The sequence below is a fragment of the Streptomyces sp. NPDC056169 genome, assembly GCF_042268445.1.
Taxonomy (GTDB): Bacteria; Actinomycetota; Actinomycetes; order Streptomycetales; family Streptomycetaceae; genus Streptomyces.
The window spans coordinates 1-112370 of record NZ_JBHJUO010000007.1; the positions used below are offsets into that span (position 1 = coordinate 1).

At 72.1% G+C, this 112370-nt stretch carries 107 protein-coding genes and 3 pseudogenes (1 of these 110 running past the window's edge); 60 read left to right on the top strand and 50 right to left on the bottom strand.

The annotated features are described in order from the left end of the window. Positions 1 to 221: 221 nt before the first annotated feature. The 3 genes from ACFC0G_RS12630 to sucD all read left to right on the top strand — a co-directional run bounded on the left by ACFC0G_RS12630 (position 222) and on the right by sucD (position 3990). Entirely contained in the window at positions 222 to 1415 is a 1194-nt protein-coding gene (locus ACFC0G_RS12630) for a VWA domain-containing protein (protein WP_376401509.1), read from the top strand. Positions 1416 to 1907: 492 nt separating this feature from the next. After that, positions 1908 to 3086, top strand: a complete 1179-nt coding sequence (gene sucC, locus ACFC0G_RS12635; protein ID WP_376401512.1) for an ADP-forming succinate--CoA ligase subunit beta — start codon at positions 1908 to 1910, stop codon at positions 3084 to 3086. Between the two features lie 19 nt (positions 3087 to 3105). Then, positions 3106 to 3990: a succinate--CoA ligase subunit alpha gene (sucD, locus tag ACFC0G_RS12640; RefSeq protein ID WP_376401514.1), complete on the top strand. Its 885-nt coding sequence runs from the start codon at positions 3106 to 3108 to the stop codon at positions 3988 to 3990. Positions 3991 to 4124: 134 nt separating this feature from the next. Here the strand turns inward: sucD and ACFC0G_RS12645 are convergent, their stop codons facing one another. Further along, positions 4125 to 5570, bottom strand: coding sequence for a sigma factor-like helix-turn-helix DNA-binding protein (locus ACFC0G_RS12645; protein WP_376401517.1), 1446 nt, complete (start codon positions 5568 to 5570; stop codon positions 4125 to 4127). A 119-nt stretch (positions 5571 to 5689) separates the two neighbouring features. Between ACFC0G_RS12645 and ACFC0G_RS12650 the strand changes: the two genes are divergently transcribed. After that, positions 5690 to 7246: a DUF6350 family protein gene (locus tag ACFC0G_RS12650; RefSeq protein WP_376401520.1), complete on the top strand. Its 1557-nt coding sequence runs from the start codon at positions 5690 to 5692 to the stop codon at positions 7244 to 7246. Between the two features lie 7 nt (positions 7247 to 7253). On the opposite strand, the gene ACFC0G_RS12655 is transcribed toward ACFC0G_RS12650, so the two are convergent. Then, positions 7254 to 8054, bottom strand: coding sequence for a hypothetical protein (locus ACFC0G_RS12655; protein ID WP_376401523.1), 801 nt, complete (start codon positions 8052 to 8054; stop codon positions 7254 to 7256). A 279-nt stretch (positions 8055 to 8333) separates the two neighbouring features. On the opposite strand from ACFC0G_RS12655, the gene purN reads away from it, so the two are divergent. Further along, positions 8334 to 8948 carry a phosphoribosylglycinamide formyltransferase gene (gene purN / locus ACFC0G_RS12660; RefSeq protein ID WP_376401526.1) on the top strand — a complete coding sequence of 205 codons (615 nt, stop codon included), beginning with the start codon at positions 8334 to 8336 and terminating at the stop codon, positions 8946 to 8948. Further along, positions 8945 to 10507: a bifunctional phosphoribosylaminoimidazolecarboxamide formyltransferase/IMP cyclohydrolase gene (purH, locus tag ACFC0G_RS12665; protein WP_376401529.1), complete on the top strand. Its 1563-nt coding sequence runs from the start codon at positions 8945 to 8947 to the stop codon at positions 10505 to 10507. The genes purN and purH overlap by 4 nt, the downstream gene beginning before the upstream one ends. Before the next feature lie 98 nt (positions 10508 to 10605). Here the strand turns inward: purH and ACFC0G_RS12670 are convergent, their stop codons facing one another. The 5 genes from ACFC0G_RS12670 to ACFC0G_RS12690 form a co-directional block, all read right to left on the bottom strand. After that, the gene (locus ACFC0G_RS12670; RefSeq protein ID WP_376401532.1) at positions 10606 to 11067 is read right to left on the bottom strand and encodes a hypothetical protein; all 462 of its coding nucleotides are present in this window, start codon (positions 11065 to 11067) and stop codon (positions 10606 to 10608) included. A gap of 203 nt (positions 11068 to 11270) precedes the next feature. Next, positions 11271 to 12164, bottom strand: coding sequence for a hypothetical protein (locus tag ACFC0G_RS12675; protein WP_376401535.1), 894 nt, complete (start codon positions 12162 to 12164; stop codon positions 11271 to 11273). 140 nt (positions 12165 to 12304) lie between these two features. After that, positions 12305 to 13237 carry a peptidoglycan DD-metalloendopeptidase family protein gene (locus ACFC0G_RS12680; protein ID WP_376401538.1) on the bottom strand — a complete coding sequence of 311 codons (933 nt, stop codon included), beginning with the start codon at positions 13235 to 13237 and terminating at the stop codon, positions 12305 to 12307. Between the two features lie 71 nt (positions 13238 to 13308). After that, the gene (locus ACFC0G_RS12685; RefSeq protein WP_376401541.1) at positions 13309 to 14772 is read right to left on the bottom strand and encodes a protein kinase; all 1464 of its coding nucleotides are present in this window, start codon (positions 14770 to 14772) and stop codon (positions 13309 to 13311) included. Next, a complete protein-coding gene (locus tag ACFC0G_RS12690; RefSeq protein WP_376401544.1) occupies positions 14769 to 15536 on the bottom strand; it encodes an FHA domain-containing protein in 768 nt (255 codons plus the stop codon). Before ACFC0G_RS12690 ends, ACFC0G_RS12685 begins: the two co-directional genes overlap by 4 nt. 154 nt (positions 15537 to 15690) lie before the next feature. On the opposite strand from ACFC0G_RS12690, the gene ACFC0G_RS12695 reads away from it, so the two are divergent. Further along, positions 15691 to 17133, top strand: coding sequence for a DUF2079 domain-containing protein (locus tag ACFC0G_RS12695; protein WP_376401547.1), 1443 nt, complete (start codon positions 15691 to 15693; stop codon positions 17131 to 17133). Between the two features lie 69 nt (positions 17134 to 17202). Here the strand turns inward: ACFC0G_RS12695 and ACFC0G_RS12700 are convergent, their stop codons facing one another. Further along, positions 17203 to 17811, bottom strand: coding sequence for a hypothetical protein (locus ACFC0G_RS12700; RefSeq protein ID WP_376401549.1), 609 nt, complete (start codon positions 17809 to 17811; stop codon positions 17203 to 17205). Between the two features lie 249 nt (positions 17812 to 18060). Here ACFC0G_RS12700 and ACFC0G_RS12705 point away from each other — a divergent pair, with 249 nt between their 5' ends. The 7 genes from ACFC0G_RS12705 (at position 18061) to ACFC0G_RS12735 (ending at position 25309) form a co-directional block, all read left to right on the top strand. Next, positions 18061 to 18921, top strand: coding sequence for a bifunctional methylenetetrahydrofolate dehydrogenase/methenyltetrahydrofolate cyclohydrolase (locus tag ACFC0G_RS12705; protein ID WP_376401552.1), 861 nt, complete (start codon positions 18061 to 18063; stop codon positions 18919 to 18921). After that, positions 18822 to 19427 (top strand): DUF3017 domain-containing protein, encoded by a 606-nt coding sequence (locus tag ACFC0G_RS12710; RefSeq protein WP_376402358.1) that lies wholly within the window; start codon positions 18822 to 18824, stop codon positions 19425 to 19427. The genes ACFC0G_RS12705 and ACFC0G_RS12710 overlap by 100 nt, the downstream gene beginning before the upstream one ends. 226 nt (positions 19428 to 19653) lie before the next feature. Further along, positions 19654 to 20706, top strand: coding sequence for a DUF2690 domain-containing protein (locus tag ACFC0G_RS12715; RefSeq protein ID WP_376401555.1), 1053 nt, complete (start codon positions 19654 to 19656; stop codon positions 20704 to 20706). Positions 20707 to 20932: 226 nt separating this feature from the next. Beyond that, on the top strand, positions 20933 to 21922 hold the full coding sequence (locus tag ACFC0G_RS12720) for a malate dehydrogenase (protein WP_376401558.1): 990 nt from the start codon (positions 20933 to 20935) through the stop codon (positions 21920 to 21922). 208 nt (positions 21923 to 22130) lie between these two features. Continuing rightward, a complete protein-coding gene (locus ACFC0G_RS12725) occupies positions 22131 to 23936 on the top strand; it encodes a hypothetical protein (RefSeq protein ID WP_376401561.1) in 1806 nt (601 codons plus the stop codon). Next, a complete protein-coding gene (locus ACFC0G_RS12730; RefSeq protein WP_376401564.1) occupies positions 23929 to 24324 on the top strand; it encodes a hypothetical protein in 396 nt (131 codons plus the stop codon). Before ACFC0G_RS12725 ends, ACFC0G_RS12730 begins: the two co-directional genes overlap by 8 nt. 1 nt (position 24325) lies before the next feature. Continuing rightward, on the top strand, positions 24326 to 25309 hold the full coding sequence (locus ACFC0G_RS12735; RefSeq protein ID WP_376401566.1) for a serine/arginine repetitive matrix protein 2: 984 nt from the start codon (positions 24326 to 24328) through the stop codon (positions 25307 to 25309). A 38-nt stretch (positions 25310 to 25347) separates the two neighbouring features. On the opposite strand, the gene ACFC0G_RS12740 is transcribed toward ACFC0G_RS12735, so the two are convergent. Beyond that, a complete protein-coding gene (locus tag ACFC0G_RS12740; RefSeq protein WP_376401569.1) occupies positions 25348 to 26118 on the bottom strand; it encodes an isocitrate lyase/phosphoenolpyruvate mutase family protein in 771 nt (256 codons plus the stop codon). Beyond that, entirely contained in the window at positions 26115 to 26621 is a 507-nt protein-coding gene (locus tag ACFC0G_RS12745; RefSeq protein ID WP_376401572.1) for a carboxymuconolactone decarboxylase family protein, read from the bottom strand. The genes ACFC0G_RS12740 and ACFC0G_RS12745 overlap by 4 nt, the downstream gene beginning before the upstream one ends. 47 nt (positions 26622 to 26668) lie before the next feature. Here ACFC0G_RS12745 and ACFC0G_RS12750 point away from each other — a divergent pair, with 47 nt between their 5' ends. Beyond that, positions 26669 to 28165: a PLP-dependent aminotransferase family protein gene (locus tag ACFC0G_RS12750; RefSeq protein ID WP_376401575.1), complete on the top strand. Its 1497-nt coding sequence runs from the start codon at positions 26669 to 26671 to the stop codon at positions 28163 to 28165. A gap of 52 nt (positions 28166 to 28217) precedes the next feature. Here ACFC0G_RS12750 and ACFC0G_RS12755 read toward each other — a convergent pair whose 3' ends face one another. Both ACFC0G_RS12755 and ACFC0G_RS12760 read right to left on the bottom strand, forming a co-directional pair. Continuing rightward, the gene (locus ACFC0G_RS12755; RefSeq protein WP_376401578.1) at positions 28218 to 29156 is read right to left on the bottom strand and encodes a terpene cyclase; all 939 of its coding nucleotides are present in this window, start codon (positions 29154 to 29156) and stop codon (positions 28218 to 28220) included. A 235-nt stretch (positions 29157 to 29391) separates the two neighbouring features. Beyond that, complete coding sequence (locus ACFC0G_RS12760) at positions 29392 to 30291, bottom strand: hypothetical protein (protein ID WP_376402361.1); 900 nt, start codon at positions 30289 to 30291, stop codon at positions 29392 to 29394. Positions 30292 to 30405: 114 nt separating this feature from the next. Between ACFC0G_RS12760 and ACFC0G_RS12765 the strand changes: the two genes are divergently transcribed. Together ACFC0G_RS12765 and ACFC0G_RS12770 are read left to right on the top strand one after the other, a co-directional pair. Then, positions 30406 to 30708: a hypothetical protein gene (locus ACFC0G_RS12765; protein WP_376401581.1), complete on the top strand. Its 303-nt coding sequence runs from the start codon at positions 30406 to 30408 to the stop codon at positions 30706 to 30708. Positions 30709 to 30721: 13 nt separating this feature from the next. Then, positions 30722 to 31906 (top strand): glutathionylspermidine synthase family protein, encoded by a 1185-nt coding sequence (locus ACFC0G_RS12770; protein ID WP_376401583.1) that lies wholly within the window; start codon positions 30722 to 30724, stop codon positions 31904 to 31906. A gap of 16 nt (positions 31907 to 31922) precedes the next feature. On the opposite strand, the gene ACFC0G_RS12775 is transcribed toward ACFC0G_RS12770, so the two are convergent. From ACFC0G_RS12775 to ACFC0G_RS12785, 3 genes and pseudogenes are all read right to left on the bottom strand, one after another. Further along, a complete protein-coding gene (locus ACFC0G_RS12775) occupies positions 31923 to 32618 on the bottom strand; it encodes a polysaccharide deacetylase family protein (RefSeq protein WP_376401586.1) in 696 nt (231 codons plus the stop codon). Positions 32619 to 32708: 90 nt separating this feature from the next. Beyond that, positions 32709 to 33917 carry an ornithine--oxo-acid transaminase gene (gene rocD / locus ACFC0G_RS12780; protein ID WP_376401589.1) on the bottom strand — a complete coding sequence of 403 codons (1209 nt, stop codon included), beginning with the start codon at positions 33915 to 33917 and terminating at the stop codon, positions 32709 to 32711. A gap of 140 nt (positions 33918 to 34057) precedes the next feature. After that, a pseudogene (locus ACFC0G_RS12785) lies at positions 34058 to 34471 on the bottom strand (RNA polymerase sigma factor); the annotation flags it as partial. A 17-nt stretch (positions 34472 to 34488) separates the two neighbouring features. Here ACFC0G_RS12785 and trpS point away from each other — a divergent pair. After that, on the top strand, positions 34489 to 35502 hold the full coding sequence (gene trpS, locus ACFC0G_RS12790) for a tryptophan--tRNA ligase (protein ID WP_376401592.1): 1014 nt from the start codon (positions 34489 to 34491) through the stop codon (positions 35500 to 35502). 95 nt (positions 35503 to 35597) lie between these two features. Then, positions 35598 to 36194: a 2'-5' RNA ligase family protein gene (locus ACFC0G_RS12795; protein ID WP_376401595.1), complete on the top strand. Its 597-nt coding sequence runs from the start codon at positions 35598 to 35600 to the stop codon at positions 36192 to 36194. A 43-nt stretch (positions 36195 to 36237) separates the two neighbouring features. Here ACFC0G_RS12795 and ACFC0G_RS12800 read toward each other — a convergent pair. Both ACFC0G_RS12800 and ACFC0G_RS12805 read right to left on the bottom strand, forming a co-directional pair. Then, positions 36238 to 36381, bottom strand: a pseudogene (locus tag ACFC0G_RS12800) (decaprenylphospho-beta-D-erythro-pentofuranosid-2-ulose 2-reductase); the annotation flags it as partial. A 113-nt stretch (positions 36382 to 36494) separates the two neighbouring features. Continuing rightward, positions 36495 to 37068 (bottom strand): annotated as a pseudogene (locus ACFC0G_RS12805) (SDR family NAD(P)-dependent oxidoreductase); the annotation flags it as partial. A 181-nt stretch (positions 37069 to 37249) separates the two neighbouring features. Here ACFC0G_RS12805 and ACFC0G_RS12810 point away from each other — a divergent pair. Then, positions 37250 to 38167, top strand: a complete 918-nt coding sequence (locus ACFC0G_RS12810; RefSeq protein ID WP_376401598.1) for a YihY/virulence factor BrkB family protein — start codon at positions 37250 to 37252, stop codon at positions 38165 to 38167. On the opposite strand, the gene ACFC0G_RS12815 is transcribed toward ACFC0G_RS12810, so the two are convergent. The 3 genes from ACFC0G_RS12815 to ACFC0G_RS12825 form a co-directional block, all read right to left on the bottom strand. Then, the gene (locus ACFC0G_RS12815) at positions 38085 to 39431 is read right to left on the bottom strand and encodes a D-alanyl-D-alanine carboxypeptidase family protein (RefSeq protein ID WP_376401600.1); all 1347 of its coding nucleotides are present in this window, start codon (positions 39429 to 39431) and stop codon (positions 38085 to 38087) included. The genes ACFC0G_RS12810 and ACFC0G_RS12815 overlap by 83 nt on opposite strands. Positions 39432 to 39839: 408 nt before the next feature. Further along, the gene (locus tag ACFC0G_RS12820) at positions 39840 to 40088 is read right to left on the bottom strand and encodes a hypothetical protein (RefSeq protein WP_376401603.1); all 249 of its coding nucleotides are present in this window, start codon (positions 40086 to 40088) and stop codon (positions 39840 to 39842) included. A gap of 83 nt (positions 40089 to 40171) precedes the next feature. Next, positions 40172 to 40408: an SCO4848 family membrane protein gene (locus ACFC0G_RS12825; RefSeq protein WP_376401606.1), complete on the bottom strand. Its 237-nt coding sequence runs from the start codon at positions 40406 to 40408 to the stop codon at positions 40172 to 40174. A gap of 143 nt (positions 40409 to 40551) precedes the next feature. Between ACFC0G_RS12825 and ACFC0G_RS12830 the strand changes: the two genes are divergently transcribed. Together ACFC0G_RS12830 and ACFC0G_RS12835 are read left to right on the top strand one after the other, a co-directional pair. Beyond that, positions 40552 to 41868 carry a metallophosphoesterase gene (locus tag ACFC0G_RS12830; protein WP_376401609.1) on the top strand — a complete coding sequence of 439 codons (1317 nt, stop codon included), beginning with the start codon at positions 40552 to 40554 and terminating at the stop codon, positions 41866 to 41868. Positions 41869 to 42073: 205 nt separating this feature from the next. After that, a complete protein-coding gene (locus ACFC0G_RS12835) occupies positions 42074 to 43627 on the top strand; it encodes an ABC transporter substrate-binding protein (RefSeq protein ID WP_376401612.1) in 1554 nt (517 codons plus the stop codon). A gap of 21 nt (positions 43628 to 43648) precedes the next feature. Here the strand turns inward: ACFC0G_RS12835 and ACFC0G_RS12840 are convergent, their stop codons facing one another. The 3 genes from ACFC0G_RS12840 to ACFC0G_RS12850 all read right to left on the bottom strand — a co-directional run bounded on the left by ACFC0G_RS12840 (position 43649) and on the right by ACFC0G_RS12850 (position 45351). Then, the gene (locus ACFC0G_RS12840) at positions 43649 to 44344 is read right to left on the bottom strand and encodes a TetR/AcrR family transcriptional regulator (RefSeq protein ID WP_376402364.1); all 696 of its coding nucleotides are present in this window, start codon (positions 44342 to 44344) and stop codon (positions 43649 to 43651) included. A gap of 157 nt (positions 44345 to 44501) precedes the next feature. Then, positions 44502 to 44906 (bottom strand): thiol-disulfide oxidoreductase DCC family protein, encoded by a 405-nt coding sequence (locus ACFC0G_RS12845; protein WP_376401615.1) that lies wholly within the window; start codon positions 44904 to 44906, stop codon positions 44502 to 44504. Between the two features lie 10 nt (positions 44907 to 44916). Further along, complete coding sequence (locus ACFC0G_RS12850) at positions 44917 to 45351, bottom strand: hypothetical protein (protein WP_376401618.1); 435 nt, start codon at positions 45349 to 45351, stop codon at positions 44917 to 44919. Positions 45352 to 45486: 135 nt separating this feature from the next. Here ACFC0G_RS12850 and ACFC0G_RS12855 point away from each other — a divergent pair, with 135 nt between their 5' ends. Further along, a complete protein-coding gene (locus tag ACFC0G_RS12855) occupies positions 45487 to 46260 on the top strand; it encodes an alpha/beta fold hydrolase (RefSeq protein ID WP_376401621.1) in 774 nt (257 codons plus the stop codon). A gap of 18 nt (positions 46261 to 46278) precedes the next feature. Here the strand turns inward: ACFC0G_RS12855 and ACFC0G_RS12860 are convergent, their stop codons facing one another. Further along, positions 46279 to 47502 (bottom strand): MFS transporter, encoded by a 1224-nt coding sequence (locus ACFC0G_RS12860; RefSeq protein ID WP_376401624.1) that lies wholly within the window; start codon positions 47500 to 47502, stop codon positions 46279 to 46281. 87 nt (positions 47503 to 47589) lie between these two features. Here ACFC0G_RS12860 and ACFC0G_RS12865 point away from each other — a divergent pair, with 87 nt between their 5' ends. Beyond that, complete coding sequence (locus ACFC0G_RS12865; protein ID WP_376401627.1) at positions 47590 to 48180, top strand: MarR family winged helix-turn-helix transcriptional regulator; 591 nt, start codon at positions 47590 to 47592, stop codon at positions 48178 to 48180. A 22-nt stretch (positions 48181 to 48202) separates the two neighbouring features. On the opposite strand, the gene ACFC0G_RS12870 is transcribed toward ACFC0G_RS12865, so the two are convergent. From ACFC0G_RS12870 to ACFC0G_RS12895, 6 genes are all read right to left on the bottom strand, one after another. Next, on the bottom strand, positions 48203 to 48733 hold the full coding sequence (locus tag ACFC0G_RS12870; protein ID WP_376401630.1) for a hypothetical protein: 531 nt from the start codon (positions 48731 to 48733) through the stop codon (positions 48203 to 48205). A gap of 104 nt (positions 48734 to 48837) precedes the next feature. Next, positions 48838 to 49596 (bottom strand): succinate dehydrogenase iron-sulfur subunit, encoded by a 759-nt coding sequence (locus ACFC0G_RS12875; RefSeq protein WP_267045435.1) that lies wholly within the window; start codon positions 49594 to 49596, stop codon positions 48838 to 48840. Then, positions 49596 to 51350 (bottom strand): succinate dehydrogenase flavoprotein subunit, encoded by a 1755-nt coding sequence (gene sdhA / locus ACFC0G_RS12880; RefSeq protein WP_125744985.1) that lies wholly within the window; start codon positions 51348 to 51350, stop codon positions 49596 to 49598. The genes ACFC0G_RS12875 and sdhA overlap by 1 nt, the downstream gene beginning before the upstream one ends. Before the next feature lie 25 nt (positions 51351 to 51375). Beyond that, positions 51376 to 51852, bottom strand: a complete 477-nt coding sequence (locus tag ACFC0G_RS12885; protein ID WP_376401636.1) for a succinate dehydrogenase hydrophobic membrane anchor subunit — start codon at positions 51850 to 51852, stop codon at positions 51376 to 51378. Between the two features lie 8 nt (positions 51853 to 51860). After that, complete coding sequence (sdhC, locus tag ACFC0G_RS12890; RefSeq protein WP_015035721.1) at positions 51861 to 52241, bottom strand: succinate dehydrogenase, cytochrome b556 subunit; 381 nt, start codon at positions 52239 to 52241, stop codon at positions 51861 to 51863. A gap of 192 nt (positions 52242 to 52433) precedes the next feature. Beyond that, on the bottom strand, positions 52434 to 53072 hold the full coding sequence (locus ACFC0G_RS12895; protein ID WP_376401639.1) for a 2-oxo-4-hydroxy-4-carboxy-5-ureidoimidazoline decarboxylase: 639 nt from the start codon (positions 53070 to 53072) through the stop codon (positions 52434 to 52436). Positions 53073 to 53209: 137 nt separating this feature from the next. Here ACFC0G_RS12895 and ACFC0G_RS12900 point away from each other — a divergent pair, with 137 nt between their 5' ends. From ACFC0G_RS12900 to ACFC0G_RS12910, 3 genes are all read left to right on the top strand, one after another. Continuing rightward, positions 53210 to 54832 (top strand): glycoside hydrolase family 20 protein, encoded by a 1623-nt coding sequence (locus ACFC0G_RS12900; RefSeq protein WP_376401642.1) that lies wholly within the window; start codon positions 53210 to 53212, stop codon positions 54830 to 54832. 125 nt (positions 54833 to 54957) lie between these two features. Continuing rightward, positions 54958 to 55626, top strand: coding sequence for a DUF4328 domain-containing protein (locus ACFC0G_RS12905; RefSeq protein WP_376401644.1), 669 nt, complete (start codon positions 54958 to 54960; stop codon positions 55624 to 55626). A 39-nt stretch (positions 55627 to 55665) separates the two neighbouring features. Further along, a complete protein-coding gene (locus ACFC0G_RS12910) occupies positions 55666 to 56196 on the top strand; it encodes a hypothetical protein (protein ID WP_376401647.1) in 531 nt (176 codons plus the stop codon). 119 nt (positions 56197 to 56315) lie between these two features. Here the strand turns inward: ACFC0G_RS12910 and ACFC0G_RS12915 are convergent, their stop codons facing one another. Beyond that, the gene (locus ACFC0G_RS12915; protein WP_376401650.1) at positions 56316 to 57065 is read right to left on the bottom strand and encodes a Clp protease N-terminal domain-containing protein; all 750 of its coding nucleotides are present in this window, start codon (positions 57063 to 57065) and stop codon (positions 56316 to 56318) included. Positions 57066 to 57474: 409 nt separating this feature from the next. On the opposite strand from ACFC0G_RS12915, the gene ACFC0G_RS12920 reads away from it, so the two are divergent. After that, positions 57475 to 58155, top strand: a complete 681-nt coding sequence (locus ACFC0G_RS12920; protein WP_376401653.1) for an RNA polymerase sigma factor — start codon at positions 57475 to 57477, stop codon at positions 58153 to 58155. After that, positions 58155 to 59294, top strand: a complete 1140-nt coding sequence (locus tag ACFC0G_RS12925; protein ID WP_376401656.1) for a hypothetical protein — start codon at positions 58155 to 58157, stop codon at positions 59292 to 59294. The genes ACFC0G_RS12920 and ACFC0G_RS12925 overlap by 1 nt, the downstream gene beginning before the upstream one ends. A gap of 123 nt (positions 59295 to 59417) precedes the next feature. Here ACFC0G_RS12925 and ACFC0G_RS12930 read toward each other — a convergent pair whose 3' ends face one another. Beyond that, positions 59418 to 60281, bottom strand: coding sequence for a L,D-transpeptidase family protein (locus ACFC0G_RS12930; protein WP_376401659.1), 864 nt, complete (start codon positions 60279 to 60281; stop codon positions 59418 to 59420). A 211-nt stretch (positions 60282 to 60492) separates the two neighbouring features. Between ACFC0G_RS12930 and ACFC0G_RS12935 the strand changes: the two genes are divergently transcribed. The 3 genes from ACFC0G_RS12935 to ACFC0G_RS12945 all read left to right on the top strand — a co-directional run bounded on the left by ACFC0G_RS12935 (position 60493) and on the right by ACFC0G_RS12945 (position 63694). After that, positions 60493 to 62073, top strand: coding sequence for a methylmalonyl-CoA mutase (locus ACFC0G_RS12935; RefSeq protein ID WP_376401661.1), 1581 nt, complete (start codon positions 60493 to 60495; stop codon positions 62071 to 62073). A gap of 73 nt (positions 62074 to 62146) precedes the next feature. Further along, positions 62147 to 62803: a leucine efflux protein LeuE gene (leuE, locus tag ACFC0G_RS12940; protein WP_376401664.1), complete on the top strand. Its 657-nt coding sequence runs from the start codon at positions 62147 to 62149 to the stop codon at positions 62801 to 62803. A 69-nt stretch (positions 62804 to 62872) separates the two neighbouring features. Continuing rightward, positions 62873 to 63694 (top strand): MerR family transcriptional regulator, encoded by an 822-nt coding sequence (locus tag ACFC0G_RS12945; RefSeq protein WP_376401667.1) that lies wholly within the window; start codon positions 62873 to 62875, stop codon positions 63692 to 63694. Between the two features lie 102 nt (positions 63695 to 63796). On the opposite strand, the gene ACFC0G_RS12950 is transcribed toward ACFC0G_RS12945, so the two are convergent. Together ACFC0G_RS12950 and ACFC0G_RS12955 are read right to left on the bottom strand one after the other, a co-directional pair. Further along, positions 63797 to 65149, bottom strand: a complete 1353-nt coding sequence (locus tag ACFC0G_RS12950) for an alpha-2,8-polysialyltransferase family protein (protein WP_376401670.1) — start codon at positions 65147 to 65149, stop codon at positions 63797 to 63799. Further along, a complete protein-coding gene (locus ACFC0G_RS12955; RefSeq protein WP_376401673.1) occupies positions 65146 to 66252 on the bottom strand; it encodes a glycosyltransferase family 2 protein in 1107 nt (368 codons plus the stop codon). Before ACFC0G_RS12955 ends, ACFC0G_RS12950 begins: the two co-directional genes overlap by 4 nt. Positions 66253 to 66482: 230 nt before the next feature. Here ACFC0G_RS12955 and ACFC0G_RS12960 point away from each other — a divergent pair, with 230 nt between their 5' ends. From ACFC0G_RS12960 to ACFC0G_RS13015, 12 genes are all read left to right on the top strand, one after another. Further along, positions 66483 to 67772 (top strand): DUF6716 putative glycosyltransferase, encoded by a 1290-nt coding sequence (locus tag ACFC0G_RS12960; RefSeq protein ID WP_376401675.1) that lies wholly within the window; start codon positions 66483 to 66485, stop codon positions 67770 to 67772. Beyond that, positions 67772 to 69013, top strand: a complete 1242-nt coding sequence (locus tag ACFC0G_RS12965) for a cytidylyltransferase domain-containing protein (protein WP_376401678.1) — start codon at positions 67772 to 67774, stop codon at positions 69011 to 69013. The genes ACFC0G_RS12960 and ACFC0G_RS12965 overlap by 1 nt, the downstream gene beginning before the upstream one ends. 11 nt (positions 69014 to 69024) lie before the next feature. Beyond that, positions 69025 to 69918: an N-acetylneuraminate synthase family protein gene (locus ACFC0G_RS12970; protein WP_376401681.1), complete on the top strand. Its 894-nt coding sequence runs from the start codon at positions 69025 to 69027 to the stop codon at positions 69916 to 69918. Then, positions 69915 to 71162, top strand: coding sequence for a hypothetical protein (locus tag ACFC0G_RS12975; protein ID WP_376401684.1), 1248 nt, complete (start codon positions 69915 to 69917; stop codon positions 71160 to 71162). The genes ACFC0G_RS12970 and ACFC0G_RS12975 overlap by 4 nt, the downstream gene beginning before the upstream one ends. 143 nt (positions 71163 to 71305) lie before the next feature. Further along, complete coding sequence (locus tag ACFC0G_RS12980) at positions 71306 to 72520, top strand: amidohydrolase (protein ID WP_376401686.1); 1215 nt, start codon at positions 71306 to 71308, stop codon at positions 72518 to 72520. Positions 72521 to 72809: 289 nt separating this feature from the next. Then, positions 72810 to 73850, top strand: coding sequence for a BMP family protein (locus ACFC0G_RS12985; RefSeq protein WP_376401689.1), 1041 nt, complete (start codon positions 72810 to 72812; stop codon positions 73848 to 73850). 166 nt (positions 73851 to 74016) lie between these two features. Next, positions 74017 to 75672 carry an ABC transporter ATP-binding protein gene (locus ACFC0G_RS12990; protein WP_376402367.1) on the top strand — a complete coding sequence of 552 codons (1656 nt, stop codon included), beginning with the start codon at positions 74017 to 74019 and terminating at the stop codon, positions 75670 to 75672. Next, positions 75669 to 76781 carry an ABC transporter permease gene (locus tag ACFC0G_RS12995; RefSeq protein WP_376401692.1) on the top strand — a complete coding sequence of 371 codons (1113 nt, stop codon included), beginning with the start codon at positions 75669 to 75671 and terminating at the stop codon, positions 76779 to 76781. The genes ACFC0G_RS12990 and ACFC0G_RS12995 overlap by 4 nt, the downstream gene beginning before the upstream one ends. Then, positions 76778 to 78067 carry an ABC transporter permease gene (locus ACFC0G_RS13000; RefSeq protein ID WP_376401695.1) on the top strand — a complete coding sequence of 430 codons (1290 nt, stop codon included), beginning with the start codon at positions 76778 to 76780 and terminating at the stop codon, positions 78065 to 78067. The genes ACFC0G_RS12995 and ACFC0G_RS13000 overlap by 4 nt, the downstream gene beginning before the upstream one ends. Then, the gene (locus tag ACFC0G_RS13005) at positions 78064 to 78468 is read left to right on the top strand and encodes a cytidine deaminase (RefSeq protein ID WP_376401698.1); all 405 of its coding nucleotides are present in this window, start codon (positions 78064 to 78066) and stop codon (positions 78466 to 78468) included. The genes ACFC0G_RS13000 and ACFC0G_RS13005 overlap by 4 nt, the downstream gene beginning before the upstream one ends. Before the next feature lie 82 nt (positions 78469 to 78550). Next, the gene (locus ACFC0G_RS13010; protein ID WP_376401701.1) at positions 78551 to 79828 is read left to right on the top strand and encodes a thymidine phosphorylase; all 1278 of its coding nucleotides are present in this window, start codon (positions 78551 to 78553) and stop codon (positions 79826 to 79828) included. A gap of 112 nt (positions 79829 to 79940) precedes the next feature. Continuing rightward, entirely contained in the window at positions 79941 to 80528 is a 588-nt protein-coding gene (locus ACFC0G_RS13015; RefSeq protein ID WP_376401704.1) for a Uma2 family endonuclease, read from the top strand. Here ACFC0G_RS13015 and ACFC0G_RS13020 read toward each other — a convergent pair. Next, entirely contained in the window at positions 80521 to 81171 is a 651-nt protein-coding gene (locus tag ACFC0G_RS13020; protein ID WP_376401707.1) for an HAD family hydrolase, read from the bottom strand. The two genes, ACFC0G_RS13015 and ACFC0G_RS13020, sit on opposite strands and share 8 nt — an antisense overlap. 95 nt (positions 81172 to 81266) lie before the next feature. Here ACFC0G_RS13020 and ACFC0G_RS13025 point away from each other — a divergent pair, with 95 nt between their 5' ends. Beyond that, positions 81267 to 81518, top strand: coding sequence for an STAS domain-containing protein (locus ACFC0G_RS13025; RefSeq protein ID WP_376401710.1), 252 nt, complete (start codon positions 81267 to 81269; stop codon positions 81516 to 81518). On the opposite strand, the gene ACFC0G_RS13030 is transcribed toward ACFC0G_RS13025, so the two are convergent. From ACFC0G_RS13030 to ACFC0G_RS13040, 3 genes are all read right to left on the bottom strand, one after another. Continuing rightward, positions 81507 to 82478, bottom strand: coding sequence for a sigma-70 family RNA polymerase sigma factor (locus tag ACFC0G_RS13030; RefSeq protein WP_376401713.1), 972 nt, complete (start codon positions 82476 to 82478; stop codon positions 81507 to 81509). The genes ACFC0G_RS13025 and ACFC0G_RS13030 overlap by 12 nt on opposite strands. Before the next feature lie 84 nt (positions 82479 to 82562). Beyond that, positions 82563 to 83270 (bottom strand): L,D-transpeptidase, encoded by a 708-nt coding sequence (locus ACFC0G_RS13035; RefSeq protein ID WP_376401715.1) that lies wholly within the window; start codon positions 83268 to 83270, stop codon positions 82563 to 82565. A gap of 52 nt (positions 83271 to 83322) precedes the next feature. Next, the gene (locus ACFC0G_RS13040) at positions 83323 to 84588 is read right to left on the bottom strand and encodes an MFS transporter (RefSeq protein WP_376401718.1); all 1266 of its coding nucleotides are present in this window, start codon (positions 84586 to 84588) and stop codon (positions 83323 to 83325) included. A 62-nt stretch (positions 84589 to 84650) separates the two neighbouring features. Between ACFC0G_RS13040 and ACFC0G_RS13045 the strand changes: the two genes are divergently transcribed. Further along, on the top strand, positions 84651 to 85601 hold the full coding sequence (locus ACFC0G_RS13045; RefSeq protein ID WP_376401721.1) for a LysR family transcriptional regulator: 951 nt from the start codon (positions 84651 to 84653) through the stop codon (positions 85599 to 85601). A 50-nt stretch (positions 85602 to 85651) separates the two neighbouring features. On the opposite strand, the gene ACFC0G_RS13050 is transcribed toward ACFC0G_RS13045, so the two are convergent. Both ACFC0G_RS13050 and ACFC0G_RS13055 read right to left on the bottom strand, forming a co-directional pair. Continuing rightward, the gene (locus ACFC0G_RS13050) at positions 85652 to 86428 is read right to left on the bottom strand and encodes an alpha/beta hydrolase (RefSeq protein ID WP_376401724.1); all 777 of its coding nucleotides are present in this window, start codon (positions 86426 to 86428) and stop codon (positions 85652 to 85654) included. Positions 86429 to 86516: 88 nt separating this feature from the next. Continuing rightward, entirely contained in the window at positions 86517 to 87290 is a 774-nt protein-coding gene (locus ACFC0G_RS13055; protein WP_376401727.1) for a GNAT family N-acetyltransferase, read from the bottom strand. A 105-nt stretch (positions 87291 to 87395) separates the two neighbouring features. Here ACFC0G_RS13055 and ACFC0G_RS13060 point away from each other — a divergent pair, with 105 nt between their 5' ends. After that, positions 87396 to 88550 carry an adenosine deaminase gene (locus ACFC0G_RS13060; RefSeq protein ID WP_376401730.1) on the top strand — a complete coding sequence of 385 codons (1155 nt, stop codon included), beginning with the start codon at positions 87396 to 87398 and terminating at the stop codon, positions 88548 to 88550. Between the two features lie 173 nt (positions 88551 to 88723). Next, a complete protein-coding gene (locus ACFC0G_RS13065; RefSeq protein ID WP_376401734.1) occupies positions 88724 to 89101 on the top strand; it encodes a hypothetical protein in 378 nt (125 codons plus the stop codon). A 92-nt stretch (positions 89102 to 89193) separates the two neighbouring features. Here the strand turns inward: ACFC0G_RS13065 and ACFC0G_RS13070 are convergent, their stop codons facing one another. The 5 genes from ACFC0G_RS13070 to afsQ1 form a co-directional block, all read right to left on the bottom strand. Continuing rightward, the gene (locus ACFC0G_RS13070) at positions 89194 to 89394 is read right to left on the bottom strand and encodes a PspC domain-containing protein (RefSeq protein WP_376401737.1); all 201 of its coding nucleotides are present in this window, start codon (positions 89392 to 89394) and stop codon (positions 89194 to 89196) included. A gap of 91 nt (positions 89395 to 89485) precedes the next feature. Continuing rightward, positions 89486 to 90067: a VanZ family protein gene (locus ACFC0G_RS13075; protein WP_376401740.1), complete on the bottom strand. Its 582-nt coding sequence runs from the start codon at positions 90065 to 90067 to the stop codon at positions 89486 to 89488. A 74-nt stretch (positions 90068 to 90141) separates the two neighbouring features. After that, positions 90142 to 90813 (bottom strand): hypothetical protein, encoded by a 672-nt coding sequence (locus tag ACFC0G_RS13080; RefSeq protein WP_376401743.1) that lies wholly within the window; start codon positions 90811 to 90813, stop codon positions 90142 to 90144. Beyond that, entirely contained in the window at positions 90810 to 92339 is a 1530-nt protein-coding gene (locus ACFC0G_RS13085; RefSeq protein WP_376401746.1) for an ATP-binding protein, read from the bottom strand. Before ACFC0G_RS13085 ends, ACFC0G_RS13080 begins: the two co-directional genes overlap by 4 nt. Further along, positions 92336 to 93013, bottom strand: a complete 678-nt coding sequence (afsQ1, locus tag ACFC0G_RS13090) for a two-component system response regulator AfsQ1 (RefSeq protein WP_017239746.1) — start codon at positions 93011 to 93013, stop codon at positions 92336 to 92338. The genes ACFC0G_RS13085 and afsQ1 overlap by 4 nt, the downstream gene beginning before the upstream one ends. A gap of 169 nt (positions 93014 to 93182) precedes the next feature. Here afsQ1 and ACFC0G_RS13095 point away from each other — a divergent pair, with 169 nt between their 5' ends. After that, positions 93183 to 93902, top strand: coding sequence for a SigE family RNA polymerase sigma factor (locus ACFC0G_RS13095; RefSeq protein WP_024755347.1), 720 nt, complete (start codon positions 93183 to 93185; stop codon positions 93900 to 93902). A 182-nt stretch (positions 93903 to 94084) separates the two neighbouring features. Here ACFC0G_RS13095 and ACFC0G_RS13100 read toward each other — a convergent pair whose 3' ends face one another. Continuing rightward, a complete protein-coding gene (locus ACFC0G_RS13100) occupies positions 94085 to 94780 on the bottom strand; it encodes a uridine kinase (RefSeq protein WP_376401750.1) in 696 nt (231 codons plus the stop codon). 61 nt (positions 94781 to 94841) lie between these two features. Between ACFC0G_RS13100 and ACFC0G_RS13105 the strand changes: the two genes are divergently transcribed. Further along, positions 94842 to 95240, top strand: a complete 399-nt coding sequence (locus ACFC0G_RS13105; protein ID WP_376401753.1) for a hypothetical protein — start codon at positions 94842 to 94844, stop codon at positions 95238 to 95240. Positions 95241 to 95255: 15 nt separating this feature from the next. Here the strand turns inward: ACFC0G_RS13105 and ACFC0G_RS13110 are convergent, their stop codons facing one another. The 4 genes from ACFC0G_RS13110 to deoC all read right to left on the bottom strand — a co-directional run bounded on the left by ACFC0G_RS13110 (position 95256) and on the right by deoC (position 99901). After that, complete coding sequence (locus tag ACFC0G_RS13110; RefSeq protein ID WP_376401756.1) at positions 95256 to 96491, bottom strand: TerD family protein; 1236 nt, start codon at positions 96489 to 96491, stop codon at positions 95256 to 95258. A 110-nt stretch (positions 96492 to 96601) separates the two neighbouring features. Beyond that, the gene (locus tag ACFC0G_RS13115; protein WP_376401759.1) at positions 96602 to 97498 is read right to left on the bottom strand and encodes an aldehyde dehydrogenase family protein; all 897 of its coding nucleotides are present in this window, start codon (positions 97496 to 97498) and stop codon (positions 96602 to 96604) included. Next, a complete protein-coding gene (locus ACFC0G_RS13120; protein ID WP_376401762.1) occupies positions 97491 to 98927 on the bottom strand; it encodes an aldehyde dehydrogenase family protein in 1437 nt (478 codons plus the stop codon). Before ACFC0G_RS13120 ends, ACFC0G_RS13115 begins: the two co-directional genes overlap by 8 nt. 14 nt (positions 98928 to 98941) lie before the next feature. Next, entirely contained in the window at positions 98942 to 99901 is a 960-nt protein-coding gene (deoC, locus tag ACFC0G_RS13125) for a deoxyribose-phosphate aldolase (RefSeq protein WP_056641646.1), read from the bottom strand. Positions 99902 to 100154: 253 nt separating this feature from the next. Between deoC and ACFC0G_RS13130 the strand changes: the two genes are divergently transcribed. The 10 genes from ACFC0G_RS13130 to ACFC0G_RS13175 form a co-directional block, all read left to right on the top strand. Further along, on the top strand, positions 100155 to 101666 hold the full coding sequence (locus tag ACFC0G_RS13130) for a hypothetical protein (protein ID WP_376401766.1): 1512 nt from the start codon (positions 100155 to 100157) through the stop codon (positions 101664 to 101666). 161 nt (positions 101667 to 101827) lie between these two features. After that, a complete protein-coding gene (locus ACFC0G_RS13135; RefSeq protein WP_376401769.1) occupies positions 101828 to 102472 on the top strand; it encodes a class F sortase in 645 nt (214 codons plus the stop codon). Between the two features lie 34 nt (positions 102473 to 102506). After that, on the top strand, positions 102507 to 103283 hold the full coding sequence (locus tag ACFC0G_RS13140) for a PH domain-containing protein (RefSeq protein ID WP_376401772.1): 777 nt from the start codon (positions 102507 to 102509) through the stop codon (positions 103281 to 103283). Between the two features lie 168 nt (positions 103284 to 103451). Next, a complete protein-coding gene (locus tag ACFC0G_RS13145) occupies positions 103452 to 103823 on the top strand; it encodes a DUF1508 domain-containing protein (protein ID WP_376401775.1) in 372 nt (123 codons plus the stop codon). Positions 103824 to 103901: 78 nt separating this feature from the next. Then, positions 103902 to 104942, top strand: coding sequence for a phosphate ABC transporter permease subunit PstC (gene pstC, locus ACFC0G_RS13150; protein WP_376401779.1), 1041 nt, complete (start codon positions 103902 to 103904; stop codon positions 104940 to 104942). A gap of 27 nt (positions 104943 to 104969) precedes the next feature. Beyond that, a complete protein-coding gene (gene pstA, locus ACFC0G_RS13155; RefSeq protein ID WP_376401782.1) occupies positions 104970 to 106193 on the top strand; it encodes a phosphate ABC transporter permease PstA in 1224 nt (407 codons plus the stop codon). Beyond that, positions 106190 to 108094: a phosphate ABC transporter substrate-binding protein PstS gene (pstS, locus tag ACFC0G_RS13160; RefSeq protein WP_376401785.1), complete on the top strand. Its 1905-nt coding sequence runs from the start codon at positions 106190 to 106192 to the stop codon at positions 108092 to 108094. Before pstA ends, pstS begins: the two co-directional genes overlap by 4 nt. Then, the gene (locus ACFC0G_RS13165; protein ID WP_376401788.1) at positions 108091 to 110739 is read left to right on the top strand and encodes a hypothetical protein; all 2649 of its coding nucleotides are present in this window, start codon (positions 108091 to 108093) and stop codon (positions 110737 to 110739) included. The genes pstS and ACFC0G_RS13165 overlap by 4 nt, the downstream gene beginning before the upstream one ends. A gap of 130 nt (positions 110740 to 110869) precedes the next feature. Then, on the top strand, positions 110870 to 111844 hold the full coding sequence (locus ACFC0G_RS13170; RefSeq protein WP_376401790.1) for a substrate-binding domain-containing protein: 975 nt from the start codon (positions 110870 to 110872) through the stop codon (positions 111842 to 111844). Between the two features lie 144 nt (positions 111845 to 111988). After that, positions 111989 to 112370: the 5' end (the start) of a hypothetical protein gene (locus tag ACFC0G_RS13175; protein WP_376401793.1), read on the top strand. The gene runs 932 nt beyond the window's last position; only the first 382 of its 1314 coding nucleotides appear in the window; it begins with the start codon at positions 111989 to 111991; its stop codon lies beyond the right edge, outside the window.

Sequence of the window (112370 nt, forward strand, 5' to 3'; positions counted from 1 at the left end):
TCTCGCGGGCGGTGCGGCGCCCCCGGGTGGGGGGCCGGGGGGGGGGGGCCCCCCCCGCCGGGGGGGGGGGGGGGGGGGGGCCCCCCCCCCCCGCGCGCCGGGCCCCCCCCCACGCCCGGCGGCGTACCCGGCTTCGCCGCCGCACTCGACCGGGAACGGGCGGACGGCGTCCTGCCCCTCCTCCACCTCATCCTCGGAATCCCCGGAACGGAGACCGCCGCATGAGCACGAGCACGAGCACGAGCACGAGCACCGGACTCACGGCGGCGGACCCGGACGACGAGCGGCTCCGCCGCTGGCGGCTGGTCCTGGGCGGCGGGGACGCCGACGGCACCGGCCGCGCGCTCACCGGCACCGACGCCGCCATGGACGGCGCCCTCACCGCGCTCTACGGCCGCGAGAGCAGGCCCGACACCAGGGGAAGGGACCGCTCGGGCGGGCTCGGCGCCTCCGCGCCCTCCGTCGCCCGCTGGCTCGGCGACATCCGGACGTACTTCCCCACCTCCGTCGTCCAGGTCATGCAGCGCGACGCGATCGACCGCCTCGGCCTCGCCACGCTCCTCCTGGAGCCGGAGATGCTGGAGGCCGTCGAGGCCGACGTCCACCTCGTCGGCACCCTGCTCTCCCTCGACAAGGCGATGCCGGAGACCACCAGGGAGACCGCCCGGGCCGTCGTACGGAAGGTCGTCGACGACCTGGAGAAGCGCCTCGCGACCCGCACCCGCGCCACGCTCACCGGCGCCCTCGACCGCTCGGCCCGGATCAGCCGCCCCCGGCACCGGGACATCGACTGGGACCGCACGATCCGCGCCAACCTCAAGAACTACCTGCCCGAGCACCGCACCGTCGTCCCGGAGCGGCTCGTCGGCCACGGGCGCTCCTCCCGGGCGGTACGGAAGGAGGTCGTCCTCTGCATCGACCAGTCCGGCTCCATGGCGGCCTCCGTCGTCTACGCGGCGGTCTTCGGCGCGGTGCTCGCCTCCATGCGGTCGATCGCCACCCGCCTCGTCGTCTTCGACACGGCCGTCGTCGACCTGACCGACCGGCTCGACGACCCGGTCGACGTCCTCTTCGGCACCCGGCTCGGAGGCGGCACCGACATCAACCGCGCCCTCGCCCACTGCCAGACGAAGATCGGCCGCCCCGCCGACACCGTGGTCGTCCTCATCAGCGATCTGTACGAGGGGGGCATCCGCGACGAGATGCTGAAGCGGGTCGCGGCGATGAAGGCCTCCGGCGTCCAGTTCGTCGCGCTGCTCGCCCTCTCCGACGAGGGCGCCCCCGCCTACGACCGCGACCACGCGGCGGCGCTCGCCGCGCTCGGCGTCCCCGCCTTCGCCTGCACCCCCGACCTGTTCCCCGAGATCATGGCCGCCGCCCTGGAGACGCGCCCGCTGCCGATACCGACCGCCTGACCGGGTGGTGCGGGCCTGCCCGCCGAGTGCGCGGCCGGCCTGCCCGCCAGGTGCGGCGCCGACTCGTCCGCCAGGTGCGGCGCCGACTCGTCCGCCAGGTACGGAATCCGCAGCCCCAGGACCACCCGCACGGGTGCTCCGGGGGTGACTGAGGCTCATATCACACCACCCTCCGGGAGGCCCTCACTTCGCTTCCTGGCGCGTCGTGAGGGACCGGGAGCCCAGTCCCCGCCTGCTGCGAAGGGCAGGCACCTCCACTCCGCAACCCCTACGGACCGCCCCGTGCCCCCTACATTCTGTGACCCGTATCACCGCTCCGTTGTGACCTGCGATTTAGGGACCTACGTCCCTCGGGGATAACCTGCGAGACGGACATGCCGCGTCTTCACGGTCACCGTGTACGCCTCCCTTGTGACAGCGCAGTCACGTTGCCCTTCGCGGCACGCCCACGCAGACAACGAACCGCGATCATCAGAAAAGGGACGGACGCGCGTGGACCTGTTCGAGTACCAGGCGAGGGACCTCTTCGCCAAGCACGGTGTACCGGTGCTGGCCGGTGAAGTCATCGACACGCCTGAGGCGGCGCGCGAGGCCACCGAGCGTCTTGGCGGCAAGTCGGTCGTCAAGGCGCAGGTAAAGGTCGGTGGCCGAGGCAAGGCCGGCGGCGTCAAGCTGGCGGCCACGGCCGACGAGGCCGTCGCCCGTGCGACCGACATCCTCGGCATGGACATCAAGGGCCACACGGTCCACAAGGTGATGATCGCCGAGCTGTCCCCGGAGATCGAGGCGGAGTACTACGTCTCGTACCTCCTCGACCGCACCAACCGCACCTTCCTCGCCATGGCGTCGGTGCAGGGCGGCATGGACATCGAGGAGGTCGCGGAGAAGACCCCCGAGGCCCTCGCGAAGGTCCCGGTCAACGCCGTCGAGGGCGTGAGCATCGAGAAGGCCCGCGAGATCGTGGCCCTGGCGAAGTTCCCGGCCGACGTGGCCGAGGGTGTCGCCGAGGCCATGGTGACCCTGTGGGACACCTTCGTCGCCGAGGACGCGCTCCTCGTCGAGGTCAACCCGCTCGTGAAGACCAAGGACGGCCGCATCCTGGCCCTGGACGGCAAGGTGTCTCTCGACGAGAACGCCGAGTTCCGCCAGCCCGACCACGAGGCGCTCGAGGACAAGGCCGCAGCCAACCCGCTCGAGGCTGCCGCCAAGGCCAAGAACCTCAACTACGTCAAGCTGGACGGCGAGGTCGGCATCATCGGCAACGGCGCCGGCCTGGTCATGTCGACCCTGGACGTCGTCGCGTACGCCGGTGAGAACCACGGCGGCGTGAAGCCGGCCAACTTCCTCGACATCGGTGGCGGCGCCTCCGCCGAGGTCATGGCGAACGGCCTGGAGATCATCCTGGGCGACCCGGACGTCAAGTCCGTGTTCGTCAACGTCTTCGGTGGCATCACCGCCTGTGACGAGGTCGCCAACGGCATCGTCCAGGCTCTGGAGCTCCTCGCCTCGAAGGGCGAAGAGGTCACCAAGCCGCTCGTCGTGCGCCTCGACGGCAACAACGCGGAGCTGGGTCGCAAGATCCTGTCGGACGCGAACCACCCGCTCGTGCAGCGTGTGGACACCATGGACGGCGCGGCCGACAAGGCCGCCGAGCTCGCGGCTGCGAAGTAAGGGACGAGGTCAGAACACCATGGCTATCTTCCTGACCAAGGACAGCAAGGTCATCGTCCAGGGCATGACCGGTGCCACGGGCATGAAGCACACCAAGCTCATGCTGGCTGACGGCACCAACATCGTCGGTGGCGTGAACCCGCGCAAGGCCGGGACGACCGTCGACTTCGACGGCACCGAGGTCCCGGTCTTCGGCTCCGTCGCCGAGGCGATGAAGGAGACGGGCGCCGACGTGTCCGTCCTCTTCGTCCCGCCGGCCTTCGCCAAGGCCGCCGTGGTCGAGGCGATCGACGCCGAGATCCCGCTGGCCGTCGTGATCACCGAGGGCATCGCCGTCCACGACTCCGCCGCCTTCTGGGCGTACGCGCAGTCGAAGGGCAACAAGACCCGGATCATCGGCCCGAACTGCCCCGGTCTCATCACCCCGGGCCAGTCCAACGCCGGCATCATCCCGGGCGACATCACGAAGCCGGGCCGCATCGGCCTGGTCTCGAAGTCCGGCACGCTGACGTACCAGATGATGTACGAGCTCCGTGACATCGGCTTCACGTCCGCCGTCGGCATCGGTGGCGACCCGGTCATCGGCACCACGCACATCGACGCCCTCGCGGCGTTCGAGGCGGACCCCGACACCGAGCTGATCGTCATGATCGGTGAGATCGGCGGCGACGCCGAGGAGCGTGCGGCCGACTTCATCAAGGCCAACGTCACCAAGCCGGTCGTCGGCTACGTCGCGGGCTTCACCGCGCCCGAGGGCAAGACCATGGGCCACGCCGGCGCCATCGTCTCCGGCTCCTCCGGCACGGCCCAGGCGAAGAAGGAGGCCCTTGAGGCCGCGGGCGTCAAGGTCGGCAAGACGCCGACCGAGACGGCCAAGCTGGCGCGCGCGATCCTCGCGGGCTGACACCGGCAGCAGGAGCACCAGCAGTACGCGAGTGGGCCCCGCCCCTCCCGGGAAACCGGGCGGGGGCGGGGCCCACTCGCGTACACGGCCTCATCGGCCGACGTGGCCTTCTCGGCCTTCGCGGCTTACGCGGCCTACTCGGCCGACGGGGTCAGCCGCTCCGGTCCCGGGTTCGGCTGGGACCGGAGACTGTCGCGGAGCTCGACGTCCTCGGGGCCGAGCTTCTGCGGGCCGCCGCGCACCGGCACCCCGTTGACGGTCTCGCCGGGGACCTCGACGGGCAGGTAGCTCGTCGGTGCGGTCACCGCCGTGAAGGCCGTCACGCAGATCAGGGCCGCCGTCACCCCGAGGACCGTCCGGGTCCACGTGCGGGTCCGCCGCTCGCTGCCCGTCCGGACCGTGCGGGCCGCCGGGAGGGTCGCCGTCGGCGCCTCGGAGACCAGCGCGTGCAGCCGTCGGTGCAGGACCTCCGGCTCGGCGAGCTCGGGGATCCGCTGCCCGATGACCGTGCGGGCGTGCAGCAGCCGGTTGGCGGCGGCGGGGGTGCTCGCCTCCGTCTCGGCGGCCGTGTCCGGCAGGTCCAGGCCGAGCCCGTCGTAGAGGAGGACGGTACGGCGGTACGGCGGCGGCAGTTCCAGCAGCGCGGCGAGCAGCGCCCGCCGGTTGGCCTCGGTCGGCGGGGAGTCGGGGTGCTTGTGGGCGCGCCGCAGCCGGTGCCAGGGGGAGAGGGCGTACTCGTACGCCGCCGCCCGCACCCAGCCCACCGGGTCCGCGTCGACGGCGACCTCGGGCCAGTGCTCCCAGGCGTGGTGGAAGGCGTACTCGACGGACTCGCGGGAGAGCCTGCGGCGCCCCGTGAGCAGATAGGTCTGGTGGACGAGGCCGGGCGCGGCGTACGCGTACAGCGCGTCGAAGGCCTCCGCGGGGGTGAGGCCGGGCGCGGCGGGCGGCCGCAGGGGCTCCGGCGCCGGAGTGCCTGACTCCGCACCGGCCGGTTTCAGGCGCTCCTGCGGCTTCGGGGCACCTTTGCGGGCCGGTCCGGGCGGAACGGCCCGTACGGGTGACGGGGCCTTCGGCGGCTTGGCCGCCCGCTTGGCGGCGGCCTTGGGCCGGACGTTGGCGGGCTCGCCGGCCATGGACGTGGCGGGCGGGGGCGCGGGTGTGGACGCGGCTGTGGGTGTGGGGGCGGGCTCTGCCTTTGCGGACACCTCCGCATCAGAGGCATCAGAGGCATCAGAGGCACCAGAGGCACCAGAGGCACCAGGGGCACCAGGGGCACTAGAGGCACCAGAGGCATCAGAGGCATCAGAGGCATCAGAGGCACCAAAGGCGCCGGAAGCGAGAGCGGCGCGGGTCTCCTCGGCCGCCTCGCCCGCGCCGAGCAGTTTCGCGTACGCCTCGCGCTTGCGGCCCCGTGGCGCCGAGCGCCCGGTCTCCCAGGCCTTGACGGTGGCCTTCGTGACGCCCATGGCCTCGGCGACCTGCTCCTCGCTCAGGGCGAGGGCCTCACGCAACCTGCGCCGCTCCTTCGGTGTCGGCAGGGTGACGGAGGATGCGGAATCCGTGGTGCTCCGGCTCATCGGCGTCGACCTCCCGCAGAGCTGCTATGGGCGGAAAAGTACATAAACGTATCTTGAGCGACACAGCGGAGGTTTGCCTGTTACGCGGCTTAAGCGCGTGTCGTTGGCAGCATGGCCCCGTGACCCATTTGACCGAGCACTCCCTGGTCCAGGGCGGCCGTTCCGCCGCCCTGGCCACCGCCTGCGTCCGCGGCGGGGTCGCCGCCGGGCTCGGTCTCGGCGCCCTCGCCGTCCTGGTGACCGCGGCCTGGATCAGCTCCCCGTACCCCGACAGCGGCCCCGGCGGCGCCCTGCACGTCGCCGCCGGGATCTGGCTCCTCGCGCACGGCGTGGACCTGGTCCGTACGGGCACGCTGTCCGGCCTGCCCGCGCCCCTCGGCATCGTGCCGATGCTCCTCGCCGCCCTTCCCGTCTGGCTCGTCCACCGGGCCGCCCGCGACACCCTCGACCCGGGGGACGGCAACGACCGGCCGCGCCCCTCACCGGGCGGGACGGTGGCCGCGGTGGCCGGGGGATACCTGCTGGTCGCGGCGGTCGTGGTGGTCTACAGCGAGAGCGGCCCGCTGCCCGCCGAACTGATCACCGCCGGGCTCTGGCTGCCCGCCGTCGTCCTCGGCGCGGCGGGGGCGGGCGTCTGGACGGCGCTCGGCCGCCCGCTGCCCGGTAAGCGGCAGGCGGCGGCCGCCCTGCGCGCGACGGGGCTCGGGCTCGTGACGCTGTGCGGCGGCGGCGCGGTGCTCGCCGCGGTCTCGCTGGCCTGGCACGCGGGCGAGGCGCAGGCGGCCTTCACGGGCCTCGCGGGGGAGTGGTCGGGGCGGGCGGCGGTCCTGCTCCTCGTCCTGGCGCTGCTGCCGAACGCGGCCGTGTGGGGAGCGGCGTACGGGCTCGGTCCCGGCTTCACCCTCGGTACGGGCGCGCTGGCGACCCCGCTGGGCCTCGCCGGCGACCCGGCCGTGCCGTCGTTCCCGCTCCTGGCCGCGCTGCCCGCCGAGGGGCGCGGTACGTGGACGCACTGGGCGGCAGCCGCGGTCCCGCTGGCGGCGACCCTGGTGCAGGGGTGGCGCGTGGGACGCACGGCGCGGGGCTGGCCGGCCCGGGACGCGGTCCTGACGGCGCTTGCGGCCGCCTGGGGGTGCGGGGCGGCCGTGGCGGTCCTCGCGGCCGCGGCGGGCGGCCCGCTGGGCTCCGGGCGGCTGTCCGCCTTCGGCCCGGTGTGGTGGCAGGCGGGCGCGGCGACGGTGCTGTGGGGCGCCTGCGTCGGGGTTCCGGTGGCCTTGGCGGTACGGGCCTGGGGCCGGCGGGCGCTCCGCCCCAAGCCCCTGCCGCTGCCCGTCCCGGCTTCCGTGCCGGCTTCCGTACCGGCTCAGGCACCGGAGACCACGACAGCGGGCGCGACGGCGGGATTCGGGGAGCCGTTCGACCTGGAGGCGCAGCCCGAAGCGATGCCCGACGCGCTGCCGGACGTGACACCGGACCCCGCTCCGGGCGGCCGGGCGGCGAAGGCCGCCGGGACCGATCCCGGCACCCCGGCCGCCACCCCGGCCGCCACGACGGCCCCGGCCCCGGCCTCCGCCCCGGCCCTCGACCTGGACGACGACCCGGGCTACGAGCCGTACGACTACCTCCCGGCGGCGTGGGAGCCGTCCCCGCCGCCGCCGGACCCCACCAAGCCCTGAGAGGGGACTACTCCCGCACTCCGAAGCCCGCGCGCAGCGGCTTCGGCAGGAGGTCGTTGCAGGCGAGCTGGCCCGCGTGGGTCAGGGCGTCGTCGCGGCACTCGTAGAAGTCCCGGTAGACGAGCTGCATGGTGAAGCCGACCGCGACGATCATCAGGGCCACGCTCGCCGCCACCAGACCGCTGATCGCGGCCGTCCGCATCGAGCGGACGGGCGCGGCGGCGGGGACCGGCGCGGAGCCGGGCGCGACGGGCGGGACGGCGGACGCGTCCGCCGCAGGCGAGGCCGGCGAGGTCGGCGACGTCACGCCGTCGACGGCGGACACCGCCGCCTTCGGCTTCGTCCGGAGGGAGCTGATGGCCCAGTAGAGCCCGAGGGCGCCGAGCAGCAGCGCCAGCTCCGGGATCTCGAAGATCGCGAAGAAGAAGGCCCACATGCCCGCGAGGATCGCGTAACGCGCCCGGCGCTGCGCGGGGTCCGTCGGATCCCACCGCAGCCCCTTCTCGCGCCCGGGTCCGCCCTGCCCGGGCCCGCCCTCCGGGCCTCCCCGGCGCTCGGGACCCCCGCCGAACCCGTCCGACGAACGGCCCGGCTGGCGCGGGCTCCAGCGGCCGTCGGACGCCCCGGACGACCCGGAAGGCCCGGTCGGACCGCCCGGCTCCGATCCCGAACCGTCCGGCGACCCCGAGGAGCCGGACGCGTCGTCGCCCGAGCCCTCCGGTCGCCGGGGCTGCCACGGCTGATCCGGCCGGCCCTCGGGCGGCGGCGCGAACGGGTTGTTGTCGTTCGTGGACTGGCGCTCCGGCATGTGCTGGACGTCTTCCCTCTGTCGTCGCGACCGCGGCCGCACCCGCGGTCTCCGCTGCTGTCTCTTCTGCGTGCCGTGTTCGGCGTCTTGTTCGGCTTCGTCTTCGGTGCCGTGTCGGTGTCGGACCCTGACGCTACCGCCCTGCTCCGCCCCCGTCCCGTGGGGGCCGTCCGGTGTGCCGGTATCGTTGCTGACGGTCGAGCCATTCGTAGGGTTCCCCGTATCGAGCGACACGATTCGTTCGTACGACCGCACAAACACCACGGAAAGAGTGACCCAGTGGCTGCCGCCCGCCTCGTCGTCCTGGTCTCCGGTTCCGGTACCAATCTGCAGGCCCTCCTCGACGCCATCGCCGCCGACCCCGAGGGGTACGGGGCCGAGGTCGTCGCCGTCGGCGCGGACCGTGACGGCATCGTCGGCCTGGAACGCGCCGAGCGCGCCGGGCTGCCCACCTACGTCTGCCGCGTCAAGGACCACGCCACCCGCGAGGAGTGGGACCGCGCCCTGACCGAGGCGACCGCCGCCCACGAGCCGGACCTCGTCGTCTCGGCCGGGTTCATGAAGATCGTCGGCAAGGAGTTCCTCGCCCGCTTCGGCGGCCGGGTCGTCAACACCCACCCGGCGCTGCTGCCCAGTTTTCCCGGTGCCCATGGGGTGCGTGACGCCCTCGCCTACGGGGCGAAGGTCACCGGGTGCACCGTCCACTTCGTCGACGACGGTGTCGACACCGGCCCGATCATCGCCCAGGGCGTCGTCGAGGTCCGGGACGAGGACGATGAAACCGCGCTCCATGAGCGCATCAAGGAAGTCGAGCGCTCGCTGCTCGTCGAGGTCGTGGGGCGTCTGGCCCGGCACGGCTACCGCATTGAGGGACGAAAGGTAACAATCCCGTGACCGCCGAAGGTACGACGCGCCCCATCCGCCGCGCACTCGTCAGCGTCTACGACAAGACCGGCCTTGAGGAGCTGGCCCGTGGCCTGCACGAGGCGGGTGTCTCCCTCGTCTCCACCGGCTCCACCGCCGCGAAGATCGCCGCCGCCGGCATCCCGGTCACCAAGGTCGAGGAGCTCACCGGCTTCCCCGAGTGCCTGGACGGCCGCGTCAAGACGCTGCACCCGCGCGTGCACGCCGGCATCCTCGCCGACCTGCGCCTGGAGGACCACCGCAACCAGCTCGCCGAGCTGGGCGTCGAGCCCTTCGACCTGGTCGTCGTGAACCTGTACCCGTTCCGCGAGACCGTCGCCTCCGGCGCCACCCCCGACGAGTGCGTCGAGCAGATCGACATCGGCGGCCCGTCGATGGTCCGCGCCGCCGCCAAGAACCACCCGTCGGTCCTGGTCGTCACCGACCCGGGCGCGTACGACGCGGTCCTCCTCGCGGTCAAGGAGGGCGGGTCCACGCTGGGCCTGCGCAAGCGGTTCGCCGCCCAGGCCTTCCAGCACACCGCCGCGTACGACGTGGCCGTGGCGTCCTGGTTCGCCGCGGACTACGCCGCCGCCGACGAGTCGGGCTTCCCCGACTTCCTCGGCCACACGTACGAGCGCTCCAACGTGCTGCGCTACGGCGAGAACCCGCACCAGGGCGCCGCGCTCTACGTCGACGGCACGGGCGGCCTCGCCGAGGCCGAGCAGCTGCACGGCAAGGAGATGTCGTACAACAACTTCACGGACACCGACGCCGCGCGCCGGGCCGCGTACGACCACTCCGAGCCCTGCGTCGCGATCATCAAGCACGCCAACCCGTGCGGCATCGCGATCGGCGCCGACGTCGCCGAGGCGCACCGCAAGGCGCACGCCTGTGACCCGCTCTCCGCGTTCGGTGGCGTCATCGCCGTCAACCGTCCGGTGTCGGTCGAGATGGCCGAGCAGGTCGCCGAGATCTTCACCGAGGTCATCGTGGCCCCCGGCTACGAGGACGGGGCCGTCGAGGTCCTGGCCAAGAAGAAGAACATCCGCGTGCTCCGCGCCGACGGCGCCCCGGCCAACCCGGTCGAGGTCAAGCCGATCGACGGCGGTGCGCTGCTCCAGGTCACCGACCGTCTCCAGGCCGAGGGCGACGACCCGGCGAACTGGACCCTGGCGACCGGCGAGGCCCTGTCCGCCGAGGAGCTGGCCGAGCTCGCCTTCGCCTGGAAGGCCTGCCGCGCGGTCAAGTCCAACGCGATCCTGCTCTCCAAGGGCGGCGCCTCGGTCGGCGTCGGCATGGGCCAGGTCAACCGCGTCGACTCCGCGAAGCTGGCCGTCGAGCGGGCGGGCGAGGAGCGGGCGGCCGGCGCGTACGCCGCCTCGGACGCCTTCTTCCCCTTCCCCGACGGCCTGGAGATCCTCACGGCCGCCGGCGTGAAGGCGGTCGTGCAGCCCGGCGGCTCGGTCCGTGACGAGCAGGTCGTCGAGGCGGCGAAGAAGGCGGGCGTGACGATGTACTTCACCGGTACGCGTCACTTCTTCCACTGATCCTTCTTCACCGGATCGCTGCGGATCGCTGCTGATCGATGACGGGCGGGCGGCCCGCCGGTACCTGACTGACAGGTACCGGCGGGCCGCCCCACGTTCTACTTGAACCACTTGTTGCAGCCGCCGGACACCCACTTGTGCGAGCTGATGCTGTTGTGGGCCGGCGAGCCGTCGCTCATCCTGTCGTCCCACAGGGTGTCGGCGTACTTCTCGCCCACGGAGAGGCAGCCGTAGCCGTGCGCGGTGTCGTAGGCCGTGTAGTTGGAGAAGCGGACGATGCTGTAGCCGTCCGAGACGCCCTTGTTCATCACGGACTCGGCGTTGTTGGTGTCGCTGCCCTGGAAGGACCCGCTGGAGTCGCCCCAGTCGTAGTCGTCGTCGACGTCCCCGCCGAGCAGCCCTGAACAGTTGGTCAGGTTCCAGGCGTACACGTACCCGGACTTCGCGTTGTCGTTGTAGAAGTCGTCGCACGCCGCGGATGCCTGCGCCGGTGTTCCGACGAGCACGGATCCGGCAGCCAGGCCCAGCACCGCCGCGGCGCTTCCGATGATTCGCTTCATGGTTCCTCCTTCGTCCGCCCGCGGCCTAGGGGGTGTCTTGTCGATCAGGCCGGGCTCGCGGCGTCTGGCACCGCGCCTCGCCGCGTTGTCGTCACTCGCCGACGCTCCGCGTCGACTCCCTCCTCCGCCTTGCGATCCACGGCACCAGACGCCGCTCCCTGATCCGGCCTGATCGACAAGACACCCCCTAGCGCCGCGGGAGCTCATGTGAGGGAGCGGGCGCGGACCAGCGCCTCGTGCTCCCGTCGTGCGTACGCGTCGAGCTCGTCGCCGTACGTGTCGCGCAGCCCGTCCACGTACCGGCGCTCCAGGGCCGTCCCGGTGCGGGCGAAGCCGGAGGAAGCGGCACACTCCGCCTCGGCCGTCGCGAGCCGCACCTCGGCCGCGAAGTCCCTGTCCTCGGGCCCGCTCGTGGGGAGCGCGCTCCGAGCGGCCGACGGGGTCGCGTACGGGTGGCCCGCCTCGCGCATGCAGGCCGCCCAGGCCGCCTGCGCGCCGGTGAACTCCGGGTCGCGGCTCAGCTCCGGCACGTACAGCGGGGTCAGGTTCGTCGCGATCCTGCTGACCCGGAACCAGGTCCCGGGATCGCCGTACAGCCGCTTCTGGGCGGTCTCCTGGCAGCCGCCGAGCCGGCGGCTGATCGTGCCTCCGCCGGGTGTCCTCACCGAGAGCGTCCGGGACCCGGGGCCGCCCTCCAGGGCCTTGCGGTAGGCGGTGCGGCGCTCGGGCGACAGCCGGTCGACGTACAGCAGGTTCGGGTTCGTCCTCCGGGCTCCGAGGACCTTCGCGCTGATCCGGCTGCCGTACCCGTTCCTCCGCGCCCAGGCCGCGTCCGTCAGCAGATAGCCGACGGTGAAGCTCTCGTCCGAGGTCGGGCGCGGTCCCGCCCAGTACGAGAAGCCCTTGTCCCGCATGCACCGCTCGATCAGGACCTGTTCCGAGTGGCGGAGCAGCGCGCGGTCGGTGTCCGTGACCTCAGGGACGGAGCCGGGGACGGGGCCGGGGACGGAGCCGGTGGCGGGCCGGTCCGTGCAGCCCGTCGCGGTGGCCACGAGGACGAGGACGGCGGCGCAGGCACGAACGAACGTGGACGTCATGGTGCGGAGCCCCCCGGGGTGACCGGGCCGCACCGGGTGGGCGGCCCGGTCACACCTTCGCGGTGCGGCCCGGCTCGGGGTACCTCGTACCTCCTAGGGAAGCCCCAGGAGGTACGCCCTGGAGAAGCCCCGGGGAATCCCTAGGGGCACTCGCCGCCCCAGGTCACGGCCTTGATCGTCCGGCCGCCGGCGGCGAAGTCGCCCCGGCCGTCCGCCCAGCCGTGGTGGAGGCAGGACGTGCCGCCCTCCGTGAAGGAGACGTACACGTGGTCGCCGCCGGCCTCCGGGTGACCGTTGTTGAAGAAGGACCCGCGCAGGCCGCAGGTGCTCGCCGACACGTTCCTGTCGGTCTTGCAGACCGTGCCCCTGCCGCCCGTCTCGGAGTAGAAGCAGACGGAGCCGTTGGGGCAGTTCCACGGCTGGTACGGGGTGCCCTGGGGCTGTGCGCAGTTGCCGCTCGTGACGCCCGGCCACGCGCCCCCGGACCCGCTGTACTCGACCCCGCCGAAGTGGACGGGCCTGCGGTGGGTCTCGTCCGTGAACGTGCCGGAGGCCAGGTAGCGCTGCTCGTAGTGGAGGTGGGCCCAGCCGTTGGCCGCGCCGGACTTGCCGACGCGGCCGATCTGGGTGGCGCCGGTGACCTGGCTGCCGAGCTTCACGTACGCGTCCGGCGCCTCCTGGAGGTGGTAGTACGCCGTGAACCAGCCGTTGCCGTGGCTGATCTGGAGCGTGTTGCCGGAGCCGTTGTTCCAGTAGACGGCCGAGACCGTGCCCGGGGCGGAGGCGTAGACGGGCAGGCCGTCGGAGCCGGGGTTGCCGTCCTTGACGATGTCGAGCGCCGGGTCGTGGTCCCAGGTGTTGAGCTGCCACTTCGTGCCGCAGGCGAACGGCAGCTGGAAGACCGGCTTCCCGGCGGGCGGGGCGGCGGCGGCCCCGGCCGGGGCGGTGGCCCCGGCGGAGGCGAAGGCCGCGCCGGCGCCGGCGGTGCCGGCCGTGGCGGTGCCGAGTCCGAGGGCCAGGCCCAGAGCCGTCAGGAAGGCCAGGAGTGCGGTGCGCAGTCGTGTGGAGGACACGTTCGTGCTCCCTTCTCGCGATCAGGTGGCTCCACCGTCCGGCAGTCCGAAGCTCCGCCCGTACTCGGACATCAGAGGGCCGCGGTCTCCGCGCATCTCGCGGACCAGGTGTGCGAGGCGACCGGCCGGGCCAGGGCGAGGTCGCGGCGCGCGCCCTGCGGAATGCAGCCCAGGCCGTCCTTGAGGTCCTCCGCCGCGAACACGGAGACGTGGACGAGGCCTTTCGGGTCGGCGGCGCCGTTGTTGAACACCGAGCGCGGGGCCCCCTCCCGCGCCCACTCGCAGACCGTGTCGCCGTCGAACCACTCCCTGTCGTCGTTCTCCCAGTCGCACATCTCGCCCCCGCCGCCCTTCTCGGAGAAGAAGCAGACGTAACCGGGTGCGCACCGCTCGTACCCCGCCGCGGTGTTCCGCCCGTCCTGCCGGTCGAGGAAGGCATTCACCCCGAGGCCCACCGCCGTCAGCCCGGCGAGGGAAGCGGCGAGGAGCGGTACGAGCCGCCGTCCGCGGCGCCGGCGGCTCGGCATCCGTCCGGTCGCCGCCTCCCGGGCGCGCCGGAGCACGGACCGTGCGTCGTGGGCGGCACGGTCCTCGTGGGTGCGGCTCAGGCAGTCGGTGACGATGTCCCGCCACACGGGCGGGAGGTCGGGGGAGAGGCGGAGCTCCTCCTCGCCGCGGGCGTAGCGGAGGGCGGCGTCCCGGCGGGCGGTCGGCGTGCCGCCGGGGAGGGGGGAGGTGCCGGTCAGGACGGTGTGGGCCAGGACGCCGAAGGCCCAGACGTCGGCGCTGGGGCGGATCCGCGTGCCCCGGTCGCCGACCTCCGACCAGAGCAGCTCGGGCGGCGTGTAGTCGGGTGTGGCGAAGCCGGTGGCGTAGGCGTGGGTGCCCTCCAGTTCGCTCGCCGTGCTGAAGTCGCCGAGCCGGACGCTGCCGTCCTTCATCAGCAGGACGTTGCCCGGCTTGAGGTCGCCGTGCACCCAGCCCGCCGCGTGCAGCTGGTGCAGGCCCTCGCAGACCTGGACGAGCAGCTCGGGGCCGGACGGCGGCGGCGCGGCGGTGTCCGAGAGCAGCGACTGGAGCGGGCGCTCCGCCTCCTCCAGTACGAGGACGGTGGCGCCGTCCAGCTCCGGGTGCGCCGGGTCGTCGACCGTCAGGGTCTCGTACAGCCGGATCAGACGCGGCGAGCGCAGCCGCCGCAGCAGCTCCACCTCGCGGTCGGCGAGGTCGCGCAGGTGGCGCAGCTGGCGGGGGGTGTGGGTGCCGGTCGGGAGGAACTTGAGCGCGGCCCGGGCGGGGAGGCCGTCGTGGTCGGGGAGACCGTCCCGGGCGGGGAGACCGGCGTGGTCGGGGAGGCCGTCCGGGGCGGGGAGGCCGTCCCGGTCCGGGGGACCGGCCCGGTCCGGGAGGCCGGCGTGGGCGCCGGTGCGGCGGGCCGCCGCGTACACGCTGCCGAACGCGCCGGCGCCCAAGGGGCGTTCGATCGTCCAGTCGCCGACCTCGTATCCGGTCGGCACGGTCAGCGGGAAGCTGTTCACCGCCGCGCCTCCGGCAGGGTGGGCGGGGCGGTCAAGGTGATGAGGTCGTCCTCGCGGACCAGGTCGAAGCGGAGCGCGAGCGAGACCAGCGACTCCTTCTTGCCGTTGAGGCGCGGGCCCGCGTCGGCCGTGTCGGGGCCGGGCTTGAGCCGTAACTTCACCGCCAGGTAGTCGATGTTCCACTGCACCGAGGCCCGGTTCACCGCGGGCCACAGCGGCCGCAGCCGCTCCACGATCCGGTCGACCGTCGGCAGCGGCGCGTGCGGGGCGCCGCGCAGGCGTGACTCGGAGAGCGCGGCGAGGACGAGGAAGTACCGCTTCGAGCGGTCGAGGGGGAAGGCGAGCGCGGTCGGCTCGCCGCCTTCGGCGGAGGCGGAGGGCGCGCGCTCCACGTAGTCGTGGCGGGGCGCCCAGACGCTGAAGTCGAGCAGGTCGCCGCCGGCGGGCAGCACGACCCGGGAGAACTCGAACGGTACGGGGGCGTCGACCCGCCCCGGCGCGATCTTGATGTGCTCCCCGGCGCCCTCCGGGTTCTCGACGACGTACGTCGAGGCCGCGCTGAAGTTGCTGAGCGTCCAGTAGCTCGCCGTCGCGCCGATCTCGCCGGCGGTGCGGGACACCCCGGGGTGGGGGATGTCCAGATGGCGCGGCGCACCGGCCGTCCGCGGGGCGGTGCGGCCGAAGTGGAGCCTCTCGCCGGGCGCCAGCCTGACCTGGTTCCCGGGGCCGGCGGCCGGGGCCGGCACCACGATGATGCTGTACATGACGCTTCCTTTCCCCGAGGTCTGCGTGCGGGTCAGGGTAGGAAGCGGCGATAAACGAATGCAGAACGTCACCTACCGCTTACGGATCGGCCGATCGGGTGGACTCTGGTCTAATGGGTTGCTCTTTTGTCGGCCGCCGGTAGTGGGGGACGTGGTGTTGGACGTACTGAACAGGCCCGCTGCGGATACCGCGGACACCGACGGCCCGAACACGTCGGACGGCCTTTCCCCGGCACCGCTGAGGCCCTATCTGATCCTCGCGGTCGTCCTCTGCGGTCTGTACTTCCTCTACTCCTGGGTGCAGTACACGCACTTCCGCACCCCCTCCTGGGACCTCGGGATCTTCGGCCAGGCCGTCAGGGCGTACGCGGAGTTCCGGGCCCCCGTCGTCGACATCAAGGGCCCCGGCTTCCACATACTCGGCGACCACTTCAGCCCGGTCACCGCGCTGCTCGCGCCCCTCTACTGGATCTGGCCCTCGCCCGTCGCCCTGCTCTTCGCGCAGGCCGCGCTCTTCGCCGCCTCCGCGGTCGTCGTCGGCCGCACCACGCAGCAGATCCTCGGCAGCCGGGCCGCCGGCATCGGACTCACCGTCGCGTACGGGCTCTCCTGGGGGCTCCAGGAAGCCGTCAAGTCCGACTTCCACGAGATCGCCTTCGCCGTCCCGATGCTCGCGCTGGCCTGCCGGGCCCTGCTCCTCGGGCGCTGGACCGCGGCCGTCGCCTGGTCCGCCCCGCTCGTCCTCGTCAAGGAGGACATGGGGCTCACCGTCTCCATGGTCGGCGCGGTCCTCTTCGTCAAGGGGCAGAAGCGGCTGGGCGCCGCCCTCGCCGGGTTCGGCGTGGCGGCCTTCGCGCTCACGGTCCTCGTCCTGATCCCGGCGGCGAGCCGCGTCGGCCAGTACGACTACTGGTCCAAGATCGAGAAGACGGGCCAGGGCGCCGAGACCTCCGTCGGACAGGTCATCGGCGACGCGCTCGTCTCCGGCGAGCGCTGGGAGATGGTGTTCTTCCTGCTCGCGATCGTCGGCTTCCTCGCCCTGCGCTCGCCGCTGGTCCTGCTCGTCCTGCCCACCCTGGGCTGGCGCTTCCTCTCCCAGGACCCCAATCACTGGGGCATGCACTGGCACTACAGCGCCATCCTCATGCCGGTGCTCTTCCTGGCCCTCGTGGACGGGGCCCGGTCCGTGCGCACCTCGCCGCGCGCCTGGCTCGCCGCGTACGGGAAGGTCGTCGTGCCCGTCGCGACGGCGGTCGCGCTCGTACTCGCCATGGACCTGCCGCTGCGGGAGCTGACGAAGTCGGAGACGTACCGCACGGACGCCCGGGTCGAGCAGGCGCGGGCGGCGGTGGACGCGGTGCCGGAGGGGGCGAGCGTGGAGGCGGACGTCCCGCTCCTCGCCCACCTCACGGCGGACCACCGGGTCTACTGGGTCGGCACCGCGAAGGGCGCCACCCCGGACTACCTCGCCTTCGACCTGCGCGGCTGGTCGCAGCAGGTGTCGGACCCGGTGCAGCTGGCTTCGCAACTGCACCCGGAGGCGAAGTACGAGATCACGTACCGCTCGGACGGGTTCGCGGTGCTCAAGCGGGTGTGACGGACGGGGAAACACCGAGGGCCGGGTTCCGTACGGAACCCGGCCCTCACGCGTTCACCGCCGATGCGGTCAGTACTGCTGCTTGTTGCGGTTGAACCAGGCGGAGGCGTCCGACTTCGCGTAGAAGACGATGATCAGGATGCCGAGGACGAGGCTGAGCAGGGCGAAGACGTTGGCGGACGCGAGGCTGATGGCGCTGCCGAGGGTCACGAGCGAGCCGTAGACGATCGCGGAGACCCGGATTCCGTTGCCGCCGGAGGCGCTCTTGACGGCCATCATGATGGCCCAGATGCCGAAGGCGACGAAGACGATGCCGAAGGCGACGAAGACGCCCGTGACGGCGGCGGCGGCGCCGTCCGTGTTGTTGAGCTCGGTGGAGGCGTCCGCGAGCTTGTCGGCGAACCAGCCGCCTGCGAGGCCCATGGCGATGCCGATCAGGACCTGGAGGACGCCGAGGATCCAGAGCATCACGCGACCGGCCTTGACGCCGCCCGGCATCACGAGCGCGGGGGCCGGGTAACCGCCGCCGCCGTACGGGGAGACCGGCGGGGCCGCCGGGTAGCCGTAACCCTGCTGCGGCGGTACGCCCTGCGGGGCCTGCTGCGGGTAGCCGTAGCCGGGCTGCTGCGGCTGGCCCTGGGGCTGGCCATAGGGGTTGTTCGAGTCGCCGAAGCTCATCGCGGGATTCCTCCGTGAAGTTTTCTGTGCGGGGACGACGCGGCCCGCGCGGAGGACTTTCACGGCATTTGAGCGGATTCCCCCCGGCACTTTCCGCGGTACTTCGCAGGTCATCGTCGTCGTACCGTCGACTTTTTGTCCAGTCGATACGCGCCGGAGTTGTGCAAGTGCAATCTGTCGTCCCGTATGGCGAGCCGCCCGGCGGGAGCGAATTGGAACAAGGCGGGGGTCATCCGGGAGGATGTCTCCATGAGCGCCCAGATTCTCGATGGCAAGGCCACCGCATCCGCGATCAAGTCCGAACTGACCGTCCGCGTGGCGGCCCTCAAGGAGCAGGGCGTCACGCCCGGCCTGGGCACCGTCCTCGTCGGCGACGACCCGGCCAGCCAGAAGTACGTGGCGGGCAAGCACCGTGACTGCGCTCAGGTCGGCATCGCCTCCATCCAGCGCCACCTTCCGGCCACCGCCACGCAGGAGGAGATCGAGGCGGTCGTCCGGGAGCTCAACGAGGACCCGACCTGCACCGGTTACATCGTCCAGCTCCCGCTGCCGAAGGGCATCGACGAGAACCGCATCCTGGAGCTGATGGACCCGGCCAAGGACGCGGACGGCCTGCACCCGACCAACCTCGGCCGTCTCGTGCTCAACGAGCCCGCCCCGCTGCCCTGCACGCCGAACGGCGTCATCACCCTGCTCCGCGCCCACGGCGTGGAGATCGACGGCGCGGAGGTCGTGGTCGTCGGCCGCGGTGTCACCATCGGCCGCCCGATGCCGCTCATCCTGACCCGCCGCTCCGAGAACGCGACCGTGACCCAGTGCCACACCGGCACCCGGGACCTCTCGGCGCACCTGCGCAACGCCGACATCATCGTGGCGGCGGCCGGCGTGCCGCACCTGATCAAGCCCGAGGACGTGAAGCCGGGCGCGGCCGTCCTGGACGTCGGCGTCTCGCGCAACGGCGAGGGCAAGATCCTCGGCGACGTGGACCCCGGCGTCGCCGAGGTGGCCGGCTGGATCTCCCCGAACCCGGGCGGCGTCGGCCCGATGACCCGCGCCCAGCTCCTCGTGAACGTCGTCGAGGCCGCCGAGCGCGCGGCCGCGGCGCTCTGAGCATGGCCTCCGAGGACGGGGCCCCAGGAGGCGGGTCCGGCGAGGGCGAGGCGGCCAAGGGTGAGACCGTCAAGGCTGAGGCCGTCGAGGCCGAGGCCCCCAAGGGGGGCATCCGGCGGCCGCCGCCGAGCCTCACCACCGACACGGCGCGGCCCGAGGGCGGCGGCCGGGCGGCGCCTCGCGACGCCTCCGCGCCCGCGCGTCAGTGGCCCCTGCTCACCGTGCTCGTCCTCGCCGGCGTCGGCCTCGTCGTGGTGGGCACGGACCCGTTCCCGCAGGCGTTCCGGGTGGGCACGATGGCGGTCGGCGCGGCCCTGCTCCTCGGTGCCGTGATGCGGCGGGTGGTGCCGTCCGTGGGCATGCTGGCCGTGCGGTCGCGCTTCACGGACATGATCACGTACGGGGTCATGGGCGGCCTGATCGTGCTGCTCGCGCTCATGGTGCAGCCGGGTCCCTGGCTGCGGATCCCGTTCCTGGAGGACGTCCTCCATCTCACCGTGACGTAGTCAGGGACGACGATGTGCGTACGGCGCCCGCCCTCTCCCCCGTGGGAGGGCGGGCGCCGCTGCGTTCAAGGGTCATGTACGCGCCAACCTCGATCAAGTTCCGGCCGCTCGCTGTGGCACGGAAGTGACCATTCCGCCACCTCGCCTCCGCATCCGGGGCGCGGATCACCCTCGGAGCTGCCATCCTTCGAGAACGCAGGGGAGGCCGCGGACAAGGGGGGCGTACATGCCTGGCTGGAAGGCGCTGTCGGACGAACTCGACCCGGACGTCCGGGCGTTCACGGAGCGGCTCCGCCGTCTTGTCGACCGCAGCGGCCTCGGCGTCGGCGCCCTGGCCGAGCGCACCGGGCACGGACACGACCGGGGCGCTTGGGACGCCTATCTGAGTGCGCGTCGGCCCGTCCCGAGGAGTGCGGTGGCGGCGTTCGCCGAAGTGACCGGGGTCGACCCCGCGGACCTCGTGGCGGAGTGGGAACGCGCCGGAGGGGGGTGGTCGAGGAGCGGTCGCCCCGGCGGCCCCGATGGCGGGGGTGGTCTCGGTGGCCTCGACGACTCCCGTGACGATGACGACCGGACGATGCAGATCCGCCTCGTCGCGCAGAACCCGGCCCCGGTCTCCGCCTCCCCGCCTTCCGTCTCCCCGCCTTCCGCCTCCCCGCCTTCCGCCTCCCCGCCTTCCCTCTCCCCGCCCCCCAACCCCCCGGCCTCACGGCGCAGATCCCTCCTCCTCTACGCCGTCGGGACCCTCGGCGCCCTGCTCGTCGTCACCGCCGCAATCCTCCTCGTCGACCTCGGCGGCACGGACGGTACGGACGACCGCGCCACCACCACCCCGCCCCCGACGACCGCCCCGACCGCCGCCCCGAGCGCCAGCCTCCCCGCCGGGGTGAAGTGCGCGGGCGCCGGCTGCACCGGCCGCGACCCGGAGGCCATGGGCTGCGGCGGGCCCCTCGCCGCCACCGTCGCCCGTACCCGCGTCGGCGCCGTCCGGATCGAGGTCCGGCACAGCGCGACCTGCGCGGCGGCCTGGGCCCGGATCACCGGGGCCGAGCCGGGGGACGCCGTGACGGTGAAGGTCGCGGGAGCCACCCGGAGCGCCGAGGTGAGCACCGGCTCCGACCCCGGCTCCGTCCCCGGCGACGGCTCCGACCCCGGCACCGGCGCCGGCGCCGGCGTCGACACCGACGCGTACACCCCGATGCTCGCCGTCGCCGCCGGGACCGACGCGACGGCCTGCGCCACGCTCGCGGACGGAAGCGAGCACTGCACGGCGAACTGACGGCGAACTGACGGACCCCCGCGGTCTCGGACGGGTGGCAGTGAGCCGGACCACAAGGGGGTGGGGGTTCGTGGGGCCCCGGGTCGGATAGCCTGACCGCTGGAAATCTCTTCACGTCGAGACACCGATCGATCACACACCGATCGATCGTCGATCGTCGATCACGAAGGGACGTCCGGAACCCGGGGCAGGGACCCCCACCGCCAGCTGTCTTACGGAGATCGCCATGACCCGCACTCCCGTGAATGTCACCGTCACCGGCGCGGCCGGCCAGATCGGCTACGCGCTGCTCTTCCGCATCGCCTCGGGCCACCTGCTCGGCGCGGACGTGCCGGTCAAGCTGCGCCTCCTCGAGATCCCGCAGGGCGTGAAGGCCGCCGAGGGCACCGCCATGGAGCTCGACGACTGCGCGTTCCCGCTGCTCAAGGGCATCGACATCTTCGACGACCCGAGCAAGGGCTTCGAGGGCGCCAACGTCGCGCTGCTCGTCGGCGCGCGCCCCCGCACCAAGGGCATGGAGCGCGGTGACCTGCTCGCCGCCAACGGCGGCATCTTCAAGCCGCAGGGCAAGGCCATCAACGACCACGCCGCGGACGACATCAAGGTCCTCGTCGTCGGCAACCCGGCCAACACGAACGCCCTGATCGCCCAGGCCGCCGCCCCGGACGTGCCGGCCGAGCGCTTCACCGCGATGACCCGCCTGGACCACAACCGCGCGCTCACGCAGCTGGCCCAGAAGACCGGCTCCTCCGTCGAGGACATCAAGCGCCTCACCATCTGGGGCAACCACTCGGCGACCCAGTACCCGGACATCTTCCACGCGGAGATCGCCGGCAAGAACGCCGCCGAGGTCGTCGGCGACGAGGCGTGGCTGGCCGACACCTTCATCCCGACCGTCGCCAAGCGCGGCGCCGCGATCATCGAGGCCCGTGGCGCGTCCTCCGCCGCCTCCGCCGCGAACGCCGCCATCGACCACGTCCACACGTGGGTCAACGGCACCGCCGCGGGCGACTGGACCTCCATGGGCATCCCGTCGGACGGCTCCTACGGCGTCCCCGCGGGCCTCATCTCCTCCTTCCCGGTCACCTGCACCGACGGAAAGTACGAGATCGTCCAGGGCCTGGACATCAACGAGTTCTCCCGCACCCGCATCGACGCCTCCGTGCAGGAGCTGTCGGAGGAGCGCGACGCGGTCCGCGAGCTCGGTCTCCTCTGAGCCGAGCTCGACTGAGCCGCTGCCCGAGGGCCTGACCGCCTGACGGCACATCACATACCCGGCGCCCCCGGACCGTACGACCGACCGTACGGCCCGGGGGCGCCGTTTTTTCGCGCCGACAGGGCGCCCCCGCCTCCCCTATGCTGTCCCACCGGTCCCGCTCAAGTGGGCCGTGGACACGAACAGTTCCGCAGCAATCGGGGGAGTCTTGGCGCAATCGTTCGTACCTCAGCAGCCCGGTGAGCCGCCCAGCACGCCACCCGGTACGCCTCCTGGCACGCCACCGGGTACGCCTCCCGGCACGCCTCCCGGTGCGCCGACCGCCGTCGATCCGCGCCGTCTGCCTTCCGCGAGCGAGTCGACCCGCCTGCTCTGCGCCGGCACCTACCTCGACGACGGCTTCCGTGACGCCGTCATCGACCAGCTGTACGTCCACGAGGAGCGCTTCGCCGCGCCCTCCCTCGGCTTCGACGCGAGCCGCGTCCTCGCGCACGCGCTGCGCGCCCGCCGCGTCGAACTCGCCTGGGCCGCCGGCATCCTGGCCCTCTGGATCATCGCGATCCCGCTCACCAAGGGCCTGATCACCCTCCTCATCGTGCCGTTCCTCGTGCTGGGCCTCGCCCGCTGGGTCCGCGGCCGGTCAGCCGTCGCACCCGTCTACCGCACCGTCCCCGCCTTCGTCCTGCGCTGGTACGGGCGGATCATGTTCGTCCAGTCGGCGCTGCTCCTCCTCTTCCTCGCCTTCGGCGACGAGGAGGCCGGCTGGGAGTTCCTCGGTGACGCCTCGGAGGCGGGGGAGTTCCTCGGCTTCGCGCTCGGTCTGGTCGCGGAGGGGATGTTCGGCATCGGCCCGCTGGAGGTGTGGATCACCATCGCGGTGCCGCTGCTCGTGGCCTGGGCGGTGGCGACGCAGCGCGGCCAGTTCGCCCGCGCGCTCACCCAGGAGCTCTCCAAGGAGCGCTTCCCCGACCTCCGTTCCGACCCGGCCGAGCAGGCCGAGGGCGTCCGCTCCCGCCGCCTGCGCGACCGGATCCGCGTCGAGCAGCACGCCCGCCTCGTCATGTACGGCTCCGACGACCCGTTCTGCGGCGCGGGAGCCCCGTACGAGCCCTGGTCGCTCTCCATCGAGCTGCGCCCCCGCAAGAGCCTCGACGGCAAGGCGCCCGAGCCGCTCGACAACAGCGCGATCATGCGGCACGTCGTCCCGCTCGTGGAGGCGCTGCGCGTGCCCTCCCCGCACGGTTCGCCGCAGATCCAGGCCGCCGTACGGGACCGGCTGCGCGAGCTGGAGATCGACGAGGTCGTCTTCCTGCCCGTCGACGGACTGCCGGCCCGCACCGCCGCCCCGTACACCCCGGAGGGCTTCGAGCAGCACCGCTCGGGCGCCATCGAGGAGGGCGGCGAGACCCGCCGCCACTTCCTCCGCATCCGGGTCGGCGGCTGGGGCGAGGAGATCGTCACCACCGTCTTCGTCCGCGTCCACACGCAGGGCGGCATGCTGATGCTGGAGGTCGCGCCGCACGTCCTGCGGCCGGTGAAGCGGCTCTACCGGGACGCCGACCGGATCGCCCACCGCTACCGGCACAACCACCACTTCGGCAAGGCCGTCTGGGCGCTCGGCCAGACCCCGCGCTCCGCCGGACAGGCCGTCTCCACGCTGTGGCGGGCACTCGGCCACGGCTGGCGGCTGCTCACCGGGGGCCACGCGAACGCGCTGCCCGAGGGGCCCTGGATCTCGGTCCGCGAACACGGCTCCGACGACGTGGCCTCCCTCTTCCAGGAGATGGACGTCAGCCGCTACCTGAAGAGCGTCCAGGACCGCGTCGCGAACGGAGTGACCGTCGCCCTGCGCGAAGCCGGTTACGAGACCGCCGAGTTCGAGCAGAAGATCGTCCACGTCGCCGAGGGCGGCACGTTCATCGAGAACACCAAGGGCAACGTCACCCTCGGCAACCACAACACCGTCACCAACAAGACCTTCACCACCTCGACGACCGGAGGCGACCGTGGCTGACAGCGGCACCGGCAGCGACAGCGACGACAGGGCCCGCGGCGGCATTCACGTCACCAACACCGGCGGCAACGTCACCATCGGCGACAACAACACCGTCACCAACACGGTGAGCGGCGCGCAGCCGGCCCGTGACCCGCGGCAGGAGGAACTCCTCCAGGCCATCCGCAGGTTCCGGGCCGACCTCGGCGGCGTCGTCGCCTCCGAGCAGACGACCGCCCTGGACGAGGAACTCTCCGACGCCGAGGACGAGATCGAGGGCACCGGGCGGGCCGGCACGGGCCGCCTGACCCGGCTGCGGCAGGCGCTCGTGGACGCGGGCGCGGTGTCCGGGATCCTCGCCTCGGGCGTGGCCGTCGGGCAGGCCGTCGGCGCCCTGCTCGGAGGATGAGATGAGCGCCCGCTGGAACGACGAGACGCAGAGCTGGGAGCCGGTCGGGGGCACGCCGGCGCCGGGCCCGGCGCCCACGTCCGGTCCCGTTCCCGGTCCTGGTCCCGTCGCGCCTCCGCCGCCGCTCCCGCCCTCGTACGCCCCTGAGAACGCCCCCGCGTACGCCCCCGAGTACACCCCCGCCCCCTCGTCCGCCCCGGTGTACGTCCCGGAGACGGGGGAGTGGCAGTACCCCACCGCCCCGGCCCCGGCCGGCGGCGGCCGTGCGCGCGGCGCGGTCGCGGCGGGGGCGGTCGTCGCCGTCCTGGCGGCGGGTTCGGTGGGCGCCTGGCTGGTCTGGGGCAAGAGCGACGGAGGGAAGGACGGGGCGGGCGGCGGTCCCGCGGCCTCGGTCTCGGCCCCGGTGGACACGACGGCCTCGGACGACCCGGCGGACTCCCCGACGGACTCCCCGACGGAAGCGGAATCCCCCTCGGGCACGGACTCGCCGACGCCCTCCGGCTCCGCCACCACCACCGCTCCCGGCGACGGCGTCCCTCCGCCCACCTACAGCGTGCAGAAGGACCTCAAGGGCTTCACGATCGCCGTCCCCGACGGCTGGGACCGTACGGAGTCCGACCAGGGCATCTTCTTCAACGCCCCGGACGGGAAGAGCCTCCTCCAGGTCTTCGTCATCGCCGAGCCCGGCCTGACGCCGTACGAGGCCCTCCGCGGCGCCTCCGACGACGGCAGGGCCAACAAGCCGGGCTACGAGGAGATCGGCCTCGACCGGGTCACCGGCGAACCGGGCGCCCCGGCCGACGCCGCCGAGCTGGTGTACGCGTACGACCGCGAGGGCGGCCGCCGCAAGGTCGTCGACCGCGCCTTCACGGCGGCGGACGGCAACCACTACGCGATCCTCGCCGCGGGCCCGGAGGCCGACTGGCCGAAGCAGCGCGAGGTCCTGAGCGTGGCACTGCGGTTCTTCCGCCCGGGCGCGTACTGACCCACGGGCGGGTGCTCACACACGCGCGGGCGCCGTGCTCAGCTCGTGAGCACGGCACCGGCCCGGAGCCGCGCCGCCAGGGCCGTGAGGTCGGCCGTGGCGCGCACGAGCAGGCCGTCGCCGAACGTGACACGGGTCGCGCCCAGCAGGCCCAGCTCCGTGAAGGACAGGCCGCCGGGGACGGACAGGGCGTTCACGGGGAGGTCGCCGAGCGCGGCCCGCAGGGCCGGGAGGTCGGCCGGCGGGGCCGCGATCGGGTAGACGCAGTCCACGCCCGCCTCCGCGTAGAGCCGGGCGCGGTGCACCGCGGCGTCCCGCGGCACCGTCCCGTCGGTCGTCCGCCGGATGTACACGTCCACGCGCGCGTTGACGAAGAGCCCCGGGCCCGCGGCCGCCCGCACCTCCGCCAGCCACGCGGCATGGGCCTCCGGGTCCTTGAGCCCGCCGACCGGCTCGCTGTCCTCCAGGTTGACCCCGACCGCGCCGGACTCCCTTACGCGCTCCACCAGTTCGGCCGGCGGCAGCCCGTAGCCGCCCTCCAGGTCGGCCGTGACGGGTACGGAGACCGAGCGGGCGATCCGCGCCACGGCGGCGAACATCTCCGCCGCCGGCGTCGCCCCGTCCTCGTACCCGAGGGCGGCGGCGATCCCGGCGCTCGGCGTCGCGAGCGCCGGGAAACCGGCCTCCTCGAAGGCGCGGGCGCTCACGGCGTCCCAGGGGCCGGGCAGCACCAGCGGATCGTCCGCGGCCCGGCGGCGGTGCAGGGCGCGCAGGACGTCGGCGGTCGCGCCGCCTCCGTCCCCGCTCATGAGGAGCGCGGGGTGTAGTGGCCGGGCGTCAGCCGGGTCGTCACGCCGATCCGGTTCCAGGCGTTGATCGTGACGATCGCGGCGATGACCCGGGCCAGCTCGGTCTCGTCGAAGTGCGCGGCGGCCTGCGCGTACACCTCGTCGGGGACGAAGCCGTCCGTGAGGACGGTGACGGACTCGGTCAGGGCGAGGGCCGCGAGCTCCCGCTCGGTGTAGAAGTGCCGGGACTCCTCCCAGGCGGCGAGCTGCACGATCCGCTCGACGGTCTCGCCCTCCGCCAGCGCGTCCTTGGTGTGCATGTCGATGCAGAAGGCGCAGTGGTTGACCTGCGAGGCGCGGATCTTGATCAGGTGGTACAGGGTCGGGTCGACGTCCTTGGCGGCCGCCGTCTCCAGCCGGATCATCGCCCGGTAGAACTCGGGGACGCGCTCGGCCATGGCGAGGCGGGGTGCGTGCTCGTGCGCGTACGTGGTCTTGTCCGCTGCTGCGGTGCTCGTCGTCATGCTTCTCACCGTACGAGCGGGATGGCGCAGGAGTATGGTCCATTTCCATGGCAAACGAGTGGGCCACTTTTGGTGCCGACCTCCATCTGGAACTGCGCGGTCCGCACCTGCGCGCCGGGCTCATGGACGCGCTCCGGGAGGCGGTGCGCAGCGGGCGCCTGGAGGCCGGTACGCGGCTGCCGTCCTCCCGGTCGCTCGCCGCCGACCTGGGCATGGCCCGCAACACCGTCGCCGACGCCTACGCCGAGCTGGTCGCCGAGGGCTGGCTGACCGCCCGGCAGGGCTCGGGCACGCGCGTCGCCCGCCGGACCGAGCCCCGCCGGACCGAGCCGCGCCGGACCGAGCCCCGCAGGGCCGGGCCCCCTTCCTCCTTCCCTCCCGCGACCGCGACGGCGGTACGGTCCCGGCTCGCCGCCCCGGCGCACAACCTCAAGGCCGGCACCCCCGACCTCGCCTCCTTCCCGCGCGCCGACTGGCTCAAGGCGTACCGGCGGGCGCTCACCGCCGCCCCGAACGAGGCCTTCGGGTACGGCGATCCGCGCGGCCGGATCGAACTGCGCACCGCGCTCGCCGAGTACCTCGCCCGCGCGCGCGGCGTGCACGCCCGGCCCGAGCGGATCGTGATCTGCGCGGGGTTCGTGCACGGCCTGATGCTGATCGGCGAGGTGCTGCGCGGCCGGGGCGTGCGGGACGTGGCGGTCGAGTCGTACGGGCTCGGCCTCCACGCCGACCTCCTCGTCCGGGCCGGCCTCGGCACCCCGCCCCTGCCCTTCGACGAACGCGGGACGCGGGTCGAGGAGCTGACGGGGCCGGGGGAGGCGGGGGACTCGGCGGATCCGGCGGACTCGGGGAAGTACGGAGGCGTCGGGGGTGTCCTCCTGACGGCGGCGCACCAGTTCCCGCTGGGCGGCGCCCTGCCGCCGGACCGGCGGGCGGCCGTCGTCGACTGGGCGCGCGCCTCCGGAGGCTTCGTCCTGGAGGACGACTACGACGGCGAGTTCCGTTTCGACCGGCAGCCGGTGGGCGCGCTCCAGGGACTGGACCCCGAACGGGTCGTCTACCTGGGGACCGCGAGCAAGTCCCTGGCGCCGGGGCTCCGGCTGGCGTGGATGGTGGTGCCGGAGGGGCTGCTGGGCGAGGTGGTCGCCGCGAAGGGGGCCGTGGACTGGGCGTCGAGCGCGCCCGACCAGCTGGCGTTCGCCGAGTTCCTGGGCTCGGGGGCGTACGACCGGCACGTACGGGCCATGCGGCTGCGCTACCGGCGGCGCCGGGACCAGCTGGTGGAGGCGGTGGCCGCGCACTCGCCGCCGACCCGGGTCAGCGGGATCGCGGCCGGCCTCCACGCGGTCCTCGCCCTGCCGCCCGGCACCGAACAGGACGTCCTGCGGTCCGCCGCCTGGCACGGTCTCGCCGTGCAGGGCGTGAACCAGTTCCGCCGCCCGGGCGTGGAGCCGACCCTGGACGGCCTGGTCGTCGGCTACGCCACGCCCCCGGACAGCGGCTGGCAGGGCGCGCTCCAGGCCCTGTGCGGGGTGCTGCCCTGAGAACCCCGCCCGGCGGCGACCACCGAGCCGTACGAGGGCTCGGGGCGTCGGCTCAGTTGCCGTATCGGCCGGTGTCGACTTCCCAGCGGTGGTAGCCGGCGATCCAGGCGGCGAGGCCGTCGACGTACCGGCGGGCGGCCTCACGTCCGGCCGGGGCGAGGCCGAGGAGATCACAGATCTCGGGGACCTCGGTGGACAACTCCACGAAGCGGTCGACCATCGTCTGGGCCTCGCGCATCACCTCGACCGCCGCCTCCTCGGGGGTGCCGCCGCGCTCTTCGCGGACGATCATCACCATGTTGGCGACATCGCCCCGGGCGAGTTCCTGGGCGTAGGAGTGCACGTCGTTCGTGAACGAAGGTATGTCGGCGGCCAGTTGGCGCATCCGGCGGAAGGCCGGGTGGTGCAGCACCTCCTGCGGCAGCTCGAACCGGTTGAGCCGCTCGACCATGTCGAAGAGGGTCTCCATGGCGGCCGTGCCCCGGCGGAGCGCCAGATAGCCCTCCCGGTCCGGGACCCGGCCGGAGAGCCGGCCGGCGGCCTCGGCGGGGTGGCAGGCGAAGTACCACTCCCAGTTGTATGCGGACCGGGCCCTCCACCGGTCGGACATGCCGCGCAGGCTGCGCTCCCAGAGGTCGGCGAAGGCCCGCTCGACAGGGGTGCGGGCGCCGGGCGTGGGACCGTTCCCGTGCAGGAGGCCCGTCAGGCGGGTGCAGACCTCGGCCACCTGCGCCGGGGACCGGCCGAGAGCCGAGTCGAACCGGTCGTCGAAGAGGAAGTAGAAGGCGAGCAGGTCCGCGGCGAGGACCAGGTCGTCGGTGGCGCAGTCAGGACTGGTGAACGCGGCGAGCCGGGGCACGTCCCACTTGTCGTACGCCGTCCGGCCGAGGGTTCCGGCGAGCCCTTCGTTGCCGAGCAGCCACTCCAGGTGGCGCTGCGTGATGTCCCCCTGGTTCGGATTGCTGCGCAGCGGAAACGGAAGTTCGAGCAATGCGGCGTTGAACACTGGCCCCCCAGGCTTTGATCCCGGGTGATCCCGTACGCTCCCCGGCGCGATCGAAGAGTACTTGAACCGGTCAACAACTGCCAGAATTGGCAAGCTAATCCCTTGACCTGACGGAAAGTCAGTGCTCGGCACGCGTGCTGCCCGGAGTCGGTGCGTGCGGCAGGCCGGGGGTACGAGTCGCAGGCCCTGTGCCGGGCCCTGCCCCGAGACGGCCGCCCCGTCAGGGCGTGCGCGGGCCCCGCTCCGGAGTCGGCCCCACGTCCAGGGTCTCCGTCTCGCCCGCCTCGCCGCCCGCCTCGCCGGCCGCTTCCTCCGGCGCGGGCGGTTCGCCGAAGCGGGCCAGGGTCAGGGAGCCCGCCACCGCCACCGCGAAGCCGAGGATCGCCAGCCACTCGAAGCCCTCCCTCGTCGTGTCCCCGAGCCACACCACCCCGACCACCGCCGGCCCGATCGTCTCGCCGAGCACCGCACCCGCCGTCGCCGTGGTCACCGAGCCCCGCTGGAGCGCCGAGGTCAGCAGCAGGAACGCCGCCCCGCCGCCCACCAGCAGCGCGTACCAGACCGGGTCGGTGAAGTCGATGCCGTCGATCAGGCGGACCGCCACCTCCACCACCCCGAAGCCGAAGCCCGCCCCGAGGCCGAGGACGAGGGCGCGCGGCTTCTCGGGCAGCCGACCCGCGGCCACCCCGATCAGCAGCACCCCGAAGGAGACGGCGAGCAGCGCCCACCGCAGCGCCTCCGAACCGTCCCGGTGCCCCTCCCTCCCCGAGGCGAGCGCCAGCATCGCGAGCCCCACGCACACCACGGCCACGGCCGTCCACTCCACCCGGCTCAGCCGCACCCGCAGCAACCGGGAGGCGATGACCGCCGTGACGGCCAGGCTCGCGGCGAGCGACGCGCCCACGACGTAGATGGGCAGCGTCCGCAGCGCCACGATCTGCAGCACGAAGCCCAGGGTGTCCATCCCCAGCCCGGCGAGATAGCGCCACTGCCGCAGCGCCCTCCACATCAGGGCGACGTCGACGCCCCCGCCCGTCCCCGGCTCCGCGGCCCGGGCCGCCATCGCCTGAAAGACAGAGGCCGCGCCGAAGCAGAAGGCCGAAGCAAGCGCACAAATCATCCCAAGGAGCACGAAGCGACTCTATGACTTGAGGCCGGAAAACACCGGCCTACACTGTGCGGTCGCGGCTGTCGTGGCCACGACGGACGCGACCGCGAAGGGGAGGCGACGGACATGCGGAGGCTGAGGTCGAGCACCGTGGTGCTCGGTGGGATGGGAGTGCTCGCGGCGACGATCACCGCGTGCGGTTCCGAGCCGGACCAGCGGTGTGTGGACCCGCTGACCCGGGAGGAGCTGCCCAGCTACCGGTGCGAGAGCGGCGGCGGTGGCGACGACGACGACAGCAACGGCACCACGACCCGCGGCTCGTACTACTACGGCGGTTCCGTCCGGAGCGGCAAGGTGAGCGGCGGCAGCTTCAGCAAGGCGGCCGTCGACACCGGCGGCTTCGGCTGCTCGGGCTCCGGCGGCGGCTGAGGAGGCCCGGCACATGAAGCGGCACACCATCGACCCCCGGCCCGACTGGCAGCGGATCGTGGAGGAGCAGGGGGTCGTCTACCCCCTGACCCGGTACCCGGACGGTTCGCTGCGTCCGTACTGGGACGAGAGCGCGTACTACTCCTTCACCCTCCCCGAGGTCGAGGCCCTGGAGGAGGTCGTCGAGGAGCTGCACGCGATGTGCCTGGCGGCCGCCGCGCACATCGTCGAGCACGACCGCTTCGCCGAGCTCGGCATCACCGACCCGAAGCTCGCCTCCCTGGTCGCCGAGTCCTGGCGGCGACGGGCCGAACTCCCCTCCCTCTACGGTCGGTTCGACCTGCGGTACGACGGCACCGGCCCGGCCAAGATGCTGGAGTACAACGCCGACACCCCCACCTCGCTGGTGGAGGCCGCCAGCCCGCAGTGGTTCTGGATGGAGGAGCGGTTCCCCGGCGCCGACCAGTGGAACTCCCTCCACGAGCGGCTCGTCGACGCCTGGAAGCGCCAGGCGCCCCTGCTGCCGCCCGGCCCCGTCCACTTCGTCCACTCGGACGGCGACGAGCTCGGCGAGGACCTGATGACGGTCGCGTACCTGCGCGAGACCGCGCAGCAGGCCGGGCTCGACACGGAGGCGCTCTCCGTCGAGCGGATCGGCTGGGACCGTCTCTCGCGCCGGTTCGTCGACGACCGGCTCCGCTTCATCCGCAGCTGCTTCAAGCTCTACCCGTGGGAGTGGCTGACCACCGACCGCTTCGGGAAGCACGTCCTCGACACCCTCGACAACGGCGGCGGCACCGGCACCACCTGCTGGATCGAGCCCGCCTGGAAGATGCTCCTCTCCAACAAGGCGCTGCTCGCGATCCTGTGGGAGCTGAACCCCGGCCACCCGAACCTGCTCCCCGCCTACCTCGACGGTCCGCGCGAGCTCGCCTCGACCACCGGGTGGGTCGCCAAGCCGCTGCTCGGCCGTGAGGGCGCGGGCGTCACCCTCCACGAGGCCGGTACGGAGCCCTTCGTGCGGGACGGGGAGGCCTGCTGCTACCAGGAGCTCGCCCCGCTGGCCGACTTCGACGGCAACAAGGTGGTGCTCGGCGCGTGGGTCGTCGAGAACGAGGCGGCGGGGCTCGGGATCCGGGAGTCGGCGGGCCTCGTCACCGACGAGTACGCCCGCTTCCTCCCGCACGTGATCCTCTAGGGGCCGTCAGGCACGCCTACTCGGCGACGTACTCCCTGAGCGGCGCGGGCTTGAGGCCGGCCGCCTCGGCCAGGTCCAGAGCCCGCGTCAGGTCCTGCTCCAGGGTCTCGTTGAAGTGGAGCAGGATGATGTCGCCGGCCTTGAGCGTCGGCGTCGGCGGGGTCCACTGCCCCCAGGTGGTGAGGTCGTACGTCCACGTCACCACGGCCTTCGCCCCGCAGGCGCGCGCGGCGGTCCGGGTGGTCGCGTCGTACGTGCCGTACGGCGGGCGCAGCAGCCGCGGGCCGTCGCCGAACTGGGCGAGGTGCTGGTCGCGGGCCCCGCAGACCTCCGCCTTCTGGCCGGCGGCGTCGAGCGTGGTCAGGTCGGGGTGGTTGACGGTGTGGTTCTCGACGCGGGAGCGGCCCTGGTTCAGCAGGGTGTGGAAGTAGCCGGAGTCGTACGAGTACGCGCCGGGGAGCAGGAAGAGCGAGGCGGGCACCCGGCGGTCGAGCAGCAGCTTCGCCGCCGCGGCGTCGTGGTACCAGCCGTCGTCGATGGTGATGAAGACGACCGGGTCGGTGGTCTCGACGTGCGACACCACCGGGACGGGCTCGGGCCAGGCCGCCCGGGGGGCGGCGTGCGCGGGTCCCGTGGACGCGCCGAGGAGCGCGAGGGGGACGAGGGCGGCGAGCGCGGCACGCACGGCGTGACGCAGACGGAGTCTCGGCATGGCGGCATCATTGGCCTAGACCAACTACCGTGTCAATGGTCCGAGTTGCCCCGTCCGGCCCGCGGTCGCCGTCCCCTCAAGCGGACTTCGTCACTCCTCCGACAGCACGCCCCTCAGCTGCTCCAGACCCCAGTCCAGATCCTCCTTCGAGATGACCAGCGGCGGCGCGATCCGGATCGTCGACCCGTGGGTGTCCTTCACCAGCACCCCCCGCTCCATCAGCTTCTCCGAGATCTCCCGGCCCGTGCCCCGCGACGGCGCGATGTCCACCCCGGCCCACAGGCCGCGCCCGCGCACCGCCTCCACCGCCCCGCCGCCCACGAGCAGCCCCAGCTCGGAGTGGAGGTGCTCGCCCAGCTCCGTCGCCCGCTCCTGGAACTCGCCCGTCCGCAGCATCGCGATCACCTCCAGGGCCACCGCGCAGGCCAGCGGGTTCCCGCCGAAGGTCGACCCGTGCTCGCCCGGCCGGAACACCCCGAGGACCGAACGGTCGGCGACCACCGCCGACACCGGCACGACACCGCCGCCCAGCGCCTTCCCCAGGATGTACACGTCCGGCACCACGCCCTCGTGCTCGCACGCGAACGTCTTGCCCGTCCGGCCCAGACCCGACTGGATCTCGTCCGCCATGAACAGCACGTTCCGCCGGCGCGTCAGCTCCCGCACGCCCGGCAGATAGCCGGCCGGCGGCACCAGGACCCCCGCCTCGCCCTGGATCGGTTCGAGCAGCACCGCCACCGTGTTCTCGGTGACCGCCGCTTCGAGGGCCGTCAGGTCCCCGTACGGCACGATCTCGAACCCCGGCGTGTACGGACCGAAGTGGTCCCGTGCCTCGTGGTCCGTGGAGAAGCTGACGATGGTCGTCGTCCGGCCGTGGAAGTTGTTCCCCGCGACCACGATCTTCGCGTGCCCGTCCGGCACGCCCTTCACCTCGTACCCCCACTTCCGGGCGGTCTTCACGGCCGTCTCGACGGCCTCCGCCCCCGTGTTCATCGGCAGCACCGCCTCCTTGCCGCACAATGCCGCGAGCTGCGTGCAGAACTCGGCGAAGCGGTCGTGGTGGAAGGCGCGCGAGGTCAGCGTCACCCGCTCCAGCTGCGCCTTCGCGGCCTCGATCAGCCGCCGGTTGCCGTGCCCGAAGTTGAGCGCCGAGTACCCGGCGAGCATGTCGAGATAGCGGCGCCCCTCGACATCGGTCATCCAGGCGCCGTCCGCCGAGGCGACGACGACCGGAAGGGGGTGGTAGTTGTGAGCGCTGTGCGCCTCCGCGGAAGCGATCGCGTCTTGCGTCCTCGACACGGGGTCTCCGTTCGTCCTGCGGCCCGGGAGCTCAGGGGTTGTGGCTCCCCTTCTTATCGTCGCTCGCACGCCGGACGCGGAAACCTCGACGACGGCGCGCCCACCGCTCCGGCAAGCGCCCGCGCGGCCGACCCCGTCACCACGACCGCGTCCGGCGCGCCCAGCGCCTTCGGTATCCGCGGCTCGCCCCCGAGCAGGTCCGCCTCCCGGTCCCCGACGGCCCGCTGCCGACCCGCCGAGCGCACTGTGTTCCTGGTCTCATCGGCGACGATCCGCAGCAGCCACGGCCGGAACGCCGCGCCCCCCTGGAACCGCCCCGGCGACCCGTACGCCTTGAGGAACGTCTGCTGCACCACGTCCTCGGCCTCCGGCCCCGCCCCGCACGCCACGGCCGCCCTCGGCGCCACCGCCGTGTGCGCGCGGACCGGCTCCGCGTACGCCTCCGGCTCTCCGGCGCGCACGCGAGCGATCACCGCGGCCTCGTCCTCGACCAGGCCCCCCTCCCGCGTCCTCGCACTCTCGATACACCGGCAGTCGGGGATCGGTTCCCACACCTGAGAGAATGATGTGCATGGCCTCTGATCGTCCTCGCGCGCTCTCCGGAATCCAGCCCACGGCGGGCTCGTTCCACCTCGGCAACTACCTCGGTGCGATCCGTCAGTACGTCGCACTGCAGGAGACCCACGACGCCTTCTACATGGTCGTCGACCTGCACGCCATCACGGTGCCGCAGGACCCCGCGGAGCTGCGGGCGAACACCCGGCTCGCCGCCGCCCAGCTGCTCGCCGCCGGTCTCGACCCGGACCGCTGCACGCTCTTCATCCAGAGCCACGTCCCCGAGCACGCGCAGCTCGGCTGGGTCATGAACTGCCTCACGGGCTTCGGCGAGGCCTCGCGGATGACCCAGTTCAAGGACAAGTCCGCCAAGCAGGGAGCCGACCGCGCCACCGTCGGCCTCTTCACGTACCCGATCCTCCAGGTCGCGGACATCCTGCTCTACCAGGCCAACGAGGTCCCGGTCGGCGAGGACCAGCGCCAGCACATCGAGCTGACCCGCGACCTCGCGGAGCGCTTCAACGGCCGCTTCGGTGACACCTTCACCGTCCCCAAGCCGCACATCGTCAAGGAGACCGGGAAGATCTACGACCTCCAGGACCCGACGATCAAGATGAGCAAGTCGGCGTCCACGCCGAAGGGCCTGATCAACCTCCTGGACGACCCGAAGGTCACCGCCAAGAAGGTCAAGAGCGCCGTCACCGACACCGACACGGTGATCCGCTTCGACCCGGAGAACAAGGCGGGCGTCTCCAACCTGCTCACGATCCTGTCCACGCTCACCTCCACGTCCGTCGCCGACCTGGAGAAGAGCTACGAGGGCAAGTTGTACGGCGCGCTGAAGACGGATCTCGCCGAGGTCATGGTGGACTTCGTCACGCCGTTCCGGGCCCGCACCCAGGAATACCTGGACGACCCGGAGACGCTGGACTCGGTCCTGGCCAAGGGCGCGGAGAAGGCCCGCGCGGTCGCCGCGGAGACGCTGGCGCAGACCTACGACCGGATGGGCTTCCTGCCCGCCAAGCACTGAGTCCTAGGACCCTGGCCACGAGGGCGGTGCAGGACGCACACTGGCGGCTGCACCACCCACCGCACACCATTCGACGGACGACGGAGGAGAACGACGTGGGGACCGTAACGCTCGGCGTTTCGATCGCGGTCCCGGAGCCCTACGGCAGCCTGCTCCAGGAGCGGCGCACGGGCTTCGGCGATCCCGCCGCGCACGGCATCCCCACGCACGTCACCCTCGTCCCGCCGACCGAGGTCGCCGAGGAGCGGCTCCCCGAGATCGAGGCGCACCTCGCCGGGGTCGCCGCCGGGTGCCAGCCGTTCCCCGTCCGCCTGAAGGGCACGGGGACCTTCCGCCCGCTCTCCCCGGTCGTCTTCGTGAAGCTCACGGAGGGCGTCCCCCTCTGCAACCGGCTCCAGCACCGGATCCGGGACGAGGAGGGGCCGCTCGCGCGCGAGCTCCAGTTCCCGTACCACCCGCACGTCACCGTGGCGCACGGCATCTCCGAGGAGGGGATGGACCGGGCGTTCGAGGAGCTCGCCGCGTTCGAGGCGGCCTGGACCTGCCGCTCCTTCGCGCTGTACGAGCAGGGCCCGGACGGCGTGTGGCGGAAGCTGTACGACTACGAGTTCGGCAGCGGCCGGCCGATCTCGGCCGTCCCGACGCAGGGCGGCAGCCCGGTCGACACGCCGACCGTCACCCCCGCCGGCTGACCCTCCCGCCGGGCTTCCCGCCGGCCTCTCCCGCCGCCCGTCCTCACACGGGCAGGAGGCGGAAGAGCGGCCGCGGTACGTGCCGTACCGCCGCCATCACCATCCGCAGCGACCCCGGCACCCACACCGTCTCCGAGCCGCGCCGCAGCCCCAGCTCGATCGCGGTCGCGACCGCCTCGGGAGTCGTGGAGGACCGCCGGGACCCGGACCGCCCGGAGCCGGAAGACCGCACCGTCCCGGACCGTACCGACCCGGACCGCACCGCCCCGGACCGCTCTGACCCGGACCGCGCCGTCCCGGACCGTACCGTCCCGGGCCGGACGACCATCACGTGCACGCCCGTGCCGTACAGCGCGTCTCCCAGGCCCTGGGCGAAGACGTCGAGCCCCGCCTTCGACGAGCCGTAGAGGAAGTCGGCGCGCCGGGCCCGCTCGCCCGCCACCGAGGAGAGCACCACCAGCGAGCCGTGCCCCTGCGCCTGGAGCGCGCCCGCGCACACCAGACCGGCCGATACGGCGCCCGTGTAGTTGGTCTGCGCGACCCGGACGGCGGCGACGGGATCGGCCTCGTCGTGCGCTTGGTCGCCGTGGACCCCGAAGGCGAGCAGCACGACGTCGACGGCGCCCTCCGTGAAGATCTTGCCGAGCCGCTCCGGGTGCGACTCGGTGTCGAGCGCGTCGAAGGGGACGGTGCGCACGTCCGTGCCGAGCGCGCGGAGCGAGTCCGCGGCGGCGGTGAGCGCGGGGGAGGGGCGGCCCGCGAGCCAGACCGTGCGGACGCCGCGGGTGATCATCCGGCGCGCGGTGGCGAGCCCGATCTCGGAGGTGCCGCCGAGGACGAGCAGGGACTGCGGGGTGCCGAAGGCGTCCTTCATGGTGGGGTACTCCTCAGAGGGCGGTGGGTCTCGACAGCCATCAGGGTGACCGTATAGCCGTGTCTGTCGCTTATGCCGCCATTGCCTCCGGGATGTCGGTCACCGTCCCACGCGCTCCGGCGAGGGATTCTCGTACTCCGGCCATCGCTCGAAGCAACGGATCAAGGGGTACGCGTACGACATGGACTGGCTGACCAAGCTCCCCGTCATCGGCCCCGTGGTCACCCGCCTCATGCGGACCCACGCCTGGCGCTCGTACGAGACCCTCGAAGGGGTCCACTGGACTCGGCTCGCCGCCGCGATCACCTTCCTCTCGTTCCTCGCCCTCTTCCCGCTGATCACCGTCGCCGCCGCGATCGGCGCCGCGCTCCTCTCCCAGAAGCAGCTCGACAAGATCGAGGACAAGGTCTCCGACCAGGTGCCCGGCATCTCCGACCAGCTCGACATCAACGGGCTCGTCGCCAACGCCGGCACCGTCGGACTCATCGCCGGCGCCCTGCTGCTCCTCACCGGCATCAGCTGGATCGGCGCGATGCGGGACTGTCTGCGCGTCGTGTGGGGGCTCGACGACGTCGAGGAGGGCAACGCGATCGTCCGCAAGGGCAAGGACGCGCTGGTGCTCTTCGGGCTCGGCGGCGTCGCGCTCTGCTCGCTCGCCGCGTCCTGGCTGGGCTCCACCGCCGTCGGCTGGACCGCCGACAAGGCCGGCATCTCCGGCGAGGGCGCGGGCGGCTACCTGCTCCAGGCGGCCGCCGTCCTCGTCGCCGCCGCCGCGGACTTCCTGATGCTGCTCTACCTGCTGACGCTGCTGCCCGGCGTCCAGCCGCCCCGCCGCCGGCTCCTGGTGGCGGCGGTCATCGGAGCGATCGGCTTCGAGCTGCTGAAGCTGCTGCTCGGCGGCTACATGAAGGGGGTCGCGGGGAAGTCGATGTACGGGGCGTTCGGCACCCCGATCGCCCTGATGCTGTGGATCAACTTCACCGCGAAGCTCCTGCTGTTCTGCGCGGCCTGGACGGCTACGGGTTCACGTCGGGATCCAGCGGAGCCCGCGAGCGCCGGCGCCGCGACCCCGAACCGGTCGTCGGCCAGCGACGGTTGACGAGGAAGACGGCGGCGGCGAGCAGGACGAACGCCCCGCCGGCCACGCTCAGCGCGATCCCGATCCCGCCGGACTTCTCCGCGGAGGCGGCGGAGGCCGCGGACCCGTCAGGAGCGTGCTTCCCGGGCGCGGGCGCCGAACCGCTGTCCGACCCCTCGGTCCCGGTGCCGGTCCCGGCGCTCGTCCCCGAGCCTGTGTCCGTCCCCGAGCCCGAGCCCGTCCCCGAGCCCGGGCGGGCCGAAGCGGGCGGCACCAGCTCGCCCACGGGCGTCACCTTCCCGGCTGCCGCGAAGCCCCAGTCGAGCAGCCGGGCGGTCTCCTTGTAGACCGCGTGCTGCTCCTTCGAGGACGGGTTCATCACGGTGACGAGCAGCACCTTCCCGCCGCGCTCCGCGACACCCGTGAAGGTGGATCCCGCGTGCGTGGTGTTGCCGTTCTTCACCCCGGCGATCCCCTGGTACGGGGCGACGCCGAGGTCGCCGGTGAGGAGCCGGTTGGTGTTCTGGATCTCGAAGGTCTCGCGCTTCTTGCCCGCCTTCTGCTCGCCGGGGAAGGCGGCGCGGGACGTGGCGGCGTACTCCCGGAAGTCCGCGTTCTGCATGCCGCTGCGGGCGATGAGCGTGAGGTCGTACGCGGACGAGACCTGGCGCGGGGCGTCGTAACCGTCCGGGGAGACCACGTACGTGTCGAGCGCCTGGAGCTCGGCCGCGCGGGCGTTCATGTCCTTCACGGTCTGCGGGACGCCGCCGTTCATGGCCGACAGGACGTGGACGGCGTCGTTGCCGGAGCGCAGGAAGACGCCGAGCCACAGGTCGTGGACGCTGTAGGTCTGCTTCTCCTTGATGCCGACCAGGCTGGAGCCGGAGCCCATCCCGGCCAGGTCCTGGCTGGTGACCAGATGGTTCTGCGTCTTGGGGAACTTCGGCAGCACGGTGTCCGCGAAGAGCATCTTGAGCGTCGACGCCGGGGCGAGCCGCCAGTGCGCGTTGTGCGAGGCGAGGATCTGCCCGCTCTCCGCGTCCGCGACGATCCAGGACCGGGCGGACAGCTCCTTCGGCAGCACGGGGGCGCCGGGGCCCAGCTGGACCTGCGTACCGGGCTTGCCGAGCAGTGCGCCGCCGACCGCGGACATGGTGGCGGGCGGTTTGGGCTGCTTGTCCTTCGTGTCCTTCCCTTCGTCCGCGTGGGCCGCGGGCGCGGCGATGACGAGCGGTAGGAGTACGGCAGTGGCGACCGCCCAAGCGGTCCTCTTCGAAGCAGACACGGTCGAGAACGTACAGGTACGGAACACGTATCCGAACCCCGCCGGGCGGTTCGTCCGGGCTCGTCCACCCGGACGCGGGTCCTGAGGGCGGGATGGCGGGGTCGGGAGCTGGTTCATCGGGAAAACCTTTCGCGCATAAGTGACCACTCGTGCCGTATGACCGTAAAAGAGCAGGTGAGAGCCTCCGCCGAGGCTTCCCCGGAGGCACGGTCGGCGGTCGGCCGGGGGCGGGAGGTCGTGTTCACGCCTTCGAAGACGTCGATATCTCCGGCGGGGATCCACAAGCCGCCGGATCGCGGTGTTCGAAGCGGCAGAGGTCCCCGGTTCACGTCCGGCGGGCATGAAGAAGCCTCGGGGTCACCGAACCAGCGCGGTGTCCCCGAGGCGGCATGGGTCTGGAGCCGGCGGCTACAGGAGCGCCCCCAGGAGACCCTGCGACCCCACGCCGCCGAGGAAGGCGTTGAGGCTGCCGAGGATCCCCGTGTTGCTGTCCGAGGCACCGGTGGTGGTGGTGGGGGTCGTGGTCGTAGTCGTGGTCGTGGTCGTGGTGGTGGAAGCGGCGGGGGTGGGGGTGGGCGTGGAGGCGGCGGTGGCCGGGGTGGAGGCGAGGACGAGAACGGCGGCGGTGAGGCCCAGGAGGGCCGTGATCTTCTTCATGGCTGCCTCAACGAGAGGCCTGTGGCCCGGTCACCAGCGTTACGTCATCCGGCCCTCGCCGACCGGCCCGCCCGGGCGGGGCCCTACTTCCTGCCCGCTCGGACGCCCCGGAAGCCGATCACGCCGACGGCCGTCCCTAGGATGAACGACGTGACCGCGAGCGCGAGATGGACCCACAGGTATGCCGTCGGGCTTCCCGCGTCGTCGAAGGCGAGCCCGCTCGCGTCCTTGAAGAGGTTCTTCGCGAAGGTCACCCAGATCACCCAGGACCAGACGCCGAACGCGAGCAGGAACCAGGAGACGCGGCGGCTGAGCTTCATGGGGAGTCCTTCGGGGTGGGCGGGGCGTTCCCTGCCAGTATCGAACCGCCTCCGCCGCGGGCTGAGGGTGGGGCCCCGTACGCCGGCCCGCCGCGACGCCGGTCACCGCTCGTAGTCCGCAAGAGAAAGAGGGGGTTCGGGGCGTGCTCGCCTTCCTGCTGGTCCTGGTCGTGGTTCTCGCCGTGCTCGGTGGGGTCCACTGGTACGTGTGGCGGCGTCTCGTGCGGGACGTGACGGTGCCCGGCGGGCTGCCGCGCCGGCTGGGCACGGCCGCCGTCGTCGCCCTGCCGCTGTGCTCGGTCGCCGCCCTGGTCTCCTCGCGCGCCGGTGCGCCCTTCTGGTTCCAGCAGGTCGTCGCCTGGCCGGGGTTCCTGTGGCTCGCCCTGCTCCTGTACGTGACCCTGGCGCTGGTCGTCGGCGAGGCCGTGCGGCCCGTCCTGCGCGCCCGGCTCGACCGCCGTGCGAGGGCCGCGGCCCCCGCCCCGGCGCCCGAGCCCGTGTCCGTATCCGGAGCCGCAGCCGTATCCGGAGCTGGAACCGCAGCCGGAGCAGCAGCCGGAGTCGCAGCCGCCGCGCCCGCCGCTGAGGCCTCCGCGGCCCCGGCCGCCGAGGCTCCCGTCTCCGGCGACGACGTCTCCCGGCGGCTCTTCGTCTCGCGCGTCGTCGGCGGTTCCGCCGCGGCCGTGGCCCTCGGGACCGTCGGCTACGGCACGTACGGCGTGCTCCGCGGTCCCCGGGTCAAGCGCGTCACCGTGCCGCTCGCCAAGCTGCCGCGCGCCGCGCACGGCTACCGGATCGCCGTCGTGTCCGACATCCACCTCGGGCCGATCCTGGGCCGCGCCCACAGCCAGCGCATCGTGGACACGATCAACTCCACCCAGCCCGACCTGATCGCGATCGTCGGCGACCTCGTCGACGGCACCGTCGAGAACCTCGGCCCCGCCGCCGAACCGCTTGCCCGGCTGCGCGCCCGCCACGGCTCCTTCTTCGTGACGGGCAACCACGAGTACTTCTCGGGCGCCGACGCCTGGGTCGACCACGTACGCGAACTCGGCCTGCGCCCCCTGCGCAACGAGCGCGTGGAGATCGCGGCCGGCTTCGACCTCGCCGGCGTCGACGACGTCGCGGGGGAGAGCGAGGGCCAGGGTCCCGACTTCGGCCGCTCCCTCGGCGACCGCGACCGGGCCCGCGCCGCCGTCCTCCTCGCGCACCAGCCGATCGTCATCCACGACGCCGTACGCCACGGCGTGGACCTCCAGCTCTCCGGCCACACCCACGGCGGTCAGCTCTGGCCGGGCAACTACCTCGCCGAGCTCGCCAACCCGACGGTCGCGGGGCTCGAACGGTACGGCGACACCCAGCTGTACGTCTCGCGGGGCGCGGGCGCCTGGGGACCCCCGGTCCGGGTCGGCGCGCCCTCCGACATCACCGTCGTCGAACTCGCCTCGAAGCAGGCGTAATAGGGCGGCGGCGGGGGCGGTGACTCCCTGCTCCGAGAGCGATACGTGCCGCTCATCGACTTAAAGTCTCATATCCCGGACATATACCTGCCGTATGAAAGTTTTCCCTTCCACTTGTGAAAGTCGTGTGATTGGCTGACGGTAATGCGGCGTTTTCGGGGGGCGTCGTGCCTGGGGTGGTACGAAAAAAGGAAGCACGGCAAAAATGCGGTCGACGGTCCGTCTGCGGATCCTCATCACTTGTGGAGTACTGGTGGCGGCCGGAGTCGGGGGCTGGCAACTCCTGCCCTCCGACGAACTCCGGACCGAACCCATCAGCGTCGGCACGACCGACGAAGTCACTTCACTCGACCCGGCCGGCGCCTACGACGCCGGATCCTGGGCCATGTACAGCAATGTCTTCCAGTCGCTGCTGACGTTCAAGCCGGGGTTCACGACTCCCGTGCCGGACGCCGCCGAGAGCTGCAAGTTCGTGGGGGCCAAGCTCACCACGTACGAGTGCACGCTCCGCGACGACCTCACCTTCGCCAGCGGGCGCAAGGTGACGGCCGAGGACGTCAAGTACTCCTTCGAGCGGATGCTGCGCATCAAGACGGACGTCGGTCCGCAGCCGCTCTTCCCGACGCTGAAGAACGTCGTGGCCGACGGCCGCACCGTCACCTTCAACCTCAGCGGCCGGGACGCCACCTTCCCGCTGAAGGTCGCCACGGGTGCCGGATCGATCGTCGACAAGGACCAGTACCCGGCGAACACGCTGCGCGGCGGCCTGGGCGTCGACGGCTCCGGCCCGTACGTCCTCAAGGAGTACAAGCCGGGCGAGTCCGCGCTCCTGGAGCCCAACCCGAAGTACAAGGGCGCCATCACCAAGGCCGGCGGCCCGGTCCTCGTGAAGTACTTCGGCAAGTCCGAGGACCTCGCCACCGCGTGGAAGTCGCAGCAGGTCGACGTCACGCACCGGCAGCTGCCGCCGGACTTCCTGGCCTCCGTGGAGACCCAGGGCGGGACCCGCCTCACCGAGGCCGAGAGCGCGGAGATCCGCAACCTCAACTTCAACGTCCGGCCCGGCTCGCCGATGGCGGAGAAGGCCGTACGCCAGGCCGTCGCCGCCGTCATCGACCGCCCGGAGATCACCACCGGCGCCTACAAGGGCACGGTCGAGCCGCTGTACTCCCTCATCCCGCAGGGCTTCGTGGGGCACAGCACGGCCTTCTACGACACCACGCCCGCGCCGAGCGCGAAGAAGGCGAAGAAGCTCCTGAAGGAAGCCGGGGTGGCGACGCCGGTCAAGTTCACCTTCGGCTTCCGCGCGGACGCCACCTACGCCGCCGAGACCGCCGAGATCAAGAAGCAGCTGGAGAAGACCGGCCTCTTCGAGGTGAAGGTCGTCGAGTCCGACTGGAAGAACTTCCAGAAGGCGTACGCCCGGGGCGCCTACGACGCGTACACCGTCGGCTGGCTGCCCGACTTCCCCGACTCCGACAGCTTCACCGCGCCCCTCGTCGGCACGGCGAACACCCTGCACAACGGCTTCTCCAGCAAGCGGATCGACTCGCTGGTCTCCTCGACGCAGCAGTACAGCGACCGGTCCCGCGCGACCGGCGACTTCCGGGAGATCCAGGCCGAGGTCGCCGACGAGGTCCCGCTCGTCCCGCTGTGGCAGAAGAAGGACTACGTCCTCGCCTCGGAGGCTGTCGGCGGCTCCCAGTACCTCACGGACGGCACCGGCATCTGGCGCCTCTGGGAGCTCAACTGGATCTAGGCCGTGTCCGGAGGACCGGCCCTAGCTCTCCTCGGCCGGCGGCTTCGGGGTGGCCCGCTTGGGCTTGCCCGAGGCCGCCATCCCGGCCGCCGTCGGCATGAAGTCGGAGAGCAGCTCGTGCGTCTCCCTGACGAGCGGCCGGAGGACCCGGAAGCGGGAGAGCGCGATCGCGCGGGCCGTGACCGGCGCGAGCCGCTCGACGAGCCGCCGGCTGTTCGCGGCGCTCTCCGAGCGGTCGTACACCCAGAACAGCACGAGGCCCATCTGCTGGAGCCACAGCAACCGCGGGAGCGCCTCGGCGAGTTCCGGGTCGACCTTCACCGAAGCGCCGGAGATGACCCGCCGGTGGACCTCGATCGCGGCCTCGCGCGGGCCCTCCGACTCCGGTGAGAAGGGGCTGAGCGGGCTGTCCGGGTCGGCGGCGTTCTTGAAGAACTGCGCCGCGAACTCGTGGTACGGCTCCGCGATGTCGAGCCAGCCGAGGTAGACGCCCCGGATCCGGGCCGTCAGGTCCTTCTCGCCGCCGGTCAGGATGGGCTCGACGGCCGCCTGGTGCTCCTCGGCGATCCGGTCGTAGAAGCCCTGGACGAGGTGCTCCTTGGACGAGAAGTAGTAGTACGCGTTGCCGACGGAGACCCCGGCCTCCTGGGCGATGGCCCGCATCGTCGTCTTGTCGTAACCGCGCTCCTGGAACAGCCGGAGCGCGGTTTCGAGGATGAGCGTGCGGGTCTGCTCGCTCTTCGGGGCCTTCTTCTCGGCGGTCGCCTTGACTTCGGTCGACTTGGCTTCGGTCGACTTGCCGTCGGTCGACTTCGCGCCGGTCGACGTGCCTTCGGCCGACTTCTCTTCCTTCACGTCCTTCACGCGCCCGAGCCTAGCCGGGCGAACCCGGCACCTCGCAGCGCCCGTCCTCGCAGTCCGGCCCCTTGAGGGCCTCCCGCCACTTCGCGGCGGCCAGGACGGTCACCCGGGCGAAGGGCTGCCCGGCGGGGGTGGCCAGCCAGTGGGCCTTCGCGCGGTGGTCGGCGAGGGCCCAGAGGCAGACGATCCAGGCACCGGTCTCCCGGTAGACCTGCCCCCGGTCCCCGACCACGGTGATCTCCCGCAGGGTGGCGGCGTGGTCGAGGTCGGGGAAGCGGCGCCTGGCCTCGTGCGATCCGGCCGGTACGAGATCCAGCGGGACGAGCTGCCGCTGGCGCAGCAGCCAGTGCCTGAGGTGCACGCAGAGCGGGCAGTCGGCGTCGTACAGCACGGTCAGACGTCCCACGGGGGTCGGCACGGCCTTGCCCTCAGCCCTGGGGAGCGGGCGGGGCCCAGGGGCCGGCCTTGGGGGCGGCGGTCCAGCCCTGCGGGGGGACCGGCGGCACCTGTTCGCGCTCCATCACGCCCCGGCGGCGGATCTTGTTGAGGACGTAGACGTTGCCCAGGTGCATCACGCCGAGGACGAGCAGGACGACTCCGAGCTTGACGGAGAGGGCCTCGAAGAGGGCCCGGGCGTCGAGGACGGCCGCTTCCTGGCTCAGGTAGAGGGCGACGAAGCCGAAGTTCACGAGGTAGAAGCCGACCACGAGGAGGTGGTTGACGGCGTCCGCGAGCTTCTCGTTCCCGTGCAGGACGTCGGCGAGGAAGATCCTTCCGTTGCGGCTGAGCGTGCGGGCGACCCAGACGGTCAGCGCCACGCTGATCAGCAGGTAGACGATGTACGCGACGACAGTGAGGTCCATGCCCCACCCTCCCTTGAACGCGTTCAAAAGGCTGTTGGGCATGACTGTAGACCTCCTCTTGAACGTGTTCAAGTCGCTTCGTGGCGGCTGTTCAAATCGGTGGCCGTCCGCATCCGCCCCGCCTAGGGTCGGCGGGTGACGCTCTCTCATGACCTGGCCGGCCACGGCCCCTCGACCGTCGTCCTGCTGCACTCCGGGGTCTGCGACCGCCGGATGTGGGACGGGCAGTTCCCCGTACTCGCCGAGGCGGGCCACCGTGTCGTCCGCTGCGACCTCCGCGGCTTCGGCGAGACCCCCGTCGACGCCCCGCACACCCACGCCGACGACGTCCGGGACCTCCTCGACCACCTCGGCGTCGACCGCGCCGCCGTCGTCGGCTCCTCCTTCGGCGGCCAAGTCGCGCTGGAGCTCGCCGTCCGCCACCCCGGCCGCGTCACCGCCCTCGCCCTGCTCGGCTCCGCCAGCCCCTGCATGGAGCCGAGCGAGGAGCTGCGGGCCTGGGGCGACCGCGAGGACGCGCTGCTCGAAGCCGGACACCTCGACGCCGCCGTCGAGCTCAACGTCGCCACCTGGCTCGGCCCCGAGGCCGACGCCGCCGCCCGCGCCCTCGTACGGGAGATGCAGCGCCGCGCCTTCGACGTCCAGCTCGCCGCCCCCGACGCGTTCTCCCCGATCCGCCCCGAGGTCACCCGGGACGACCTCGCCCGGATCGAGGCCCCCGCCCTCGTCGCCGTCGGCGCCCACGACCTGCCCGACTTCCGGGCCGTCGCCGACGACCTCACCCGCCTCCTGCCCGCCGCCCGCCGGCTCGACCTCGACTGGGCCGGACACCTCCCCGCCCTGGAGCGCCCGGACGAGACCGCCCGGGTGCTCACCGCCTTCCTGGCGGAGCTCCCCGGGCGGCCGTGACGGAAGGTCGACGGAAGTTCAGCGGAAGCGGCGCACCCCCGGGACGAGCGCGGTGCCGAGGCAGCAGCCGCCCACCACGACCGCGGCGGCGATCAGCGGCACCTCGGGGCCCCAGGCGGAGGCGGCGAGCGGGGCCAGGGCGTAGCCCAGCGGCATCGCGGCCAGCGAGAGCAGCCAGTCGTACGAGGTGACCCGGGCGAGCGCGTGGTCGGGGATCGCCCGCTGGACGGCGGTGTCCCACACGGGGGAGAGGAAGCCGAGCCCCGCCTGCGCGAGCCCGTAGGCCGCGATCGTCAGCGGCGCGGGCGCGGCCACGGCGAGCAGGATCAGCGGCAGGGCGTACGTGGCGAGCCCGAGGTTCGCCGTCAGGACCGGGCGCCGGGGGCGGGCCCGGTCGGCGAGCAGCGCCCCGAGGAGGAAGCCGACGGCGCCGACCTGGAGCAGGACGACCCAGGTGGCCTCGCCGCCGAGCCGGTGCACGGCGACGGCGGGCCCGAGGGTCATCAGGACGGCCGCGGCGCCGTTCCAGGCGCTGTGGCCGACCAGGCTGGTCCAGTACCAGTCCCGGGAGCGGACCTCCTGCCAGCCCTCCGCCAGGTCGGCGCGGAGCGAGCGGCGCGGGATCCGCACCCTTTCGACCCGTACGGCCGTCAGGAGCAGGGCGCTGACGGCGAAGGTGGCCGCGTCGAGGACGAACGCCCAGCCCGCCCCCACGGTCAGCACGAGGGAGCCCGCGAGCGCCGGTCCGGCGAGCCGGGAGGCGCTCTTGGCGACCCCCGTCGCCGCGTTGGCGCGCTGCAGCGCCTCGGGCGCCACGGTCCCCTTCACGAGCGGCGAGACGGTCGGCATCGCGAAGGCCCCGGCGGCCCCGCCGAGCGCCTCGGCGACCGCGAGGACGGCGAGGCTCGGGGCGCCGCCGAGCAGCTGGATGCCGACGAGGAGCTGGGTGGCGCACCGTACGACGTCGGTGACGAGGGCGACGGTACGTGCGTCGAAGCGGTCGCCGACGACCCCGCCCAGCGGCAGCAGGAGCAGCTTGGGGACCATCGCGCAGCCGAGGACCAGGGCGAGCGCCGAGGTGGAGCCGGTGGCCTCCAGGACGGCGAGCGCGAGGGCGGCGGGGATCGCGGCGTCGCCCAGGAGGGAGAGCGCGCGGCCGGTGAAGAGGAGGCGGAAGGAGCGGGTGCGCAGGGGGTGGGGGACGGAGGCGGGCGCGTCGGCGCGCACGGGGGCGACAGGCATGTACCGCAGAGTATTTCGGTACCGAATAATTCGTCAACGAAATACTTTCCCCGGGAGGGGGACCGTCCGCCGACGTACGATCACTTCATGGCGCTCCCCGACGAACCGCGTGCCCCCCAGGGCGAACCCGGCGAACCCGGAGACCCCGGCGAACCCCACGAGCCGCGCGAACCGCAGGACTGGACCGACGGGCACGTCGCCCGCTGGCAGCCCGTCCTGCCCGGCCTCGACCCCGTCGTCGAGGGCGCCGTCACCCGCATGAAGAAGCTCTCCGTCCACCTCCGCCGGGTCAGGGAGCAGTCCCTCGTCGACTTCGACCTGGAGCGCCACGAGTTCGACACCCTCCACAAGCTCGCCGGCCGCGGCGGCAGCGCCGCCCCCTCCGAGCTCGCCCAGGACCTCGACCTCGCCCCCGCCTCCGTCTCCGGCCGCCTCGACGCCCTGGAGAAGCGCGGATTCGTCCGCCGTACGCAGTCCACGACCGACCGGCGCCGGGTCGTCGTCGAACTCACCGAATCCGGCCACCAGACCTGGCTCGGTGCGATGGACGTCCTCGGCCACGAGGAGTACCGCCTCCTCGGCGTGCTCTCCGCCGAGGAGCGGAACCGGCTCAACGACCTGCTGCGCCGGATCATGGTCGAGGCGGAGAGCGCGGAGCACACCCGCCACTGGGACTGACCGCGTCCCCGGGGAGGACGGATCAGACGCTCAGCGAGCGCGCGTAGTTCAGCTGCGACATCACCCAGTGGATGGTGTCCGGACGCACCGCCGGGATCATCGTGGAGTGGTGCTTGCCCCCGCTGTTCACCGTGATCTGGACGAAGCCCGACGTCGTCTGCTCCTTCATCAGCAGGAACAGCAGCCCCAGGCCGCAGGCCGCGACGAAGAGACAGGCCAGCACGATGCCGACCGTCGAGATCTTCTCCTCGGTCCGCGACAGGTCCATCGCGTTCCACACCGCGCCCCGGAGCGGCATCGGACCGGACGGGGTGAGGATCTGGTCGCCGACCACGCTGATGTCCCCGAGGGCGAAGGCCGGCGCCCCGCCCGTCGGGTACTGCGGCGGCACGACCACCCCGCCCGGCAGCGTCGGCTGGTAGGCGGGCGCCTGGTACGGCCCCGGCCCCGGTCCCGGCGTCGCGTCCTGCGGGTAGCCGTACCCCGGCGTCCCGGCGCCCTGGCCGGGCCCCCACTGGTACTCCCCGTCCGCGTAAGGGTTCGGCTCGCTCATCAGTCCCCGCTCTCGATCACGCTGTCCGCAACGGCAAAAGCCCGCTCCTGCACGCGCAGCGTACAGAAGCGGGCTTCACGGCCGAATGCCCGGCCGACGGGATGTCAGAAGCGGCGCGTGATCAGCGCACGCTTGACTTCCTGGATCGCCTTCGTGACCTCGATGCCACGGGGGCACGCGTCGGTGCAGTTGAAGGTCGTGCGGCAACGCCACACGCCGTCCTTGTCGTTCAGGATCTCCAGGCGCTGCTCGCCCGCCTCGTCACGCGAGTCGAAGATGAAGCGGTGCGCGTTGACGATCGCGGCCGGACCGAAGTACTGGCCGTCGTTCCAGAAGACCGGGCAGGACGACGTGCACGCGGCGCACAGGATGCACTTGGTGGTGTCGTCGAACCGCTCGCGGTCCTCGGCGGTCTGCAGGCGCTCGCGCGTCGGCTCGTTGCCCTTGGTGACCAGGAACGGCATGACGTCCCGGTACGCCTGGAAGAAGGGCTCCATGTCGACGACAAGGTCCTTCAGCACCGTCAGGCCCTTGATGGCCTCGACCGTGATCGGCTTGTCGGGGTTGAGGTCCTTGATCAGCGTCTTGCAGGCGAGCCTGTTCTTGCCGTTGATCCGCATCGCGTCCGAGCCGCAGATGCCGTGCGCGCACGACCGGCGGAAGGTCAGCGTGCCGTCGACGTCCCACTTGATCTTGTGGAGGGCGTCGAGGACGCGCTCCTTCGGGTCGATCTCGATCTGGAAGTCTTCCCAGACCGAGGCGTCCGAGATCTCGGGGTTGAAGCGGCGGATCCGCATCGTGACCGTGATGTACGGGGAGGCGGCGGACTCCGCCTCGACCTTGTCCAGTACGGGGGTAGCCATCAGTACTTACGCTCCATCGGCTGGTAGCGGGTCTGGACGACCGGCTTGTAGTCGAGACGGACGGTCTCGGAGCCGTCCTCGCCGACCTCGCGGTACGCCATGGTGTGGCGCATGAAGTTGACGTCGTCGCGGTTCGGGTAGTCCTCGCGGTAGTGACCGCCGCGGGACTCCTTGCGCGCGAGGGCCGAGACGGCCATGACCTCGGCCAGTTCGAGCAGGTTGCCCAGCTCGATGGCCTCCAGGAGGTCCGTGTTGAAGCGCTTGCCCTTGTCCTGGATGGACACGTTCTCGTAGCGCTCGCGCAGCTCGGCGATCTTCTCGACGGCCGTCTTGATCGTCTGCTCGGTGCGGAACACCATGACGTTGGCGTCCATGGTCTCCTGCAGCTCGCGGCGGATGTCCGCCACGCGCTCGTGACCCGTGGAGTTGCGCAGCTTCTCGATCGTCGCGACGACGAGGGACTCCGGGTTCTCCGGCAGCTCGACGTAGTCGTGCTTGGCGGAGTACTCGGCCGCGGCGATGCCGGAGCGCTTGCCGAAGACGTTGATGTCGAGCAGCGAGTTGGTGCCGAGGCGGTTGGCGCCGTGCACCGACACGCAGGCGACCTCGCCGGCCGCGTACAGGCCCGGGACGACGGTGGTGTTGTCCGAGAGGACCTCACCCTCGACGTTGGTCGGGATGCCGCCCATGGCGTAGTGCGCGGTGGGCTGGATCGGGATCGGGTCCGTGTACGGCTCGATGCCGAGGTACGTACGGGCGAACTCGGTGATGTCCGGGAGCTTGGCGTCGAGCTGCTCCGGCGGGAGGTGCGTCAGGTCCAGGTAGACGTGGTCGCCCTCGGGACCGCAGCCGCGGCCCTCGCGGATCTCCGTGTAGATGGAGCGGGAGACGACGTCACGGGACGCGAGGTCCTTCATGACCGGCGCGTACTTCTCCATGAAGCGCTCGCCGTCCTTGTTGCGGAGGATGCCGCCCTCACCGCGGGCGCCCTCCGTCAGCAGGATGCCCATGCGCCAGATGCCCGTCGGGTGGAACTGGAAGAACTCCATGTCCTCCAGGGGCAGACCGCGGCGGTAGCACGCGGCCTGGCCGTCACCGGTCAGGGTGTGCGCGTTGGAGGTCACCTTGAAGAACTTGCCGGTGCCGCCGGACGCGTAGATCACGGCCTTGGCCTGGAAGATGTGGATCTCGCCGGTGGCCAGCTCGTAGGCGACGACGCCCGCGGAGTGCTTCACGCCGTCGACCTCGACGATGAGCTGGTCCAGGACGTAGAACTCGTTGAAGAACTCCACACCCTCCTTGACGCAGTTCTGGTACAGCGTCTGGAGGATCATGTGGCCGGTGCGGTCCGCGGCGTAGCAGGACCGGCGGACCGGGGCCTCGCCGTGGTTGCGGGAGTGACCGCCGAAGCGGCGCTGGTCGATGGTGCCGTTCGGGGTCCGGTTGAACGGCAGGCCCATCTTCTCCAGGTCGAGGACGGCGTCGATGGCCTCCTTCGCCAGGATCTCGGCGGCGTCCTGGTCGACCAGGTAGTCACCGCCCTTGACCGTGTCGAAGGTGTGCCACTCCCAGTTGTCCTCCTCCACGTTGGCGAGCGCGGCGGCCATGCCGCCCTGCGCCGCGCCCGTGTGGGAGCGGGTGGGGTAGAGCTTCGTCAGGACGGCGGTGCGGCTGCGCTTCGTCGACTCGATGGCGGCGCGCATGCCGGCGCCGCCGGCGCCGACGATGACGGTGTCGTACTTGTGGATCTTCATGACGTGGATTACCTCAGCCCCGTGCCTAGCGGATGTTCGGGTCGAAGGTGAAGATCACCAGCGTGCCCAGAAGGATGGTGAACACCGTGGCGGTGTACAGCAGGCCCTTGAGCCACAGGCGCGTGTTGGCCCGCTCCGCGTAGTCGTTGATGACCGTACGGAGGCCGTTGGCGCCGTGCAGCATGGCGAGCCAGAGCATCAGCAGGTCCCAGACCTGCCAGAACGGGGACGCCCAGCGGCCGGCCACGAAGGCGAAGCCGATCTTGGAGACGCCGCCGTCGAGGAAGAGCTGGATCAGCAGGTGGCCGAGGACCAGGACCACGAGCACGACGCCGGAGAGGCGCATGAAGAGCCACGCGGCCATCTCGAAGTTGCCGCGGGTCGCCTTCGGCGTCTTGCCGGTGCGCTTGCGCGGGGCCTCGATGTACGGCGCGGGGTTGTCCACGTCGTACTGGGCGCCCTCGACGGGGCCGATCGCGGCGGAGGTGGTGTCAGAGGACATATCTGGCGTCAGCTCCCGAACAGTTCACGTGCGGCGTGGCCGAGGACGGGGTACAGCGAGCCCGCCATCAGCACGACCCAGATGCCCACGACGGTCCAGAGCATCTGCTTCTGGTAGCGCGGGCCCTTGGACCAGAAGTCCACGGCGATGACACGGAGACCGTTCAGCGCGTGGAAGAGGATGGCGGCGACGAGGCCGTACTCCAGAAGAGCGACGATCGGCGTCTTGTAGGTCGCGACGACCTCGTCGTACGCCTCGGGGGAGACGCGGACGAGAGCGGTGTCCAGCACGTGTACGAACAGGAAGAAGAAGATGAGGACGCCGGTGACTCGATGAGCCACCCAGCTCCACATTCCTTCCCGGCCGCGGTACAGCGTTCCAGCCGGCACGGAAAAACCCTCCGGGAGCGGGGATCAGGGTCGGCCGGCTTCTCTGTCGGTCTGACCCGGCCGGGTACGGTCCACCGGCCCCGGTCATCGTAGCGACGACTTGTCGGTTCGCTCGCGCGGGGTCCATCGGTGTGATCAAACAGGCACGGACGGGCTATCCCACAAGCCGAAATCGCCCTGTTCCGGTCGAATTCACGCTCCGGAGTGTCGGCGTGTGAGCCCCTCGGCGAGCTGGAAGGCCAGCCGGGCGCGAGCGAGCCGCCTCAGTTCGTCGGCGGCGATCACGCGCTCTTCCTCCGGTTCGTTGCCGAGACGTGACCGAATGCCTGCCAATACCTGGTCGAGACGCTCTCCGGGCCGCACTCCTTCGAGGCTGATGACGAACGCGTGTCCGAAGCTGCTCTCGTACGCGGCGTGGGCGGCCCGCAGCGCGGTCCGCGCCGCCGGCGGGGCGTCGGGGTGCGGCGGAGCGGAGGACTCGGCGGCCAGCGCCCCGTCGAGATCGGCGCGGGACAGGTCGTAACCGGCCTCGTCGGCGGCGGCGAGCAGGGCGTCGACCGTCGGGTACGGGCGGTGCGCGGCCACCCGTTCGGCCCAGCGGGCGCTGCGGCAGCAGGAGAGGAGCAGGGCCTCGGCCTCGGCGGGCGAGGCGGCGTTGAAGCGCGTGAGCCCGTGGATCGAGGGATGGGCCGGGGCCTGCGGGGAGAGGCCCTTGTTCTGGGCGGGTATGGCAGGCGTGTCCGTGGAGCCCGGCTTCCGGCAGGGGGCGTGGGTGTCGCTGGTCAGCGTGGGCTCCGGTACTCCGGGACGGGTGGGGTGGACGTGACTCAACGTTATCGACGGGATGGGGGAAGTGTCCGACGGATGCGCGAATTTCACCCGGAAGGGAGAGTTTCGGAACATGTGATGGACGATCCGGTTCCGTTCCCCCGATTGGCCGGAGCGCCATCCGTACGGGAGGATTCCGAATGATGCGGTACTCCATACGGGTGCCCGGCCGGGGCCCCGCACTGATGGCGACCGCGGTGGCACTGGCCACCGTGGCGGCCTGTTCGAGCGGCTCTCCCTCCGGAGCGCCGTCCCCTTCCGTACCCCCCGGCTCCGGCGGTACGTCCACGAGCGCCGCGCCCACCGGCGCGCCGCCCTCCCCGACGCCGACGCGGACGTACCCCCTCTCCACCGCGCCCCGGACCGTCCCCGCCGTCCGCGACCACGAGGCCGCCCGCGGCCCCGGCTGGAAGCCCGCGCCCACGGCCGGGATCGTCGTCGCCCCCGGCAGCGAGGGCCTCGCCGACGAGGCGCGGCTGCTCGCGGGGGAGCTCAAGATCGTCTACCGGGGCGCCGTCGCGGCCCGCGCGGGCGACGTCGAGCTGGCCCTCGGCGGCAAGGGCGCCCCCGAGTCGTACACGCTCATCACGCGCGACGACCGGGTCAGGATCACCGGCCCCGACCAGGCGGGCGTCTTCTACGGGACCCGCACCCTCAAGCAGTCGGTGAAGGGCTCGGGCGCGATGCCCGAGGGCACCGTCACCGACGCCCCCGCGAAGCCCCAGCGCGGGCTGAACCTGGACATCGCCCGCAAGTTCTTCACCGCGGAGTGGATCGAGGCCCGGCTCCGCGAGATGGCCGACCTCAAGCTCAACCAGTTCGGTCTGCACTTCTCCGACGACCAGGGCTTCCGGATCGCCTCGGACACCCACCCCGAGATCGTCTCGGCCCAGCACCTCACCAAGGCCGAGGTGCGCCGCATCCTCGCCCTCGCCGAGTCCCTGCACATCACCGTGGTGCCCGAGATCGACTCGCCCGGACACCTCGGCGCCGTCCTGCGCGCCTACCCCGACCTGCGGTTGCTCAATGTCCAGGGCGTCCCGCGCCAGGGTGCGATCGACATCTCCAAGCCCGCCTCGGCGCGGCTCGTGGACGAGCTGCTGCGCGAGTACGCCGACCTCTTCCCCGGCGGCTGGTTCCACGTCGGCGCCGACGAGTACCAGGCGCTGACCGTCCGCTCCCCGGAGGCCTCCTATCCGCAGCTGGCCGCGGCGGCCCGCCAGAAGTACGGCCCCCAGGCGCGCGTCCAGGACCTCGCGGAGGGCTGGCTGAACGACCGCGCGGCGGTGGTGCGCGACACGGGCAAGGTGGCGAAGGCCTGGAACGACGGTTTCTTCCGGGGCGGGGTCGTCCACGCCGACCAGGGCATCGAGGTCGAGTACTGGACCGGCAAGGAGATCGGGGCCCGGCCGCCGGCCGAGTACCTGGCCGAGGGCCGCAAGGTCATGAACCTGAACGACGAGTACCTCTACTACGTCCTCGGCCAGCCCAACGACTTCACGTACCCCACGGGCCGCCGCATCTACGAGCAGTGGACACCGCTGGTCCTGCGGGGCACCACGCCGGTGCCGGCCCGCTACGACCCCCAGATCCTGGGTGCCCGATTCGCCGTCTGGTGCGACCTGTCCCGCTCGCAGACGCAGGCACAGGTGGCCGACGGGATCCGGCTGCCGCTGACGGCCCTGGCCCAGAAGGTCTGGGACGAGCGGAAGCCGGCCCTGACCTGGGACCAGTTCCGGGCATTGGCGGCGAAGGTGCGCTGAAGTGACCTGATGTTCGGCGTGGACGTGGTCGGTCCGGTTCGCGTACGTTCCCCGGCGGCGGCCGAGTGGCCGTCGCCGGCGCCCCGGGGAGGGGTGCCGTACGTTCCTGGGGGGAACCGCACCACATGCTCCGCAATCCGAACGGGCTTCCGTTTGCCGTCACAGCCCTGCTCGGCGGCACGATCCTCGCCGATGCCCTCAGCTTGTTCGCCACCTTCGAGCTCCGGACCGCCGTCACGGAGCACGCCGGGGGCGATGTGTCCGGGCGGGACCTCGCGATGGCGACCATGGCCGGGGTGGGCCTGCTCCAGATCCTGCTGTTCCTCGCGACCGCGACCGTCTTCATCATCTGGTTCCACCGGCTGCGCGCCAACGCCGAGGTCTGGGCCGGGGACCTCCTGGGCCGCACGCCCGGCTGGGCCATCGGCGGCTGGTTCGTCCCGCTCGCCAACCTCTGGATCCCGCGCGGGGTCGCCGCGGACATCTGGCGGGCCAGCCGTGCCGAGCCCTCCGCGGCCGACCGGCCGGGTGAACTCCTGTTGCTCAACGGCTGGTGGACGGCCTTCGTCGCCGACTGGATCGTGGCGCGGGTGGCGGGCCGGGTGTACGGCTGGGCCGAGACCTTCGAGGAGTACGCCTCCGCCGCGAACTGGCTCCTCGCGAGCGACGCGCTCGACATCGTCGCCGCCGTCCTCGCGATCCTCTTCGTGCGGCGTCTGACCTCTATGCAGCACGCCAAGGCCACTGGCATGATTCCGGCCGCAGTGACGAAAAGTCGCGCCCCGGCGCAGTAGTGGAAGTACTGCGTCCGAATCGCTGGCGAGGAGGCGTCCATGACGTCCGTGACGAGCACGAGCATGCAGGATCTGATCGACCGCGCCGACGTGCGGGGCCTCGCGGCCGCCGGGCTCGCGTGCCTGGACCGGTGTCTGCCCCTGCTCGCACCCGAGCGCGCCGAGGTGCTCCGGCCCGTGTGGGCCGCGGTGGCGCGCGGGGACGGCGGAGCGTGGGCCGAGGCTGTCGGCAAGGCGCGGGTCGAGCTGGACGGCGTGGGAGGCGAGGCCGTGGACGCCGGCGGGGTCGTGACGATGGTTCACGCGATGCTCGACGGAGTCCCCGCAGAGTGGGCCGATGAGCCCCTGCGGGCCTGGGCCGAGCGGTGCTCGGCGGTCGCGCTCGCCGTGCACCGCCTGTACGACGCGACCGAGACCGGCCCGCTCCACGCCGGCGAACTCCGCCGCCAGCAGGCCGTCCTGGAAGCCGCCGCGCACGGACCGACCGGTCTGCGCCGGGCCCGCGAGCTGTCCACCGAGGGCGGACGGGTGCTGCGCGCGGTCGTCTCGCGCCGGGCGCGGACCGCCTGAGCCGCGAGGGAAAGCAACGAGGGGGTGGCCGGCGCCGGCCACCCCCTCGCTTCGTACGGAACCTCGCTTCGTACGGAACCTCGCTTCGTACGGAACCTCGCTTCGTACGGAACGTCGGCTCAGGCCTCCGGCTCCGGCTCCGGCTCCTGGATCGACACCGAGGCGATCGCCTCGGCGATCTCCCGTTCCGCCGTGGCCTTGTCGAGGCCGAGGCCGGTCAGCACGCCCGCGCCGTCCTCGTGCTCCAGCAGCGCCAGCAGGATGTGCTCGGTGCCGACGTAGTTGTGGCCGAGGCGCAGGGCCTCGCGGAACGTCAGCTCCAGGACCTTCTTCGAGTCCGCGTCGAACGGGATCAGCGGCGGGATCTTCTCGGCCCGCGGCGGCAGTGTCGGGGTCACCGCGTCGCGCACCGCCTCCGCCGTCACGTCGTGCCCGGTCAGCCACCGCATGGCGAGCGACTCGGGCTCGGCGAGCAGTCCGAGGACGAGGTGACCGAGCACGATCTCCGCGTTGGCGGCCGTCCGGGCCTCCTCCTGCGAGGCCACGACCACCTTGCGGGCGCGCGGGGTGAAGCGGCTGAACCCTGCGTTCGGGTCCATCGTGGACGCGTCGGGGTCCTTCGCCACGAACCGCTTCTGGGCCGCCTGGCGGGTGACGCCCATGCTGCGGCCGATGTCGGTCCAGGAGGCGCCGGAGCGCCGGGCCTGGTCCACGAAGTGGCCGATGAGGTGGTCGGCGACGTCGCCGAGGTGGTCCGCCGCGATGACCGCGCCGGAGAGCTGCTCCAGGGCGTCGGAGTGGACCTTCTTGATCGCTTCGATGAGCTCGTCGAGACGGACGGGCACGTTCATTCCGGCTGGATTCGTCATGAGGCAACCCTAGGTTGACACCCCTGCACTGTCAACCTTCGGTTGACAGTGAAAAGGGCGCAGTGTGCCCAGCCCAGGGCGGGCGATGTCACGGAGGGAGGGGAGGGGCGGAAAAGGGAGACGACCGGGGCCGCCACCCCCCACAGGAGAGGCCCCGGTCGTCATCCACGGAGCCGCAGCACGGCTCCGTACTCCATACAGCGCCGGTGGTGCGCTTTCTGTCACACCGGCACGTGCACCCGCACGTGCAGCACGGCCCCGATCTCGAAGGTTGCAAGTTGTACAAAGACCCCGGACCGCGTGGACGCGGCGCGGGGACACGACGTAGCGTGCAGATGCGCGAGGTGGCGTGGCGGTGGTGACCAGCCGCGACGACGCGAGGACGCGACCGACGAACAGGGTTTGGGGAGTGCTGGGGGACGACGCGGAGCTGACGGCCGCGGTGCTCGCTGCGCAGGACGGGGACGAGAACGCGTTCCGGACTGTGTATCGCGCCGTGCATCCTCGGTTGGTCGGCTACATACGCACACTGGTCGGCGAGGGCGACGCCGAGGATGTCGCCTCGGAGTCCTGGCTCCAGATCACGCGCGACCTCGACCGCTTCAGCGGGGACGCGGACCGCTTCCGCGGCTGGGCTGCCCGGATCGCCCGCAACCGCGCGCTCGACCACATCCGGATGCGCGGCCGGCGGCCCGCCGTGGGAGCCGACGAGACCGAACTCACCGACAAGCCCGCCGACTCCGACACGGCGGACGAGGCACTGGAAGCCCTGGCCACCGGCCGCACCATGCACTTGATCGCCCAACTCCCGCAGGACCAGGCCGAGGCCGTCGTCCTGCGCGTCGTCGTCGGCCTGGACGCCAAGAGCGCCGCCGACACCCTGGGGAAGCGCCCCGGTGCCGTAAGGACCGCCGCGCACCGGGGTCTCAAGAAGCTCGCCGAACTCCTCGGGGCGGACGGAGTGGCTGACGGGACCGGTGGGGACGTCGTTCCGCTGGACGGTGTGCCTCCGCAACGCGGGCGCGGGCCGGGGCCCAAGGGTCCCGGCGGTGTGACGCATTCACGTCCGCGTACGCAGAAGGACATGTGATGGCCGACGAGCGCTACCAGTGGCTCGACCAGGAGGCCGCGGAGCGGCTGCTCCGGGGTGAGCCGGTCGATGCCCTCGACGATCCCGCACGGACCGAGGCCGGACGTCTCGCCGAGGCCCTCGACGCGGCCCGTACGCCGTCCATCGCCCGGGCCGGACAGGCCGAGCTTCCCGGCGAGGCGGCGGCAATGGCCGCCTTCCGCAGGACCACGGCCGAACGCGCTGCCCACGCCGCCCACGCCGAGCACACCGCCCGCGGCGGGCGCACCGAGCGTGCCGACCTGGGCCGGGTCCGCCTCGCCCCCGTCGCCGCGCCCGCGCGCCGCTGGGGGCGTTCCCTGCGGTACGGGCTGGCCGCCGCGGTCGCCGCCGTCACGGTCGGCGGGGTCGCCGTCGCCGCCGGTACGGGCATGCTGCCGATGGTCGGCCCCGAGCCCGCGACCTCCGTCACGGCGGGGGAGAGTCCCGATGCGCCGGTCGTCTCGGAGTCGCCCGGGATCCGGAAGGACCCCGAGGCCCCCTCGGTGGCACCGGGCGGCGGCGAACACTCACCGGGCTCGTCGCCCTCGCCCGGGACCTCGTCCTTCCCCGCCTCGCCCTCCGCGTCCGGGTCCCCTTCGCTCTCCATGCCGCCGGGCACCCGGCGCACCCCGGACCCGGGCCGGACGACGTCCCGCCCGGCCGGGGGCAAGAGCGCCGACGGGTCGACGGCGAAGGAGAAGGCCCTCAAGGCCTGCCGGGACTACCGGGCCGGCCGGCTCGACTCCGCCGGCAACCGGCAGCTCACGAGCACCCTGCGCAGCGGCGAGACGCTCCGCCGGTACTGCGACCGGATCCTCGGCTCCGGCGGCACGGGCGCGTCCGCCGATCCTCAGGAGGACGGCAAGAAGGACGACGGCACGAAGGACGACGGCAAGGACGACGGGAAGAGCGACGGGAAGAGCGACGGCGCGGCCGACGGCAAGGACGACGGGAAGAAGGATTCCCGTCGGCAGACCGGCGGGAGCGACAGCGGGAACGACGGCGAGAACGAAGGCTCCGAGCGCCGGAACCGCAGCTCAGAGAGCGCGGACAGGAACCGCCACGGCGCCCTTCTCGCACCAGGTGTGACACTTTCCGGGCCGTCGGCGCAGTACTGAGTGAGCCGACTGGTCATCGGCCGCGCGTGAGCCGGGGTTCCCCCCGTACCTACGGCTCCGCGCACCCGGCGCGGGTGGGGCACGTTCCCCCGGTCCCACCCGCGCCCTTTCTTCTCCCCGCCGCTACCAGTGGACGACGACCTTGTCGCCGGGCTTCACCTGGTCGAAGAGGGCCGAGAGCTTCGCCTTGTCCCGGACGTTGACGCAGCCGTGCGAGGCCCCGTTGTAGCCGCGGGCCGCGAAGTCCGCCGAGTAGTGCACCGCCTGGCCGCCGCTGAAGAACATCGCGTACGGCATGGGCGTGTGGTAGATCGTCGACGTCCACTTGCGGGCCTTCCAGCCCACGCTGAACGTGCCCTCGCGGGTCGGGGTGTTCTCCGAGCCGAAGCGGACGTCCATGGACGAGACGACCCGGCCGTCGATCATCCAGGCCAGGGTCCGGCTCTCCTTGCTGATGCACAGCACCCGGCCGGTCATGCAGCGCGCGTCCGGGGTGTCCAGCTGGTTCGTGGTCGACGGCTTCAGCTCGTCGGCGGTCGGCTTCCGGCTGGCCGTGAGCAGCCGCTGCCAGGTCGTCTCGTCGACCGAACCCGTGCCCGGCAGCCCCTGCTTCTTCTGGAACGCCGTGACCGAGGCCGCCGTCATCGTCCCGTAGAAGCCGGTGGGAGCCCGGTCGAAGTGGCCGAGCTGACGGAGCCGCGCCTGGAGCTCGCGGACCTGCTCGGTCTCGTCGCCGTCGCCCATGAGGGCCTTGGGCGCCGGCGCCCCGGTGCTGGGAGTGGCGGAGGGGGACGGCGGCTTGTCGTCGGTCGTCGGCGTGGCGGTCGGGGCATCGGTGGGGGCGGACGTCGTCGCCTTCGGCGCCTGCGTCGTCGGGCTCGCGCCGCCGCCTCCGGGGCCGGCCGCCTCGGGCGTACAGCCCACGGCCAGCGCCACCACCGCTGCTGCCAGTACCGCTCTGCGTATGACGGACGTGGTCCGCTTCATCGTTGCCCCCCGAGGCGAGTCGTGTGTGTACGTAGGGATGCTTTCCGCGCGCGTGCGGTTGCGTACGCGCGTATGAAGATCGGAGAGAAGTGCGGGCAAGCTGTGAGGAAGGTCCCAGCGTGCTGCCCTCCACCGGCCGCACGCCCGCCGCTACAGTCCGTCGCGAGGGTCGGTACCGCTGAGCAGCAGGTCTATCGGGAAGGCACAACACATGGCGCGCGAGTCGGAGTCGGGGCTGCCGATCGAGCCGGTCTACGGGCCGGGGGCTCTGGAGGGGTGGGATCCCGCCGGGAAGCTGGGCGAGCCGGGCGCGTACCCCTTCACGCGCGGCGTCTACCCGTCGATGTACACGGGCCGTCCCTGGACGATGCGGCAGTACGCGGGCTTCGGTACGGCGGTCGAGTCGAACGCCCGTTACAAGCAGCTGATCGCGAACGGCACGATGGGCCTGTCGGTGGCGTTCGACCTGCCGACGCAGATGGGCCACGACTCGGACGCGGCGATCTCCTCGGGTGAGGTCGGCAAGGTGGGTGTCGCGATCGATTCGATCGACGACATGCGGGTCCTGTTCGACGGCATCCCGTTGGACAAGGTCTCGACGTCGATGACGATCAACGCCCCTGGGTCTCTCCTTCTGCTGCTGTACCAGTTGGTGGGTGAGGAGCAGGGTGTTCCGGCGGACAAGCTGACGGGCACGATCCAGAACGACGTGCTGAAGGAGTACATCGCGCGGGGCACGTACATCTTCCCGCCGAAGCCGTCCCTGCGTCTGATCGCGGACATCTTCAAGTACTGCCGGGCCGAGATCCCGAAGTGGAACACCATCTCGATCTCCGGCTACCACATGGCCGAGGCAGGTGCCTCGCCCGCGCAGGAGATCGCGTTCACCCTCGCCGACGGCATCGAGTACGTGCGTACGGCGGTCGCGGCCGGCATGGACGTCGACGACTTCGCCCCGCGTCTGTCGTTCTTCTTCGTGGCGCGCACGACGATCCTGGAGGAGGTCGCGAAGTTCCGTGCGGCCCGGCGGATCTGGGCGCGGGTGATGAAGGAGGAGTTCGGGGCGAAGAACCCCAAGTCGCTGATGCTCCGCTTCCACACCCAGACCGCCGGTGTGCAGCTGACCGCCCAGCAGCCCGAGGTCAACCTGGTCCGTGTCGCCGTCCAGGGCCTCGCGGCGGTCCTCGGCGGCACGCAGTCCCTGCACACGAACTCCTTCGACGAGGCGATCGCGCTCCCGACGGACAAGTCGGCCCGTCTGGCTCTGCGTACGCAGCAGGTTCTGGCGTACGAGACGGACGTGACGGCCACGGTCGACCCGTTCGCGGGCTCGTACGTCGTCGAGAAGATGACCGACGACGTCGAGGCCGCGGCCCTTGAGCTGATGGCGAAGGTCGAGGACATGGGCGGCGCGGTCGCGGCGATCGAGCGTGGTTTCCAGAAGAGCGAGATCGAGCGCTCGGCCTACCGGATCGCGCAGGAGACCGACAGCGGCGAGCGGGTCGTCGTCGGCGTCAACCGGTACACGATCGACGTCGAGGAGCCCTACGAGCCCCTCCGCGTCGACCCGGCGATCGAGGCCCAGCAGGCCGAACGCCTCGCCAAGCTCCGCGCCGAGCGCGACCAGGCGGCCGTGGACGCGGCCCTCGTGGAGCTGAAGAAGGCGGCCGAGGGCACGGACAACGTCCTCTACCCGATGAAGGACGCCCTCAAGGCCCGTGCCACCGTCGGCGAAGTCTGCAACGCGCTGCGCGAAGTCTGGGGCACGTACGTCCCGACCGACGCGTTCTAGCCCTCCAGGCCCCGTAGACGCAGGTCACGCAGGTCACAGCGGAGTGTCGTACTCGTGTGCGACACTCCGCTTTATGTTGGGTGTCACCGATCTGTCGACCTATCTCGTGGGGCTCGTCCTCATCATCCTGCTGCCGGGGCCGAACTCGCTGTACGTGCTGTCCGTTGCCGCCCGCAAGGGCACGCGGACCGGGTACAAGGCCGCCGCCGGAGTCTTCACCGGGGACGCGGTCCTGATGACGCTGGCCGCGCTCGGCGCGGCCTCGCTCCTCCAGACCACGCCGCTCCTCTTCACCGTCGTGAAGTACGCGGGCGCCGGCTACCTGGCCTGGATGGCGTACGGGATGCTGCGGTCCGCCTGGTCGATGTGGCGCGGCCAGGGCGGATCGGCGGACGAGGAGCCGGAGCAGGCCGTGCCCGCGCCGGCCGAGCGTCCGTACCGCCGCGCGCTGCTCATCAGCCTGTTCAACCCGAAGGCGATCCTCTTCCTGATCTCGTTCTTCGTGCAGTTCGTGGACCCCGCGTACGCCTACCCGGCCCTGTCCTTCCTGGTGCTCGGCACGCTGCTCCAGATCGGCAGCTTCCTCTATCTCACGATGCTGATATTCGGCGGGACGCGGCTGGCGGCCGCGTTCCGGAGCCGTCGTCGGCTGTCCGCCGGGGCGACCTCGGCGGCGGGTGCGCTCTTCCTCGGCTTCGCCGCGAAGCTGTCGCTCAGCAGCGCCGCCTGACCCTGAGGCCGCTTGTCCCCGGTTTTGCTTGACCCTGACACCGTGTGAGGCCGTTCCGTAGGGGGCGTCATGTTTGTTATCGGAGACTTCGCCCGGCACGGGCGGGTGTCGGTCCGCATGCTGCGTCACTACGACGCCATCGGGCTGCTGCGCCCGGCCCGGGTCGACCCGCACACGGGCTACCGCTTCTACACGGGGGAGCAGCTCGCCCGGCTCAACCGTGTCATCGCGTTCAAGGACCTCGGCTTCACCCTCGAACAGGTGGGGGCGATCCTCGACGAGCAGATCGACGCGGACGAGCTGCGGGGCATGCTGCGTCTGCGCCAGGCCGAGCTGGAAGCGGCCCTGGAGGCGGCGCGGGCCCGGCTCACCCAGGTCGGTGCGAGGCTCCGAGCCATCGAGACGGAGGGACGCATGTCCACCCAGGACGTCGTCGTCAAGAAGATCCCCGCCGTGCGCATCGCCGAGCTGAGCACGGTCGCCGCGAGCTTCGGCCCGCACGACATCGGCCCCGCCATCGGGCCGCTCTACGCGGAGCTGTGCGGCCGCCTCGAAGCCGCGGGCCTCACCGGCTTCGGTCCGGGGATCGCGTACTACGAGGACGCGGGCAAGGGCGACGGCTCCGTCCTCGTGCACGCCGGCATGACCGTTCCCGAGGGGACCGTCGTGGCGGGCGTCGAGGTGCACGTCCTGCCCGGCATCGAGGAGGCCGCGACCATCGTCCACCGGGGCTCGATGGACGACATCCTGCCGACCGCGCAGACCCTGGCCCGCTGGATGGAGACCAACGGCTACGCGTCGCAGCACTACGCGCGCGAGCTGTACCTGGAGTGCCCGGAGGACCGTTCGCAGTGGGTGACGGAGATCCAGGAGGCGATCGTCCGCGCCTGAGGCGAACCCTTGAGGCGAAACCCGAGGCGAACCCTGACGTGAAGAGGGGGAGGGGCCCGGGACCCCCGCACGGGTTCCCGGGCCCCTCCTCTCTTCGGCCGCCTACTTCCGGGCGGCGCCGCGCTTCCGCAGCTCCTTGCGGAGCCGCAGCGCGCGGCGCGCCAGACGGCGGACCTGCGGATGCCGGGGCAGGGGGAGGCCGCCCGGCAGGTTCAGGACGGTGAGGCGCCGGCGGGTGAAGTGGTGCCGGGTGCGCTCGGCGTGCGGGCCCGACAGGTGCCGTGCCGCGGCCTCCCGCAGGTCGGCCCGGATCTTCGGCTGCATGGCGAAGCCGACCGCGGCGACCAGGTCGTTCAGCTCCGCCACGTCCGGGACCGGCCCGGCCGGCTCGTCCGCGCCGCCCTCCTCCAGGGGCGGGACGACCGCGTCCACCACGGTGAGCGGGATCCGGTTGCTGTTCTGGAAGGGGGTGAGCCGCTCCAGGAGCGGGCCCGTGCCGACCCGGGCGACCGGCAGCCCGTAGAAGGCGTGCGCCGTGAGCAGCGCCGTGGAGAAGCAGCCGACCACGAGGGCGGGCCGCAGCTCGCGGTAGAGCGCCTCGGCGAGGACGGGCCGGTCCTCGACGGTCAGCTCGGCACCGAGCCGCTCCGCCTCGTCCACCAGCGACCGCGACCAGGCGTCCGGGGCGGTCGGGTGGGGCTTGAAGACGAGCTTCCGGTGGCCCCGGGCGATCGCGCCGCGGACCATCCGCAGGTGCAGCTCCTCCTCCTCGGCGGCGGTGACCAGCTGCAGGGCGGCCAGGTACTGGCCGAGGAGCAGCGCGGGGCCCTCCTCGCGCGTTCCCGGTCCCGCGGCCGGTCCGGAGAGTTCCTCGACGACCTTCGTGAAGGCCTCCACCGGTACGGCCTCCGGCGGCGCCCCGAACTCGGCGAGCAGCAGCGGTTCGAGCCCGGGGACGAGGTCCAGGTGGAGCAGCCTGCGGACCCGTCCGCCGATCAGCGGGTCGATCTTGTTACGGGTCGGCCCGTAGCTCATGAGACCGTCGGCGTACGCCGTGATCGGCGCGTCGGGCAGCAGCTGGGCGATGGCGAGCGCGGGTGTCACCTGGAGGGATTCCAGGGCGAGTTCGACCCGGTCGTCACCGAGCTCCCAGAGCAGCCGCAGATGGCGCTGGAGCATCGCCATGTCCTGTCCCCGGGGCGTCCAGCCGGCGGGGTGGAGCGGGGAGATCGTCTCGTTCCAGGACAGGACGGAGTCGAAGCGGCCGCGCAGCCGCTCGAAGCCCTCGGCCTCGTCGAGGGCGGGTGTCGTCTCGGGCACGGCGGCGTTGTTGGTGACGAGCAGGATCCGGCGGTCGGCCCGGCCGAAGCAGCCGCTGTCCAGTGCGGCGGCCAGGGTTGCCGCCCCGTAGAGGGTGGAGGCGCAGAAGATCTGTGTGGTGCGTCGGGCGCTCATGCCGCCACCTCCGGGGAACCGTTCGCGCCGGCCCCGGAGACAGGCGTCGACACCGACACCGACACCGACACGGACCCGGACACCGCCTCGGCCGTCGACACCGACACCGCCGCAGGTGTCGGATCCGGTGCCGCCGGTGGCGGTGCGGGGCGCTGCTTCCGCAGTTTCCGCAGCAGCGTCGCGCGGTCCCCGCCCATCGACGTGAGGGCCTCGTCGAGGACCGCCTGCGGCATCCGGCGCAGCGCTCCCGCGCTCATCGCCTTCAACTGGCGTGCCACCTCGGGTTCGAATCGTCCGATCCCGCCGATGTGATGGGAAATCAGTGCGCAATACGTCCGCACCGCTTTGGGGAGAAGGAGATCAGCGTCCCGGTCCTTCGCCGTTTCCTCGATCACCAGGTCGAATGCACGGATGAAATCCAATTGCCGGACATCGCCGATCTGGGTGAGCGAGGTCGCGACTCCGCGCCGGTAGAAGACGCCGAGCTCCCCGATCGCCGCGAACGATTCCGCCTCGCGGTGCAGCTTCCAGATCCAGGGCCGGTCCTCGGCCGTCCGCAGGCCGTGCGGGAAGTGGAGGAGCCCGCGCTCCAGGAGCCGTCGGTGGTAGATCCCGGCCCACGCGTACGGGTAGTCGACGGAGGTCGTCCGGTGGGCCGGCAGTATCGCGTCGCGCGGGTCGAGCACCTCGTCGCGGCGCGGGACCGGCACCCCGCGGACCGAGCGGCTGCGGCCCGAGACGGAGACGTGGCCGGTGCGCAGGAAGTCGCAGCCCAGCTCGTCCATGGCGGCGACGAGCCGCCCGTAGTAGCCGGGTGAGAGCCAGTCGTCCCCGTCGAGGAAGGTCACGTACTCGCCGCGGGCCGCGTCGAGGCCGGTGTTGCGGGCCGTGGCGAGTCCTTCGTTGCGTTCGTGCCTGAGCAGGACGGCACCCGGGACGTCGTGTACGGCCCGTTCGAGGAGTTCGGGAGTCCCGTCGGACGAGCAGTCGTCGACAAGGAGGAACTCGAAGTCCTCGCGGGCGTTGGCACGCAGGCTGGTGAGGGTGTCGGGGGCATATGTCTGCACGTTGAAGAACGGCACGACCACGGAGAGCTTGACCACGTGGCCGACGCTAGGCGCCGACCCGGCACGCCCCCCGACCGGTGGGGGGATATTCGGTGAACACCAAGCGGCGGGCCGCTTAACCGCCTTTACCTACAAGGAAATCCGGCCCCGCCCCGCAGCGATTCCGGCCGGAATCCGACCCGTTTAACACGTCGGAGAGGCGCTGTTCACCCGTTGTTGTGACTCAGTTGGGCCGGAAAGCGGAATGCCCTTCTAGCGTCCTCGACGTGCCAGCAAGTACCAACGAGGCAGTACGAGTAGCCGTACTCGCCGACTCCGACACCCGGTGGAAATGGGGCGCCCTCACGGCGCGCCGCCTCACCACGGCGACAGCCGAACCCACCGGATTCGTCCTACGGGGCCGGGCCACACCCACCCCCCGCCAGCTCGCCGAGACCGGGGTGTCCACGACCACCCCGGGCGAGGTGACGGGCGCGGAGTTCCTCCGTGCCGTACGGGACGCGGCGGAGCGCGGCGAGGGATACGACGTCGTCGTCCTCGCGCTGGTCGGCGGCACCGTCCGGGCCGTCCTCCAGGGCCTGGCCGATCTGGCCCTGGACCGGCGCCCGGTGATCGTCACCGGCTACGTCGGCGTCGTCTACGAGAAGCTCACCGACGGGCTCCTCCTGCGCCACGGCGCCGACGTCGTCCTCGCCAACTCCCGGCACGACGCCGAGCGGTTCCGCGCCGTGTACGAGGGCGTGGGCGCCGGCTCCGACTCGGTCGTCGAGGCCGCGCTGCCCTTCCTCGGCGGCGCCCCGCACACCCCCGAGGCCGGCCGCGACACCCTCGTCTTCGCCGCCCAGCCGTCCGTGCCCGCCACCCGGGCCGAGCGGAGCTACGTCCTGCGGCGGCTGATCGACCACGCCCGCCTCCACCCGGGCCGCGAGGTGCTCCTCAAGCTCCGCTCCAAGCCGGGCGAACACACCACGCACCTGGAGGAGTTCCCCTTCCAGAAGCTGGTCCGCGACCTCGACCCGCCCGCCAACTTCCGCCTCGTGTACGGACACATGGGCGAGGTCCTCGACCGCACCGACCTCCTGGTCACCGTCTCCTCCACGGCCGCGCTCGAAGCCCTCCACCGCCGCGTCCCCACCGCGATCCTCACCGACCTCGGGGTCCGCGAGGCGCTCGGCAACCACCACTTCGTCGGCTCCGGCCTGCTGACCTCCTTCGACGGACTCGACAAGGGACACGTCCCCATACCGGACGACACCTGGCTCGCCCGGCAGGGCGTGGCCTCCGACAGCCCGTACGAAGCGGCCTTCGACGCCGCTCGCGACCGGGTCGCCGCACTCCTGGCGCTCCCCGCGCTGCCCCCGATCACCCCCTACTACACAGCGGAGACGGCCCCCGGCTACCTGCCCGGGATCCTCGCCCGCCACCGCCTGGACGTCACCGCGCAGGAGCCCCGCGAGAGCGGCCTCCGCCGGGTCGTCCGGGAGGCGGCGCGGGGCGCGTACCGGCACGGAGTGCAGCGCGTGGCCCCCGTCATCCGCCGGCTGGGAGAACTCTGATGACGACCGCCGCCACGCCGCCCCCGCGGCACACCGCCACCGTGCTCGCCGTGATCCCCGCCCGGGGCGGCTCCAAGGGCGTCCCCGCCAAGAACCTCGCCCCGGTGGCCGGTGTCCCGCTCGTGGCCCGCGCCGTCCGCGCCTGCCTCGGCGCCCGCCCGGTCACCCACGTCGTGGTCTCCACCGACGACGCCGCCATCGCGGCGGCGGCCCGCACCGCCGGAGCCGAGGCCGTGCACCGCCCCGCCGAGATCGCGGGCGACACCGCGACCAGCGAGGCCGCCGTCCTGCACGCGATGGACGCCTTCGAGGCCACCCACGGCCGCCCGGCCGACGTCGTCCTCCTGGTCCAGTGCACCAGCCCCTTCCTCACCTCGGCAGAGGTCGCGGAGACCGTCGAGCGCGTCGCCTCGGGCGCCGCCGACACGGCCTTCACGGCCGCGCCGTCCCACGGCTTCCTCTGGCGGGCGGCCTCCGGCCCCGACGCTGCCGACGGCGCCGAGGGCGTCAACCACGACAAGGCGCACCGCCCGCGCCGCCAGGACCGGGAGCCCGAGTACCTGGAGACCGGCGCCGTCTACGCGATGGACGCGGCCGGCTTCCGTACCCACGGACACCGCTTCTTCGGCCGTACCGCGCTCGTCGTCACCGACCCCTCCCGGGTCCTGGAGATCGACGACCCGCACGACCTCGCCCGCGCCAAGGCCCTCGCGCCGCTCCTCGACGAGCCCGCCACCCCCGGCTTCGGCGACATCGACGCGGTCGTCCTCGACTTCGACGGCACCCAGACCGACGACCGGGTCCACCTCGACGCCGAGGGACGCGAGTTCGTCTCCGCGCACCGCGGCGACGGCCTCGGCATCGCGGCCCTGCGCCGCGCCGGCCTCCCCGTCCTCATCCTCTCCACCGAACAGAACGCCGTCGTCGCCGCCCGCGCCCGCAAGCTCAAGATCCCCGTCCTGCACGGCATCGACCGCAAGGACCGGGCCCTCAAGGAGTGGTGCGACGCCGAGGGCATCGACCCCCAGCGCGTGCTCTACGCCGGCAACGACGTCAACGACCTGCCCTGCTTCCACCTCGTCGGCTGGCCCGTCGCGGTGAGCAGCGCCCACGACTCCGTACGGGCCGCGGCCCGCGCGGTCACCGCCACCCCCGGTGGCTTCGGAGCGATCCGCGAGATCGCGGCCTGGCTCCTCGGACCCGAGCTCGACACCCCCGCACCCCGCATCCCCAACTCGTAAGGAACAGCACCATGAGCACCCGTCTGCGCACCTTCGGTTCGAAGACCGCCGGCCCCGGCCAGCCCGTCTACATCACCGGCGAGATCGGCATCAACCACAACGGCGACCTCGAGAACGCCCTCGCCCTCGTCGACGTCGCCGCCGAGGCCGGCTGTGACGCCGTCAAGTTCCAGAAGCGCACCCCGGAGATCTGCACCCCGCGCGACCAGTGGGACATCGAGCGCGACACCCCCTGGGGCCGCATGACGTACATCGACTACCGCCACCGCGTGGAGTTCGGCGAGGACGAGTACCGCGCCATCGACGAGCACTGCAAGAAGCGCGGCATCGACTGGTTCGCCTCCCCGTGGGACACCGAGGCCGTCGCCTTCCTGGAGAAGTTCGACGTCCCGGCCCACAAGGTCGCCTCCGCCTCCCTCACCGACGACGAGCTGCTCCGCGCCCTGCGCGCCACCGGCCGTACGGTCATCCTCTCCACGGGCATGTCCACCCCGAAGCAGATCCGCCACGCGGTCGAGGTCCTCGGCTCGGACAACATCCTGCTCTGCCACGCCACCTCGACGTACCCGGCCAAGGCCGAGGAGCTCAACCTCCGTGTGATCAACACGCTGAAGGACGAGTACCCGAACGTCCCGATCGGCTACTCCGGCCACGAGACCGGCCTGCAGACCACCCTCGCCGCCGTCGCCCTCGGCGCCACCTTCGTCGAGCGCCACATCACCCTCGACCGCGCCATGTGGGGCTCCGACCAGGCCGCCTCCGTCGAGCCGCAGGGCCTCCAGCGCCTCGTCCGCGACATCCGCACCATCGAGACCGCCCTCGGCGACGGCGTCAAGAAGGTCTACGAGTCGGAGCTCGGCCCGATGAAGAAGCTCCGCCGGGTCCAGGGGCTCGTCGCCGCATGACCGGGCAGCTGGCGTTCGTCGAGAGCCCGGTCCAGCTCCTCAACGTCCTGGAATGGGCGCACACGCAGGCGCCCGACCGGGCGCCCGGCGCGGCACCCGCCCCCGGAGCGTCCGCTCCGGACGAGCCCGTCGGCACGTCAGCCGCGGCGTCCCGCACCACGGACGCCCTCACCCCGGGGGCGGCACCCGCCCCCACCCCGGGGGCGACGCACGCGACGCCCGCCCCCACTCCGGCGGCCGCCCCGGCTTCCGCGCCCGCCCTCACGGTCGTCGTCCTCTCGCCGACCGACCCCATGTCGCGGGGCCAGCTGCGCCGCATGGCCCAGCTGGCCCGCGACGAGGGCTTCACCGTCCACTGGCAGGAGGCCCGCGGCGGCCGGGGCGCGCTCGTCCGCACCCTGCGGCAGCTCGCCCCGCCGCTGCGCCGGGCGGAGCGGGTCATCATCGGCGACCCGTTCTCCCGCTACGTCCAGCTGCTCCTGTCGCTCTTCTCGCCCCGGCACCTGACGGTGGTCGACGACGGCACCGCCACCATGGAGTTCGCCGCCCAGCTCGGCCGCGGCGAGCGCCTGGTGCGCTGGCACCGCAAGGGCAGCCTGGGCCCGCGCGAGCTGGTCCTCGCCCCGGTGACCTCGCTGGCCCGGCGGCGACTGGCCCCGGCCCGCGGCCGTACGGTCGAGATCTTCACGTCGCTGCCCGTCGAGGCCCCGGCCGGCATCGAGGTCACGGAGAACTCCTACGCCTGGACCCGGTCCCGCTTCGGCCCCCCGCTGCTGACCGGCGGCGCGGACCTGGTGGGCACCTCGCTGGTCGAGACGGGCGTGGTCGACGCCGATCACTACGCGCGCGTGGTCGCGGAACTGGCCCGCGCCCACGGCGCGACCCGCTACTTCGCGCACCGCCGCGAGAGCGCCGAGAAGCTGCACCGCATAGCGGTCGAGACCGGCCTCCAGGTGGTCCGGCCGGACCTGCCCCTGGAGCTGATCGCCCGCCGCGGCCCGATCGGCCGGACGGTCGTCAGCTTCCCGTCCACGGTCGTCCACACCCTGCCGCTGGCCCTCGCCGGTACGGGGGTGAAGGTCGCGGTCATCGAGGTCGCGCCCGAGTGGCTGCGGGCCACCGCCTCGCCGCGCGCCCAGGGCTTCCTGTCCGGAGTGGCGGGCACGGCGGCCCACGAGGTCGACCGGCTCACCGCACGGGTCACAGGGGCCACGGGAGCCACAGGGGCCGCAGGAACGGCCTGACGGATCAATCGGGCCGAATTCGGCCGAGCGTACCCACACCGAAGGGCCTTCATGCCTGCCAAACCGAGATTCTTTCCCCTAACGGGCTGAACTTTTGGTGATCAACGGGCAGTTGACCACTCAAGGGGCCTACCCTTCACAAGGTGAACCAGTTGAAGTCCCGTGAGCCAGGCTCCGCCACCCTGCCCGGAACGCTGTCCGCACCCCTGCGCGCCGAACTGATCGCCTTCCGCAGGGACTTGCACATGCACCCCGAGCTGGGCAACCAGGAGTTCCGTACGACCGCCGCGCTCAAGGCCCGCCTGGAGGCGGCCGGCCTCGCGCCGAAGGTCCTGCCGGGCGGCACCGGGCTCATCTGTGACATCGGCACCCCGGACCGTCACCGCCCCATGCTCGCGATCCGCGCCGACCTCGACGCGCTGCCCATCCCCGACGTGAAGACCGTCGCCTACCGCTCCACCGTGGCCAACCGCGCGCACGCCTGCGGACACGACGTCCACACCACCACCGTCCTGGGCGCCGGGCTCGTCCTCGCCGAGCTCGACCGGCAGGGCCTCCTCCCGAACGCGGTACGGCTCCTCTTCCAGCCCGCCGAGGAAGTGCTGCCCGGCGGCGCCGCCGACGCGATCGAGGCCGGAGTGCTCGACGGCGTCGGCCGCATCATCGCCGTCCACTGCGACCCCAGGGTGGACGCGGGGAAGATCGGACTCCGTTCCGGCCCCATCACCTCGGCCTGCGACCGGCTGGAAGTCACCCTCGACGGCCCCGGCGGCCACACCGCCCGCCCGCACCTCACCACCGACCTCGTCACCGCCGCCGCCCGCGTCGCCACCGACGTCCCGGCCGTCCTCGCCCGCCGAGTCGACGCCCGCTCGGGCCTCTCGGTCACCTGGGGCCGCATCGAGGCCGGCCACGCCTGCAACGTCATCCCGCAGCACGCCGAGCTCTCCGGCACCGTCCGCTGCCTCGACCTGCCGACCTGGCGCGACGCGCCCGACCTGGTCCACGCGGCGATCGACGAGATCGCGACCCTGCACCGCGCGAAGTCGACGGTGAACTACGTCCGGGGCGTCCCCCCGGTCGTGAACGACGCGGTCGTCACCGACCTGCTCGCCGACGCGATGACCGCCCGCCGCGGACCGTATGCGATCGAGGACACCGAGCAGAGCCTCGGCGGCGAGGACTTCTCCTGGTACCTGGAGCACGTCCCCGGCGCCATGGCCCGCCTCGGCGTCCGCACCCCCGGCGACACCCGCGTCCGCGACCTGCACGCGGGCGACTTCGACGTGGACGAACGCTGCATCGAGACGGCCGTGGAACTCTTCACCGCCGCGGCCCTGCTCGACCGCAAGGCCTGATCCGGTCGCCCCGGGCGGCCGGGGACGGGGCGGGAGCGCGGGGTGTCGTCCACCATCCGGCGGTCCCGCCGACCGTAGGGTGGTCGGAGCGTCACATCGCGGTCCCGCCGCCCGCGTCGGGTCTCGGGGTGTCGGACCGTCTCCGTGCCGCTACCGTCTGGTACGACTCGTGGGCGTCGATCCGGTAACGACTCATGAACGGGTCTTTAACTGACATCTACGCGCGTTACGATCGCCCGAAACCAGCGCCGGAAGAGGCGCTTTCGGTCAGTCTTGAAGGGACCTCCTCGTGCGCCGGGTATCCAAGATCACCGCCGCGTGTGCTGTCACTGCGGCTCTCGCTCTCACTGCCACCGCCTGCGGGGAGTCCTCCACCGGGGACTCGGGCTCCGACTCGGGCACCATCAAGGTCGGCATGGCCTACGACGTGGGTGGTCGTGGCGACAACTCCTTCAACGACTCCGCCGCGCGCGGTCTCGACAAGGCCAAGGCCGACCTCGGTGTCGAGACCAAGGAGCTCACCGCGAAGAACGGTGAGACCCCGGCCGACCGCGAGCAGCGCCTCGCCTCCCTCGCCGAGGGCGGCTACAACCCGGTCATCGGTGTCGGCTTCGCCTACAAGGACGCGATCGACAAGACCGCGGCGAAGTTCCCGAAGACCACCTTCGGCCTCATCGACTCGGTCTCCGAGCAGAAGAACGTCGACTCGATCGTCTTCACCGAGGAGCAGGGCTCGTACCTCGCCGGTGTCGCGGCCGCGGAGAAGTCGAAGGACGGCAAGATCGGCTTCATCGGTGGTGTCGACCTCCCGCTGATCAAGAAGTTCGCCGCCGGCTTCCAGCAGGGCGTCAAGGAGACCAACCCGGACGCCACGGTCCAGATCCAGTACCTCTCCACCGGTACGGACCTGTCCGGCTTCGGTGCCCCGGACAAGGGCAAGGCCGCTGCCAAGGGCATGCTCGACAAGGGCATCGACGTCATCTTCGCCGCCGCGGGCGGCTCCGGCGCCGGCTCCATCGAGGCCGTCGCCGCGAAGCCGGGCGCCTGGGCGATCGGCGTCGACTCGGACCAGGCCAAGGACCCGGCCCTGTCGAAGTACGCCGGCTCGATCCTCACCTCGGTCGTCAAGAACGTCGACACCGGTGTCTACGAGCTCATCAAGTCCGAGAAGGACGGCAAGCCGCTGACCGGCACGCACACCTACTCGCTCGCCGAGGACGGCGTCTCCCTGACCACCACGGGTGACCACCTCAAGGACATCCAGGCCAAGCTGGACGCGGCCAAGAAGAAGATCGTCGACGGTCAGATCAAGGTCGCCACGACCCTCTGACACACGTCGCGAAGGGGGCCCGGAGAGCGGCTTCGGCCGACACTCCGGGCCCCCTTTCACACCTGTGCCCGCGGGCAGTTGAACATTTTGGCGACGCTACGCGCGTAGCTATCGCCCGGTGCGGGTATTTTTCGCCACCGAGCCCCGCCCGCGGCCGTGTTCCGGTCTGCTCCCTGTCCCAGCCTTCCGCTCCCACGCTCCCTGCCTTGGAGAGTGCGTCATCAAAGCCTCCAGCCCCAACGCCGTAGAACTCCGCGGCATCACCAAGCGATTCCCCGGAGTCGTGGCCAACCACGACATCGACATCACCGTGCGCCGCGGCACCGTCCACGCCCTCGTGGGCGAGAACGGCGCGGGCAAGTCGACCCTGATGAAGATCCTCTACGGCATGCAGAAGCCGGACGAGGGCACCATCGCGATCGACGGCGAGCAGGTGTCGTTCAACAACCCCGGTGACGCCATCGCCCGCGGCGTCGGCATGGTGCACCAGCACTTCATGCTCGCGGACAACCTCACCGTCCTCGAGAACGTCGTCCTCGGCTCCGAGAAGCTCTACGGCATCGGAGACAAGGCCCGCGCCAAGATCAAGGAGATCTCCGACGCGTACGGCCTCGGCGTCCGTCCGAACGTCCTCGTCGAGGACCTCGGCGTGGCCGACCGCCAGCGCGTGGAGATCCTCAAGGTCCTCTTCCGCGGCGCCCGCACCCTGATCCTCGACGAGCCGACCGCCGTGCTCGTCCCGCAGGAGGTCGACGCGCTCTTCGACAACCTGCGCGAGCTCAAGGCCGAGGGCCTCACCGTCATCTTCATCTCGCACAAGCTGGGCGAGGTCCTCGCCGTCGCCGACGACATCACCGTCATCCGGCGCGGCACGACCGTCGGCACCGCCGACCCGGCCAACACCACGACCAAGCAGCTCGCCGAGCTGATGGTCGGCAGCGAGCTGCCGTCCCCGGAGACCCGCGAGTCGACCGTGACGGACGTACCGATGCTGACGGTCCAGGACCTGTCGCTCAGCGCCGTCGACCCGGACGGCGTCGTCCGCTCCGTCCTCGACGGCATCAGCCTCACCATCCACAAGGGCGAGGTCCTCGGCATCGCCGGTGTCGAGGGCAACGGCCAGTCCGAGCTCGTCGACGCGATCATGGGCATGCGCAACCCCGACTCGGGCGTGCTGACCCTCGACGGCGCCGACATCTCCACCGCCCCGACCCGGAAGCGGCGCGAGGAAGGCATCGGCTGCATCCCCGAGGACCGCCACCGGCACGGTCTCCTCCTGGAGGCCCCGCTCTGGGAGAACCGGATCCTCGGCCACGTCACCGAGCGGCCCAACTCCAAGGGCGTCCTGCTCGACCTGAAGGGTGCCCGCAAGGACACCGAGCGGATCGTCAAGGAATACGACGTCCGCACGCCCGGCATCGAGGTCACGGCGGCCTCGCTCTCCGGCGGCAACCAGCAGAAGCTGATCGTCGGCCGCGAGATGAGCCACAACCCCAAGCTGCTGATCGCCGCGCACCCCACCCGGGGCGTGGACGTCGGCGCGCAGGCGCAGATCTGGGACCAGATCCGCGAGGCGCGCCGCGACGGCCTCGCCGTCCTGCTGATCTCCGCGGACCTGGACGAGCTGATCGGCCTCTCCGACACCATGCGCGTGATGTACCGCGGCCGGCTGGTCGCGGACGCCGATCCCGCCACGATCACCCCGGAGGAGCTGGGCTCGGCCATGACCGGTGCCGCCACCGGTCACCTTGAGCACGAAGAGAGCCCCGAGACCGAAGCCGGTCCTCAGGGCACCGACGGCCCGGAGGACGAGGCCCGATGAAGAAGATCGACAAGGAGCGGCTGCTCCTGGGCATCGCGGCACCGCTTCTCGCGGTGGTCGCGGCCTTCCTGATCACCGCCCTGGTGCTTGCCCTGACAGGCAAGGAACCGTTCAGCGCCTTCGGCATCATGTTCGAGTACGGCGTGAAGTCGGACAGCCAGGTCTACATCATCAACAAGGCGACGACGTACTACCTGGCGGGTCTCGCGGTGGCCATCGGCTTCCGCATGAACCTGTTCAACATCGGTGTCGACGGCCAGTACCGTCTCGCGGCCTTCTTCGCCGCCGCCGTCGGTGGCGCGCTGACCCTGCCGGGCATCGTCCAGATCCCGCTGATCATCCTCACCGCGATGATCGTCGGCGGCATGTGGGCCGGCATCGCCGGTGTCCTCAAGGTCACCCGGGGCGTCAGCGAGGTCGTCGCGACGATCATGCTGAACTTCATCGCCACCGCGATCATCGGCTACCTCCTCCAGCCCGGCCGCCTCGGTCACCTGGACGAGGCGGGCACCAAGGTCTCCACGACCCCGCTGCCCGAGTCCTCCCGCTTCTTCGACTTCCCGACCGCGCCGGACCCCGTCTGGGGCTTCCTGATCGTCGCGATCATCGCGGGCGTCGGGTACTGGTTCACGCTCTCCCGCACCCGCTTCGGCTTCGACCTGCGGACCGTCGGCCAGTCCGACTCGGCGGCCTCGGCGAGCGGCGTCAACGTCAAGAAGATGGTCGTGACGTCGATGCTGATCTCCGGCGGCATGGCCGGCCTGATCGGCATGCCGACCCTGCTCAACGACTCGTACGAGTACAGCGGCGACTTCCCGGTCGGCATCGGCTTCACCGGCATCGCCATCGCCCTGCTCGGCCGCAACAGCCCGGTCGGCATCGCGCTCGGCGCGATCCTCTGGGGCTTCCTGGAGCGCGGCAGCGGCAAGCTCGAATTCGAGGGTTACGACAAGGAGATCGTCGGCGTCATGCAGGGCGTCATCGTCCTCTGCGTCGTCATCGCCTACGAAGTCGTCCGCCGCTACGGCCTCAAGCGCCAGCAGCGACAGGTCGGCGAGAAGCTCGCCGCCCAGGCCCGTAACTCCGACAAGACGGAGGTGTCGGCGTGAGCGCCACGGCGACTTCCACCCCGCCGCCCGCCGCCCCCAAGGTGGCCGGTGGCAAGGGCGGCCGGACTCGGCTCTCCCTTCCCGTGATCCTGCTGATCGTCGCGGGCGCGCTCATCGCGCTCTCCGCCGTCCGCGTCATCACCGGCGCGCAGGACCTCACCTCGGCCGGCCAGGTCGGCGCCGCCCTCTCGCTCGCGGTGCCGATCGGCCTCGCCGGTCTCGGCGGTCTGTGGTCCGAGCGCGCGGGCGTGGTCAACATCGGCCTCGAAGGCATGATGATCCTCGGCACCTTCTTCGGTGCCTGGGCCGGCTGGCAGACCAGCCCCTGGATCGGCATCCTCGCCGGCATCCTGGGCGGCATGTTGGGCGGTCTGCTGCACGCGGTCGCCACGGTCACCTTCGGCGTCGACCACATCATCTCCGGCATCGCGATCAACATCCTGGCGCTCGGTTTCACCACCTACTTCGCCAAGCTGTGGTTCAACTCCGGCGAGGCCGCGGCCAGGGGCGGCAGCCCCAAGCAGTCCCCGCCGGCCGACGAGATCACCTCGATCACGGTCCCGGGTCTCTCAGACTGGCTGGCCGACATCGAGAAGCACGAGTGGTTCGTGGTCTCGGACGTCGCCGGCATCCTCGGCGGTCTGGTCACCAACCTCTCGCTGGTCACGATCCTCGCCGTGCTGCTGATCATCGGCACGTTCTTCGTGCTGTGGAAGACCTCGTTCGGTCTGCGCCTGCGCTCCTGCGGCGAGAACCCGATCGCGGCCGAGTCGCTCGGCGTCAACGTGTACAAGTACAAGTACATCGCCGTGATCGTCTCCGGCGGTCTCGCCGGTCTCGGCGGCGCGTTCCTGTCGCTCGTCACCTCGCACATCTACAACGAGGGCCAGACCGGCGGCCGCGGCTACATCGGCCTCGCGGCGATGATCTTCGGTAACTGGCGGCCCGGCGGCCTCGCCATGGGCGCCGGCCTGTTCGGCTACGCCGACGCGCTCCAGCTGCGCAGCGGCGGCCAGTCCGTGCACGCGCTGCTCCTGCTGCTCTTCGCCGTCCTCGTGGCCATCGCGGCCTGGAAGGCGTACCAGAAGCGCTGGATCACCTCCTCGATCGCCGTCGTCATCGGCGTCGGCGTCTTCATCTGGTACCTCGGCACGGACACCGTCCCGGTCGAGTTCGTCAGCGCGACCCCGTACGTGGTCACCCTGCTGGTCCTCTCGCTCTCCGCGCAGCGGCTGCGGATGCCGAAGGCCGACGGCATGCGCTACCGCAAGGGCCAGGGCAAGTGACGACGGCCCTCACCGAAGCCGACTGGGAGGCCCTGCGGGTCACGGCGCGCGAGGCGATGTCCCGCGCGTACGCCCCGTACTCGGGCTACCCGGTCGGCGCGGCGGCCCGCGTCGACGACGGGCGGACGGTCTCCGGCTGCAACGTGGAGAACGCCTCCTTCGGCCTGGGCCTGTGCGCCGAGTGCGGTCTGGTCTCCCAGCTCCAGGCGACCGGCGGCGGCCGTCTGACGCACTTCGTGTGCGTGGACGGCCGGGGCGAGTCCCTCGTCCCGTGCGGCCGGTGCAGGCAACTCCTGTTCGAGTTCGGGGGCCCCGACCTCGTCCTGGAGACGCCCGCCGGGTTCCTGACCCTGGCCGACATGCTGCCGCAGGCATTCGGCCCGGACCACCTTCGCAAGTAACGCCTCGGAGCGGCCCTTCCGGCACGATGGAAGGGTCGCTCCGCCTTTTCCCCTCTATGCGCGTAGAAAGAGGAAGCACCTCATGGACGTCATCTCCGTCATCCGCACGAAGCGGGACAAGGGCGAGCTGAGCCCGGAGCAGATCGACTGGGTCATCGACGCGTACACCCGCGGCGTGGTCGCCGACGAGCAGATGTCCGCCCTGGCCATGGCGATCCTGCTGAACGGCATGAACCGCGCGGAGATCGCCCGCTGGACCGCCGCGATGATCGCCAGCGGCGAGCGCATGAACTTCGACGCGCTCTCCCGTCCGACCTCCGACAAGCACTCCACCGGTGGCGTCGGCGACAAGATCACCCTCCCGCTCGCCCCGCTCGTCGCCGCCTGCGGCGCGGCCGTCCCGCAGCTCTCCGGCCGCGGCCTCGGCCACACCGGCGGCACGCTCGACAAGCTGGAGTCGATCCCGGGCTGGCGCGCGCTGCTCTCCAACGAGGAGATGCTGCACGTCCTCGACACCACCGGCGCGGTGATCTGCGCGGCCGGCGACGGACTGGCCCCCGCCGACAAGAAGCTCTACGCGCTCCGCGACGTCACGGGCACCGTCGAGGCGATCCCGCTGATCGCCAGCTCCATCATGTCCAAGAAGATCGCCGAGGGCACCGGCTCGCTCGTCCTGGACGTCAAGGTCGGCACCGGCGCCTTCATGAAGACCATCGAGGACGCCCGCGAGCTGGCCTCCACCATGGTCCAGCTCGGCACCGACAGCGGCGTGAAGACGGTCGCGCTCCTCACCGACATGTCGACCCCGCTCGGCCTGACCGCGGGCAACGCCCTGGAGGTCCGCGAGTCCGTCGAGGTCCTCGCCGGCGGCGGCCCCCAGGACGTCGTCGACCTGACGATCGCCCTCGCCCGCGAGATGCTGGCCGCGGCCGGCATCAAGGACGCGGACCCGGCGAAGGCGCTCGCCGACGGCTCGGCGATGGACGTCTGGCGCCGGATGATCTCCGCCCAGGGCGGCGACCCGGACGCCACCCTCCCGGTCGCCCGCGAGCAGCACGTCGTCACGGCCCCCTCGACCGGCGTCCTCACCCGCCTCGACGCCTACGACATCGGCATCGCCGCCTGGCGCCTGGGCGCGGGCCGCGCCCGCAAGGAGGACCCGGTGCAGGCGGGCGCGGGCGTCGAGCTCCACGCGAAGCCGGGCGACACGGTGACGGCGGGCCAGCCCCTGCTGACCCTCCACACGGACACCCCGGAGAAGTTCGAGTACGCCCTGAAGTCCCTGAACGACTCGTGGGACATCGCGGCCCCGGGCACGTCCTTCACCGCGAACCCGATCGTCCTGGACCGCATCGCCTGACGATCGCCCGAGGCATATACCTCTGACACCTTCGGGTGAACGGGACCGGTGGACCTCCGCCGGTCCCGTTCGGCATGCTGGGATCGGTGACGCACCGATAGAGGAGACCGCCATGAGCGCACTCACCGTCGATCACTCGTCTGATGACTACGGGTGGGACGACCTGGTCCGGATCTGGGAGGAGACGGACGCACCCGAGGGCTGCAAGGTGGAGATCATCGAGGGAATCATCACCGTGTCACCGTCACCGGCCCGCCGGCACAACCTCATTGCATCGCTCGTGCATCGCCGCCTGATCCTCGCGATTCCGGAGGACTGGGCAGTGGTGCAGACTCAGGCGATCGCCGTTCCCGCGCGCAGGGGTATGTACATTCCGGACTTGGCCGTACTTCCGCTAGCGACCCTCGACCAGCCGGGGCAGTACGTTGAGGCAGGTGATGTCGACCTGGTCGCTGAGATCACCTCACCGTCGAACGGAAACCACGACCGCATCAGCAAAGCCGCTGGATACGCTGCTGCCGGTATTCCGCTCTATCTCCTCATCGACTCATTCGCCCCAGGCGGCCCCACCGTCACCCTCTATGGCGAGCCGAAGGCCGACGTCTACCGTGTGCTGAGCGCGGTCCCGTTCGGCGAGCAGATCCACCTCCCCGCCCCCTTCGACCTCACCCTCGACACCGCCGAGTTCCCCGTCACCTGACGAGCAGCCCCGGGAGTTCCCGCATGTCGTCGAAGACCACCGTCCGGGGTCCCATCAGGCGGTCCGCCCGGGTCAGCCCGCCGCAGTAGCCGAAGGCGCGCATGCCGGCCGCGCGGGCGGCCTGGACGCCGTACGGGCTGTCCTCGACGACCGCGCAGCGCTCCGGCGGGACGCCCATCGTGGCCGCCGCGTGCAGGAAGAGATCCGGGGCGGGCTTGCCGCGTGCGACGTCGCGGGCGCTGAACATCCGGCCCTCGAAGCGGTCGAGCAGCCCGGCCCTGCCCAGGTTCTTCCGGATGCCGGCGTGGCTGCTGTTGGAGGCGAGGCAGTACGGAAGCGGCAGGGCGTCCAGGACGTCCGTGATGCCCTCCACGGCCGTCAGCTCGGCGTCCAGCACGTCGTCGTACTGCTGCTTGAAGGGTTCCTGCCAGCCGGGCTCCAGCGGGTGCCCGCGCCGCTCCTCCACGATCGCCGTGAGCATCTCGTGGGAGGAACCGACGAAGTGCTCGACGATCTCCGCCTCGGTGAACTCCGCCCCGAGAGAGGCGAACACCTCCCGGTCCACGCGGCAGTAGAGCCGCTCACTGTCCACCAGAACACCGTCACAGTCGAAGATCACCAGTTCGACAGGCTCGTGAGTCATGATCCACAGCGTAGAGGTACGCGGGGGACCGCCGCCGATGAGTTCCGCGCCTCGGACCGGTCTCAAGGCATGTGGACACCAGTCAGCCCCTTGTCGTGACCCTGCCCGCCCGCCCCACCCGGGACGAGGTGGCGCTCCTCTGCGCGGAGCTCGGCGCCGCCCCGCCCGGCGACGTCGTCTGCGAGGTCGGCGCCCTCGCGCACGCCGACCTCCAGGCCGTCGACGCCCTCGCCCGCCTGAAACTCGCGGCCGGCCGCCGGGGCCACCGCATCCGCTTCCACGGAGCAGGACCCGAGCTGAGGACCCTGCTCCTGCTGACCGGCCTCGACGGGACCCTAGGCGTCTAGCCGCGCCGGCAGGTCGAAGAGCGGGAACCAGCGCTCGGTGTCCAGGAAGAAGTCCATCCCGGCGACCTTGCCGTCCCGCAGCTCCAGGACGATCAGCGCCCACGGCGCGAAGCCGCCCGCCGGGTCCGGGTGGTACTGCGCGAACGCCGGCGAGCCGTTCGCCACGGTCGGCACCAGCTTCGAGCCCGAGCAGACCTCGCCCACGCCCAGCATCCAGCCCACGATGTCGTCGTGGCCCTGGAGCCACAGGTCGTACGGCGGCATGGACATGGTCGCGTCCTCGTGGAGGAGCGCGGTCAGCGCCTTCATGTCGTAGCCCTCGAAGGCGGCGACGTACCGCTCCAGGAGCGCCTTCTGCTCCTCGTCCAGCGGGTTCGCCGGATCGGAGGTGGCCGGCGCCTGCTCGGCCAGGGTCGCCCGGGCCCGCTGGAGCGCGCTGTTGACCGAGGCGACGGAGGTGTCGAGGAGCTCCGCGACCTCGCTCGCCTTCCAGGCGAGCACCTCGCGGAGGATGAGGACCGCCCGCTGCTTCGGCGGCAGGTGCTGGAGGGCGGCGACGAAGGCGAGCCGCACGGTCTCGCGGTGCACGGCGGTCTCCGCCGGGTCGGCGACCGACGGCAGGACCCGCCCGTCCGGGACCGGCTCCAGCCAGGTGATCTCCGGCTGCTTGACGAGCTGCGCCTGGGCGACCGGCGTCGGAGAGGTCAGATCCATCGGCCGCGCTCTCTTGTTGCCCGCGTTCAGCGCGTCCAGGCACACGTTGGTCGCGATCCGGTAGAGCCAGGACCGCAGCGAGGAGCGGCCCTCGAAGGTGTCGATGGCCTTCCAGGCCCGCACCATCGTGTCCTGCACCGCGTCCTCCGCCTCGAAGGAGGATCCGAGCATCCGGTAGCAGTAACCGGTCAGCTCCCTGCGGTACTTGTCGAGTTCGTCGGTCGTCGCGGTCGCGGCGTCACTCATCGGGTCCACACCCCACTCACCCCTCACCGGCACCCGTTCGGTGCCGGTGAGAGGGAAGCTACCGCAGCGGACTGACAGCCGGGGTCAGGTTCCCGGCTTGCGCCCGTAGACGAAGACGTCGTCGCCGTTCCTGAGCAGGTTCCAGTACGCCTTGGCGTCGGCGGAGCGCATGTTGACGCAGCCGCCCGAACCCGGCGGGTTCCACATGGACTTGGTCGTCGAGTGGAACGCCTGGCCGCCGTCGAAGAACTGCGAGTACGGCATGGAGACGTGGTAGAGCGTCGACCAGTGGTTGATGTTCCGCCAGTAGATCTTCTTCGAACCGGTGCGCGTCTCGGTGCCGTCCTTGCCCGTACGCACCGGCACGGGACCGTACTTGAGGCGCGAGCCGTCCTGGATCCAGGTCAGCTGCCGCGTCAGGTCGACGCAGGCGATCCGGCCCCGGTTCGTCGGACACTTGCGGTCCTTGTTGGGGTTGGTCCCGGCCGCCTTCTGCTGGAGCATCGTGTTCATCGTGCGCCAGGTGATCGTCCCCGCGTACCCCGCCGTCGGCGTGATGCCGTGCTTCCCCTGGAACGCCTGGATGGCCTTGCAGTCGGCGAGCGACTGGCGCCCGTCGACCGTCCGCCCGAGGAACTTCTCCACCTGCTTCTGGTACGGCCCCGTCGTCACGTTGCAGGACGCCGCCTGCGCCGGGGCCGTACCGAGCGCGATCGTCATCGGCACCACCAGTGCCGTGAGACCGGTCGCGACTCCCGCTCTCTTGCCTATCCGCCTCGCGATTTGTTTCATGATCGCCAACTCCCCCTTGGGTCCTGCTGCTTAGGACGCCCGGGGGAGCGAGTCAGTTGCAGGCGGCGGCGAGTTGCGGCCGGCGCGCCGCGACCCGGGCGCTGTGGCTCCCGTACAGGGTCACGGAGACGACGCCGAGGACCGCGACGAGACCGATCAGGACCGTGCCGGCCCAGCCGCCCGCGTGGAAGGCGATCGCACCGAGCGTGCCGCCCGCGCTGCTGCCGAGGTAGTACGCGGACTGGTACAGCGCCGAGGCCTGCGCGCGGGCCGTCTTCGCCGTACGGCTCACCGAGGAGGAGGCGACCGCGTGGCCCGCGAAGAAGCCGGCCGTGATGAGGACCAGACCCGCCAGGACCGCGGCGAGCGAGTCGGAGAGCGACAGCAGCAGACCCGCGGCGGTCGTGGAGACCGCCAGGTAGAGCGCCCCGCGCCGGCCGAGCCGCCCGACGAGCTTCCCTGCGGCGGCCGAGGCGACCGTACCGACCAGGTAGACCAGGAAGATCGAGCCGATCACGCCCTGCGGGAGCGAGAACGGCGCCTCGACGAGGCGGTAGCCGATCACGGTGTACACCGCGCCGAAGACCGTCATGAACAGCGCGCCGATCACGTACAGCCGGACGAGCAGCGGATCGGACAGGTGCGTCCGCACGGCGCTCACGAGCGCCTTGGGGTTCAGCGGGCCCGGCGTGAAGTGCCGCGCCCTCGGGAGCAGCGCCCGGAAGGCGATCGCGCAGAGCAGCGAGGTCAGGCCGACGGCGGCCAGACCCGCGCGCCAGCCCCACATCTGGGCGACCCAGCCGGTCACGAGGCGGCCGCTCATGCCGCCGATCGAGTTGCCCGCGACGAAGAGGCCGATCGCGGCGATCAGCGCCTTGGGGCGGACCTCCTCGGCGAGGTACGCCATCGCGGAGGCCGGGAGCCCGGCGAGCGCGGCGCCCTGGAGGGCGCGGAGGGCGATCAGGGACTCCAGGTTCGGGGCGAGCGGCACCAGGAGCGCGACGGCGACCGCGACCGTCAGGGAGGCGGTCATCATCGCGCGCCGCCCGAAGCGCTCCGAGACGGCGCTGAGCGGCAGGACACACAGGGCGAGGGCGCCGGTCGCGGCGGAGACCGTCCAGGAGGCGGCCGACGCGGTGGCGCCGAACTCGGCCGAGATGGCCGGGAGGAGGGCCTGTGTGGAGTAGAGGAGGGCGAAGGTCGCCAGTCCGGCGGCGAAGAGCGCGAGGCTCGTGCGGCGGTAGCCGGGGGCTCCGGGGGAAAGGCGGGTGTCGGCGGGCGCGTGGGTGGCGGCCGCCTTGGTACTGGCGGGAGGCATGTCACGAACGTAGGACGGTCCGTTTCATGCGTCCAATGCACGGAACTGCTGTAATCGTTCCCATGGCGCATGAGTACAGGTCACAGCCTCGGCTGTCACCGAACAGTAACGAAGAAGACATGGGACTGCTGCTCGCCCCGCGGCTCGCGTACTTCGCCGCCGTCGCCCGGCACGAGCACGTGACCCGGGCCGCGGCCGAGATGGGCGTGCCGCAGTCCACGCTCTCCCGGGCCATGGTCCGGCTCGAACAGGACCTCGGGGTCGCCCTCTTCGCCCGCCGCGGCCGCACGGTCTCCCTCACCCCGGCCGGCCGCCGCTTCCTCACCGCCGCCGAGAAGGCGCTCGCCGAGGTCGAGCGGGCCGCCGACACCGTACGGGCCGACGCCGACCCCGCCGCGGGCCGCGTCGCCTTCGGCTTCCTCCACACCATGGGCTCCGAGACCGTCCCCGGCCTCATCCGCGCCTTCCGCGTCGACCACCCGCGCGTCCGCTTCTCCCTCGTCCAGAACTACGGCGAGGCCATGATCGAGCGGCTCAGGGCGGGCGACCTCGACCTCTGCCTGACCTCACCGGTGCCGGACGCCCCCGACCTGGTGGCCCGGCGCCTCGACGAGCAGCGGCTGCGGCTCGTCGTCCCCGACGACCACCGGCTCGCGGGCCGCCGCCGCGTCCGCCTCGCCGAGGCCGCCGACGAGACCTTCGTGACCCTGGAACCGGGATACGGGCTCCGCCGCATCACCGACGACCTGTGCGCCGAGGCCGGCTTCAAGCCCCGCGTCGCCTTCGAGGGCGAGGAGACCGAGACCCTGCGCGGCCTGGTCGCCGCGGGCCTCGGCGTCGCCCTGCTGCCCCCGCCCGCCGTCCCGCGCCCCGGCGTCGTCGAACTCACCGTCACCGCGCCGCGCGCGGTCCGCGAGATCGGCGTCGCCTGGCTCGACGGCCACCCGGACACGGCCCCGGTGGCCGCCTTCAAGAAGTTCCTCCTGAGCAGGCGGGGCCACCTGCTGTCGTGACGCACGGGCCGTGACGCATGTACGGCTCTGACCCACCAGGCTGCCGCGGCTCAGCCCCGCCGGTACGACCCCCCGAACCCCGCCGCGAGCGGCATCCGCAGGCCCAGCGGCGGGGGAGCCGCCAGCGCGTCCGTCACGGGCCGGGCCACCGGCCGGGCGAAGAGCGCGCCGAGGGCGAAGTCCGCGGCGAGGGCCTGCACCTCGGCCGCGTACTGGCGCAGCGCGTGGCCGTCCGAGTGGACCTCGAAGCGGCAGGTGTCGCGGTTGGCCTTCTTCGCGCGCGCCGCGAACCGGAACGACAACTCCGGGTCCGTACGGGCGTCGTTCGTCCCGTGCACGATCAGCACCCGGCGCCCCACCAGCTGCCGCACCGGCTCCGGCTCCGCCGCCACGTCGTCCTCCGGCAGCCACGGCGCCAGCGCGAGGACCGCGCCGACCGCGTCGTGCCCGGCGGCCCGCAGCGCCGCCCGCGCCCCCATCCCGTGGCCGACGAGGCAGACGGGGACGTCGCCGTACCGGCGCACCGCCTCCGCGACCGCCCAGGACGCGTCCGCCGCGAGCTCCGCGTCCGTCCCGTTCCAGCCGCGCCCCCGATAGCGCACCACGTGCCCGACGAGCCCCTCCGCCCGCCCGGCCCTGACGAGCGACCGCCCGAGCGGCAGCACCCCCAGGTGCGCCCACGCCGAAGCGCGCCGTCCCGACATCGGCTCGCCGTCCGGCAGAAGCAGCACCACGCCGCCCACCGCCGCCGACCGGGAACCTCCAACGGGACGACCGAGCCGGGGTCTCCGGGTCTCGGACGGCCCCACGAGTGCGTAGTGCGCCATGGTGGAACAGTCTCAGAAGCCGAGGTGTACGCCACCCGTACACGCGGTCACTGTTACGTATCGCCAGGGGAGCGAACGCCCGCCGCTGCTAAGCCCGTTCGAAGCGGGACGCGCTTCCGGCGGCGGCGAAGCCCTTGCGGCCGTACCAGCGGTGGGGCCAGTCCGTGGGGCGGGCGGTGAGGAAGCGGGTGGTGCAGCCGGCGTCGGCGGCCAGGTGGAGGGCCGTGTCCAGGACGGCGCCGGCGTGGCCCCGGCCGAGGTGGGCCTCGGCCGTGACCAGGTCCTCGATCTGGGCGATCCCGGCCGCCGGGTCCATGTAGAGGTCGGCCCAGGCCGCCACCTCGCCGTCGGCGGAGTACGAGGCGAGGAACCGTACGACCTCGGCGCCCCGCCGCCGGGCCGCCCGCCGTCCCACCATGTCGCGGACGTACTCCGGCGGCGCGTCCGGCGCGAAGCGGCTCCAGGACGCGACGGCGGGCTCCCACAGCTCGTCCAGGCCCACCTCCCGCGCCCCGCCGTGGGCGGGCACCGGGCCCCGGTGGCACATGAGGAGGGAGGTCGAGTGCCGGTAGCCGGCCCGCTCCAGCGGCTCCCGGCAGTCCGCGGCGACCTCCTCGTCGAGGACGTACACATGGCGGTACGGGAGCGAGCCCTGGATCTCGTCCGCGAGCCCCGCCAGCGCCTCGGGGTCGGTCCGCCCGTCGACGAGCAGGTGGTTGTTCCCCCGGGACAGCGCGTACGCGTCGTCGAAGACCGCGAAGCCGCCGGGGAAGTCGACCGTACGGGCCGCCTGCCGGCGCCGGAAGTCGGACAGGAAGCCGTGGACGCGCGGCAGTTCGGATTCGGCAGCCAGGGAAGTCATGCGGGCAGCCTAGGCGGGGCCGCCGCCGCTCCGCACGCGAGAAATCCGGGCCCGGATACGGCGCCACGAGGCGCGCTCTACGCGCGTAGGGGCTAGAGTGCGGCAATGACGAGCCAGACCCCCAACGTCCCCACCGCGGACCAGATCCGCCGTGCCCCGAAGGTGCTGCTCCACGACCACCTCGACGGCGGCCTGCGCCCCGGCACGGTCATCGAACTCGCCCGCGAGCAAGGCTACGAACAGCTCCCCGAGACCGAGCCCGACAAGCTCGGCATCTGGTTCCGCGAGGCCGCCGACTCCGGCTCCCTGGAGCGGTACCTGGAGACCTTCGCGCACACCTGCGCCGTCATGCAGACCCGTGACGCCCTGGTCCGCGTCGCCGCCGAGTGCGCGGTCGACCTCGCCGAGGACGGGGTCGTGTACGCGGAGGTGCGCTACGCCCCCGAGCAGCACCTGGAGGGCGGTCTCACCCTCGAAGAGGTCGTGGAGGCCGTCAACGAGGGCTTCCGGGAGGGCGAGCGCACGGCCAGGGCCAACGGCCACCGCATCCGGGTCGGCGCCCTGCTCACCGCCATGCGGCACGCGGCCCGCGCCCTGGAGATCGCCGAACTCGCCAACCGCTACCGCGACACCGGCGTCGTCGGCTTCGACATCGCGGGCGCCGAGGCCGGCTACCCGCCCACCCGCCACCTCGACGCCTTCGAGTACCTCAAGCGGGAGAACAACCACTTCACGATCCACGCCGGCGAGGCCTTCGGACTGCCCTCCATCTGGCAGGCGCTCCAATGGTGCGGCGCCGACCGGCTCGGGCACGGCGTCCGGATCATCGACGACATCGAGGTCGCCGAGGACGGCTCGGTCCACCTCGGCCGGCTCGCCGCCTATGTGCGCGACAAGCGGATCCCCCTGGAGATGTGCCCCACGTCCAACCTCCAGACCGGCGCCGCCGACTCGTACGCCGCGCACCCGATCGGCCTGCTCCGCAAGCTGCACTTCCGCGCCACGGTCAACACCGACAACCGGTTGATGAGCGGTACGAGCATGAGCCGGGAATTCGAGCTGCTGACCGAGGCATTCGGATACACGCTCGACGACATGCAGTGGTTCACCGTCAATGCGATGAAATCAGCGTTCATTCCTTTCGATGAACGCCTGGCCATGATCAACGATGTGATCAAGCCCGGATATGCCGAGCTCAAGTCCGAATGGCTGTTCCAGCAGACCGCCGCGACCAGCGAAGGTTCACGTTCGGGCGGCTGAGAAGTACCCCCGTACAAGGGTTCGGAGCGACCGGGTCGACGCGACACCCGGTCGCTTTCCGGTGTTTGCGGAGGAGTCTTCCACTGGTTAGGTTGCAGAGCCGCTCTGCATTCCCAGGATTTCCCCTCCCGGCTTTCCTCGAAGCCCCCGGATTCCCCAAGGAAGATGTTCAGATGAAGCAGTCTGCCGCCAAGAAGCTCGGTGTCGCCGCCCTCGGTGCCGCTTTCGCCGCCGCCGCCGGCACGGCCTCCGCAGCACCGTCCCTGCCCGTCGGCGCCGACGCGCTGGGCACGGTGACCCAGGCCGTCCCGCTGGGGGACGGCCTCACCACGCTCCCTGACGGCGCCGCCGAATCCCTCGGTGCCGGCCAGGGCGCCCTCGGCCAGGGTGTCGACCAGGGCGTGAAGACCCTCCCGGTCGCCGCCGGCCAGGCCACCCAGGTCACCAAGAACCTTCCGCTCGACGCTGCGGCCGGCGGCCTCGGCGCCACCCCGCTCGGCCCGGTCGTGGGCCTGCTCGGCGGCCTGCCGGTGGGCGGCGCCCTCGGCTGACCCCAGCCGTACACGCCGAAGGGGCGCGCACCCGGAATCCCGGGTACGCGCCCCTTCGGCGTGCGTGCGGCCTGTCACCGGTGTCCGGAGGACTACCAGGCCGTGGTCGCGCTCTTCTCCGCCGGCAGGAACACCCACAGCGCCAGGTAGAGCAGGAACTGCGGGCCGGGCAGCAGGCACGAGGCCAGGAAGATCAGGCGCATCGTCGCCGCGGAGATGCCGAAGCGCCGGGCCAGCGCCGCGCACACTCCACCGATCATCCGTCCGTTCCGGGGGCGGGAGAGAGCGGCCATGGTGGGCTCCTTCGGAGTCGTTTCCGGGAGCCGCTCCGTCGGGCTCCCGATGACTCCATACTGCTGCCGGGAGGGGGGTCGAGGCGTCGGTCTACCGGGCGATCGGGACCCTGGGAATCGTCGGGGTCTGACCCTGAGGCGTCTCGTTCCGCAGGAGGGGGGAACCCTGACTCGCCCCGGTCCCCGCGGAGGACTCCGCCAGGGCCGCCTCCGACCTGCGGCGCAGCCGCGCCCGGCCGAGCGGCACGAGGAGGACATGGGCGAGCGCCACCCCGGCCGTGTTCAGGAGTACGGAGTCCACGTCCACGACCTGGCCCGGCACGGCGGTCTGCAGCAGCTCCACGGCCAGCGACACCAGCGCGCCGGCGGCGGTCGTCCGGGCCAGGGAGGCCCAGCGGGAGACGTCGAGCCGCCCGTCGGCCATCGGGAGCAGCACCCCGAGCGGGGCCAGGAGCAGCAGCCCCTCGGCGATCAGACGGGCCGCCTCGGCGCCGCCGAGGGCCAGATCGGCCCTGAGGCCGGCCAGCGGGATCGTGTTCGGCGCGGTCACCCAGGCCACGTCCCGTGGCCGCAGGCTGACCCAGGCGACGAGCAGCAGATGCGCGAGGAGGAGAGCGAACCCCACCACGCGGACGACCACGGCGGCACTGCCGCCCGAACCTTGACGCTGCACGCCCCCCAAGACGCCCACCGCGGCGGAATCGGTTCCGCCGGGCAGGTCGCGGCCTCGGAGTCACCCGGGTGGGCTCAGCCCGCGGGCGGCGTCCCGGGCGCTGTGACCGTCGCCCCCGCGCGAGGCGCGGTCGTCGGCGGGGTGGACTCCGGGCGTTCCTTCAGCTCGGTCGTGCACCGGTAGCGCTTCGGCGCGTACGGGCCGGGGCCGCCGAGGAGGACCGTGTGGTCGCCCGCGCCCGCCGAGCTCGCCGAGAAGGTGCAGACGATCTGCGAGAGCGCGACCGGCGTCAGGTCCTCCGGCTGCCGGCTCAGCCGCAGCGTGCCCGCCGGGTCGCCCTTGTGCCCGGCGCCGACCACGAGCGGACCGCGCACCGCGGTCGTGAAACCGGCCCGGCGCTCGTCGTCGGAGGGCTCGGCGAGGAGCTGCGCGAGCAGCCCCGTGGCCGTCGCCACCGGATTGCCGCCCGCCTTCTCCTCCGGCAGCGGCGTCCTGCGGTCCACGGCCTCCAGCTGCGAGCCGCACACCAGGAACACCCGGACGGGCACCCCCTGCGCGGCCGTCGCCGAGGAGCTCTCCCCGGTCACGCTGCACGGCACCCGGGACGGGGCCGCGCCCGCGTCCACGGGGACGGACGTGGTCCTGATGCCGCAGCCGGTGACGAGCGCGGTGAGCGCGACCGCCATCAGCGCGCCCGTACGCAGTGTCCGGCCACCGGCCGTGCGGCCGAAGGTGCGGCGCCTCACGCTTCCTCCACCTCGCCCTGGCTGCTGCGGGTCTGCACCTCGCGCGTGATGCCCGACGCGTCCAGGGGCAGCCGCAGCACGAACACCGCGCCGTCCACCGTCCCGTCCTCGCCGACCGAGTTCGCGGCCGTGATCGAACCGCCGTGGATCAGCGCGTTCTCCATGGCGATCGACAGGCCGAGCCCGCTGCCGTCCGACCGCGGCCGGGACGCGCTCGCCTTGTAGAAGCGGTCGAAGACGTGCGGCAGCACTTCCTCGGGGATGCCGGGGCCGTGGTCGCGTACCGCGATGACCAGCTCGTCGTCCTCCGTGCGGACCGAGACCCGGACCGGCGAACCGCCGTGCTTCAGCGCGTTCCCGATGAGGTTCGCCAGGATCACGTCGAGGCGGCGCGGGTCGAGCGGCGCCACGATCCCGCGCTCGGCGTCGAGGTCGACCGCGTCGAGCCAGGCCCGCGCGTCGATGCACGCGGTGATCTGGTCGGCGATGTCCACCTCGTCGAGGACGAGCCGGGCGGTGCCCGCGTCGAAGCGGGTCACCTCCATCAGGTTCTCCACCAGGTTGTTGAGGCGATGGGTCTCGCTCACGACCAGCGCCACCGCCGGGGCGATCATCGGGTCGAGCGAGTCCTGCTCGTCCTCCAGGACCTCGGTGACGGCGGTCAGCGCGGTCAGCGGGGTCCGCAGCTCGTGCGACATGTCGGCCACGAAGCGCCGGCTGGACTCCTCCCGCGCGCTCATGTCCGCGACCTTCTTCTGCAGCGACTCCGCCGCGCTGTTGAACGTCCGGGTCAGATCGGCCAGTTCGTCCGCGCCGGTGACCCGCAGCCGGGTGTCGAGCTTCCCCTCGCCGAGCTGCTTCGCCGCCTCGCCGAGCCGGTGCACCGGGCGCAGCACGGTCGTCGCCGCGACCTGCGCGAGCAGCACGGACCCGGCCACGGCGAGCGCGGTCGCGATCCCCAACGACCAGGCGAGCGAGTTCAGATCGGCCTTCTCGGCCGCCAGCGACTTGAACATGTACCCGGCGGGCCCGCCGCCGTCGATCCGCGTCCCGCCGACCAGGAACGGCGTCCCGTCCCGCTCCGTACGCTGCCAGAACAGGTGGTACGGATACGGGTTGGCCTCCGTCACCGGCCGCTTGGTGTCCACGGCGTCCCGCAGCGGGCGCGGCACGTCGGCGAGCGTGAAGTCGTCCGGGTCGGAGGCGCCGACGATCGGCTTGCCCGCGTCCCGCTCGCCGAGCAGCAGCACCTGGTAGCCGGCGCTGCCGCTCGCCATCTGCTCGGCGGTCCGCCGCAGATCGTCCTGGGTGGGCCGCAGCGGCAGCGTCGCCGCCCGGTTCTGCATCTCCTGCCGGAAGTCGTTGAGCGCCCCGTCCTGGGTACGGGTGAGCACCGCCTCGCGGTTGAGCCAGTACGCGATGCCGGAGGCGGCGACGGCCGCGGTCAGCGCGACCAGGGCGAAGACGACCACGAGCCGCAGCCGCAGGCTGGAGAGCCGCAGCCGCGCGAAGATCCCCTTGCTCACGCAGGAACGTCCAGCCGGTAGCCGACGCCGCGGACGGTGCGGATCAGGGTCGGCGAGGACGGCACGTCCTCCACCTTGGCGCGCAGCCGCTGCACACAGGCGTCGACGAGCCGCGAGTCGCCCAGGTAGTCGTGCTCCCACACGAGCCGCAGCAACTGCTGGCGCGACAGCGCCTGGCCGGGCCGCCGGCTCAGCTCCAGGAGCAGCCGCAGCTCGGTCGGGGTGAGCTGGAGGTCCTCGCCGTTCTTGGTGACGGTCATCGCGGACCGGTCGATGACGAGCGAGCCGTAGGTCGCGGAGTCCGTCGACTCCCGCTCGCCGCGCCGCAGTACGGCCCGGATGCGGGCGTCGAGGACGCGGCCCTGCACCGGCTTCACGACGTAGTCGTCGGCCCCGGACTCCAGGCCCACGACCACGTCGATGTCGTCGCTGCGCGCGGTCAGCAGGATGATCGGCAACTGGTCGGTGCGGCGGATGCGCCGGCAGACCTCGAAACCGTCGATGCCGGGCAGCATGACGTCGAGCACGACCAGGTCCGGCCGCTGCTCGCGCAGCAGCTGGAGGCCGTCCTCACCCGTCGCGGCGGTGGCCACCCGGTGGCCCTGCCGGGACAGGGAGAGTTCGAGGGCCGTGCGGATGGCGTCGTCGTCCTCGATCAGCAGCAGAAAAGGCACGCCGTCATTCTGTCGCATGCGGCCGTCCGAGGACGACCGCTCGCGGACTCGCTTCTGTTCCGTCCCCTGTGACACGGCTGTGACAGTCGGCGGACACCGCCATGAAGTCCGATGGGCAAGCTTCTTGGCACACGGACCGAAACACACTCCAGCCGACGGGGGGCGCACGATGAACGCACTGCACAGCACCACTTCAAGCGCAGTTGTCACGCGTCTCCACGACGTCGTGCGGAGCACCGAGAAGTCCGGCGCGGTGAACGGGCGGGGGTGCGTTCGCAGCGTCGGGCGTCAGCGCAAGGCGCCGTACATGGTGGCCATTGCTGACGGGGGAGCGGCGTACGGGGAGGTCACGGGGGAGCGTTCCTGTTCGGAGGCCGAGTTCACGGCCTACGTCCAGGAGCGTCGTGCCTCCCTGTACGCCACCGCCTACCACCTGACCGGTGACCGTTTCGAGGCCGAAGACCTGCTCCAGAGCGCGCTGTTCTCCACGTACCGCGCCTGGGACCGGATCAGCGACAAGGCCGCGGTCGGCGGTTACCTCCGCCGGACGATGACGAATCTGCACATCAGCGCGTGGCGCCGGCGCAAGCTCAACGAGTACCCGACCGAGGAGCTCCCCGAGACGGTGGGCGAGACGGACGCGATGCGTGGCACGGAGCTGCGCGCGGTGCTGTGGCAGGCGCTGGCCCGGCTGCCCGAGCTCCAGCGGACGATGCTGGTGCTGCGTTACTACGAGGGCCGCACCGATCCGGAGATCGCGGAGATCCTGGACATCAGTGTCGGCACGGTGAAGTCGAGCATCTGGCGCTCGCTGCGGCGACTGCGCGAGGACGAGGTGCTGAGCTTCGGCCGTGACGAGGAGGAGTCCTTCGGCGAGCTGGTGGCCTGAAGGTCGGGGGGAACGACCCACGGGGGCCCACGGGGGAAACGGGGCTTGCGGGGGAGACCGTACGGGGGTACGGGGTACGGGGGAAAAAGCGAAGCGGGTCGTACGAGCTGGGGGGCTCGTACGACCCGCTTCGTGCTGTGCGCGGTGCGCTTCGTGCTGTGCGTGGTGGGGGTGTGCCCTGGTCAGCCGGCTGCCGGGCTGCGGTGGCGGCCCGCCGCCGCGGCGGCGAGACGGCCGAGGGCCTCGTCCTTGGCGCAGGGGTGGGCGCCCAGCTCCGTCTGGCGGGCCACGATCGCCCGCTCGGTGCGCATCAGGCGCCAGCCGCGGCGCAGCAGGAACGGCACGGACTTCCGGCCCTCCTTGAGGTCCCGGGCCAGCCGGCGGCGGAAGGTCGTCGACGGGCGGCCGCGGAGGCAGAGCGCGTCGGCGAGGACGTCGAGCTCACGGCAGCGGGTGACGATCTCGGCCGCGAAGATCCCCTCCGCCACGAAGAGCGGGGTCCGCTCGATGTCGAGCCGCTCGTGGTCCACCCGGGAGCTGGTGGCGATGTCGTACACGGGGACGTCGGTCCGTCCCGTACGGCACAGCTCGACGATGGCGGCGACGGCGGCGTCCGCGTCCCAGGACCGCGGGGAGTCCCAGTCGATGTCCGAACTGCCGTCGACGAGCGGGAGCGTCGGGTCGTCGTGCTCCTTGTAGAAGTCGTCGAGGCGCAGGACCGGGAGGCCGGTGACGGCGGCGAGGGACGACTTGCCCGAGCCGGAAGGGCCGGCGAGCAGGACGACGCGGGTCGGAATCGGTAGGGAACTCACGGGACACCAGTGTGAACCATTCCCCCGTGCGGTGGACCCCCGAGGAAGGCCGTTGGTATCGAGCATCACACCTCAACTACTCTCGGTGCCCGATTGATTACCTCCTGACGGTCTCGGAAGGACTCTCATGGCGCGTCACGCAGAACCCCGGACCCCCCGCCGCAGCGCCCTGCTCAAGGCCGGGCTCACCGTCACGGCGGCGGGTGCCGCGGTACTCGGCGCGGGCGCGGCGGCCCAGGCGGTGGCCCCGGTGCCGCTGCCCGTCGACTCGCTGACCCGGACGGACGCCGCCGCGGCCGGCGCGGGCGCGCTGGGCGGCGTCACCCACGGCCTGGGCCCGCTGACCCGGCTCCAGCTCGACCCGCTGGCCAACACGGGCGTCGACCCGCTCGCCAACGGGCTCGGCACCCAGGTCGCCGACTTCAAGCCGGTGGGCACCAACCTGGTGACCGACCACGTGACGAAGGGCGGGGCGGTCGCCGACCTGCCGGTGGCCGGTCCGCTGACGCAGGGGCTGCTCCCGTAGTCGGGGGCGGGCGGCTCAGCGTCTGGTGCGTCGCAGCCAGGCCGTCGCCGCGCTCGGCTGCTTCAGACGCGCGCGCCAGGGACCGTCCGCCCGCACCAGATGGATGAGGAGCGGCCCCTCGGGCAGCGGCAGGGTCTCCCGGCGCCTGCCGATCTCGTTGACGTGCGGCCCCCTGGCCCTGGGGAGGGTGGTGGGGTCGTCGTGCCCCGCCAGCTCGTAGACGTCGACGATGAAGTTGCTGCTGCCGCGGTAGTGGAAGGCGGCGTCGGCCGTGCCTCCCGTGTGGAGCAGGACGTCCGGGCCCCAGCGCTCCACGGCGTCCTCCGTCAGGCGTTTCGCCGCCGCCAGCGGCAGGATCCGCATCTGCCAGGGGCCGTCGGCCCTGAGCTTCAGCCGCAGCCGCCCGTTCGTGGGGACGAAGGCGAGCAGGCGGCCCCGGAAGTTCTCCTCCGTGCTGTTGACGAGGGTGCGTCCTTCCTTGTTGCGCTCGTCGAGGGGCCACAGGCCGGTGTATCCGTCGCTCTTGACGGAGAGCTCGACCATGAGCGGACCCGGCGGGAGGTCTTCCTCCGTGATCACGTCGTTCCCCGGGCCGGTTCGTACGCGCGCATCGAAGACGGCTCCGAACGTCCAGTCCGGCGGGTACAGCTCCGGCGCGGGCGCAGGCGCAGGTACGGGCGCAGGTACGGGCACGGGCGCCACCGTCGTGGGCGGCGCGAAGGCCGGGGCCTCCGGGGCCGGGGCCTCCTGGGACTCCTCCGCCACGTCCACGCCGTGGTCCGCCGCCAGGCCGACGAGGCCGTCCAGGTAGCCCTGGCCCACCGCGCGGAACTTCCAGCCTCCCGCCCGCCGGTACAGCTCCGCGAGGACCATCGCCGTCTCGCCGCCGGCGTCGGTCACCTCGTACCGCGCGACCGCCGTGCCGTCCGGTGCGAAGGCCTCCACGGAAAGACCGGCCACGTCCCGCAGCGCGCCGTCCTCCGTCGACGCGACGACGAGGACGCGGGTGATCTCCTCCTCGACCGCCGTGAAGTCGGTCTCCAGCCACACCGTGCCGTCCTCGCCGTCGGTCAGCCGTACCGCGCCCGACGGATGGACCGGTGCGCCGTGGAACACGATGTCCGCGTCCCCCCGGACCCTGCCCCGCTCGGTCAGCAGCAGCGCCGCGACGTCGACCCCGTTCCGTACGGCGACGCGCAGCGGCACCGTCGGGACGAAGGCGTTGTCCCCCTTGATCAATACCCGCATCATGACCGGATCTTGCGCTTGGGGGGACCCGTGGGGCAAGACCCGCGAGAAGCGGCGGGAACGCGCAACGGCCCCCCGGGTGCGTACACCTGGGGGGCCGTCGTCGCGTGGCTCTAGTACGAGGAGCCCGAGGCTCCCAGGGAGCCCGTGGGGTGCCAGACCGTCTTCGTCTCCAGGAAGGCGGTCATGCGGTCCGTGCCCGGGGACTCCGCGAAGTCCTCCGCGCGCGGGCGCAGGACGCGCTTGAGGTTGTCCGCCGCCGCGATCTCCAGGTCGCGGGCCAGGTCGCCCTCGGTCGCGCCCGTCAGGTCGATCGCGTTGACGTCCTGGTGGGCCGCGAGGTGCGGGCCCATCTCGGAGGCCTTGCCGGAGAGGATGTTGACCACGCCGCCCGGGAGGTCGGAGGTGGCGAGCACCTCGCCCAGGGAGAGCGCCGGGAGCGGGGACCTCTCGGACGCGATCACCACGGCCGTGTTGCCCGTGGCGATCACCGGGGCGATCACCGAGACCAGGCCCAGGAAGGACGAGTCCTGGGGGGCGACGACGGTGACGACGCCCGTGGGCTCCGGGGAGGAGAGGTTGAAGTACGGCCCCGCCACCGGGTTCGCGCCGCCCACGACCTGGGCGATCTTGTCGGTCCAGCCCGCGTACCAGACCCAGCGGTCGATGGCCGCGTCGACGACCGCGGCCGCCTTCGACTTCGACAGGCCCTCCGCGTCCGCGACCTCACGGACGAACTGCTCCCGGCGGCCCTCCAGCATCTCGGCGACGCGGTAGAGGATCTGGCCGCGGTTGTACGCGGTCGCGCCGGCCCAGCCGCCGAAGGCCTTGCGGGCGGCGACGACCGCGTCACGGGCGTCCTTGCGGGAGGAGAGCGGCACGTTCGCCAGCCACTTGCCCTTCGAGTCCGTCACCTCGTACACCCGGCCGCTCTCGGAGCGGGGGAACTTGCCCCCGACGTACAGCTTGTAGGTCTTGAAGACGTTCAGACGGGTCTGCTGCTCAGACATCGAGGTAGGCCTCCAGACCGTGACGGCCGCCTTCGCGGCCGAAGCCCGACTCCTTGTATCCGCCGAAGGGCGAGGTCGGGTCGAACTTGTTGAACGTGTTGGCCCAGACGACACCGGCGCGGAGCTTGGACGCGACCGCCAGGATGCGGGAGCCCTTCTCCGTCCAGATGCCGGCGGACAGGCCGTACTGGCTGTTGTTGGCCTTCGCCACGGCCTCGTCCGGCGTACGGAACGTCAGCACCGACAGGACCGGGCCGAAGATCTCGTCGCGGGCCACCGTGTGCGCCTGCGTGACGCCCGTGAAGAGCGTCGGGGCGAACCAGTAACCGGCCGACGGGAGCTCGCACGGGGCGGTCCAGCGCTCGGCGCCCTCCGCCTCGCCCCGCTCCACGAGGGAGGTGATGCGGGCCAGCTGCTCGGAGGAGTTGATGGCGCCGATGTCGGTGTTCTTGTCCAGCGGGTCGCCGAGGCGGAGCGTGGACAGGCGGCGCTTCAGGCTGTCGAGCAGCTCGTCCTGGATCGACTCCTGGACCAGCAGGCGCGAGCCCGCGCAGCAGACCTGGCCCTGGTTGAAGAAGATGCCCGTGACGATGCCCTCGACGGCCTGGTCGATGGGGGCGTCGTCGAAGACGATGTTGGCGCCCTTGCCGCCCAGTTCGAGGGTGACCTTCTTGTGCGTACCGGCGATGGAGCGCGCGATCGACTTGCCGACCGCCGTCGAACCGGTGAACGCGACCTTGTTGACGTCCGGGTGCTCGACCAGCGCGGCGCCCGTGTCCCCGTAACCGGGAAGGATGTTGACGACGCCCTTCGGCAGCCCGGCCTGGCGGCAGATGTCCGCGAAGAACAGGGCGGAGAGCGGGGTCGTCTCGGCCGGCTTCAGGACGACGGTGTTGCCCGTCGCGAGCGCCGGGGCGATCTTCCACGCCAGCATGAGCAGCGGGAAGTTCCACGGGATGACCTGGCCGGCCACGCCCAGCGGGCGCGGGTTCGCGCCGTAGCCCGCGTGGTCGAGCTTGTCGGCCCAGCCCGCGTAGTAGAAGAAGTGCGCGGCGACCAGGGGGAGGTCCGCGTCGCGGGTCTCCTTGATCGGCTTGCCGTTGTCCAGGGTCTCCAGGACGGCCAGCTCGCGGCTGCGCTCCTGGATGATCCGGGCGATCCGGAAGAGGTACTTCGCGCGCTCGGAGCCGGGCAGCGCCGACCACTTCTCGAAGGCCTTCCGTGCCGCCTTCACCGCGCGGTCGACGTCCTCGGAGCCCGCCTGGGCGACCTCGGACAGGACCTCCTCGGAGGAGGGGGAGACGGTCTTGAAGACCTTGCCGTCGGCCGCCTCGACGAACTCGCCGTCGATGAACAGGCCGTAGGAGGGGGCGATGTCGACGACGGACCGGGACTCGGGTGCCGGGGCGTATTCGAATGCAGATGCCATGTTGACCATGTTGATCAGTCCACCGTCACGTAATCGGGGCCGGAGTAGCGGCCGGTAGCCAGCTTCTGGCGCTGCATCAGCAGGTCGTTGAGCAGGCTGGAGGCGCCGAAGCGGAACCAGTGGTTGTCCAGCCAGTCCTCACCGACGGTCTCGTTGACGAGGACGAGGAACTTGATCGCTTCCTTGGTGTTGCGGATGCCGCCGGCCGGCTTCACACCGATCTGCACACCGGTCTGCGCGCGGAAGTCGCGCACGGCCTCCAGCATGAGCAGGGTGTTGGCGGGGGTGGCGTTGACCGCGACCTTGCCGGTCGAGGTCTTGATGAAGTCCGCGCCGGCCATCATGCCGAGCCAGGAGGCGCGGCGGATGTTGTCGTACGTGGACAGCTCGCCGGTCTCGAAGATCACCTTGAGGCGGGCGCGGTCGCCGCACTCCGCCTTGATCGCGGCGATCTGCTCGTAGACCTTCAGGTAGTGGCCGGAGAGGAACGCGCCACGGTCGATGACCATGTCGATCTCGTCGGCGCCCGCGGCGATGGCGTCGGCCGTGTCGGCGAGCTTCACGGGAAGCGCGGCGCGCCCGGCCGGGAAGGCGGTGGCGACCGAGGCGACCTTGACGCCGGAGCCGGCGACGGCGGCCTTGGCGGTGGCCACCATGTCGGGATAGACGCAGACGGCGGCGGTCGTCGGGGTCGTACGGTCGGTCGGATCGGGGTTGACGGCCTTGGCGGCGAGCGCCCGGACCTTGCCCGGGGTGTCCGCGCCTTCGAGCGTCGTCAGGTCGATCATGGAAATGGCCAGGTCGATGGCGTAGGCCTTGGCCGTGGTCTTGATCGAGCGGGTCCCGAGGGACGCGGCGCGCGCCTCCAGGCCTACGGCGTCGACGCCGGGCAGCCCGTGGAGGAAGCGGCGCAGCGCACTGTCGGACGCGGTCACGTCGGCGAAAGCGGAAGCTGCGGATGCAGTGGTGGGCATGGTCACCAGTCGAGCATATCTACGCGCGTAGCGACCTGTACAGGGGACGCCCTTCACGGAGCCCGAGGTCACAGGGGGTCCGACGGCGTGGTGACGCCTGTCACACGGCCGTGACGTGGAGTGGACGAGTCCTGAATACAAGATCAATAGATTTTTGACAGCAGCCAGCCAGACCTCACCGGACACAGTCGGACCGAGAAAAAGCGGCATGCGGCTCTCCCATCGACCACGTACCCGAATCACAGGAGTCGTTATGCGCACCGCCCTTCGCACCGCCATCGCCACCGCTCTCGTCGCGGGTGTCGCGATCACCGCCCCGGCCCTCGCGGCGGGTGCCGCTTTCGCCGCCGGTACGGCCCCGGCCCCGGCGCCGAAGGCCGCCGCGACCGCGACCGCCGCCACGCCCGCCGCCTCGGCGGACGCCCCGGTCCGCACCGTCCGGCTCGCCGGTGGGCTGTCGGCCAAGGTGTACGCGAAGGGCGACCAGCACCCGTACTTCACCGCCACCGTCGTGCGGGACGGCACCGTGCTCGGTGAGCTGAAGGCGGGCGGCGGCTACGCCCAGAAGGACACCAAGATCTTCGTCGGGTACGCGGTGACCCTGGACTTCGAGGGCAAGGTGACCGCCGTCGCCACCCCGCAGGGCACCCTCGTCCGTACCCAGACGCTCCTCGGCGGCACCGTCGCCAAGATCTACAAGGTCACGGTGCAGAACTACCGTGCCGAGCTTTTCCGCGAGGGTCACCCGGTCGGCGTCCTGGAGGCGGTCACCCGCTCCGTCGCCGGTCAGGACAACGGCGAGTTCTTCGTCCTCAACCCGGACGGCACCACCTACAACTGGGTCGGCAACATCGCGCCCGGCACCCCCGGCATCTACCGCCTCGTCGACGGCACCGTCCTGCAGCTCGGCAAGAAGGACGGTTCCTTCGGGCTCCAGCGCATCGACCCCGCCACCGACAAGGGCAGCGGCTACGTCTACGTGCACAGCGGCCGCAAGGTCTCCTTCTTCGGCAAGGCCGTCGTCGTCCTGGAGCAGGACGGCCAGTTCGCCGCCTACGTCCCCGGCGCGGCGAAGCAGGCCGCTCCGCAGCCGTACGGGATGGGCGGCGGCGGCCAGGGCGAGTCCACCCCGGTCGTCACCAAGCTCGGCCCCTGCACGGTCAGCACGACCGTCGGCATCGGCGCGGGCACCGCGGCCGAGCTGTTCATGACCCGGCAGGGCCCGGTGGCCGAGTTCTCCGCCGCCGGTGAGGACCGGGTCTTCGCGATGGTCGACCGGGCGCACCCCTCGCTCCCGAAGAGCGTCGGCATCACCGCGCGGATCGTCGCCCCGAACAGCGCCACGCCGTCGCTCTACACCAAGGTCGAGGGCGGCCCCGGGGTCAAGGGCGCCACCCACGCCTTCCCGGAGCTGCCGAAGGGCTGCACGCTGGAGACGGCCCCGGGCAACACGGCGAACGGCACCACCGGCACCACCGGCACCACCGGCACCACCGGCACCACCGGCACCACCGGCACCACCGGCACCACCGGCACCACCGGCACCACCGGTACCGGCAGCTCCGGCAAGGGCATCACCACCCACGCGGGGCAGACCTCCGTCATCCCGCAGGGCGGAGTCGCCGCCGGTGCCGAACTCGGCACCGAGCTCGGCTCCGAGGACGGCAGCACCACCCTGCTCGCCACCGGTGCCGGGGCCTCGCTCGCCGCCGCCGGCCTGGGTTTCGTCGTCCTGCGCCGCCGGACCGCCGCCTCCCGCGCCTGACCCGTCCGATCCCTGCCCCTTGACCCGAGCGGGAGCACACCCCATACCCCACCCCCGGCCGGTCGCCGCGTCCCGCGCGGCGGCCGGCCGGACCCCTTCGCCGTCTGCCCGTCTGCCCGTCTGCCCGTCTGCCCGTCTGCCCGTCTGCCCGGAGCCCGCCCGTGAGCCGCCGCCCTCGCCGTGTCCGTACCGCCCCTCTCCTCCTCGTGGCCGTCCTCGCCGCCCTCACCGGCTGCTCGGCCGGGACCACGCCGCCCACCACCCCGCCCGCGGGGGTCTCCGAGGCCACGGCCGCCCCCGCGCCCACCGCGGGCGCCGCGTCCGTCCGGGCGCTCGGCCGGTCCCTGCCCGTCCGGGTCCGGCTCCCCGCCGCCGGGGTCGACACCGGCGCCACCGGTCCCGTCCTGGAGCTGGGGCTCGCCGCCGACGGCACCGTCGAGGTGCCCTCGGTCGAGGACGCCGACCGCATCGGCTGGTACGGCAAGGGCGTCACGCCCGGCGAGACCGGCCCCGCCGTCCTCATCGGCCACTTCGACACCGCCCGCGGCCCGGCCGTCCTGAAAGACGTCTCGCGGGTCCGGGTGGGCGACGAGATCGCCGTGACCAGGGCGGACGGCAAGGTCGCCGTCTTCCGCGTAAGGGAGCTGGAGCAGGTCGACAAGGACGCGTTCCCGACGGCCAAGGTGTACGGCGACACCACGCGCCCCGAGTTGCGCGTCGTCACCTGCGGTGGGGAGCTCGTCGACGGCCACCGCCCCGACAACATCATTCTGTACGCGGATCTCGTGGCCACGCGGGCCGCCTGAGCCGTCACCGGCCCGCTGAGGCAGAATCGGCGGCATGACGACCCCGGAGCCGACCCCCGAGCCGACCCCCGAGCCGACCCCTGCGTCGAGCTCCGAGCCGACCCCCGAGTCGACCCCTCAGCCGACCCCTCAGCCGACCCCTGAGTCGACCCCTCGGCCGACGCCCGAGCCGACGCCCGAGTCGACGCCCAAGGCTGTCGAGCCGCAGTACGCCGACCGTGTCTTCCGCTCGCCCCTCGGCATCGCGAGCGGCGTGTTCCTGCTGGTCCTCGCGGTCCTCTTCGGCGGCGACGCGCTGATCCGCGGCGAGGGCCGGACTCCCTGGGTCGCGCTCGCGGGGCTCGTCCTCGCCCTCCCGCTGATCGTCGCCTTCACCATCCGGCCCGCCGTGTACGCCAACGACCAGCGGCTCCGGATCCGCAACCCGTTCCGGTCGATCACGCTGCCCTGGGCCTCGGTCGCCGACGTCCGCGCCGGCTACTCCAGCGAGGTCTTCACCCAGGAGGGCGCGAAGTACCAGCTGTGGGCCGTCCCCGTCTCGCTGCGGCAGCGGAAGAGGGCCGCACGGAAGGCCGCCCGCGCCTCGCAGGACGATCCCCACGGCCGTACCTCCGTCACCGCCGACGTGCGGGACGCCTCCTCCCGGACCGCGCCCACCGACCAGACCGTCGCCGATCTGCGGGACCTCGCCGAGCTCCACGTCGGGGACCCGGGCGCGCAGGGCGAGCCGCAGGTGCGCTGGGCGTACGAGATCGTCGGCCCCGCCATCGCCGGGTTCCTGCTCCTCGTCATCCTCCTCGCGACGGGCTGACGCGCCCCGGCTCCGTCCCTTCCCTCCTCCGTCCCTTCCCCCCTCCGTCCCGGCCGGTGTCCAAGGGGCAACGGTCCGGTGAAGCGTGCCACCGGCAATTGGTTTAGCACCCAACTTTCACCCCCGTCTCAATAGATTGCGCTTGCCGAGACTGTGGGGGTGGGGGCGATGACCAAGGACACCGGTGTGTCCACGACGCGCTGTCTGGTCGATCTGGGGACCGACGGGCGGTACGGGTGGCGGCTCGTCGCCCAGAACGGGAGGGTCGTCGCGCGGTCGGGGGGCTGCTACGACGACCACGACGGGTGCAGGGACGCCTTCCTCGCCCTGTGCGCCGGACACGCCGCCATGGCCGGCGGCGTCCAGCACACCGCCGGAGGCAACGGCTGGGTGTGGCTGCTCCGCGACGCCGAGGGCCGGACCGCCGCCCTCTCCGGGCGCTCCTACGAGCGGCACTCCACCTGCCGTACCGCCTACCAGCGGTTCCGGGCCCTGCTCGCCGCCGAAGGTCAGAGATGGACGGCAACGGCCTTATGGTGAACGGAAGTTGCCCCGCGCACGCCCCTCGTTCACGTCGCGTGGCGCACGCGTCCACCGGGCCGGACTTACGTCCTTCCCGTGACGACCGAGACCCTTGACCCGCTGCCCGGACCGCCGTCCGGCACACCGGCGGACCCGCCGCCCGACACGCCGCGCCGGCTCCACGCCGACCCCGGCCTTCCCGACCGGGTCTTCCGCGCCGTCGCCCGCACCGGCGGCGGCCTCGTCCTCGCGGTCATGCTCCTCGTCGGCGGCTTCCTGCTGCTCCGCGCCTGGCAGGCCCTCGACCGCGCCGGACCCTCGTTCCTCACCACGGAGAGCTGGGAACCGGACGCCGGACGCTTCGGGATCGCCGCCGTCCTCCTCGGCACCGTCCTCATCGCGCTCGTCGCGATCGTCGTCGCCGTCCCGCTCGCCACCGGGGCCGCGCTCTACATCTCCGAGTACGCCGCGCCCCGGCTGCGCCGCACGCTCGTCTCCACCGTCGACCTCATGGCCGCCGTGCCCTCCGTCGTCTACGGCCTGTGGGGCGTCTTCTGGCTGGAGGAATCGATCCTCCCGATCGCCCGCTGGATCTCCGCCTACCTGGGCTGGATCCCGTTCCTCCGGGTCGACGGCGCCGACCCGGACGACCCGCTCGCCCCGCCCACCGTCTACACCTCGTCCACCTTCGTCGCCGGTCTCGTCGTCGCGATGATGGTCGCGCCGATCATCTGCTCGATCATGCGCGAGGTCTTCTCGCAGGCACCGGCCGGCGAACGCGAGGGCGCCTACGCGCTCGGCGCCACCCGCTGGGGCATGATCCGCAGCGTCGTCCTGCCCTTCGGCAGGGGCGGCATGATCGGCGGCACCATGCTCGGCCTCGGCCGCGCCCTCGGCGAGACCATCGCCGTCTACATGGTCATCTCGCAGGTCTTCACCATCCAGTGGCACGTCCTGCAGACCGGCACCAGCTCGGTGTCCTCCCTCATCGCCCTGCGCTACGGCGAGGCCACCCCCTTCGGCATGTCCGCGCTCATGGCCGCCGGCTTCGCGCTCTTCGTCATGACCCTGATCGTCAACTTCGCCGCCTCGTCCATCGTCGCCCGCAGCCGCTCCGGCGCCACCAGCGATGCCTAGGACCACGCCCAAGGGGGACCCGAACCCATGACCATCGCCCCCGAGCGGCCCGGGGTGAGCCCGCCCGCCGCGCCGCCCCCGCCCTCGCCCGCCTCCTCTCCCGGACCCGAGCGGCGGCGCAGTACCGGCAGCCTGCGCTCCACCGACGTGTACGCCGTACTCGGCGCCGCGGCCGCCTCGCTCGCCCTCACCTGGCTGCTCTTCGCCCGCCTGCTGCCCTTCAGCGGCGCCGTCGGCTTCGTCCTCGTCGCGTACGCCCTCTTCCTCGGGCTCTACGCGCTCCTCGTCTCCTTCGACGAGGACGGGCCCGCCGTCCGCGACCGGATCGCCGGGGTCGTCGTCCGCAGCCTGGGGCTCGTGCTGCTCGCCGTGCTCGTCTTCGTCGTCGCCTTCACCCTGTGGGAGGGCCGCAGGGCCCTCGTCCACCTCAACTTCTTCACCGAGGACATGAGCCTCGCCGGCCCCCTCGAACCGCTCGACGTCGGCGGCATCCTGCACGCCGTCGTCGGCACCCTCGAACAGGTCGGCATCGCGCTCGCGCTCACCGTGCCCTCCGGGATCGTCTGCGCGGTCTTCCTCAACGAGGTCCCCGGCCCCTTCGCCCGGCTGGTCCGCACGATCGTCGAGGCCATGACGGCGCTGCCGTCGATCGTCGCCGGCCTCTTCATCTACGCGACCGTCATCCTGGCCCTCGGCACCGAGCGGTCCGGCTTCGCCGCCTCGCTCGCCCTCTCCGTGATGATGCTCCCGATCATCATCCGCGCCGCCGACGTCGTCATCCGGCTCGTCCCCGGCACGCTGCGGGAGGCCTCGTACGCCATGGGGTCCTCGCGCTGGCGCACGGTCTGGCACGTCGTCCTGCCGACCGCCCGCTCCGGTCTGACCACCGCAGTCATCCTCGGCACCGCGCGCGGGGTGGGGGAGACCTCGCCGGTGCTGCTGACCGCCGGCTTCACCGCCGAGCTGAACGCGCTGCCGACCTCCGGCGCCCAGGTCTCCCTGCCGCTCGCCACCTTCGAGCTCGTCAAGTCACCCGAACCGAACATGATCGCCCGCGGTTTCGGCACCGCCGCCGTCCTCATGCTGCTCGTCCTGCTGCTCTTCGTCCTCGCCCGGATCGCGGGCGGCCGCGGCCCGGGGCAGCTGACGAAGCGCCAGGAGCGGCGCCGGGCCGAGGCGTCCCGGAAGGACGCGGCCCGGCAGGCCGCCGCGCGTCCGGAGCGATCCGTACCTTCCAGGAGTACGCCGTGAGACCCGTCCCCGTCACCCGCAGTCTCCTGGGCCTCGGCGCCGCCCTGTGCGCGCTGCTCGCCCTCCTCGTCCACCCGCCCGCCGCCCAGGCCGCCGGATTCACCAAGATCACCGGCTCCGGCTCGACCTGGAGCTCCAACGCCGTCGAGCAGTGGCGCCGCAACATCGGCGCCAACATCGGCCTGACCGTCAACTTCAACGCCAACGGCTCCTCACAGGGCCGCGAGCAGTTCAAGAACGGCACCGTCGACTTCGCCGTCTCCGAGATCCCGTACGGCCTCAAGGACGGCAACGCCACCGACGTGCCGCCGGGCCGCGGCTACGCGTACATGCCGATCGTCGCGGGCGGCACCGCCTTCATGTACAACCTCCGCATCGGCGGCCGGCAGGTCACCAACCTGCGGCTCTCCGGCCCCGTCCTGGCCCGTATGTTCACCGGGCAGCTGACCATGTGGAACGCGCCCGAGATCAAGGCCGACAACCCCGGCCTCACCCTCCCGGCCCGGCGCATCGTCCCCGTCGTGCGCTCCGACGGCTCGGGCACGACCGCCCAGTTCACGACCTGGCTCGCCAAGGAGCACGGCGGCGTCTGGGACGACTACTGCCGGCGCGCGGGCCGCCAGACGCCCTGCGGCATGACCTCGTACTTCCCCGTCGCGCCCGGTGCCACGGCCGTCGCCAAGTCCGGTTCGCTCGGCGTCTCCGCGCACGTCCGCCAGCCGCAGGGCGAGGGCGCCATCACCTACGTCGAGTACTCGTACGCCGTGAACGCCCACTTCCCGGTCGCCAAGATCCTCAACTCCGCCGGGTACTACGTCGAGCCGACCGCCTCCAGTGTCGCCGTGGCCCTGCTCGACGCCCGCATCAACGAGAACAAGTCCTCGACCGACTACCTGACCCAGATCCTCGACGGCGTCTACCGGTCGAGGGACTCGCGCAGTTACCCGCTCTCCAGCTACAGCTACATGGTCGTCCCCACCACCGAGACCGCCCCGCACACCAGGGACAAGGGCCGCTCGCTCGGCACCTTCGCCCGCTACTTCCTCTGCGAGGGCCAGCAGCAGGCCGAGGAGCTCGGCTACTCGCCGCTGCCCAGGAACCTCGTCCAGGCCGGCTTCGAACAGGTCCGCCGGATACCCGGGGCGCCCACGGGCGCCGTCGACCTCTCCGACTGCCGCAACCCCACCTTCTCGGCGGACGGCACCAACACCCTCGCCAAGAACGCCCCGAGGCCGAAGGAGTGCGACAAGCGCGGGACGACGCAGTGCGCCGACGGCACGGGCGGCGCGCGCGGCACGGCCACCCCGGTGAACAACGGCGGTTCGGGAGGGAACGGAAGCGGGAGCGGGAGCGGAGGGGCGAGCGGGAACGGGACGGGCGGGTCCGGGTCCGGGTCGGGGTCCGGCTCCGGTTCTTCGACCGGCGGTACGGGCTCGGGCTCCGGTTCCTCGACCGGCGGGGGCGGCACGGGCTCCGGCACCGGCTCCACCGGCGGCAGCGGTACGGCCTCGGGCTCGGGCGCCTCGACCGGCGGCGGTACGGGCTCGGGCCCGGGCTCCGCCACCGGCGGCAGCGGTACGGGCGCGGGCGGCGGGTCCTCGACCGGCGGGGGCGCCACGGGCGGGACCGGCGGCGCGGCCGTCGACCCCGACACCGGCGAGCTCCTCGCCGGTGGCTCCGACGGAGGCGCCACGGGCGGCGGCGGCACCGGCACCGGACAGGACTCCGGCGGCGGCATGATCGTCGGCACCCCCGTCACCCTCGCCGCCGACACGGGCGCCGGACTGCGCGGCCTGCTCATGGCCCTGTCCGCCGTCCTGCTGCTCGCCACGGTCGTCGCACCCCCGCTCGTCGCCCGCGCCCTCGCGGCCCGCGCCCGGCGCGAAGGCGGCACCCGATGAGGCCCGTACAGCGCCGGAGGTCCGGCACCCGACGCCGTACCGCGGGGCTCGGCGCGCTGCTCGCCGCCGTCGTGCTCGCCCTGGTCCCGCTGCCCCGGGACACCGTCGCGGTCGCCGCCGACGCGGAGAGCTCGGCGGTGACCAAGCGCGGCACGAAGGGCCCGTACGACGACTTCTCCGGCCTGGAGGTGACCGTCCACCAGACGAGGAACCTGCGCGCGCAGGGCCTGAAGGTCACGTGGAGGGGCGGGAAGCCGACCCGGGGACGCAACGGCGACTACCTCCAGATCATGCAGTGCTGGGGGGACGACCCGGCCGGGCCGAAGCGGGAACAGTGCCAGTTCGGCGCCGGCGTCAGCGGCTCCGACTTCGGCGCCTTCATCGGCCGCCGGCTGATCCCCGTCGGCAGCGACCCGCTGGAGAAGCAGTACGACAAGCAGATCCCCTACCCGGACGCTCCCGGGCAGATGACCGACCCGTTCGTCCCCTTCACCCCGGTCTCCGGCCCGCCGACGACCAAGGTCACCGACTGGACCTACTTCAGTCCCGGCGACACCAACGAGGAGTACTTCGCCGCCACCCAGCCCGACGGCACGGGCGAGGCGGCCGTCAACCTCCAGTCGACCCGGGAGGCCCCCCACCTCGGCTGCGGCGACCCGATCGGCACGGGCGGGAACGTGCGCGGCAGGAACTGCTGGCTCGTCGTCGTCCCGCGCGGCTCCCACGAGCCGGACGGCTCGACCGGCAACAACCAGCGCCTGCACAGCTCGCCGTTCTCCACCACCAACTGGAACCAGCGGATGGTCTTCCCGCTCGACTTCCTGCCGGTCCGCGAGGCGTGCCCCGCCGACAAGGCCGAACGCCGCATGACCGGTTCCGAACTCGTCACGGACGCCCTCACCTCCTGGCAGGCGGCGCTCTGCGCGGACGGCGCCACCCGCTTCACCTTCACCCAGCGCGGCGAGGACCTGGCCCGGGGCAACCTGCTCAACCCGACCTCCACCTCGCCCGGCCTCGCCTTCACCGTCGAGCCGGTGGACGGCGGGGAGAAGGCGGGATTCGTCCACGCGCCGGTCGCCGTCAACGCGCTCGCGGTGGGCCTCTACTGGGAGGCGGACAAGATCGGCCGCGTCAAGGACCTGAAGCTCAGCGCCCGGCTCCTGGCCAAGCTGCTCACGTACTCCTATCCGTACGACGTCAGGGCCCTCAGCTACACCGCGCCGGCGCCCGACCACCTGAAGGACAACCCGCAGTCCATCGTCCGGGACCCGGAGTTCCTGAAGCTCAATCCGGAATTCGAGAACTCCTTGCAGGCGCCCCAGAAATACCCCGGCGGAATTCTGCTCTCCGCCGAGCGCTCGGACACCACGAGGGTCGTCTGGAGCTATCTCCGAAGCAATGCGGAAGCGCGCGCCTTCCTCGAAGGGAAGCCGGACCCCTGGGGCATGCGGATCAACCCCTACTTCAAGGACCTGGGGCTCGCCACGGCCGGGTCCGACGAATTCCCGAAGGCCGATCCCACGGAGACGGAGCTCTCGCTGGGCGAGAAGCGCATCACGTACGGCGTGACCGAGCGCTCCCCCTACGCGATCGACCTGCACGACGCAGCCCGCTGGGTCCGGCGCGGCACCAACAACGCGAAGGACCAGGTGGCCGAGGACTCGGCGACCAGCGGGCCGAAGCTCGTCGGCGTCGACGTCCTCCCCGGCGACCGGCGGGCCTACGGCATCACCGACGCGGCATCGGCGTCCCGCTACCAGCTCCAGATCGCCGCCCTGCCCGACGCCGACGGCACGTACGTCCGGCCCACGACCGCGTCCATGCTCAAGGCCGTCGAACAGTTCAAGGACTCGGCGGTGCCGGGCGTCCTCGCCCCGGACCCGGCGCGCGCCGCGCACGGCGCCTACCCGCTGACGATGGTGACCTACGCGGCCGCTTCCACGAAGCTCCCGGCCGACGCCCGCAAGGACTACGCGCGCGTGCTGCGGTACGCGGCGGGAGCGGGGCAGAAACAAGGCACCGCCCCCGGTGAGCTGCCCCTCGGGTACGCGCCGCTGCCCGCGAAGCTGAAGCTCCAGGCGGAGGCCGCGGCCGGCCGTCTGGAGCGCGGGGTCCCGGCGGGCCCGGGCACCACGGCGGGAGGTACGGGCTCCGGATCCGCCTCGGGTTCCGGTTCGGGATCCGGTTCCGGCTCCGACGGTGGAACGGACTCGGGCTCCGCCGGTACGGGCTCGTCGGGCTCGGCATCCGGCTCCGGCGCGGGCTCGGGCTCTGGCGGTACGACGGGCTCCTCCGGCTCGGACACCGGATCCGGCTCGGGTGCGGGCGGCGGGAGCGCGAGCGGCGGCGGTACGGGCGGCGGCGCGGGAGCGCCTACGACCGCCACCGACCCGCCGTCCTCCGCGCCGCCGCCGGCGTCCGGTGGGGGCGGGAACGGCTCCGGAGGCGCGCCGGGGGAGAAGCTCGCCGACACCGGCAGCACCCCCTCCCAGGTCCTCGGCGTCATCCGCTGGGTCCTCCTCGCGGTCCTCCTCGCCGGCGGAATCGCCGGCCTCGCGGGACCGGCCGTCCTCGCATTCGCAGGCCGCCGCCGAATTCCCTTGGATTCACCTAGGACAGGAATTCGTCACCTGAAGAGCGACTGAACGTGGTGGTTCCCGGAACCGCCCGTACGGAATTGTTGTTCCCGGCCGGTCGACGGGTCGGTCGGAAAAACAATCCGGATTTTCTTGTGCGTCCATTCCATGACATCCGTTTCCACGGAGGAGATCAGAAGTGAACGTCAAGTCCCGCGCTCGTATCGGTGCCGCCCTCGGTGTGGCCGCCCTCGGTCTCGGTGTCGCCCTCGCCCCGGCCGCGCAGGCCGACCCCAGCCCGATCACCCAGTACCGCACCCTCGCCGGTGTCGGCTCCGACACGACCCAGGACGTCGTGAACGGCCTCGGTGACGTCGTCAAGAACGCCCTGGGCCAGAAGATCATCGCCTCCTGGAACGCCACCGGCACCACCACCGTCAAGACCAAGGCGACCGGTTGTGTCATCAACCGGCCCAACGGCTCCTCGGCCGGCATCGACGCCCTGCGCAACGCCGTGGACACCAACTCCGGCTGCCTCGACTTCGCCCGCTCCTCGCGCGGCCCGGCCGACATCACCTCCACGGACCTGACCTGGATCCCGTTCGCCAAGGACGCGGTGACCTGGGTGAAGCGCTCCGACAGCGCCCTGCCGGCCGACCTGACGGTGGCCCAGCTGAAGGACATCTACGACTGCAACCTCACCTCCCTCAACGGTGTGGCGATCACCCCGATCCTGCCGCAGGCCAGCTCCGGCACGCGCCAGTTCTTCCTCTCCTCCATCGGTGTGGCCACCCCGGGCGCCTGCGTCCAGCAGGGCGTCCAGGAGAACGACGGCACCGTCCTCGACACCGCCGGTGACATCGCGCCCTACTCCGTCGCGCAGTACACCGCGCAGGAGAAGGCCGTCGTCACGGACCGCCGCGGCGCCGCCGTGCTCGGTTCCGTCGGCACCGTCGCGCCGCGCAACGCCGACAAGACGCTCAACCTGACCTTCCCCTTCACCCGTGACGTCTACAACGTCGTCCCGACGGCGAAGCTGACCAACGCCACGATCGCCTCCACCTTCGTCGGCTCGACCTCCAAGGTCTGCGCCGCCGGCACCACGATCACCAACTACGGCTTCGGCACCCTCGGTGCCGCCTGCGGCGCCACGACCCTCACGGGCGAGCGCTGATCACCACGCTCCCGTAACCGCGCGACGGCCGGGCACCCCAGGGTGCCCGGCCCCACGGCGTACCCGAACCGTCCTGAACCCGTCCCGAACCGCCGACCGCCGACCGCCGACCACTCACCATCCGCCTCGGAGGAACCCCACCCCATGAACCGCGTCGTACCCCTCAGATCGCCCGTGGCCCTGCTCACGGCACTCGCCCTCCTCTGCGGCACACTGGCGATCGTCCTGGCCCTGTCCACGTCCGCCGCCGCCGTCACCCGGCACGGCACCCTCGCCCTCACCCCGAGCTCGGGTGCCCTCGCCGCCGGCCCGGCCTCCGTCACCGCGGCGGCGGCCTGCCCCGCGCCGACAGCTCCGGCCACGCCGTACGTCAAGGGCGTCCTCGCCCTCGTCGACCCCGGCGACCCGACCGTCAGCGCGCCGATCGCCGAGGTCGTCCCCGGCGGCCCGCTCGGCACCACCCCGATATCCGGTCCGCTCACCGGCTCCGGCGCCGGCTACGCCACGCTCCAGGACCGGCTGCGCG

Coding starts and splice junctions, on each gene's coding strand:
- ACFC0G_RS12630 (WP_376401509.1), top strand. CDS start 222: ATGAGCACGAGCACGAGCACGAGCACGAGCACCGGACTCACGGCGGCG.
- sucD (WP_376401514.1), top strand. CDS start 3,106: ATGGCTATCTTCCTGACCAAGGACAGCAAGGTCATCGTCCAGGGCATG.
- ACFC0G_RS12645 (WP_376401517.1), bottom strand. CDS start 5,570: ATGAGCCGGAGCACCACGGATTCCGCATCCTCCGTCACCCTGCCGACA.
- ACFC0G_RS12655 (WP_376401523.1), bottom strand. CDS start 8,054: ATGCCGGAGCGCCAGTCCACGAACGACAACAACCCGTTCGCGCCGCCG.
- ACFC0G_RS12670 (WP_376401532.1), bottom strand. CDS start 11,067: ATGAAGCGAATCATCGGAAGCGCCGCGGCGGTGCTGGGCCTGGCTGCC.
- ACFC0G_RS12675 (WP_376401535.1), bottom strand. CDS start 12,164: ATGACGTCCACGTTCGTTCGTGCCTGCGCCGCCGTCCTCGTCCTCGTG.
- ACFC0G_RS12690 (WP_376401544.1), bottom strand. CDS start 15,536: ATGTACAGCATCATCGTGGTGCCGGCCCCGGCCGCCGGCCCCGGGAAC.
- ACFC0G_RS12700 (WP_376401549.1), bottom strand. CDS start 17,811: ATGAGCTTCGGCGACTCGAACAACCCCTATGGCCAGCCCCAGGGCCAG.
- ACFC0G_RS12705 (WP_376401552.1), top strand. CDS start 18,061: ATGAGCGCCCAGATTCTCGATGGCAAGGCCACCGCATCCGCGATCAAG.
- ACFC0G_RS12715 (WP_376401555.1), top strand. CDS start 19,654: ATGCCTGGCTGGAAGGCGCTGTCGGACGAACTCGACCCGGACGTCCGG.
- ACFC0G_RS12720 (WP_376401558.1), top strand. CDS start 20,933: ATGACCCGCACTCCCGTGAATGTCACCGTCACCGGCGCGGCCGGCCAG.
- ACFC0G_RS12735 (WP_376401566.1), top strand. CDS start 24,326: ATGAGCGCCCGCTGGAACGACGAGACGCAGAGCTGGGAGCCGGTCGGG.
- ACFC0G_RS12740 (WP_376401569.1), bottom strand. CDS start 26,118: ATGAGCGGGGACGGAGGCGGCGCGACCGCCGACGTCCTGCGCGCCCTG.
- ACFC0G_RS12745 (WP_376401572.1), bottom strand. CDS start 26,621: ATGACGACGAGCACCGCAGCAGCGGACAAGACCACGTACGCGCACGAG.
- ACFC0G_RS12750 (WP_376401575.1), top strand. CDS start 26,669: ATGGCAAACGAGTGGGCCACTTTTGGTGCCGACCTCCATCTGGAACTG.
- ACFC0G_RS12760 (WP_376402361.1), bottom strand. CDS start 30,291: ATGATTTGTGCGCTTGCTTCGGCCTTCTGCTTCGGCGCGGCCTCTGTC.
- ACFC0G_RS12765 (WP_376401581.1), top strand. CDS start 30,406: ATGCGGAGGCTGAGGTCGAGCACCGTGGTGCTCGGTGGGATGGGAGTG.
- ACFC0G_RS12770 (WP_376401583.1), top strand. CDS start 30,722: ATGAAGCGGCACACCATCGACCCCCGGCCCGACTGGCAGCGGATCGTG.
- ACFC0G_RS12775 (WP_376401586.1), bottom strand. CDS start 32,618: ATGCCGAGACTCCGTCTGCGTCACGCCGTGCGTGCCGCGCTCGCCGCC.
- trpS (WP_376401592.1), top strand. CDS start 34,489: ATGGCCTCTGATCGTCCTCGCGCGCTCTCCGGAATCCAGCCCACGGCG.
- ACFC0G_RS12810 (WP_376401598.1), top strand. CDS start 37,250: ATGGACTGGCTGACCAAGCTCCCCGTCATCGGCCCCGTGGTCACCCGC.
- ACFC0G_RS12820 (WP_376401603.1), bottom strand. CDS start 40,088: ATGAAGAAGATCACGGCCCTCCTGGGCCTCACCGCCGCCGTTCTCGTC.
- ACFC0G_RS12825 (WP_376401606.1), bottom strand. CDS start 40,408: ATGAAGCTCAGCCGCCGCGTCTCCTGGTTCCTGCTCGCGTTCGGCGTC.
- ACFC0G_RS12835 (WP_376401612.1), top strand. CDS start 42,074: ATGCGGTCGACGGTCCGTCTGCGGATCCTCATCACTTGTGGAGTACTG.
- ACFC0G_RS12850 (WP_376401618.1), bottom strand. CDS start 45,351: ATGGACCTCACTGTCGTCGCGTACATCGTCTACCTGCTGATCAGCGTG.
- ACFC0G_RS12860 (WP_376401624.1), bottom strand. CDS start 47,502: ATGCCTGTCGCCCCCGTGCGCGCCGACGCGCCCGCCTCCGTCCCCCAC.
- ACFC0G_RS12865 (WP_376401627.1), top strand. CDS start 47,590: ATGGCGCTCCCCGACGAACCGCGTGCCCCCCAGGGCGAACCCGGCGAA.
- ACFC0G_RS12870 (WP_376401630.1), bottom strand. CDS start 48,733: ATGAGCGAGCCGAACCCTTACGCGGACGGGGAGTACCAGTGGGGGCCC.
- ACFC0G_RS12875 (WP_267045435.1), bottom strand. CDS start 49,596: ATGGCTACCCCCGTACTGGACAAGGTCGAGGCGGAGTCCGCCGCCTCC.
- sdhA (WP_125744985.1), bottom strand. CDS start 51,350: ATGAAGATCCACAAGTACGACACCGTCATCGTCGGCGCCGGCGGCGCC.
- ACFC0G_RS12885 (WP_376401636.1), bottom strand. CDS start 51,852: ATGTCCTCTGACACCACCTCCGCCGCGATCGGCCCCGTCGAGGGCGCC.
- ACFC0G_RS12900 (WP_376401642.1), top strand. CDS start 53,210: ATGATGCGGTACTCCATACGGGTGCCCGGCCGGGGCCCCGCACTGATG.
- ACFC0G_RS12905 (WP_376401644.1), top strand. CDS start 54,958: ATGCTCCGCAATCCGAACGGGCTTCCGTTTGCCGTCACAGCCCTGCTC.
- ACFC0G_RS12910 (WP_376401647.1), top strand. CDS start 55,666: ATGACGTCCGTGACGAGCACGAGCATGCAGGATCTGATCGACCGCGCC.
- ACFC0G_RS12915 (WP_376401650.1), bottom strand. CDS start 57,065: ATGACGAATCCAGCCGGAATGAACGTGCCCGTCCGTCTCGACGAGCTC.
- ACFC0G_RS12925 (WP_376401656.1), top strand. CDS start 58,155: ATGGCCGACGAGCGCTACCAGTGGCTCGACCAGGAGGCCGCGGAGCGG.
- ACFC0G_RS12930 (WP_376401659.1), bottom strand. CDS start 60,281: ATGAAGCGGACCACGTCCGTCATACGCAGAGCGGTACTGGCAGCAGCG.
- ACFC0G_RS12935 (WP_376401661.1), top strand. CDS start 60,493: ATGGCGCGCGAGTCGGAGTCGGGGCTGCCGATCGAGCCGGTCTACGGG.
- leuE (WP_376401664.1), top strand. CDS start 62,147: ATGTTGGGTGTCACCGATCTGTCGACCTATCTCGTGGGGCTCGTCCTC.
- ACFC0G_RS12945 (WP_376401667.1), top strand. CDS start 62,873: ATGTTTGTTATCGGAGACTTCGCCCGGCACGGGCGGGTGTCGGTCCGC.
- ACFC0G_RS12950 (WP_376401670.1), bottom strand. CDS start 65,149: ATGAGCGCCCGACGCACCACACAGATCTTCTGCGCCTCCACCCTCTAC.
- ACFC0G_RS12965 (WP_376401678.1), top strand. CDS start 67,772: ATGACGACCGCCGCCACGCCGCCCCCGCGGCACACCGCCACCGTGCTC.
- ACFC0G_RS12970 (WP_376401681.1), top strand. CDS start 69,025: ATGAGCACCCGTCTGCGCACCTTCGGTTCGAAGACCGCCGGCCCCGGC.
- ACFC0G_RS12975 (WP_376401684.1), top strand. CDS start 69,915: ATGACCGGGCAGCTGGCGTTCGTCGAGAGCCCGGTCCAGCTCCTCAAC.
- ACFC0G_RS12995 (WP_376401692.1), top strand. CDS start 75,669: ATGAAGAAGATCGACAAGGAGCGGCTGCTCCTGGGCATCGCGGCACCG.
- ACFC0G_RS13010 (WP_376401701.1), top strand. CDS start 78,551: ATGGACGTCATCTCCGTCATCCGCACGAAGCGGGACAAGGGCGAGCTG.
- ACFC0G_RS13015 (WP_376401704.1), top strand. CDS start 79,941: ATGAGCGCACTCACCGTCGATCACTCGTCTGATGACTACGGGTGGGAC.
- ACFC0G_RS13020 (WP_376401707.1), bottom strand. CDS start 81,171: ATGACTCACGAGCCTGTCGAACTGGTGATCTTCGACTGTGACGGTGTT.
- ACFC0G_RS13030 (WP_376401713.1), bottom strand. CDS start 82,478: ATGAGTGACGCCGCGACCGCGACGACCGACGAACTCGACAAGTACCGC.
- ACFC0G_RS13035 (WP_376401715.1), bottom strand. CDS start 83,270: ATGAAACAAATCGCGAGGCGGATAGGCAAGAGAGCGGGAGTCGCGACC.
- ACFC0G_RS13040 (WP_376401718.1), bottom strand. CDS start 84,588: ATGCCTCCCGCCAGTACCAAGGCGGCCGCCACCCACGCGCCCGCCGAC.
- ACFC0G_RS13045 (WP_376401721.1), top strand. CDS start 84,651: ATGGCGCATGAGTACAGGTCACAGCCTCGGCTGTCACCGAACAGTAAC.
- ACFC0G_RS13050 (WP_376401724.1), bottom strand. CDS start 86,428: ATGGCGCACTACGCACTCGTGGGGCCGTCCGAGACCCGGAGACCCCGG.
- ACFC0G_RS13055 (WP_376401727.1), bottom strand. CDS start 87,290: ATGACTTCCCTGGCTGCCGAATCCGAACTGCCGCGCGTCCACGGCTTC.
- ACFC0G_RS13060 (WP_376401730.1), top strand. CDS start 87,396: ATGACGAGCCAGACCCCCAACGTCCCCACCGCGGACCAGATCCGCCGT.
- ACFC0G_RS13065 (WP_376401734.1), top strand. CDS start 88,724: ATGAAGCAGTCTGCCGCCAAGAAGCTCGGTGTCGCCGCCCTCGGTGCC.
- ACFC0G_RS13070 (WP_376401737.1), bottom strand. CDS start 89,394: ATGGCCGCTCTCTCCCGCCCCCGGAACGGACGGATGATCGGTGGAGTG.
- ACFC0G_RS13095 (WP_024755347.1), top strand. CDS start 93,183: ATGAACGCACTGCACAGCACCACTTCAAGCGCAGTTGTCACGCGTCTC.
- ACFC0G_RS13100 (WP_376401750.1), bottom strand. CDS start 94,780: ATGCTCGATACCAACGGCCTTCCTCGGGGGTCCACCGCACGGGGGAAT.
- ACFC0G_RS13105 (WP_376401753.1), top strand. CDS start 94,842: ATGGCGCGTCACGCAGAACCCCGGACCCCCCGCCGCAGCGCCCTGCTC.
- ACFC0G_RS13110 (WP_376401756.1), bottom strand. CDS start 96,491: ATGATGCGGGTATTGATCAAGGGGGACAACGCCTTCGTCCCGACGGTG.
- ACFC0G_RS13115 (WP_376401759.1), bottom strand. CDS start 97,498: ATGTCTGAGCAGCAGACCCGTCTGAACGTCTTCAAGACCTACAAGCTG.
- ACFC0G_RS13120 (WP_376401762.1), bottom strand. CDS start 98,927: ATGGCATCTGCATTCGAATACGCCCCGGCACCCGAGTCCCGGTCCGTC.
- deoC (WP_056641646.1), bottom strand. CDS start 99,901: ATGCCCACCACTGCATCCGCAGCTTCCGCTTTCGCCGACGTGACCGCG.
- ACFC0G_RS13130 (WP_376401766.1), top strand. CDS start 100,155: ATGCGCACCGCCCTTCGCACCGCCATCGCCACCGCTCTCGTCGCGGGT.
- ACFC0G_RS13140 (WP_376401772.1), top strand. CDS start 102,507: ATGACGACCCCGGAGCCGACCCCCGAGCCGACCCCCGAGCCGACCCCT.
- ACFC0G_RS13145 (WP_376401775.1), top strand. CDS start 103,452: ATGACCAAGGACACCGGTGTGTCCACGACGCGCTGTCTGGTCGATCTG.
- pstA (WP_376401782.1), top strand. CDS start 104,970: ATGACCATCGCCCCCGAGCGGCCCGGGGTGAGCCCGCCCGCCGCGCCG.
- ACFC0G_RS13165 (WP_376401788.1), top strand. CDS start 108,091: ATGAGGCCCGTACAGCGCCGGAGGTCCGGCACCCGACGCCGTACCGCG.